Origin of the sequence: Pseudomonas sp. SWRI154 (genome assembly GCF_014268645.1) — a bacterium.
GTDB classification, from domain to species: Bacteria; Pseudomonadota; Gammaproteobacteria; order Pseudomonadales; family Pseudomonadaceae; genus Aquipseudomonas; species Aquipseudomonas marvdashtae.
In genome coordinates, this window is the sequence record NZ_JABWQW010000004.1 from 170991 (window position 1) to 259930 (window position 88940).

Consider the following 88940-nt stretch of genomic DNA (forward strand, 5'->3'; position numbering starts at 1 on the left):
CATGGTTCTCGGTAGTTAATACAGGTCCCCGCTAGCGCGATCATTCGCAATGTCAGGGGGAAGTATCAAAGCACTCCGAAAAAGAGGGTTGTGGTACATATGTATATCGCGGCAAAACTATCGGGGCGCGAGTGTCCGAAGGCGCTGCTCACCCTTCTCTTGCGCCAGGTCCGTGGGGTTGCAGGGGATCAAATAAATGTACCGCCTCTTGCGGGGAACCGCTGCGCCTCCTAGTCTTGCGGGGATGACCGGCGTCAACGCCGATCGCTGCTACTTGTGCAAGGGACCTCATGAAGCAAAAGCGGACTCTCGGAACGCCACGGTTGTTGGGCATCGTCTGGCCTTTTATTGCTGTTGTGCTATTTCAAGCATTGCTTGGGGGGGGCAGCCTTTACGTATTGTCTGCAGTTCGCGGTTACGTGGCGGGGGAGAGCCTTTGGTCCAAGGGCCAGAAAGACGCCATCTATTATCTTAATCTCTACGCCGACAGCCGTGACGAGGCGATTTTTCGCAAGTATCAACAAGCCATCGCCGTACCTGAGGGCGGGCATGATTTACGCGTTGCCCTGGACCGCGATCCGCCGGATCTCGAAGCGGCCCGGACCGGGATTCTTCAAGGTGGCAACCATCCGGACGACGTGTCCAGCGTGATCTGGCTGTACCTCAATTTTCGCCATTTCAGTTATCTGGAAGAGGCCATCGATTTATGGACGGTTGGCGATGGCTACCTGATCGAACTGGATAATGTCGCCCAGCAGATGCATCGCAGCATCACGGCGCAAGATGTCTCGGACGCCGATGTCCGCGGCTGGAAAGCGCGGATTTTCGCGATCAACGATTCCGTCACCCCGGCTGCCAAGGCGTTCAGCGATGCGTTGGGGGAAGGGTCGCGTTTCATCCTGCGCCTGTTGCTGGTGACCAATTTCGCCACGGCTTTGGGGCTGATCGTCCTGGCACTGCTGCGTACGCATAAGTTGTTGGCCCAGCGACAGGTCTTCGCCAATGCGCTGCAATTGGAGAAGGAGCGGGCGCAAATCACCCTGCAATCGATCGGCGACGGCGTGATCACCACGGACGTCGACGGCGCCATCGCCTACATGAACCCCGCCGCCGAAGCCATGACCCATTGGAAAGCCGAGCATGCGGCGGGGCTGCCCCTGGCGGCGCTGTTCAATTTGCTCGACGACAACGCCCAGACCGAGGGGCTGACGCTGATCGAACACATCCTCAGCGGGCGACTTGGCGGCGGTAGCGAACATTCCAAGCTGATCCAGAGGCTCGACGGCAGCACCGTCTCGGTCACGCTGGTGGGGGCGCCGATCCGCCATGCCGGAAAGGTCAGCGGCGCGGTGCTAGTGCTGCACGACATGACCCAGGAGCGCCAGTACATCGCCAACCTGTCGTGGCAGGCCACTCACGATGCCCTGACCGGCCTGGCAAACCGCCGCGAATTCGAATACCGCCTCGAACAGGCCCTGCATAACCTGACGCGCCAAGTCGGACGCCACGCCTTGATGTTCCTCGACCTGGACCAGTTCAAGTTGGTCAACGACACCTGTGGGCACGCGGCGGGCGATGAACTGTTGCGGCATATTTGTGCCTTGCTGCAATCGGGCCTGAGGGAAAACGACACGTTGGCCCGATTGGGTGGCGATGAGTTCGGCATTTTGTTGGAAAACTGCGCGCCGGAGGCTGCGGAAAAAATCGCCGAAGGCCTGCGCCAGACCGTGCAAAACCTGCATTTTGTCTGGAAAGGCCGGCCATTTGTAACCACCGTCAGCATCGGCCTGGTGCACATATCCCAGAGCCCGACGACGCTGGAGGCATCCCTGCGCGCTGCGGACATGGCGTGCTACATGGCCAAGGAGAAGGGCCGGAACCGGGTCCAGGTCTACCATGCCGACGATTCGGAACTGTCCCTGCGGTTCGGCGAAATGGCTTGGGTCCAACGCCTGCACATGGCGTTGGAGGAAAATCGTTTCTGTCTCTACGCCCAGGAAATTGCCGCGTTGGGCCCGGGTGACCATGGCGGCGGTCACATCGAGATCCTGCTGCGCCTGCATGACGAGGCAGGCAGGATGATCCTGCCGGACAGTTTCATTCCAGCCGCGGAGCGGTATGGCCTGATGACTTCGCTTGACCGCTGGGTGGTGGAGAATGTCTTCAAGATCATTCGCCAATGCCTGAATGAATCGCGACAGGGGCCGTTGGCCATGTGTGCGATTAATCTGTCAGGCACAACTATAGGAGATCAGGCGTTCCTGGACTTCCTGCGTAAACAGTTTGCGGCATACTCGATCCCACCAGAAATGATTTGTTTTGAAATTACCGAGACCAGCGCAATTTCAAATCTGGGCAGCGCAATTCGATTTATCAATGAACTCAAAGGTTTGGGTTGTTATTTTTCGCTGGATGACTTTTGCGCCGGAATGTCTTCGTTCGCTTACTTGAAACATTTACCTGTAGACTTCTTGAAGATCGATGGGAGTTTCGTAAAGGATATGCTGGACGACCCGATTAACCGGGCAATGGTCGAAGTGATCAATCACATCGGCCATGTCATGGGTAAGCGTACGATTGCCGAGTTTGTAGAAACGGCACAGATCGAACAGGCGCTGTTGGAGATCGGGGTGGATTTCGCTCAGGGGTATGTCATCGAGCGGCCACAGATGTTTACCTGTGACACCTTGCAATGCCGGCCGGCCAGGCCTCAACCGTTGTTATTCAAGGCCCCCGGCACGTTCCGCTGAAACTCTCGTTGGTCCGCAGAAAATCACAATCAAAAGGAGCCCGACAGTGATCGAGACATTCAACCGAACAGGCCCGCTCATGGACGCTGAAAGCTATCCAAAATGGGCACAACAGCTCATTGCCGATTGCAGCGAGAGCAAGCGCCGGGTTGTCGAACACGAGCTGTATCAACGCATGCGCGATAACAAGCTCAGCGCCAAGACCATGCGCCACTACCTTATCGGTGGTTGGCCGGTCGTTGAACAGTTCGCCTTATACATGGCACAGAATCTCACCAAGACACGCTTCGCCCGCCATCCCGGCGAGGACATGGCGCGTCGCTGGCTGATGCGCAACATTCGTGTCGAACTCAATCACGCCGACTACTGGGTGAACTGGAGCGCCGCCCATGGCGTGACGCTCGAGGACCTGCAAGCACAGCAGGTGCCGCCCGAACTGCACGCACTGAGTCATTGGTGCTGGCACACCAGCTCGGCGGACTCGCTGATCGTGGCCATTGCCGCGACCAACTATGCCATCGAGGGCGCGACCGGGGAGTGGTCGGCGCTGGTGTGTTCCAACGGAGTCTATGCGTCGGCATTCGCCGAGGAAGACCGCAAGCGAGCCATGAAGTGGCTGAAGATGCACGCCCAATATGACGATGCTCATCCGTGGGAAGCGCTGGAAATCATCTGCACGCTGGCGGGCATGAACCCGAGCAAGGCGCTGCAAATGGAACTGCGCCAGGCCGTGTGCAAAAGCTACGACTACATGTATCTGTTCCTGGAGCGATGCATGCAGCTGGAGCAATCGGTCGCCACCGGGAAAGCCTCGCCAAGCCGCGAACGCCTGGCGCTGGCCGGAAGCTGATCCCCCAATAGCGTCACCCCTGTGGAAGCGGGCAACCGCTTGCGCAGGGGAAACGCGCTCCCATCGAACCAGGTCGGCTGTCAGCCCGCCATCGCCAGCCGATTTCGTCCCTCGCGCTTTGCCACATACAACGCACTGTCAGCCCGACGCAACAGGCTTTCGGCTGACTCGGCCGGCAGCAACGTCGCGCATCCCAGGCTGACCGTCAATTCGATCCTTGTGCCAGCAGCAAAGTAATCCTGCGCCTGAGCCGCGTAACGCAGCCGTTCACCGACCAAGGCCGCGGCATCCCGACTGGTGTTTGCCAGCAGGATCAAGAACTCTTCGCCACCAAACCTGAACACCATGTCCACGTTGCGCAACTGATGCTTGATCGAGTCGGCAACGGCCTTGAGCACTTCGTCGCCGACGCCATGCCCATGGCTGTCATTGATGCGCTTGAAGTGGTCGATGTCCAGCATCAACAGCGACAGCGGTTGCATGTGACGCCTGGCCATGTCGATTTCGCGTTCCAGCGTCTGGTCCATGGCGATGCGGTTGCCGGTGCCGGTCAGCGGATCACGCAGGGCACTTTGCGTGGCGGCACGGTAAAGCAGGGCGTTGCGCAGCGGAAAGAACAGCGAGGACAGTATCGACTCCAGCTCGGTCTGTTCCGAGTCGGCGAAGCGTTGATTACGGCGGAACACCAGCTCACCCAGGTGCTCACCTTCGTGGCTGAGGTTGTAAGTGAGCTGGTGATGGCCGCGCTGGCCAAACTCCAGGCGCAGGTCACTGGGCTTATGCTGATAGGTCAACGCATCCAGAGGGACCAGTCGTTGAACTTCGCGAAAGAACAGGCCGAGGATTCTTTGCGGCTCCAGGCTGGTCTGCAACTGCTGGCTCAATTGTTGGCGCAATTGGGCAAGGCTGACGGGCCGCGCCACGAGCGGCGACGGCAGGGCCAAACCCAGGCGTTGCAACTTGGCGCTGTCGAAGTCGATCGCGTTGGTCTGTGTGGGCGTTTTCATATTGGCGTGAGCCCCTGAACTGAATCGATCCTGGCCGGCGGGGTGAAGCGGCTCTAGGCTGCGCGTCGTACTGATCCATCAGTCCCGTTGGACATCACTCTGAGTTTAGTCCGCTTACTCGGCGGGCGTTTCCCATAGATGTCCACAACTCGCCGGACATGGCGTGTATGGAAGAGTTAGAGCGAAAGTCGTGCCATTCGGTTCATATTGAAAAAATCGACCAAAAAATCAATAAGTTACGAGTCGGAAGGCGGGTTCAGGCGGGCGGCGGGCGGCGGGGGCTTGGCGTTTCGCCTGGGTGCCGTAGCGGAGAAGGGCGCGTCGCGACGGTAAATCGCCGCGACGCGGGGCAGGCGGTTATTGCGCGTTGAAAGCCTGGCCGTTGACGCCGAGGCTGTCCGGGCCCATCAGGTACAAGTACACCGGCATGATGTCTTCGGGCGTCGGGTTGTTGAGTGGGTTCTCCCCCGGATAGGCCTGGGCGCGCATGCTGGTGCGGGTGGCGCCGGGGTTGATGCTGTTGGAGCGCACCGGCGCGACCGTGTCGACTTCGTCGGCCAGCGTCTGCATCAGCCCCTCGGTGGCAAATTTGGACACGCCATAGGCGCCCCAATAGGCCCGGCCCTTGCGCCCGACGCTGCTGGAGGTGAACACTACGGATGCATCCTTGGACAGCTTGAGCAATGGCAGCAAGGTGCTGGTGAGCATGAACATAGCGTTCACGTTGACTTGCATCACCCGCATGAAATTCTCACCGGACAACTGCTCCAGCGGCGTGCGTGGGCCAATGATCGAGGCGTTGTGCAGCAGGCCGTCCAGATGGCCGAATTCGGTCTCGATCATCGCGGCCAGTTCATCGTACTGATGGGGCAGGGCAGTTTCGAGATTGAATGGGATCACCGCCGGCTGCGGATGACCGGTCGCCTCGATTTCATCGTAGACCTGGGTCAGGTTGGCCTCGGTCTTGCCCAGCAACAGCACGGTAGCGCCGTGGGCTGCGTAAGCCTTGGCGGCAGCTGCCCCGATACCGCGACCGGCACCGGTGACCAGGATAATCCGGCCTTCGAGCAGGTCGGGACGGGCGGAGTAATCAAACATAAAGAACCTCAAGAGATGGCAGCACGTACTTGTCACTCAGAGTAGTCATGGCAGGTGAGCTTTCGTGGCGAGGGAGCTTGCTCCCGCTCGACGACGAAGTCGTCGCCAGATTCGGGACCGCTGCGCGCTCCAGCGGGAGCAAGCTCCCTCGCCACAAGAGCAAGCTTGCCGAATCCATTCAACAACTGCACAACGCGTTATCCAGCACTTCGCGCAGCGCCAAAGGATGGTCGATCACTACATCCGCGCCCCAGTGCTTGGGGTTGTCGTCCGGGTGGATGTAACCGTAGGTCACCGCACAGGTCTTGGTGCCGGCGCTGCGACCGGACTCGATGTCGCGCAGGTCGTCACCGACGAACAGCACGCTTGCCGGGTCCAGGTCGAGCAGTTTGCACGCCAGGATCAGCGGCTCGGGATCTGGCTTGCTGTTTTTCACATGGTCGGGACAGACCAGCACCTTCGAACGCTCGGCCAAGCCCAGTTGCTGCATGATCGGTTCAGCGAAACGCACCGGCTTGTTGGTGACCACGCCCCAGATCAGGTTGGCCGCTTCGATGTCGGCGAGCACATCGGCCATGCCATCGAACAGATGGCTATGGACCGCGCATCCCTTGAGGTAGCGGTCGAGGAATTCCTGGCGCAGCTCCTCGAAGCCCGGCGACTCCGGGTCCATGGAGAACGTCACCGCGACCATCGCCCGGGCGCCGCCGGAAATCTCGTCGCGGATGTGCTGCGTGTTCATGGGGGGAAGGCCACGGTCGGCGCGCATGGCCTGGCAGATGGCGATGAAGTCTGGCGCGGTGTCGAGCAGCGTGCCGTCCATGTCGAAGAGAACCGCTTTGAGACGCATCGAGTTATTCCTCGCGCAGGGTCTGGATCATGTAGTTGACATCAACGTCGGCGGCCAGCTTGTAGTGCTTGGTCAGCGGGTTGTAAGTCAGGCCGATGATGTCCTTGACGGTCAGCCCGGCCATGCGGCTCCAGGCGCCCAGTTCGGAAGGACGGATGAATTTCTTGAAGTCATGGGTGCCGCGTGGCAACAGCTTCATGATGTATTCGGCGCCGATGATGGCGAACAGATACGCCTTCGGGTTGCGGTTGATGGTGGAGAAAAATACCTGGCCGCCGGGCTTGACCATCTGGAAGCAGGCACGGATCACCGAGGAGGGGTCCGGCACGTGTTCGAGCATCTCCAGGCACGTGACCACGTCGAATTGCCCGGGCATTTCTTCGGCGAGCGCTTCGGCGGTGGTCTGCCGGTATTCCACGCTGACGCCGGATTCCAGTTGATGCAGTTGCGCCACCGCCAGCGGCGCCTCGCCCATGTCGATGCCCATCACGGTAGCGCCGCGCAAGGCCATCGCTTCGCTGAGGATGCCGCCACCACAGCCGACGTCGAGGACTTTCTTGCCGGCCAGGCTGACCCGTTCGTCAATCCAGTTGACCCGCAGCGGGTTGATGTCGTGCAGCGGTTTGAATTCGCTCTCGCGGTCCCACCAGCGATGGGCCAGGGCTTCGAATTTGGCAATTTCAGCGTGGTCGACGTTGCTCATGTGCAGATCCTCGAAAAACTTGAAAAATCGGGTACCCGAGCCTTGGCTCAAGGGTGTGTCATTCGTTCTGGCCGCTGACGCGGCGTCCCCAGGCCTGGGCCGTGGCGATCAGTTGCGATTCGTCCATGCGCGTCAGGCGGCCATCCTCCAGCAGTTGCCTGCCGGCCACCCACAGGTGTTTTACGCAATGGCGGCCCGTGGCATAGATCAACTGCGAAACCGGGTCATAGATCGGTTGCTGGGCCAGGCCGGACAGGTCGAAGGCCACCAGGTCGGCGGCCTTGCCGACTTCCAGCGAACCTACCGTCGCTTCGATGCCCAGCGCCCGGGCGCCGTTGAGCGTGGCCATGCGCAGCGCCCGGTGGGCGTCCAGGGCCGTGGCCGAACCGGCAACTGCTTTCGCCAACAGCGCGGCGGTGCGGGTTTCACCGAGCAGGTCCAGGTCATTGTTGCTCGCCGCGCCGTCGGTGCCGACCGCCACGTTGACGCCAGCCTGCCACAGGCGTTCCACCGGGCAGAAACCGCTGGCCAGCTTCAGATTCGATTCCGGACAATGGATCACGCTGCAGTTGTTTTCTACCAGCAGCGCCTGGTCCTCGTCGCTGACCTGGGTCATGTGCACCGCCTGGAAGCGCGGTCCCAGCAGGCCCAGTCGCGCCAACCGGGCCATCGGCCGCTCGCCGGTGTTATCCACAGCCTGCTGCACTTCGAAGGCGGTTTCGTGAACGTGCATGTGAATGGCCGCGTCCAGTTCCTCGGCGATCACGCGGATTTTCTCCAGGTTCTCGTCGCCCACGGTATAAGGGGCGTGAGGGCCGAATGCGACTTTGATCCGCGGATGATGCTTGAGGTCGCCAAACAACTCGATGCCCTGACGAATGGCTTCGTCGGCGCTGGCGGCGCCGGGGATCGGGAAGTCGAGGATCGGGATGGCGATCTGCGCGCGGATGCCACTGTTATGGACGCGTTCGCTGGCAACCTTGGGGTAGAAGTACATATCAGAGAAACAGGTGATGCCGCCCTGGATCTGCTCGGCGATCGCCAGGTCGGTGCCGTCGCGGACGAAGTCTTCGTCGACCCATTTGCCTTCGGCGGGCCAGATGTGTTTTTCGAGCCAGGTCATCAGCGGCAGGTCGTCGGCCAGGCCGCGGAACAGCGTCATCGCCGCATGGCCATGGGCGTTGACCAGGCCGGGGCTGAGCAGCATGCCCGGCAGCTCGCGGACCTCGGCGGCGGCGCACTCCAGGGCTTCGGCCCGTGGACCGATGAACACGATGCAACCGTCGCGAATGCCCAAGCCGTGATCCTTGAGCACGATACCGGCGGGTTCGACAGGCACCAACCAGGTCGGCAGCAATAATAAGTCGAGCGCAACGGCAGGCTTGGGCATCGTGGAACGGTTCCATGGGTTATAAAGGATGGCGAAGTATACCCGAGCGTCTTCGCGGAGGGATCGCTATAATCGGCGGCTTTTGTTCATGAGTGCGGGGTGAAGGATGCGCGATCGACTGTTGGCTGTGGAGAAGGTGAAGGCCATCGATTGGCGTGATGGCGCTCTTTATCTGCTGGATCAGCGTGTTTTGCCATTCGAGGAAAACTGGATCGCCTACACCAGTGCGGCCGGCGTGGCCGAGGCCATTCGTTCGATGGTGGTGCGCGGCGCGCCGGCCATCGGCATCAGCGCTGCCTATGGCGTAGTGCTGGCAGCACGGGCGCGAGTGGCCGAGGGTGGCGACTGGCAAGCGGCGCTGGAGATCGACTTTGCCTTGCTGGCCGACTCGCGGCCGACGGCGGTGAACCTGTTCTGGGCGCTGGACCGGATGCGCGATCGCCTGGCGCGTTTGAAAGAACACGCCGAACCGCTGGCCGCCCTTGAAGCCGAAGCCATCGCGATCCACGAAAGCGACCGCGAGGCCAATCTGACGATGGCGCAGTTGGGGGTCGACCTGATCCGCAAGCATCAGGGCAACGCCCAGGCCATCCTGACCCATTGCAATACCGGCGCCCTGGCGACCGGCGGCTTTGGTACCGCTCTCGGGGTGATTCGCGGTGCGTTCCTCGAAGGCATGGTCGAGCGTGTCTACGCCGACGAAACCCGCCCGTGGCTGCAAGGCTCGCGCCTCACGGCGTGGGAACTGGCCAACGAAGGCATTCCGGTGACGCTCAATGCCGACTCCGCCGCCGCCCACATCATGAAAACCAAGGGCGTGACCTGGGTCATCGTCGGTGCCGACCGCATCACCGCCAATGGCGACGTGGCAAACAAGATCGGCACTTACCAGCTGGCGGTCTGCGCCATGCACCACGGCGTGCGCTTCATGGTGGTGGCGCCGAGCTCGACCATCGATATGAACCTCGCCAGCGGTGACGATATCCCGATCGAAGAGCGTGACGGCCGCGAGCTGCTGGAAGTCGGCGGCAAGCGGGTCGGGGCGGATGCCGACGCGTTCAATCCGGTGTTTGACGTGACCCCGGCGGACTTGATCGATGCGATCGTGACGGAGAAGGGCATCGTCGAGCGGCCAGACGCCGCGAAAATGGCACAACTCATGTGTCGCAAGCGCTTGCATTGAGGCATTTGCGCTGCCCGTCGGAGCATCGTCGCGAGCTGGCTCGCGAGGGTGCTCGCAAAGGCAGCAAATGAGCTGCAATCTCGCCACGAAACTGCATTCGCAGCGCTTCTAAGCCTCTCTCGTCCAATATCAGCCTGTCATCGGTCAACTAACTACGCACCATGCGCATCTGGGGGATAGGTGCGTGGCGGCTCTTGTGATAACATCCGGCGGTTTCCAAGGCTGCCTCGCGAGGTAGCCTTTACTGCGCAGATCCATGGCATAACTCGTTGATTTGTCGTAAGTCGCTGCACGGCACTTGTCCTGCAGCGGCGAGCTTCGTTCGTCCCATCTGGACGTGACGAGGTTTCACCAGAAAAAGGAATCAGGCTTCTCATGGGCGAACTGGCCAAAGAAATCCTCCCGGTCAATATCGAAGACGAGCTGAAACAGTCCTACCTCGACTACGCAATGAGCGTAATCGTCGGGCGGGCGCTGCCGGATGCGCGCGATGGCTTGAAGCCCGTGCACCGGCGCGTGCTGTTCGCGATGAGCGAGCTGGGCAACGACTTCAACAAGCCGTACAAGAAATCCGCCCGTGTCGTCGGCGACGTGATCGGTAAGTATCACCCCCACGGCGACACTGCCGTGTACGACACCATCGTCCGGATGGCGCAGCCGTTCTCCCTGCGCTACCTGCTGGTCGACGGCCAGGGCAACTTCGGTTCGGTGGACGGCGACAACGCCGCGGCCATGCGATACACCGAAGTGCGCATGACCAAGCTGGCCCACGAGCTGCTGGCCGACCTGCACAAGGAAACCGTGGACTGGGTGCCGAACTACGACGGCACCGAGATGATCCCGGCGGTCATGCCGACGCGTATCCCGAACCTGCTCGTCAACGGCTCCAGCGGTATCGCCGTGGGCATGGCGACCAACATCCCGCCGCACAACCTCGGTGAAGTCATCGACGGTTGCCTGGCCCTCATCGACAATCCCGAGCTGTCCGTCGATGAGCTGATGCAATACATTCCCGGCCCCGATTTCCCGACTGCCGCGATCATCAACGGTCGCGCCGGCATCATCGAGGCTTATCGCACCGGCCGCGGTCGCATCTACATGCGCGCCCGTTCGACCATCGAGGACATCGACAAGGTCGGTGGCCGCCAGCAGATCGTCATCACCGAACTGCCGTACCAGCTGAACAAGGCCCGCCTGATCGAGAAGATCGCCGAGCTGGTTAAAGAGAAAAAGCTCGAAGGCATCACCGAGCTGCGTGACGAGTCCGACAAGGACGGCATGCGCGTCGTGATCGAGCTGCGTCGTGGCGAAGTGCCGGAGGTGATCCTCAACAACCTCTACGCCCAGACCCAGCTGCAAAGCGTGTTTGGCATCAACATCGTTGCGTTGATCGACGGGCGTCCGCGGATCCTGAACCTCAAGGATCTGCTGGAAGCCTTCGTGCGTCACCGTCGCGAAGTGGTGACCCGTCGTACCGTATTCGAGCTGCGCAAGGCCCGCGAGCGAGGCCACATTCTCGAAGGCCAGGCCGTTGCCCTGTCGAACATTGACCCGGTGATCGCGCTGATCAAGGCCTCGCCAACGCCGTCGGAAGCCAAGGAAGCGCTGATCAGCACGCCTTGGGAATCCTCGGCAGTGGTGGCGATGGTCGAACGTGCCGGTGCCGATTCGTGCCGTCCGGAAAACCTCGATCCGCAATACGGTCTGCGTGAAGGCAAGTACTTCCTGTCGCCGGAACAGGCGCAAGCCATTCTCGAACTGCGCCTGCACCGTTTGACCGGCCTGGAGCACGAGAAGCTGTTGGCTGAGTACCAGGAGATCCTCAACCAGATCGGCGAGCTGATCCGCATCCTCAACAGCGCCACGCGCCTGATGGAAGTGATCCGCGAAGAACTGGAGGTGATCCGCGCCGAATACGGCGACGTGCGCCGCACCGAAATCCTCGATGCGCGCCTGGACCTGACCCTGGGTGACATGATCCCGGAAGAAGAGCGCGTGGTGACCATTTCCCACGGCGGCTACGCCAAGACCCAACCGCTGGCGGCCTACCAGGCCCAGCGTCGCGGCGGCAAAGGCAAGTCGGCCACCGGCGTCAAGGACGAGGACTACATCGCTCACCTGCTGGTCGCCAACAGCCACACCACGCTGCTGCTGTTCTCCAGCAAGGGCAAGGTGTACTGGCTCAAGACCTACGAAATCCCCGAGGCGTCCCGTGCGGCTCGCGGTCGTCCGTTGGTCAACCTGTTGCCGCTGGACAGTGACGAATACATCACCACCATGCTGCCGGTGGAGGAATACACCGAAGGTCACTTCATCTTCATGGCTACCGCCAAGGGCACCGTGAAGAAGACCCCGCTGGAATCCTTCAGCCGCCAGCGCAGTGTCGGCCTGATCGCCCTGGAACTGGACGAAGGCGACGTGCTGATTTCCGCTGCCATCACCGATGGCGAACGCGAAGTCATGCTGTTCTCCGACGGCGGCAAGGTCACGCGCTTCAAGGAATCCGATGTCCGCGCCATGGGCCGTACCGCCCGTGGTGTGCGTGGCATGCGCCTGCCGGAAGGGCAGAAGCTGATTTCCATGCTGATCCCGGAAGAAGGCAGCCAGATCCTCACCGCTTCGGCCCGTGGTTATGGCAAACGCACGGCCATCAGCGAGTTCCCCGAGTACAAGCGTGGCGGCCAAGGCGTGATTGCAATGGTCAGCAACGACCGTAACGGCCGATTGGTCGGCGCGGTCCAGGTGCTCGATGGCGAGGAGATCATGTTGATTTCCGACCAGGGCACCCTGGTGCGTACGCGTGTGGCTGAAGTGTCGAGCCTGGGGCGTAACACCCAGGGCGTGACGCTGATCAAACTCGCCAGCGACGAAACGCTGGTCGGGCTCGAGCGGGTCCAGGAGCCGTCGGAAGTCGAAGGCGAAGCGCTTGAAGGCGAGGAAGGCGAGGAAGGCGTGGCGTTCGACGGCACCCTTGCTGCCGATGTCGACGACACGGTCGGCGACCAGCCGCTCGATGCCGCCGCAGACGAAGAAGAACCGCAGGACTAAGCGGACACACAGGGGGCGGATGAAGATTCGCCCCCTTGTTGTTTGTTCCGTTTGAAAATTTGCGACACTGCACAGTCCCAAGGATGCTGCCCCTCTCTTGAGGCTTGTTTGATTCATTGTGGCGAGGGAGCTTGCTCCCGCTTGAGTGCGAAGCGCTCACAAAAAAAGAGGGGCCGCTGCGCAGCCCAGCGGGAGCAAGCTCCCTCGCCACGGATTCATCCATGCCTTGAATGAGCGGTAACCCCTGTGGGGGCGGTGCGGATCAAAAGATTTAAGTGACCACCAGATCAGAGCGAGATTGGATGTGAGCAAGAGAGCCTATAACTTCTGTGCCGGCCCGGCGGCGCTTCCTGAAGCGGTCCTGAAGCGTGCCCAGGGTGAACTTCTCGACTGGCATGGCAAGGGCCTGTCCGTCATGGAGATGAGCCATCGCAGCGATGAGTTCGTGTCCATCGCCACCAAGGCCGAGCAGGACCTGCGTGATCTGCTGAACATCCCGTCCAACTACAAAGTGCTGTTCCTGCAAGGCGGCGCCAGCCAGCAGTTCGCCCAGATCCCGTTGAACCTTCTGCCGGAAAACGGCAAGGCCGACTACATCGACACCGGCATCTGGTCGCAGAAAGCCATCGAGGAAGCGTCGCGCTACGGTCACGTCAACGTCGCGGCTACCGCCAAGCCCTACGATTATTTCGCCATCCCCGGCCAGAATGAGTGGAGCCTGTCCAAGGACGCGGCCTACGTGCACTACGCACCGAACGAAACCATCGGTGGCCTGGAATTCAACTGGATCCCGGAAACCGGTGACGTGCCGCTGGTGGCTGACATGTCCTCGGACATCCTCTCGCGTCCTGTGGATATCTCCCGTTTCGGCATGATCTACGCCGGCGCCCAGAAAAACATCGGCCCGAGCGGCATCCTGGTCGCGATCATCCGCGAAGACTTGCTCGGTCGCGCCCGTTCCCTGTGCCCGACCATGCTCAACTACAAGGTCGCGGCCGACAACGGCTCGATGTACAACACCCCGCCGACCCTGGCCTGGTACCTCTCGGGCCTGGTGTTCGAGTGGCTGAAAGAGCAGGGCGGTGTCGAAGCCATCGGCAAGCTCAACGAAGTGAAGCAGCGCACGCTGTATGACTTCATCGACGCCAGTGGCCTCTACAGCAATCCGATCAACAAATCCGACCGTTCGTGGATGAACGTGCCGTTCCGCCTGGCCGACGATCGTCTCGACAAGCCGTTCCTGGCGGGCGCCGACGAGCGCGGCCTGCTGAATCTCAAGGGGCACCGCTCCGTCGGCGGCATGCGCGCCTCCATCTATAACGCCGTCGACATCAACGCCGTCAATGCGTTGATCGCCTACATGGCAGAGTTCGAGAAGGAACATGGCTGATGTCTGAGCAAGAACTCAAGGCGCTACGCCTGCGCATCGACGCCCTGGACGAGAAAGTCCTGGAGCTGATCAGCGAGCGCGCACGCTGCGCCCAGGAAGTCGCCCGGGTGAAAATGGCTTCGTTGGCTGAAGGCGAAGTGCCGGTGTTCTATCGCCCCGAGCGCGAGGCCCAGGTGCTCAAGCGCGTCATGGAACGCAACAAGGGACCGCTGGGCAACGAAGAGATGGCGCGGCTGTTCCGCGAAATCATGTCCTCGTGCCTGGCCCTTGAGCAGCCGCTGAAAGTCGCCTACCTGGGCCCGGAAGGCACCTTCACCCAGGCCGCCGCCATGAAGCACTTTGGCCACGCGGTGATCAGCAAGCCGATGGCGGCCATCGACGAAGTCTTCCGTGAAGTCGCCGCCGGCGCGGTGAATTTTGGCGTGGTGCCGGTGGAAAACTCCACCGAAGGCGCGGTCAACCACACGCTGGACAGCTTCCTCGAGCACGACATGGTGATCTGTGGCGAAGTCGAGCTGCGCATCCACCATCACCTGCTGGTGGGCGAGAACACCAAGACCGACAGCATCAGCCGTATTTATTCCCACGCCCAGTCCCTGGCCCAGTGCCGCAAGTGGCTGGACGCCCATTACCCGAACGTCGAGCGCGTGGCGGTTTCGAGCAACGCCGAAGCGGCCAAGCGGGTCAAGGGCGAGTGGAACTCAGCGGCGATTGCCGGCGACATGGCGGCCGGCCTCTACGGGCTGACGCGCCTGGCCGAGAAAATCGAGGACCGTCCGGACAACTCCACGCGGTTCCTGATGATCGGCAGCCAGGAAGTCCCGCCGACCGGCGACGACAAGACTTCGATCATCGTCTCCATGAGCAACAAGCCTGGCGCGCTTCATGAGCTGCTGGTGCCGTTCCACGACAATGGCATCGACCTGACGCGGATCGAGACCCGTCCGTCGCGCAGCGGTAAATGGACCTACGTGTTCTTCATCGATTTCGTCGGCCACCACCGCGATCCGCTGGTAAAAGGTGTGCTGGAGAAAATCAGTCAGGAAGCAGTGGCACTCAAGGTGCTGGGTTCCTACCCCAAGGCAGTTCTTTAAGGGCGGATAGCTAATGAGTGGCAACTTCCTCGCACTGGCTCAGCCAGGCGTGCAACAACTCTCGCCTTACGTTCCAGGCAAGCCTGTGGACGAACTGGCCCGCGAGCTGGACCTCGACCCGGCCAGCATCGTCAAGTTGGCGAGCAACGAAAACCCGCTGGGCGCGAGCCCCAAGGCGCTCGCGGCGATCCGCGACGAACTGGCCGAGCTGACTCGCTACCCCGATGGCAATGGCTTTGCGTTGAAAAGCCTGCTGGCCGAGCGTTGCGGTGTCGAGCTGAACCAGGTGACCCTGGGCAACGGTTCCAACGATATTCTTGAGTTGGTGGCGCGGGCGTACCTGGCGCCGGGCCTCAACGCCGTGTTCAGTGAACACGCATTTGCCGTCTATCCGATCGCCACCCAGGCTGTCGGTGCCGACGCCCATGTGGTTCCGGCCAAGGATTGGGGGCACGATCTGCCTGCCATGTTGGCGGCCATCGACGCCAACACCCGCGTGGTCTTCATCGCCAACCCGAACAACCCGACCGGCACCTGGTTCGACGCCCAGGCCCTGGACGATTTCCTGCAAGACGTGCCCGAGCACGTGCTGGTGGTGCTGGACGAAGCCTACATCGAATACGCCGAAGGCAGCGACTTGCCCGATGGTCTGGATTTCCTCGCGGCCTACCCGAACCTGCTGGTCTCGCGCACCTTTTCCAAGGCTTACGGCCTGGCCTCGCTGCGGGTCGGCTACGGCTTGTCCACGGCGGTGGTGGCCGACGTGCTGAACCGCGTGCGCCAACCGTTCAATGTCAACAGCTTCGCCCTGGTCGCCGCTTGTGCGGCAATGCAGGACGAGGCCTACCTGGCTGAAAGTCGCCGCTTGAACGAGGCCGGCATGCAACAACTGGAAGCCGGTTTTCGCGAATTGGGCCTGAGCTGGATCCCCTCCAAGGGCAACTTCATCTGCGTTGATCTGGGCTGTGTCGCGGCGCCGATCTTCCAGGGCTTGCTGCGCGAGGGCGTGATTGTGCGTCCGGTGGCCAATTACGGCATGCCGAACCACCTGCGTATCACCGTTGGCCTGCCAGCGGAAAACAGCCGTTTCCTCGAGGCGCTGAGCAAGGTCCTGGCTCGTGGTTGATGTCACCTCGCTGCAACCTGCGGGACCTATGATCGGTCGCCTGGTGGTGGTCGGCCTGGGATTGATCGGTGGTTCGTTCGCCAAGGGCCTGCGTGAAAGCGGGCTGTGCCGTGAAGTTGTCGGCGTCGACCTTGATCCTCACTCGCGCAAGCTGGCGGTAGAGTTGGGCGTGGTCGACCGTTGTGAAGACGATTTGCTGAGTGCGTGCCAAGGGGCGGACGTGATCCAGCTGGCGGTGCCGATCCTCGCCATGGAGAAATTGCTCGCCCGCTTGGCCGGCATGGACCTGGGGCAGGCGATTCTCACTGATGTCGGCAGCGCCAAGGGCAATGTCGTGCGCGCGGCCACCGAGGCATTTGGCGGCATGCCGGGGCGCTTCGTGCCCGGTCATCCGATTGCCGGTTCCGAGCAGAGCGGGGTGGAAGCGTCCAATGCCGAGCTGTTTCGTCGTCACAAAGTCATACTGACGCCGCTGGAACAGACCGATCCGGCGGCGCTGGCGGTGGTGGATCGCCTGTGGCGCGAATTGGGTGCCGATGTCGAGCACATGCAGGTCGAGCGACACGACGAAGTCTTGGCCGCCACCAGCCATTTGCCGCACCTGTTGGCGTTCGGCCTGGTGGATTCATTGGCCAAACGCAATGAAAATCTTGAGATCTTCCGTTACGCTGCCGGCGGTTTCCGCGATTTCACGAGAATCGCGGGGAGTGACCCGGTCATGTGGCACGACATCTTCCTCGCCAACCGCGAAGCTGTCCTGCGCACACTCGATACATTTCGCAGCGATCTCGACGCCTTGCGCGACGCGGTCGATGCAGGGGACGGGCACCAATTGCTGGGCGTTTTCACACGCGCCAGGGTGGCCCGCGAGCATTTCAGTAAAATCCTGGCCCGTCGGGCCTATGTGGACGCTATGAACTCCAACGATCTGATTTTCCTGGCACAACCTGGTGGCTCCTTGAGTGGGCGGATTCGTGTACCGGGCGATAAATCGATTTCCCACCGCTCGATCATGCTCGGCTCCCTGGCTGAAGGCGTGACCGAGGTGGAAGGTTTCCTCGAGGGCGAAGATGCCCTGGCGACGCTGCAAGCGTTCCGCGACATGGGCGTGGTCATCGAAGGCCCGCACCACGGTCGCGTCACCATCCATGGTGTCGGCCTGCACGGCCTCAAGCCCGCGCCGGGCCCGATCTACCTGGGCAACTCCGGCACCTCGATGCGCCTGTTGTCCGGCCTGCTGGCCGCCCAGGATTTCGACAGCACCCTGACTGGTGATGCCTCGCTGTCCAAGCGTCCGATGAACCGCGTTGCCAACCCGTTGCGGGAAATGGGCGCGGTGATCGAGACGGCCGCCGAAGGTCGCCCACCAATGACCATTCGCGGTGGCAACAAGCTCAAGGGCTTGACCTACACCATGCCGATGGCCAGCGCCCAGGTTAAATCCTGCCTGCTGCTGGCAGGTCTCTATGCCGAAGGCAAGACCACCGTCACCGAGCCGGCCCCGACGCGCGACCACACCGAGCGCATGCTGCGTGGCTTCGGCTACCCGGTCACGGTCGAAGGCGCCACGGCGTCCGTCGAGTCAGGTAATAAGCTGACCGCGACCCACATCGAAGTGCCGGGCGATATCTCATCCTCGGCGTTCTTCCTAGTGGCGGCGTCGATTGCCGAAGGCTCCGACCTGGTGCTTGAACACGTTGGCATCAACCCGACCCGTACCGGCGTGATCGACATCCTGCGCCTGATGGGCGCCGACATCACCCTGGAAAACCAGCGGGAAGTCGGCGGTGAGCCGGTGGCTGACTTGCGCGTAAGAGCGGCTAAACTCAAGGGTATCGAGATTCCCGAGGCGCTGGTTCCGCTGGCAATCGACGAATTCCCGGTGCTGTTCGTGGCGGCTGCGTGCGCGCAAGGCCGCACCGTACTGACTGGCGCCGAAGAGCTGCGGGTCAAGGAATCGGATCGCATCCAGGTGATGGCGGACGGCCTGCTGGCGCTTGGGGTCAAATGTGAACCGACGCCGGACGGCATCATCATCGACGGCGGCCAGATTGGCGGCGGCGAAGTGCATGGGCACGGCGACCATCGCATCGCCATGGCATTCAGTGTTGCGTCCCTGCGCGCCACCGCGCCGATCCGCATCCATGATTGCGCCAACGTCGCCACGTCGTTCCCGAACTTCCTGGCGCTTTGCGCGCAGGTTGGTATTCGAGTAGCACAAGAGGCACAGTCGTGAACATCAAGGCACCGGTCATCACCATCGATGGCCCAAGCGGCTCGGGCAAAGGCACCATCGCCGGCATGCTGGCCAAGCAATTGGGCTGGAATCTGCTCGATTCCGGTGCCCTGTACCGTTTGCTGGCCTTCGCCGCCGCCAACCATGGCGTCGATCTGACCAACGAGGAATTGCTCAAGGCACTGGCCGCGCACTTGGACGTCCAGTTCATTGCGGCCACTGATGGCCAGCTGCAGCGGATCATCCTGGAGGGTGACGAAGTCAGCGACGTCATCCGCACCGAAAGCGTCGGCGCCGGGGCTTCCCAGGTTGCCGCGCTGCCGGCGGTACGCGAAGCGTTGCTGCAGCGCCAGCGGGCATTCCAGGAGCCGCCGGGGCTGGTGGCTGACGGCCGGGACATGGGCACGGTGGTGTTCACCGATGCGCCGCTGAAGATTTTCCTCACGGCCAGTGCCGAGGAGCGGGCTCGCCGCCGTTATTTGCAGTTGAAGGGCAAAGGCGAGGATGTTAGTCTGTCGAGTCTGCTAGATGAGATCCGTGCACGCGACGAGCGTGATACCCAGCGCGCAGTAGCCCCGCTAAAGCCGGCGGCCGATGCGATACAGCTGGATTCCACGGAGTTGTCCATCGATCAGGTGCTGCAACGCATCATGAGCGAGATCGCACTTCGCGATATCGCCGGGTGACAGGAAGCTCCGCAGGGGACCAGTCATAGTCCTGCGGCGCTTCTTTTATATGAAACTAACCCACATCGTCTGGGGTGTGGAGATGGGCGTTTACTTCGCCCTAATCAACAGGAATTAAAATGAGCGAAAGCTTTGCGGAACTCTTTGAAGAAAGCTTGAAAACCCTGAACCTTCAGGCAGGCTCCATCATCACCGGCGTCATCGTTGATATCGATTACCAAGCTCGCTGGGTAACCGTCCACGCTGGTCTGAAGTCTGAAGCGCTGATCCCGCTTGAGCAGTTCTACAACGACGCTGGCGAACTGAACATCAACGTCGGTGACGAAGTTCACGTGGCGCTGGACTCGGTTGAAGACGGCTTTGGTGAAACCAAGCTGTCCCGTGAAAAAGCCAAGCGTGCTGAGTGCTGGATCGTTCTGGAAGCGGCCTTCGCAGCTGAGGAAGTGGTCAAGGGCGTTATCAACGGTAAGGTTAAAGGCGGCTTCACTGTCGACGTTAACGGCATCCGTGCGTTCCTGCCAGGTTCCCTGGTTGACGTCCGTCCAGTGCGCGACACCACGCACCTGGAAGGCAAAGAGCTGGAATTCAAGGTCATCAAGCTGGACCAGAAGCGCAACAACGTTGTCGTTTCCCGTCGCAGTGTCCTGGAAGCCGAGAACTCCGCCGAGCGTGAAGCTCTGCTGGAATCGCTGCAGGAAGGCCAGCAGGTCAAGGGTATCGTCAAGAACCTCACCGATTACGGCGCATTCGTCGATCTGGGTGGCGTCGATGGCCTGCTGCACATCACCGACATGGCCTGGAAGCGCATCAAGCATCCTTCGGAAATCGTCAACGTTGGCGACGAGATCGATGTCAAGGTTCTGAAGTACGATCGCGAACGCAATCGTGTTTCCCTGGGCCTCAAGCAACTGGGTGAAGATCCATGGGTCGCTATCAAAGCCCGTTACCCAGAAGGCACTCGCGTCACCGCTCGTGTTACCAACCTGACCGACTACGGCTGCTTCGCTGAGCTGGAAGAAGGCGTTGAAGGCCTGGTACACGTTTCCGAAATGGACTGGACCAACAAGAACATCCACCCTTCGAAAGTCGTACAAGTCGGCGACGAAGTGGAAGTCATGGTTCTGGACATCGACGAAGAGCGTCGTCGTATCTCCCTCGGCATCAAGCAGTGCAAGTCCAACCCATGGGAAGACTTCTCTGGCCAGTTCAACAAGGGCGATAAAATCTCCGGCACCATCAAGTCGATCACCGATTTCGGTATCTTCATTGGTCTGGACGGCGGCATCGACGGCCTGGTTCACCTGTCCGACATCTCCTGGAACGAAGTGGGCGAAGAAGCCGTACGCCGTTTCAAGAAGGGCGACGAACTGGACACCGTTATCCTGTCGGTTGACCCAGAGCGCGAGCGCATCTCCCTGGGCATCAAGCAACTGGAAAGCGATCCGTTCTCCGAGTACGTCTCGGTTAACGACAAGGGCGCTATCGTGACCGGTACCGTGAAAGAAGTTGACGCCAAAGGCGCCATCATCGTTCTGGCCGACGACATCGAAGCTACCCTGAAAGCCTCCGAAATCAGCCGTGACCGTGTTGAAGACGCGCGCAACGTTCTGAAAGAAGGCCAGGAAGTTGAAGCCAAGATCATCAGCGTTGATCGCAAGAGCCGCGTAATCCAGCTCTCGATCAAGTCGAAAGACGATGCTGAAGAGAAAGAAGCCATCCAGAGCCTGAAAGCAGCTCCGGAAGGCGAAGCAGCTGACACCACTATGGCGGCACTGCTGCGTCAAGCAATGGCCAAACAGAACTGAGTTCTGCTTGATCATTAAAAAGGGCGACTTCGGTCGCCCTTTTTTGTGGCTGTGATTTCTCAAGCCTTATGAGGTGAGTTACTGGCGCTGAGCTTTCCAGGCGATGCGAAACCAACCGATCAGCCGGGTTGTCTCTTTTATGAAGCAGATCAAAAACATTCGAGGCAGCGTCTGTCTCTCATTAACAGGATCTGAATGAACAAGCTCTTACTAGCAGCGATTGTCCTGATGCTGGCAGGCTGTGCAACCAGCGCCAAGACCCACGCGGTGCGTGGCGTCAGCGGCATCGAGACCGATTGCTCAGGGTTGGGCTCCGGTTGGGAGAAGTGCCACAAGCGTGCGGCTAAGGAGTGCAAGGGCGCAGGCTACAGGGTGATAACCCGATCCGATGACGCAAAGGACGAGGACCAATATCCCTTCGGCTTCAATCCGGCGGGTTATCTGACTCGCACGATGCTGGTCATGTGCCGCTAGTCGACTGAATCTCTGCTGCCTGCACAGAAAAGGGGCATCAGGGCGCGCGGTAGATATGTCAATAGTTGGGCTGTTCAAATTCCTCCGGGCATGCTAAAACCTTTGAAGCGATTTTCCTAGCTGCTTGAAAAAGAAGGGAAAAACATGACGAAGTCGGAGTTGATCGAACGAATTGTCACCCATCAAGGACTGCTCTCGTCCAAGGATGTGGAGCTGGCCATCAAGACCATGCTTGAACAAATGTCCCAATGCCTGGCAACCGGAGATCGTATCGAAATCCGTGGGTTCGGCAGCTTCTCCCTGCATTACCGCGCCCCGCGCGTTGGCCGAAACCCAAAAACCGGCCAATCCGTCAGCCTCGATGGCAAATTTGTTCCGCATTTCAAACCGGGCAAAGAGCTTCGCGATCGCGTGAATGAGGAGGAGGGCGATGAGTTCTGACGCAATCCCCAGGAAAGAGGTGTCCATGCGGAACTTTAGGCGCGTTGCGCTTGTCGTACTTGCGGTGCTCGTGGCTTCAGCTATCGTACTGTTCGTACTTGAAAACAATCAGCCGGTCGCGCTGTTGTTCCTGGGATGGTCGGCACCGCAACTTCCTGTTTCGGTTTTTCTGTTGCTGGCGCTCCTCTCTGGAATGATCATTGGCCCCCTGTTGGCGTGGTTCGCCGGGAGAGGTCGGCGACTGAAGTAAAGGACGTGTGAGCCCAGTAGTCTCGGAGTAAGGATCACTGCCGCAATTTTTTGACTATGGGTGTGTGTTTTTGTATCTAATAAATCCTATACAAACGACCGTCGTGTCCGCCGGGGACTTGCCCGTCTTACCTTTTAATGCTTCCAGCCTGTCTGCAAGCGCAAAGTTAAAAAAAGGAAGCGAGGCTATCCATGCAAGATAATCGTACTGCAGTGCGCGACGACGATGAAGTCGACCTCATTGCCCTTGCGCGCGGTCTTTGGGCGCAAAAGTGGTTGATCATCGCCATTACCCTTTTGGTCACTGCTGGCGCTGCCGCCTACGCGTTCCTCAGCAAACCTGTCTATGAAGCAAAGCTTTTTATCATGCCCCCTACTCAGAACGGTATCGCTGAGTTGAACTACGGCCGTGGCAAAAGCACCGAACTCGAAACTTATTCCATCAAACATGTTTACGAAGTGTTTGCTCGTAACCTACAAGGCGAATCCCTTCGCCAAACCTTCTTCAATGAAATCTACCTCCCCTCGCTCGATGAGTCCCAGCGAAAGGGCGCTCTCGATCGTCTGTACGACCGGTTCTCTCGACAACTTGTAATCAAGGGGCCCGGCAAGGATACCCCTGATCGTTTCTCGGTCACGGTTCAAAGCGGCGACCCGGTAAAAGCTACCGAATGGGCCAAGGCCTACGTAGCGCGGGCTAGTCAGGCGGCCGAGTCGGAGCTGATCAAGAACGTCACGACCGAGGCTTCCGTGAGAGCTCGTAATCTGGAGCAGCGTATCGTCAGCTTGCGTGAGACTGCGCAGCGAATACGCGAGGACCGGATTCAACAGCTGCGTGAAGCACTGAAAATCGCTGAGGCGATTGGTTTGACTACGCCAACTATCAACTCTTCCGCTGCGGTGGATATTACGGTTGATACCGGCAGCAAGATGGATTACCAGCGCGGCAGTAAGGCATTGGCTGCTGAAATTCAGACGTTGGAATCCAGGTCTTCGGATGATGCGTTTATATCTGATTTGCGGACGTTGCAAATGCGGTATAACTTTTATCGTAAGTTGAATATTGATGCTGATTTGATATCGGTTTATCGGCAGGATGGTAGTGTTGAGGTTCCGGAGAGTCCGATTAAGCCGAGGAAGGGTTTGATTTTGGTGTTGGGGTTCGTTGCGGGCTTGATAATAGGCGGTTTTTTTGCTCTGGTCAGATACGTTGTAATTCGTGATAAAGCTATACAGCGTTAATGCCGCTGCGATGTGTTTTATTTCTGGCTCTCAGTTTTATTCATATTATTAACCTGTCTGGTTATCTACCTCGACAGGTTTTTTAATGCTTGGAATTTGATTTTAGTTTCACTGACCGCAGCATATCGATATCGAAGGGGGGAGGGCATGAGAAGCCCTCGTAACTGAATGCATAGCGTGTTTGGTGCGTGTAGTGTCGCGATAGTGGCATTGTTGGGCTAAAATTGCGTTGTGATGCTGGTTTGTTTCAAAAGATGTGTAAGTATCGATGTTGCGCTTCAAGCTGCCATGGCCGACAATTATGCGCTGACCGTGAATAGTCTGATGAGCGTATGGGTTTTGACCGTGGCAGTCCAAGCAGCTCGCGTTCTGAAAGTCAAGCTGGGCCAGGTTTGCGGCGATTGTCGCGTATATTAACTGATAGAAACTAATGCCCAATAACCACTTCTTACAACTGTCCAACGTAGCAATTCGCGGCTTGACGTTAGCCAGCAAATTTTTACTTATTTTTTTTCTCGCCCGATTTCTTGAGCCGGCTGAGCTGGGTATCTATGGCTTGCTGGCAGCAACGGTGGGGTATTCCCTCTATCTGTTGGGTTTCGATTTTTACACCTACAGCACCCGTGAGCTGCTCAAGCGAGATCGCGAGGAATGGGGTGGGGTGCTCAAGGCCCAAGCCGCATTGACCGTGGTCCTCTATGCCATTTTTTTGCCGCTGTTGAGTTTGATTTTTGTTAAAGACCTTTTGCCGATGAGCGTTATCGGTTGGTTTTTTGCGCTGTTGGTACTCGAGCATCTTACTCAGGAGCTAGGTCGTTTATTGGTTGCGGTGTCGGACCAGCTCTATGCCAGTCTCATGCTGTTCTTTCGTTCCGGGATCTGGGCAGTCCTCGTTACTGGATTGATGTTTGTCATGCCTGATGCCCGAGACCTAGACGTCGTATTTGGGGCTTGGACAGCGGGAGGGGTCGTCGCACTGTTTTTAGGCGTCTTCAGGATCAAGCGTATGGGGCTCTCCGGGTGGCGACAGGAGGTAGATTGGGCTTGGATCGTCAGAGGGCTGAAGATCGCCTTTGCGCTCTTGGTTGCGACGCTAGCGATTCGGGGACTCTTCACGCTGGATCGATACTGGTTTCAGGAGCTAGCAGGTGTTGAGGTGTTGGGCGCTTATGTCCTGTTTACGGGCATCAGCATGGCGCTGGTTTCATTTCTTGATGCCGGCGTATTTGCATTTATTTATCCTGGCTTGATCAGGGCTTATCAACAGACTGATGGCGACGCGTTTCGCCGGGGCTTTCGCAAGCTACTCTTTCAGACTGCGGCTCTTTCAGGGGTTTTTGCGGTGGTCGGATTGCTAGCGATCAGTCACTTGTTGGACTGGCTTGGGAAGCCCCTCTACACCGAACAGCAAGGCTTATTCGTCTGGATCCTGCTGGCTACGGTATTATACGCGCTAGGCATGGTCCCGCATTACGGCCTGTATGCCCAAGGGCGTGACAGGCCCATCATCCATAGCCACATTGCCAGTTTGCTAATATTCGTTTTGGCTACCTGGATTTTCGCGCAATATCGGCCTCAACTGGCTGTGCCGCTGGGATTGTGCACCAGTTTCTTTTTCATCCTGTGTTGGAAGGCTTGGAGTTTCCATCGCCTGACTCCGGCGCCTTATCGTTTATTTCAATCCTGACCTCGGGCAGGAAGCAACCAAGGGACGCGTCAATGTTCACCAATAAAACCATTCTCATCACCGGTGGTACCGGCTCGTTTGGCAACACATTCGTGCCGATGACCTTGGCCAAGTACAACCCGAAGAAGATCATCATCTTCTCCCGGGATGAAATGAAGCAATGGGACATGGCGAAGAAGTTCGAAGGCGATTCACGCGTTCGCTTCTTCATCGGCGACGTTCGCGACAAAGAGCGCCTCTATCGCGCCCTGGATGGCGTTGACTACGTGGTCCATGCGGCCGCTACCAAGATCGTACCGACCGCGGAATACAACCCTTTCGAGTGCATCAAAACCAACATCAACGGGGCGATGAACCTGATCGATGCCTGTATCGATAAGGGCATCAAGCGCGTTGTAGCGTTGTCCACCGACAAGGCCAGCAGCCCGATCAACCTGTACGGTGCCACCAAATTGGCATCCGACAAATTATTCGTTGCCGGTAACTCCTACGCAGGCGGCCACGAAACTCGCATGGCCGTCGTGCGCTATGGCAACGTCATGGGTTCGCGCGGCTCGGTCATCCCGTTCTTCATGTCCATTAAGGACAAGGGCGAGCTACCGATCACCGATGAGCGCATGACCCGCTTCATGATTTCGTTGGAAGAAGGCGTCGAGTTGGTTTGGCACGCTTTCGAAGACATGGAAGGCGGCGAAATCTACGTGAAAAAAATCCCTTCGATGAAGGTAACTGATCTTGCCCGCGTGGTTGCGCCAGACGCCAAGCAAAAGATCGTCGGTATCCGTCCAGGCGAAAAGCTGCACGAACAGATGATCAGCGCTGAGGATTCCTATTACACCTACGAATACCCCGAGCATTTCAAGATCTTGCCGGTTATCAACGAATGGGCGACCTGTCCAAAGCGCATCAAGGACGGCAAGAAAGTTGCGGAAGGTTTCGTATACGCCAGCGATAACAACACCGAATGGATGAGCGACGAGGATCTGCGTAACTGGATCACTGTCAACGAAGCGAAGATCGGGAGTATCTGATTCATGATTCCATACGGTCGCCAGGATATAACCCAAGCTGACATCGACGCGGTAATCGGTGTGCTGCAATCTGACTTTCTCACCCAGGGCCCTATGGTGCCTCGATTTGAGCAGCAGGTTGCTGCCCATGTGGGAGCCAGCCACGCGCTTGCAGTGAATAGCGCTACGTCGGCGTTGCATATCGCATGTCTTGCCTTGGGTCTGGGTCCTGGTGATCGTTTATGGACGACTCCCGTTACGTTTGTCGCTTCCGCAAACTGTGGTTTGTATTGTGGTGCTCAAGTTGATTTCGTTGACATCGACCCTCGTACCTACAATCTTTGCCCCCAAGCGCTGGAGCGCAAGCTGATAAAGGCTGAGCGAGAGGGTACGCTGCCCAAGGTGGTCGTCCCGGTGCACCTCTGTGGCCAGCCCTGCGATATGCAGGCGATCCAAAAACTCGCCAAGCGTTATGGCTTCAAAGTGATTGAAGACGCTTCTCATGCCATTGGTGGTAAGTACCAAGGCGAGTTCATCGGGAACGGCAAATATAGCGACATTACCGTATTCAGCTTCCACCCGGTAAAGATCATCACTACCGCGGAAGGCGGGATGGCCTTGACCAATAATGCCGAACTCGCGAACAAAATGGCGCTCCTGCGCAGCCATGGCATTACTCGCGACCCGCAGCAAATGACCCACGAGTCAGACGGTCCTTGGTACTACCAGCAGATAGACTTAGGTTTCAATTATCGAATGACTGAACTGCAGGCGGCTCTGGGCATTAGCCAGATGGAGCGCCTGGATGAGTACATAGCTCGACGTCATCAGTTGGCGGCGCGATATAACGATCTGCTCGAAGCGTTACCCGTAACGATCCCATGGCAGCATCCTGACAGTTATTCAGGCTTGCACCTTTATGTGATTCGTCTGCAGCTGGATAAAACCAGCAAGAGCCACCGTCAGGTATTCGAATCCCTTAGGGAGCAAGGGGTTGGGGTGAATCTGCATTACATTCCTGTCCACACCCAGCCGTACTACGCCCAAATGGGTTTCAAGCCGGAAGATTTCCCGGTAGCCCAGGATTACTACCGCGAAGCTATCAGCATTCCGATGTTCCAGACCATGAGCGATGAGCAGCAGGATCAAGTCGTGGCTGCCATTAACCGGGCAGTGAAGGCATGAAACTAGCCGTCATTCCTGCCCGGGGTGGCAGCAAGCGAATTCCGCGTAAAAACATCAAGATGTTTTGCGGTAAGCCTATGATCGCATGGTCAATCGAGGCAGCACTCGAAAGTGGCTGTTTTGATAAGGTCATTGTGTCTACGGATGATGAAGAGATTGCCGATGTCGCGCGTAGATACGGCGCAAGCGTGCCCTTTATGCGTCCCTCTGAGCTGGCGGATGATTACACCGGTACGATACCGGTCATTCAACAAGCGATTGAACGACTCAAGACCGATGGGTTTGAGGCCCGGCAGGTGTGCTGTCTGTATGCCACAGCTCCTTTCGTCAGGCCTGAAGACCTTCGGCGCGGCCTAGCAACCCTTGAAAAGGCGGGCAGCCAATATGCGTTCTCGGTCACCAGTTATGCATTCCCAATTCAGCGAGCGATTCGCCTGACTGAAAACGGAGGCGTGGAGATGTTCCATGCCGAGCACTTCAACACTCGTTCCCAGGATCTGGAGGAGAGCTACCACGACGCCGGGCAATTCTACTGGGGGCTGGCAAGTGCTTGGCTGGCTGGGCATATGATCTTCAGCCCAGAGTCCAGCGCCGTGGTACTGCCGCGCCACCGTGTGCAAGACATCGATACCCCAGAAGACTGGGTTCGAGCTGAATGGATGTATAAAGCCTTTCAAGCGGAAAGCGCCCAAGCATGAAAGGCATGAAGGTCGTATTCAGAGCCGATGCCTCGCTGCAGATTGGCAGCGGGCATGTAATGCGTTGCTTGACCCTGGCTGATGCCCTACGCGCAGAAGGCGCTACATGCTATTTCATTTGTAGGGAGCACCCAGGAAACCTGCTTGATTTCATCCGGAGTAAGCATTTCGAAGCGTTTGGTCTGGACGCGACGGAGGCCGCTGACCCTGCTGTCTCCCTAGCTTCGCAGGAAAGCCAGTTGGCTCACTCCGCTTGGCTCGGGGCGCCCCAATCGCAAGATGCTGGCGAATGTGCCGCCTTGTTAGGCGACTTAATGCCCGACTGGCTGGTGGTGGATCACTACGCTTTGGATGCCCGGTGGGAAACCTCTCTGAAAAAGTACTACAACGATCTTTTGGTAATAGACGACCTTGCGGATCGTCCGCATGTTTGCAAAATACTCCTCGATCAAAACCACGGGCGTACGGAACGAGACTACGTAGGGCTGGTGCCCGATAGCTGCCAGATGCTGGTTGGAGCACGGTTCGCGCTGTTACGCCCGGAGTTTGCCCAGCTGCGTAAGCGAAGTCTTGAAAGACGAAGCTCCCCAGTGCTCCAGCATCTGCTGGTTACGATGGGAGGCGTTGACCAAGCAAATGCCACGGGACTTGTATTGCAAACCCTGCGAGTCTGCCCTCTGCCTGACGATTGCCAGATAAGCGTAGTCATGGGACTTAAGGCTCCTTGCCTGGCATCGGTAAACGAAATCGCGGCGACCATGCCTTGGCCTACCGAAGTGTTGGTTAACGTGACTGATATGGCCGAACGCATGACGTCGGCAGACCTAATCATCGGTGCCGCCGGCAGTACTTCTTGGGAGCGCTGTTGTTTGGGTGTACCGACAATCATGGTGGTGTTGGCGGATAATCAAAAGCCTGGGGCAGAGGCGCTTTTGCGTTCCGGCTGCGTCGTGCTCGTTGGGCAATCACACGACGTTCCCACACGCTTACCGGATGCCATATTCGATTTAACACAAGGCAGATCCTTGTCGGAGCTAAGCCGACATGCAAAAAACGTCTGCGACGGTTTAGGTGTCGAGCGGTTGCTCGGGAGCATGAGTAATGGATAACGTGCAGCGGGTCTCATCTCTCCGGGAGATGACGGCGGACGATTTGGACGTTGTACTTGCCTGGAGGAATCATCCGGATATACGTCGTTTCATGTATACCCAGCATGAAATCAAGCTTGAAGAGCATCAAGCCTGGTTCATGCGTGCTTCCGTTGATACAAGCAAGCATTTACTGATTTTCCAAGTAGACGGCGCACCCCAAGGCTTTGTGAACATAACCGAGCTCGGCGTACCTGGAGTCGCTGACTGGGGATTCTACATGGCGCCTGAAGCAGGGAAAGGGACAGGCCGAGAATTAGGAAAAGCAGCGCTGGACTACGCGTTTAAAATTCTCGACCTCCATAAGATCTGCGGACAAGCCCTTGCCTATAATGAACGATCAATCAAGTTTCATCTTGGTATGGGATTTCAGCAAGAAGGAGTTCTGCGCGATCAACATTACGACGGCGAAAACTATCATTCAGTTATTTGCTTTGGATTATTGAGCGCCGAATGGCAGCCAAAGGAGAGTCAATCGTATGCGAAATCCTAGTATCAATATCGCCGGCAGAAAAATTGGTGCAGACGAGCCCCCGTATATTATTGCAGAGCTGTCCGCCAATCATAATGGCAATTTCGAGACTGCAAAGCGGATTATGGAAGAGGCCAAGAAGGCGGGTGCCGACGCGATCAAGCTGCAGACATATACCGCCGACACTATTACATTAGATTGCGATTCGGCCGATTTCCAGATCCGCGGCGGGTTGTGGGACGGGCGGACGTTGTATGAGCTTTATCAAGAGGCTCACATGCCTTGGGAATGGCACGCTCCGCTTTTTGATTACGCCAAAAAACTCGGCATCACTATTTTCAGTTCGCCTTTCGACTCTACGGCAGTTGATCTCCTTGAGAGTCTTAACGCGCCCGCTTATAAAATTGCTTCGTTCGAAGCGATTGACTTACCGCTGATAAAATATGTCGCCAGTACCGGCAAACCGATGATCATCTCTACTGGGATGGCGGACGCAGACGAGATAGCTGAGGCTATTGAGGCTGCGCGAGAGGGCGGTTGCAAGGAGCTGGCTATCCTTCATTGCGTGAGTGGTTACCCGGCTCCTGCAGAAGATTATAATCTGCGGACGATACCGGACATGATGCAGCGCCATGGATTGGTGACCGGGTTATCTGACCATACTTTAGACAACACAACGGCGATCACTAGCGTTGCGCTGGGAGCGTCGATTATTGAGAAACACTTTACCCTTGATCGCAGCGGTGGCGGTCCTGATGATAGTTTTTCATTGGAGCCTGTAGAGCTTTTAGCCTTGTGTCGTGATAGTAAAACGGCATGGGCGGCGTTGGGGGCCGTCGATTACGGCAGGAAATCTAGTGAACAAGGTAACGTGCAGTTTCGACGCTCACTATATTTCGTGAAGCAAATGAGGGCTGGGGAGATTATTACGATGGATTCGGTTAGGAGCGTGAGGCCGGGATTTGGTTTGCCTCCCAAGCGGCTAGATAGTGTCATCGGTAGTATCTTGGCTCGCGATGTTGAAAAAAATTCCCCCGTCAAGGTGGATGATTACTATGTTCAGTAAAAAAAACATAAGGGCTGTTATAGGTTCTTTACCGCTTTCGCTTCAGTTTTGTGCCATGCGCCTAATGCTTTGTTTTGAGTCGATTCTCCAACGGCTTCGGATATCTCAACTGAAACGTATGGGAATGCGAGAGTTCTCGATTCCGGTTAGTGCGTATAATGAAACACTTGAATGCCATATCCTTGGCTCTGGTTGGAGCTTGAATCATTCATACGAGTCTATTGATCGAAAAAAATCCTTTGTTATTGGGTTTAATTTTTCTTTTTTGAAGTGTAGTAATCCGGATCTTCATTTTATTGAAAACGCTTCTGCAAAAAATATGATATTTTTTATGAATACATTCCAGGTGTTTTTCGGAATGAAGAAATTTAGAGTTCTAGAGGAATCGAAGGTTGTCTTTAAAAATGTCTCTGAGCTTAAAAACTCAGTAAAACTTATTGGTATGCTGTACTCAGAAAAGGCTTATTTCATCAGAGATAAGCATTATAGGATATTTGGTAAAAGGGCCGTAAAATCTATTGTTCAGCAGATGTGCGGAGAAACAAAAGTACTGCCCCAGGCGATTTCCAGCATCATCGGTTTGGCTGTTCTGGCCAAGACGATGGGTTTTAAAAAAATCGTCATACACGGTCTGGATTTTAAGGGGCCGCATTTTTATGGGGCTGATGCTTCAGATATGATTTTTAACGAAGCGCTCCTCCCACATGTTTCTGTGGATGCTGAAGGTTTCGAGCCGCATAAAACAGCGGTAGGCGAAAATGGGGTAGGTGTAGTGTCGGTAATGCAAGAATTAAAGAGTGAGTTTGAAAAGTGCGGTGTCAATATTCTAGCGGCCAGTAAACTATCTCCCTCCGCCGAAATTTTAGGCTGGAATGAGCCGAAATGATGGTGCTTCCTGTGAGAGCAGCTTAAATGTACGCTATCTTACGAACTGGTGCGTTTTTTTGCGCATGTTTGTACCTGTTATTTTCTGCGCTTGCTTTTTGTTACGGCTCAATTGACTACCGTACAGCTGCGGTGGCTGTTGGGGGGATGGTTTTTTTGGCAATGCTTTTTATATCTATTGCTAAGCGCGGACTATCTTTTTGTGCACTAATGTTTTTGCCTTTTTGCTTTTTTATTGTCTCGCTGTTTAATTATGAATGGTCGGGGTATAGAAGTGTTTTTACGGTTTTTGTTTTTATTTCAGCGCTGGGTGTTTCTTGGTTTGCGGTAGAGTTTAAGAAGACGGTGATTTTATTTGAGCTTCCCTTTATCATTTTTTTAATTGTCACGCTTTGGCTTGTTCTGGCTGAGAACTATGGGGCAGCCGAATTTAATACGATTCTTGTGGGGTCAAGTCGCAACGTTTATTCTGGGATATTACTGGCGCTCGCGAGTGGCTATATTTTTTCTAGAGAATACACCGGAAAAACAATATCCGTCACGTTGCTTTTTTTAGTGTTTTTGGTAAGCTTTCCTTTGTATAGTCGAAACGGGATGTTTGTTTCGTTCTTATTGTTTTTTTGCGTTTTATATCGAAGGAGTCCGCTAACCGCTGGAGGAGGGGCTTTAGCGGCTTTTGCGGCCCTTATTTTTGGTTGGGACTTTTTTTATGAATTTATTCAGGCAAGGACCAACTTGTCAGCAGGGATTGAAAGTGACAGATATTATATTGCTCAGGATTACTTTGCACATCTAGATTTGGTAAGTTTTTTTTCCGGCATAGACCTTACGACTGTGCCGATGGTTGAGAGCTTCGGCGGGAACCCTCACAGCGCTTTTCTAAGGCTACATTCTTTTTTTGGATTCTCAGTTTTTTTGCTTTTAGTCGTTGCGAGCCTTTCTTTTTGTGCGTTGGTGCTTGAGCGAAAATTTTTGTTAGTTGTCGTGTTTTTGTTGTACGTGTTTCGAGCGGCTTTTGATATATTTTATTTGTTTAATTTGATGGATTATCTTTTGTTTCCTTTGTTTTTTTATTGGTTTTTTAGGAGATTTTTTCCCGATTTAAGACGTGTTAAAGTATATCGTTTTTCTCGAGCTCAGGCGGATCCGCCCATAGAAGCTAAAGTTTAGAAACTGATAGGAGAGTTGATTGATGAAAAGGGCTTTAATTACAGGGATTACGGGTCAAGATGGTTCCTATTTAGCTGAATTGTTGCTTGAGAAGGGCTATGAGGTCCATGGCATTAAACGGCGTGCCTCATCGTTCAATACTCAGCGTGTAGATCATATCTACCAAGATCCTCACGTTAATAACCGAAATTTTGTTCTCCATTACGGCGATCTGAGTGATTCATCGAACCTTACAAGAATCATACAAGAAGTACAGCCGGATGAGGTTTATAACCTAGGGGCCCAGTCCCATGTAGCCGTTAGTTTCGAGTCCCCTGAATACACAGCTGATGTTGATGCCATGGGTACTCTCCGGATATTAGAGGCCATCCGCCTGTTAGGGTTGGAGAAGAAGACCCGCTTCTATCAAGCATCTACTTCTGAATTATATGGTTTGGTGCAGGAAACCCCACAAAAAGAGACGACGCCTTTCTATCCCCGTTCTCCATATGCTGTGGCGAAGCTTTATGCTTATTGGATCACTGTTAACTATCGCGAGGCCTACGGGATGTATGCCTGCAACGGGATCCTGTTCAATCATGAATCTCCACGCCGTGGCGAAACCTTTGTCACGCGTAAGATTACTCGCGCGCTGGCGAATATTTCACAAGGGTTAGAGCAGTGTTTATTTCTTGGCAACATGGATGCGCTACGGGATTGGGGGCACGCCAAGGACTACGTCCGTATGCAATGGATGATGCTCCAACAAGAGCATCCTGAAGATTACGTAATTGCCACAGGTGTTCAATATTCAGTACGGGATTTTGTGCGCTGGTCCGCTGCTGAGCTTGGGGTTACGTTGCGTTTCGAAGGCGAAGGCGTAGAAGAGCGTGCGATGGTTGAACGCATCGACGGAAATCTAGCGCCGGCCCTGAAGATTGGGGATGTGATCGTCCGTGTAGACCCGCGCTATTTCCGACCTACCGAGGTTGAAACTTTGTTGGGTGATCCTAGTAAAGCTAAAAAAGACCTTGGCTGGGTACCTGAAATCACAGTGCAGGAAATGTGTGCGGAGATGGTGCGTGAAGACCTTAAGGCTGCTCAGCGTCACGCCTTGCTCAAGCAACACGGCCATGATGTTCCGGTCGCTTTGGAGAATTAATAATGTCCCGCGAATTGAACCAGACCGTTTTCGTCGCAGGCCATCGAGGCATGGTGGGTTCCGCTATCGTGCGTCGGCTCCAGGCTCTTGGCTATCGCTCTGTTCTCTGCGCTGGTCGGGAAGAGCTGGATTTACTCGATCAGCAAGCGGTTCATGCATATTTTTCAAAAAATCGGATTGACCAAGTCTATCTTGCGGCAGCAAAGGTAGGGGGAATCCAGGCCAACAATACCTTTCCTGCGGATTTTATTTATGAAAATCTGACGATCCAAGCGAATGTGATTCAGGCTGCGCATCTAACTAATGTTCAGAAATTATTGTTTCTTGGATCGTCCTGCATTTATCCAAAACAGGCTGAGCAGCCGATGCAGGAAAGTGCTTTGCTCACTGGTTTATTAGAGCCGACCAACGAGCCGTATGCGGTCGCTAAAATTGCTGGGATCAAGCTGTGTGAGAGCTACAATCGTCAGCATGGTCGCGACTATCGCAGCGTCATGCCAACCAATCTCTACGGGCCGCATGATAATTACCACCCTGAAAATAGCCATGTGATTCCGGCCTTGCTCCGTCGTTTTCACGAGGCGGTGCAAACCAATCAAGCAGAAGTCGTAATCTGGGGAAGCGGTAGCCCGATGCGGGAGTTTTTACACGTCGATGACATGGCAGCGGCAAGCATCCATGTGATGGAGCTTGATCAAGCCACGTATCAGGCCAACACTCAACCCATGTTGTCGCATATTAATGTCGGGACGGGAAAGGACTGCACTATACGCGAACTCGCACAAACGATTGCCAAGGTCACTGGTTTTAAGGGGCAATTGTCTTTTGATGCAAGCAAACCTGACGGTGCGCCGCGAAAATTAGTGGATGTCTCTCGTCTTCGTGCGTTGGGTTGGCAAGCAACGATCGGACTCGAGGAAGGGCTGAGCGATGCGTATCAGTGGTTCGTAGAGCATCGGCTGGAGGCGAGGAAGTGATGGCCGTCAGGCTGGTTTTTAGCGATCATTAGCCTTCAAATACAGAAACATCAGCATCTTGATAGCGTCAGTAAGGACAACCTTGAATGTTTCTTCCGGTAATCATGGCAGGCGGCACGGGGTCCCGCCTCTGGCCGCTTTCTCGCCAGCTTAATCCCAAGCAGTTCCTGCCTTTGGTTGATGCCGAGCAGTCGTTGCTGCAGTCCACAATTCAGCGGTTGGAGGGGCTGGATCACGAGCTCCCCATGCTGATTTGCAACGAACAACACCGATTCCTTGCGGCGGAACAACTCCGGCAGATGGAGATGGACCAAGCCAAGATTTTGCTTGAACCGGTGGGGCGCAATACTGCTCCGGCTATCGCGCTGGCGGCACTGCAGGCTACTGCTTCCGGAGTTGATCCGGTTCTGCTGGTTCTTCCCGCCGATCATCTTATTCGTAACGTTGAGGCATTTCATGCCAGCATCGCCTGTGCTTTGATTTTGGCTGAGACGGGGAAATTAGTCACGTTTGGAATAGTGCCTACTCATGCTGAAACGGGTTTCGGTTATTTGGCGAAGGGCAAGGGGATAGCCAAAGGCGGCTATGTTGTTAGCCGGTTTGTAGAAAAGCCTGACTCAATTACGGCTCAGAAATATCTGGACAGCGGAGAGTATTTTTGGAATAGCGGCATGTTCATGTTTCGAGCTAGCCGTTATCTTCAGGAATTAGAGCGCTTCGCACCGGATCTCCTCCGCTCCTGCCAGGCTTCGTTTGCAGGCGCGCAGCAGGATATGCATTTCACACGCGTCAACGCTCAAGCGTTCAACGAATGTCCGGATATATCGATTGATTACGCTGTCATGGAACGCACTTCTGACGCGGTCATGGTGCCTCTTGATGCGGGATGGAGCGACGTCGGGTCTTGGTCGGCTCTCTGGGATACAGGAGATAAAGATTCTAACGGAAACGTATCTAAAGGAGACGTGCTCACCGAGCGTACAACTAGCAGCTATCTGCACGCTACTCATCGACTAGTCGCTGCTATCGGCGTTGATGACCTTGTTATCGTAGAAACCAAAGATGCTGTACTCGTGGCTCATAAAAACGATGTCCAAGACGTAAAGAAAATCGTTGATCAACTTAAAAATTGCAAGAGACCAGAGTACTCTAATCATCGTGAGGTTTATCGTCCTTGGGGTGTTTACGATTCCATTGATAACGGACCGCGTTACCAGGTAAAACGTATCACGGTGAATCCGGGCGCAAAATTATCGGTGCAAATGCATCATCATCGTGCTGAACATTGGATAGTCGTAAGCGGAACTGCGCGCGTAACCAACGGTGAGAAAAATTATCTCGTAACAGAAAATCAGTCCACCTATATTCCGGTGGGTCAGGTACATTCCTTGGAAAATCCGGGCGTCATTCCTCTGGAGCTTATTGAAGTCCAATCAGGCACCTACTTGGGTGAAGATGATATTGTTCGTTTTGAAGATATATACGGCCGGAGCTGATTGTATTGAAAATCTCAATAATTACCGTCTGCTATAATAGCGTCGAGACCATCAGGGATACTATTGAATCGGTTCTATCACAGCAATACTCTGATATTGAATATATAATTGTGGATGGTGCCTCGAAGGATGGCACGTTGGATCTGATTGCTGAATACGAGGGGCGTATTTCTAAAGTAATAAGCGAGCCCGATAAAGGTATATATGATGCGATGAACAAGGGCGTTCAAGCCGCCACTGGGGACTTTGTCGGTATACTGAATTCTGATGATGTATTTGCTGATAGTAATGTCATTCAAGGTATGGTTGCTCATCTGCAGAAAAACCCTAGCGCGGGCGCTGTATATGCAGATCTGGTGTTTGTGCAGCGCAAAGAGATGGATGTTGTGACTCGCAGGTATTCTTCTTCAGGTTTTTCGCCTTGGAAGGTCCGTTTTGGATTTATGATCCCCCATCCCACTTTTTACGCTAGGCGTGAGCTTTTTGATAAATACGGAAGCTATAAATTGGGATATCGAGTCTCCGCAGATTTCGAATTAATGGCCCGGTTTATGTCTAAAGGCGTAAAAATGGTAAGGCATTCCGCCGTCATGGTTAAAATGCGAGAGGGCGGTATAAGCACAACTGGTTTCTGGTGGCGGATTCATCAGAATTTGGAGATTGTAAGAGCTTGCAAGGAAAATGGTATCCACACGAATATTCTTTTGGTGGCGATGAAGGTTCCATTCAAGTTGGCAAGTTACTTTAAGTAATGAAATTTATGAAAAAAGTTCTCCTGACGGGTAGCACTGGTTTTGTTGGAAGCAGGCTACAAACAGCGCTTAGACTTAACTATTCTGTTCTGGCGACATCTCGCCTATCGCAGATGATGTCGGATGGCTGCCAAACGCTAGGCGTCGGTGATCTTTCGGCCGGGACCAGATGGAGTACACTACTGCAAGACGTGGATATTGTTGTGCATGTCGCAGGAAGAGCCCATAAATTAAATGACAGGCACGAGGATCCTTTAGCAGCATTTAGGAGAGTAAATGTTGAGGCGACGCTCAATTTGGCGCGCCAAGCCGCTGATCAAGGAGTAAAGCGGTTTATTTTTATTAGTTCAATAGGTGTACATGGCTCTAATACAAATGGAAGTCGCTTTGACGAGCTTTCTCCACTAAACCCCCATGCCGATTATGCGATATCCAAGCTTGAAGCGGAGAAGGGGCTTCGGGACATTTCTTCCGAAAGCGGGATGGAGCTGGTTGTACTTCGCCCGCCATTAATTTATGCCGGACATGCGCCTGGTAACTTTGGGTTGTTGTTGAGATTAATCGCAAGTGGTGTGCCGCTCCCTTTTCTTAGGGTTGAGAATAAGCGCAGTATCATCTCGCTCGAGAATTTTATCGATCTAGTGCAGCTTTGTCTTGAGCATGACGCTGCAGCTAACCGCACGTTTCTGGTTAGCGACGGGGAGGACGTATCGACACCTCAAATCATTCAATATGTCGCCAGAGGGATGGGGCGTAGCGCGCGACTGTTTTACTTGCCTGACACGTTTGTGAGAATGGTGGCAGAGTTATCGGGACGTAAGACCACGTACGACCAGCTCTACGGATCTCTCGCTATTGATTCTCGCAAGGTTCGAGATATCTTATCTTGGTGTCCTCCGATGAGTCCGGAAGAGGCTTTGTTCAAAGCTGGGAAGGATTACGTCTCCCGTGGTCGTTGAATATCATATTTATGAGCTGGTTACCCTATGCCTTTTTGGTTGATATTTTCTTTAATCGCAATATTGTCGCTCTCATTAACCGGGGCGCTGCGTAAGTATGCCCTTGCCCGGAATCTGATCGACGTTCCCAATTCCCGCAGCTCACATTCCGCCCCGACCCCACGTGGCGGTGGCGTGGCCATTGTATTAAGTTTCCTGGCGGCTCTACCAATATTAGCGACTAACAATTTGCTGCCTTGGCACGCAATGTGGTCGATGCTAGGAGCGGGAGCTGGAATCGCTGTGCTCGGTTTCCTCGATGACCACGGCCACATTGCTGCCCGTTGGCGCTTGTTGGGGCATTTTACTGCATCGGTATGGGCACTGTATTGGCTAGGCGGGATGCCGGCGATCACGATGTTTAGCGTAGAAGTAAACCTGGCTTGGTTTGGTCACGTCCTGGCAGTTCTTTACTTGGTGTGGATGTTGAATCTCTACAACTTCATGGATGGCATCGATGGTATTGCCAGCGTGGAAGCCATCTGCGCCTGCTTTGGGGCGTGTCTGCTTTACTGGCTGGGCGGCTTTGGATCCTTGATGGTGGCTCCGCTAGTGCTCGCTATGGCGGTGGCAGGCTTTTTGTACTGGAATTTTCCTCCTGCTCGCATTTTCATGGGAGACGCGGGCAGTGGATTCCTCGGTATGGTCTTGGGGCTCCTGTCACTGCAGGCAGCTTGGACTTCGTCCAAGTTACTTTGGGTTTGGTTGATTTTGCTCGGTGTGTTTATTGTCGATGCAACGGTTACTTTGATACGACGTCTTCTTCGCGGTGACAAGGTGTACGAGGCTCACCGCAGCCATGCTTATCAGTTCGCTTCGCGTCAGTTCGGTCGGCATCTTCCTGTAACGCTGGCGGTGTCGGCGATCAATTTGTTATGGCTGCTGCCGTTGGCCGCATGCGTCGTATTGTGGGACATTGATGGTGCCTTGGCTTTAATAGTGGCCTATGTGCCATTGGTGCTACTCGCTGTCAGGTTTCATGCGGGCGAGCTTGAAAAAGCATGATTTCAAGCTAAGTTCGCTTTTTTCGGTTATTGATTGTCCAACCGACGGTGGTGTGCCACCTGTGTAAGGGATGGATTTGGCTTTAGGAGCTGGTCAGGGTGCAGGAAGGATTCATGGATAAATTAAGAACAGTCTTGTTGGGATTGCCGAGGCGTCATAAGCGAGCCATTCAGGTAGCCATGGATATGGTGCTGGTCTGGATCGCCCTGTGGCTAGCATTTGTCGTTCGACTTGGTGTCGATGCGTTGGTTGCACCAGTCGAAACGCATCTGTGGCTGTTCGCGTCCGCTCCGCTGGTCGCCATTCCAATTTTCATTCGCTTCGGCATGTACCGTGCTGTCATGCGTTATTTTGGTAATGATGCGTTGATCACTATCTGTAAAGCCGTGAGCCTGTCGGCGCTGCTATTGGCTTTGGTGGTGTATTGGTATAGCAACCACAGAACTGTCGTTCCGCGTTCCATTATCTTCAATTATTGGTGGTTGAGCCTGATCATGATCGGCGGGCTTCGTCTCGTGATGCGCCAATACTTTCTGGGCGACTGGTTCACCGCAGCCCAACATGTACCCTTTACCAATCGTGACGACGGCCTGCCCAAGGTTGCTATCTATGGTGCCGGCGCTGCTGGCAACCAACTTGTCGCCGCGCTGCGCATGGGAAGGGTGATGCGGCCCGTTGCGTTCATAGACGATGACGCCAGCATCGCTGATCGCGTGATTGCCGGACTTCAGGTCTATCAACCCAAACACATACAAAAAATGATCGATGCGACTGGCGCCCAGGAAATACTCCTCGCCATTCCTTCTTCGTCGCGCGGTCGCCGTCGAGAAATCCTGACCCTGCTCGAAGGTTTCCCGCTGCACGTACGTAGCGTCCCAGGCTTCATGGATTTGGCCAGTGGCCGAGTCAAAGTGGATGACATCCAGGAAGTGGATATCGCGGACCTTCTAGGACGTGATGCGGTGCCGGCGCAACCTGATCTGCTTGAGCATTGCATCACGGGCCAGTCGGTTCTGGTCACCGGCGCTGGCGGTTCGATCGGTTCAGAGCTTTGTCGGCAAATCATCGCACTGAAGCCCACTACGCTGCTGCTGTTTGAGCATAGCGAATTCAATCTCTATAGTATTTTGTCCGAACTTGAGCCGCGAATTATCCGGGAGTCTCTCTCAGTTCGGTTGTTGCCTATTTTGGGATCGGTACGCAATCAGGATAAGTTGCTTGATGTGATGAAGACCTGGAACGTCGATACGGTCTATCACGCTGCGGCCTATAAGCATGTGCCGATGGTTGAGCACAACATTGCGGAAGGCGTCTTGAATAATGTAATAGGAACGTTGAATACCGCGCAGGCTGCATTGCAGGCGGGTGTATCGAACTTCGTCCTGATCTCTACGGACAAGGCCGTGCGTCCAACAAATGTCATGGGTAGCACAAAGCGGCTTGCTGAGCTGACATTGCAGGCCTTAAGTCGAGAGTTGGCGCCTGTGTTGTTCGGTGATCAGGCCAATGTCTCACGGGTCAATAAGACCCGCTTCACCATGGTCCGTTTCGGTAACGTGCTGGGTTCCTCCGGGTCGGTTATTCCGCTGTTCCATAAGCAGATCAAATCTGGCGGGCCGCTGACCGTTACCCATCCCAAGATCACGCGATACTTCATGACCATCCCCGAAGCCGCTCAGTTGGTAATCCAGGCCGGTTCCATGGGCTTGGGTGGGGATGTGTTCGTGTTGGACATGGGCGAGCCGGTAAAAATAGTCGAGCTGGCGGAGAAGATGATTCACTTGTCTGGCTTAAGCATTCGCTCTGAAAAGAATCCTCAGGGTGACATCTCGATCAAGTTCACAGGCCTTCGCCCAGGCGAAAAGCTTTACGAGGAGTTGCTGATCGGTGACAACGTCGTCGCAACCCAGCACCCGATGATCATGAGCGCCAATGAAGACTTCCTACCTTGGGATGTCCTCAAGGCCAGGCTGGCGGATCTGCTGCTTGCCATCGAGGAAGACGATTACGCCCGCGTCCGCCAGTTGCTTCGCGATACTGTCAGCGGTTATGCCCCGGACGGTGAAATCGTCGATTGGATCTATCAGCAGCGCCACCTCGAGCCTTGATTATTACACACCCCGTAACGTACACGTTTTTGACAGCTCCCCATCATCACCTAGATTTGAGAAGCAGCTTCGGAAAAGCTGCTTCTCTCTTACCGATGTCATGGAGCGTCACTTTATGCGTACAGGCTATTTCTATTCGCTGATTTTTGCGTTTCTCACCAGCGCCTCGATCGCTGCTTTCGCCGCCCCAGCGGTGAAGTCTGACTCGGTCGCTGCGCCACAGGTAGTGGAGCAACCGGCCAAAACGCAAGGCGCCAAAGTGGATTTGAACGGAGCGGATGCCGCGACGCTGCAGCGCGAGCTAACTGGAATAGGCAAGGGCAAGGCCGATGCGATTGTTGCGTATCGTGACAGTAATGGACCGTTCTCTTCGGTGGACGAATTGCTGGAGGTCAAGGGAATCGGCAAGGCGATTCTCGATAGGAACCGTGACAAGCTGGAAGTAAACTGAGGTTGTAATTGAAGGAGGCCGGTCGAATAGACTGGCCTTTTTGGGTTTGGTGGATGCGATTTTGTTCGGATTACCAAGGAACGCTGGCGTTGGCATAAAAACTGATTACCTAATGCCAACCGATTGTTCAACAATCCAAGGCCCCCACCCCATGACCAACGCCCTTTCCCTAGCCGACCAAATCACCCTCGAGCTCCGCGCCGACATCATCGGCGGTCGCCTCATTCCAGGCATGGCGCTGATCGAAAACAACCTGGTCTGCGCCTACAACGCATCCCGCAACACCATCCGCGAGGCGCTGCACCGTCTGGGTCAGGAAGGACTCACCCGTTACGTTCGAAACAAAGGAGTCATGGTCCGCAGGCTGGACGTCGCTGACGTCCGGGATTTGTTCAGGGTCCGTCGCACGTTGGAGCTACAGGCCATTCTTACCAGCAAGCCGCTGAGCGAGTACCAGTCCGACCGAATGCTCGAAGCCTTGGAGGCTGCGGATCTGGCTCGGGAGCGTGAGGACTGGCGTGCTGTCGGTACCCATGGCTTGGCGTTTCATCAGCATGTCGTTGGCTTGATGCGCAGTCCTTTGCTCGATGAGTTTTTCACCAACGTGGTCGCGCAGCTACGCTTGGTGTTTTGTTCCGCTCCCGATGAGGCGCGTTTCCAGGCGCCGTGGCTGGCCCGTGATCGGCAGATCCACGAATGGCTGGCCGAAGGCGACAAGCTTGCGGCCCATGAGGGCATGAGCCTTTATCTCGACGATTCCGAGCAGTTGCTTTTGCACTTGCTGACTTCCGATAACGCCCACTGATCAAAGGACCCGCGCCATGTACAAAGACTACCCAGCCGCTTACCAGGTCAGCAAAGGTTCCGCCCTCCAAGTGGACAAACCCTTCTACGACCGCATCCGCTCCGCTCAAGACAAGCGCACGCTGATCGAGCAGTTCGAGGTCCCCATCCGCACCGGCCGCGCCTGGCATGTACCGGCTGGGCATGTCTTCCGCGTGACCACGCCGGTGGGGCCGCAAGTGGGGGACTTCAACGTCTGGAATGCCCACGATCCGCGGGAGCGGTTGTGGGCGGCGCGCACGCGGCAGCTTCAGGGCGCGCATGTCAGCACTTACGATCGGTTGTGGTCGAACCTGCCATTCCTGCGGCCGTTGGTGACGATCACCGATGACAGTTTGGCCGGTTATGGGATCGACGAGCATGGCGGGCGTTTGCATGATTTGTTGGGGACGCGGTGTGATCCGTATGTGAACAAGATGCTGACCGGCGAGGATTTTCATCATCACTGCCACTCGAACCTGACCCGTGCGGTGTTGCCTCATGGTTTGACTGAGTTTGATGTGCACGATGTGCTGAATATCTTCCAGTGCACTGGGTTGAATCATGACGACATGTATTTCATGAAGGCATGTCCGGCGCAGAAGGGCGATTACCTGGAGTTTTTTGCCGAGATTGATTTGCTCTGCGCGTTATCGACTTGCCCTGGCGGGGATTTGTCGTTGGCGATGTGGGGGCCGGATGCGCAGGATCCGCTTAGCGTTTGCCGTCCGCTGGGGGTGGAGATTTATCGGTTGGAGGATTCATTGCTGCAGGGCTGGAGTCAGCCGGAGCGGGCGGCGTACAAGGGACAGCATGGGTTGCACATTGCCAAGGCGGATTGGGAGAAGTGATGCTGCAGGCGCTGGCTTTTTGTGGCGAGGGAGCTTGCTCCCGCTGGCTGCGCAGCAGCCCCAACGGCCAGAACACGATTAGCCTGACACACCGCGTCAGCAGTTTTGGGGGGCTGCTGCGCAGCCCAGCGGGAGCAAGCTCCCTCGCCACGGAAGCGGTGTGATAACTGAGGATTAGCGGTCCTTAGCCTCTTTCGCATCCATTTCCGCGTTACGTTCGGCTACGCGTTTGCGCTGTTCGTCTGTCAGTTCTACCTTGTGGGCGGTGTCGCGCAGCATCATCAAGCCACCCACCATCGAGCCGATGGCGACGATCAGGATTAACCAGGCATACCAGGGCATAGGGCTCTCCTTGAGAGTGCAACGGTCAGTCGAACATTCGCTAACCGTTGCACTTACCACTTATGAGCGAAGGCTGTTCGCAGTGGTTCCATACTACGCCCGTTATGCCGATTTCACCTTATAGCCCGGTCAACATCGCATCGGCCGGAGCGTCTGCGCGCAGCTGGGCGGTCAGGACGAAGTAGACGAAACCGACTGCCATGAAGCCGAGGAAAATCAGGCCGATCAGGGCGTTGAACCAGGCCATCGCTATCAGGCAGACCACGGCGAGGACCAGGGCGATGCCCGGCACGATGGGGTAGCCTGGGGCGCGGAAGGTGCGCTCGAGGTTGGGTTCGGTTTTGCGCAGTTTGAACAGGCTGAGCATGCTCATGATGTACATGACGATGGCGCCGAATACCGCCATGGTGATCATCGCCGCGGTCAGGGTCATGCCGCCGAGGTTGATCAGGCCGTCGCTGTAGATGGCGGCGATGCCGATCAGGCCGCCGGCGATGATCGCGCGGTGCGGGGTCTGGAAGCGTGACAGTTTGGCGAGGGAGGCGGGCAGGTAGCCGGCGCGGGCCAGGGCGAAGAACTGGCGCGAGTAGCCGAGGATGATGCCGTGGAAGCTCGCCACCAGGCCGAACAGGCCAATCCACACCAGCATGTGCAACCAGCCGGAGCTTTCGCCGACCACGGTTTTCATGGCTTGCGGCAGCGGGTCGTTGATGTTGGACAAGGTGCGCCAATCACCGACGCCGCCGGCAAAGAACATTACGCCCATGGCCAGGAATACCAGGGTCAGGATGCCGCTGATGTAGGCCTTGGGGATCGTGCGTTTCGGGTCCTTGGCTTCTTCGGCGGCCATGGCCGCGCCTTCGATGGCGAGGAAGAACCAGATCGCGAAGGGGATCGCCGCGAACATCCCGGCGATGGCCGGCGCGCCGAACACATCGGAACCGGCCCAGCCGTTCAGGGCGAAGCTGCTGAAACTGAACGCCGGCGCGACGACGCCCATGAACACCAGCAGTTCGGCCACCGCAAGCACGCAGACGACCAGCTCGAAGGTCGCCGCCAGTTTCACCCCGAGGATGTTCAGGCCCATGAACACGATATAGGCACCGACGGCGGCGTGTTTCGGGTCGAGCGCCGGGAATTGCACGTTCAGGTAGGCGCCGATCGCCAGTGCGATCGCTGGTGGGGCGAAGACAAATTCGATCAAGGTTGCCAGCCCGGCGATCAAGCCACCTTTCTCGCCAAAGGCCCGACGGCTGTAGGCGAACGGCCCGCCGGCATGGGGAATCGCGGTGGTCAGCTCGGTGAAGCTGAAGATGAAACAGGTGTACATGGCCGCGACCATGAACGACGTCACCAGGAAGCCCAGCGTCCCGGCGACACCCCAGCCGTAGCTCCAGCCGAAGTATTCCCCGGAAATCACCAGCCCGACGGCGATGCCCCATAAGTGCAGGGTGCCCAGGGTGGGTTTGAGTTGTGTGTTCATCGGTGGCTCCCCTCGATAAGTAGCAAAAGCGCTGGGCAGGGCCCGTGCAGTGGGCGTGCCAGTGTGGTTCGGGCGGTCGTAATGGGCGAAATCGTGTCGTATCGGGGATGTTGGCTACCGGATGGCGTGGTTTTTTGCTCCAGTTCGGAGCGTGGTTGTCGAAACTGGCCTCATCGCGAGCAGGCCTGCCCAGCCAATCGGGAGTGATTTTTTACAGTTTCTTTATCCCCCAACCCCTTCCTCGATCTCGTCCCTTTACGCCCTTCCTGCCGACAATCACCACACGCGGCAAGACGCCGTACCACGGAGAAATCCCATGAGTGTTCTGGACGGGGTGTCGCTGCTGCTGGCAGTGGCGCTGTTCATTTATCTACTGGTTGCGCTGTTGCGCGCGGACCGGAGTTAGGAGCGGCTATGCACGGTTATGACTTCGGCCTGATCCTTGGCTTTTTCGCGCTGGTGCTGATTCCGGCACCGTTCCTGGGGCGCTTTTATTATCGGGTGATGGAAGGCCAGCGCACGTGGCTTTCTCCGATCCTTGGCCCGCTGGAACGCGGTTGTTATCGCGTGTCCGGCGTCGATGCCAGCGCAGAGCAGAGTTGGCAGAAATACACCTTGGCCTTGCTCGCCTTCAACTTGGCGGGGTTCGTATTGTTGTTCGCGATCCTCTTGCTGCAAGGCCATTTGCCCCTCAATACCGAGCACCTGCCCGGCATGGAGTGGACCCAGGCCTTTAACACCGCCGTCAGTTTCATGACCAACACCAATTGGCAGTCTTACAGCGGCGAAGCGTCGCTCAGTTACTTGAGCCAGATGGTCGGCCTGACGGTGCAGAATTTCGTCAGCGCCGCCACCGGGCTGGCCGTGCTGGTGGCGCTGTGTCGCGGAATCGGGCGTAAGTCCGCCACGACTCTCGGCAACTTCTGGGTCGACATGACCCGCGCGACGCTCTACGGATTGCTGCCGTTGTGCCTGTTGCTGGCGCTGTTTTTGGTCTGGCAGGGCGTGCCGCAAACCTTCGCGCATTACGTGCACGGGGTGACGGTGCAGGGCGTGGACCAGGTGATTCCCCTCGGCCCGGCAGCCAGTCAGATCGCGATCAAGCAATTGGGCACCAATGGCGGCGGTTTCTTCGGCGTCAACTCGGCGCATCCGTTCGAGAACCCGACGGCCTGGAGCAATCTGTTCGAAGTGGCTTCGATCATCCTGATCCCGGCAGCGTTGGTGTTCACCTTCGGGCATTACGTCAAGGACCTGCGCCAGAGCCGGGCGATCATCGCCTGCATGCTCGCGTTGTTCCTTATCGGCGGTGCGACTTCGCTATGGGCCGAGTTGCAGCCTAATCCGACCCTCGACATCGCGGCCGTTGAACAAGCCGCACCGCTGGAAGGTAAGGAAGCGCGTTTCGGCACCACCGCCACGGTGCTCTGGTCGGTGACGACCACGGCGGCGTCCAACGGCTCGGTCAACGCCATGCACGACAGCCTCAACCCGTTGAGCGGCATGGTGGCGTTGATGAACATGATGGTCGGCGAAGTGATCTTCGGCGGCGTCGGCGCCGGGCTCTACGGGATGCTGCTGAACGTGCTGATCGCGGTGTTCCTCGCTGGATTGATGATCGGCCGCACACCGGAATACCTGGGCAAGAAGCTCGGTGCCCGGGAAGTGCAGTTGCTGGTGGTGACGCTGCTGGTGATGCCGGTGAGCGTGCTGGTGTTGGGTGCCATCGCTGCGAGCCTGCCGGGGCCGGCTGCCGCGGTGAGCAATCCCGGTGCCCACGGTTTCAGCCAGTTGCTCTACGCCTACACCTCGGCGGGGGCGAACAACGGTTCGGCATTCGCCGGTTTCGGCGCCAACACGCCGTTTCATAACTTGATGCTGGGCCTGGGCATGCTGATCGGCCGGTTCGGCTACATCCTGCCGGTGCTGGCGTTGGCCGGCAGCCTGGCGCTGAAGAAAACCGCACCCATCGGCCAGAACAGCTTTCCCACCCACGGCCCGCTGTTCGTGACCTTGTTGACCGTGACCATCCTGTTGGTAGGCGGCCTGACCTTTCTGCCGACCCTGGCCCTGGGCCCGATTGCCGAACACCTGAGCTTGGGTTTCTGAGGAATTGATGATGAACATGCCAATGAGCAAGACCGTCGTCGCCAAGGCGCCGGAGCAACCGAAAACCAATATGTCGGCGCTGTGGCGTCCGGCGTTGGTGCAAGCCTTCGTCAAGCTCGACCCGCGCCAATTGCACCGTGCGCCGGTGATGCTGGTGGTGGAACTGACCGCGATCCTCACCACCGTGCTCTGCTTTATTCCCGACAACGCCGTGCCGACCTTCGTCGCCGCGCAAATCGCGCTGTGGCTGTGGTTCACCGTGCTGTTTGCGAACTTCGCCGAAGCCTTGGCCGAAGGGCGCGGCAAGGCCCGTGCCGACAGCCTCAAGGCCGGCAGCGAAGGCTTGAGCGCCCGCCGTCAGGTTGCGCAGGGCTTCGAAGTGATACCCGCCACCCGCCTGCGCAAAGGTGATGTGGTGCGCGTCGCGGCAGGGGAGATGATTCCCGGCGACGGTGAAGTGATCGAAGGCATCGCGGCGGTCAATGAGGCAGCGATTACCGGGGAGTCGGCGCCGGTCATCCGCGAATCCGGCGGTGATCGCTCGGCCGTCACCGGCAATACGCGGCTGGTGTCGGACTGGCTCCTGGTGCGCATCACCAGTAACCCCGGCGAGTCCACCCTGGATCGCATGATCGCCCTGGTCGAAGGCGCCAAGCGCCAGAAAACACCCAACGAAGTGGCGCTGGATATCTTGCTGATCGGCTTGACGCTGATCTTCCTGCTGGTGGTGGTGACGCTGCAACCGTTCGCGCATTTCGCCAACGGCAGCCTGCCGCTGGTGTTTCTCGTGGCGCTGTTGGTGACGTTGATTCCGACCACCATTGGCGGCCTGCTCTCGGCCATCGGTATCGCCGGGATGGATCGGCTGGTACGCCTGAACGTCATCGCCAAGTCCGGCCGCGCGGTCGAGGCGGCGGGGGATGTACACGTGCTGATGCTGGACAAGACCGGCACCATTACGTTCGGCAACCGTCGGTGCTCGGCAGTTTATGCAGCGCCAGGGGTGAGCGCGAAGGAGTTGGCCGAAGGCGCGCTGTTCGCCTCGCTGGCCGATGACACGGCGGAGGGCAAATCCATCGTCGAGTTCTTGCGCGGCTTGCATCCGCAGCCCGAGCCTGCCGCCCAGATGCTCACCGCCGTGCCGTTCAGCGCCGAGACTCGGTTGTCCGGTGTCGATTACCAGGGCCGTGTCTATCGCAAGGGCGCGGTGGATTCACTGTTGAGTTTCATCGGTCTGCCTCGCGCTGAATTGCCGGCGGCGCTGGCGCGGGAAATCGACAAGATCGCCCAGAGCGGCGGGACTCCCTTGCTGGTTTGCGTGGACGGCAAACTGCTCGGTGCCGTCCATCTCAAGGACGTGGTCAAGCCCGGCATCCGCGAACGCTTTGCCGAGCTGCGCAAGTTGGGGATCCGCACCGTCATGGTCACCGGCGACAACCCGCTGACCGCCGCCGCCATCGCCGCCGAGGCGGGTGTCGACGACGTGCTGGCCGAGGCCACGCCGGAGAAAAAACTGGCGCGCATTCGCCATGAGCAGAACGATGGCCGGCTGGTCGCCATGTGCGGCGACGGCGCCAACGACGCCCCGGCCCTGGCCCAGGCCGATGTCGGCATGGCAATGAACGACGGCACCCAGGCGGCGCGCGAAGCGGCCAACATGGTCGACCTCGACAGCGACCCGACCAAACTGCTGGACGTGGTGCAGATCGGCAAGGAATTGCTGGTGACACGCGGGGCGCTGACGACGTTTTCGATTGCCAACGACATCGCCAAGTATTTCGCGATCCTGCCGGCGCTGTTTGCCTCGATTTATCCACAGCTCGGCGTGCTCAACGTCATGCACCTGGCCAGCCCGCAGAGCGCAATCCTCTCGGCCATCGTTTTCAACGCCTTGATCATCGTTGTGCTGATCCCCCTGGCCCTGCGCGGCGTGCGCGTGCAGGCGGCAAGCGCGGCGGCGTTGCTGCGACGCAATCTGTTGATCTATGGCCTGGGCGGCATCGCCGTGCCGTTCGTGGGGATCAAGGCAATTGACCTGCTGCTGACGGGATTGGGGTTGGTTTGAGCGAAGGATCGCTGGCCCTTGTGGCGAGGGAGCTTGCTCCCGCTGGGCTGCAAAGCAGCCCCAAAAGAAGCTGAATGCAATGCACCTGACACACCGCGGCCGCAAGTTTGGGTCTGCTACGCAGCCCAGCGGGAGCAAGCTCCCCCGCCACGGTGTGTACACCCTGAGGATCTGGAAATATGTACATTTTCGTTCGCCCGGCCTTGAGCCTGTTACTGCTGATGACCCTTATCACCGGCGTCGCCTACCCCTTGCTGGTCACCGGCGTGGCGCAACTCGCCTTCCCGGACCAAGCCAACGGCAGCCTGGTCCATGACGCTGACGGCAAGGTTCGCGGCTCTCGGTTGATCGCCCAGGATTTTGCCGGCGATGGCTGGTTTCATCCGCGTCCCTCGGCGGGCGCCTTCGCCACGGTGGCCAGCGGCGCGAGCAACTTTTCGCCGAGCAATCCGGCGTTGGCCGCGCGGGTGAGCGCTGACGCCCAAGCGCTGCAAGTGCCCGGCCAGGGACCGGTGCCGCTGGCGCTGCTCACCACCTCCGGCAGCGGGCTGGATCCGCACTTGCCTCCGGCCGCGATTGCCTATCAACTGGCGCGTGTCGCGGCGGCCAGGAACCTGCCGGTTTCGACGTTGCAGCAGTTGCTCGATAGCCACATCGAGCGGCCACTGGTCGGGCCGCCCGTGGTGAATGTGCTGGCGCTGAACCTGGCGTTGGAAAAACGCTGACCCGATATCAGGGTGTTTTGATCAAATCTGGAAGAGACCCGCAGCATGAGCGACTCCGGCCGTGCCGATGCACTGTTAGCCAACCTGCCGCGCCACGACCGTGGTCGCCTCAAGGTTTTCCTCGGCGCCGCCCCGGGCGTCGGCAAGACCTACGCCATGCTGCAAGCGGCCCACGCCCGGTTGCGTCAGGGCACGGAAGTGGTTGCCGGCGTCGTCGAGACCCACGGGCGCGCCGAGACTGAAGCCCTGTTGAATGGCCTGGCACAGCAGCCGCTGGTGCGTTCGGAATATCGCGGGGTGATGCTCGAGGAAATGGACCTCGACGGTCTGCTCGCGGCCCACCCGAGCCTGGTCCTGGTGGATGAACTGGCCCACAGCAACGCACCGGGCAGCCGCCATGCCAAGCGTTGGCAGGACATCCAGGAGCTGCTCGCCGCCGGCATCGATGTCTACACCACAGTCAACGTCCAGCACTTGGAAAGCCTCAACGATCAGGTGCGCGGCATCACCGGCGTGCAGGTGCGCGAAACGCTGCCGGACTGGGTCTTGCAGGAGGCCGATGAGTTGTTGCTGATCGACCTGCCGCCGCGCGAGCTGCTCGAGCGTCTGCGCGAGGGCAAGGTCTACGTGCCGGAGCAGGCCCGCGCCGCGATCGATGCGTTTTTCACCCAGACCAACCTCACCGCGTTGCGCGAACTGGCCATGCAGACCGCCGCCGCGCAAGTGGACAACGACCTGGCCCAGGGCTATCGGCAATTGGGCCAGTCGGCCCCGGCGGTGCGGGGCCGATTGTTGGTGGGCGTGGACGGCGACCTTCAGGCCGAACGGCTGGTGCGCCACGCCAGCCGCGTCGCCCAGCGTCGGCATTTGCCCTGGAGCGTGGTGCACGTGGACAACGGCGATGCCCAAGACGAATCATCCCGCCAGCGTCTGCAAAGCGCCCAGCAACTGGCCGAACGCCTCGGCGGCGAGGTGGTGTCGCTGCGTGCCGGGGAGGTCGCCAAGACCCTGATCCAACACGCTGCACAACGTCGTGCGACGTTGGTGTTGGTCGGTCAGTCCCGGCGGCGTTTGCGCAGGCGACTGTTTGGCGGCGGCCTGGCCTCGCGATTGTTGCGCGATGCCCGTGGCTTGGAAATCAACGTGCTGGACAGCGAAGAAACGCCGGAGCCCGCTCGCCTGCGCCCGAGCACCGCCCAGCGTCGATTCGACTACGCGCTGGCGCTGGTGGCAACGGCGACTGCCAGCGCGCTGGCCTGGGGAATCTCCGGGTTGCTGGCGCTGCCCAACATCTCCCTGGTGTTTCTGATGGCGGTGTTGCTGGTGGCGGTACGCAGCAGCCTCGGCCCGGCGTTGGCCTGTGCGGCGCTGTCGTTCCTGGCCTATGACTTCCTGTTCATCCCGCCGAATTTTTCCCTGACGATCCAACGCGAAGAAGACGTGCTGACGCTGGTGTTCTTCCTCCTGATGGCCGCCCTGACCGGTAACCTCGCGGCTCGTCAGCGTCGTCAATTGCAGGCCCTGCGCGACACCCAGCAGGAAACCGGCGAGTTGCTCGACCTGTCGCGCAAACTGACCGCCGCCACTGATCGCCAAGCCGTGATCAGCGCCGCCGTGTTGCACCTCAACAGCGATGACGATTTGCAACTGTGCCTGCTCAACCGCGACGGCCAGCACGGATGGAACGTCGAGACCGCCGAACCGTTGACGTTCACCGAGGCCGAGCGCGCCGCCGCCGACTGGTCCTGGCAGCACGATCAACCGGCCGGCGCCGGCACCGCCACGTTGCCGTCCGGACGTTGGTGGTGGTGGCCGTTGTCGACCGAGGGCGGCCCGCTGGGCCTGTTGGGTATTTGCCCCAAGGACGGCAAGCCGTTGAGTGGTCAACGTCGACGTTTGCTGGCGGCCCTCAGCCAGCCGCTCGCCCAGGCCCTGGCGCGGGCGCAATTGGCGCAAGACCTGGAAGCGGCGCGCCTGCATGGCGAAACCGAACAGCTGCGCAGCGCCTTGCTGGCCTCCGTCTCCCATGACCTGCGCACTCCGCTGACGTCCATGCGTGGCAGCATCGACAGCCTGTTGGCGCTGGGCGAAGCGATTCCGCTGGAGGATCGTCGCGAGCTGCTCGAAGGCACCCGCGACGAGGCCGAGCGCCTGGATCGTTATATCCAGAACCTGCTCGACATGACCCGCCTCGGCCATGGCGCACTGAAACTTGCCCGCGATTGGGTTTCACCGGCCGACATCGTCGCCAGTGCCTTGCACCGGCTTCGGGCGGTGTTGGCGCCGCTGGCGGTCGGCATCGAAGTGCCGTCCGATTTGCCGTTGCTGCATGTCCACGCAGCGCTGATCGAACAGGCCCTGGTCAATGTGCTGGAAAATGCCGCGCGGTTTTCCCCCGCTCACGGACGGCTGTTGCTCACCGCTGGGGCGAAGGAGGATGAGGTTTTTTTTGCCGTGGCCGATGAAGGTCCAGGAATTCCCGAGCCAGAGCGCGAGAAAATCTTCGACATGTTCTACACCGCTGCACGCGGTGATCGAGGCGGGCAGGGCACGGGGCTGGGCTTGGCGATTTGCCAGGGCATGGTCGGTGCCCATGGCGGGCGGATCAGCGTGGCTGACGGCCTCGACGGTCGCGGCACCTGCATCAATTTGCACCTGCCCTTGCAGGCACAACCGGGCATGGACGATGAAGCCTGAACGGCGCTGCGTTATGCTCTCGCCACTTGACTGTGATGAACGGACCCCATGAGCCAGAGCGCGACCCTTTTGGTCATCGATGACGAACCGCAGATCCGCAAATTCCTGCGCATCAGCCTGGCCTCACAAGGCTACAAGGTGCTCGAAGCCGACACCGGCGCCGCGGGCCTGGCCCAGGCGGCGCTGAACAAGCCCGACCTGTTGGTGCTCGATCTGGGCCTGCCGGACATGGACGGCCAGCAAGTGCTGCGCGAGTTTCGTCAATGGTCGACGGCGCCCGTCCTGGTGCTCTCGGTGCGCGCCAGCGAGGCGCAGAAAGTCGAGGCGCTGGACAACGGCGCGAATGACTACGTGACCAAGCCGTTCGGCATCCAGGAATTTCTGGCCCGCGTGCGTGCGCTGCTGCGCCAGGCACCGGCAGGCGAGGCCCAGGAAGCGGTGCTGACGTTCGGCGCGCTGACCGTTGACCTAGCCTATCGCCGGGTGTTGCTGGACGGCACCGAAGTGGCCCTGACCCGCAAGGAATACGCGGTGCTGGCGCAACTGGCCCGGCATCCGGGACGGGTCATTACCCAGCAGCAACTGCTCAAGGATATCTGGGGACCGACCCACGTCGAAGACAGCCATTACCTGCGCATCGTTGTCGGTCACCTGCGCCAGAAACTGGCCGATGATCCGACTCGACCACGGTTCATCGTGACCGAGCCGGGGGTGGGGTATCGGTTGTTGGAAGAGGCGGGTGTTTAACCCAAGCGCTCAAGTCAGCCACGGGAAGTCTGCTCAATTCTAATTCTGCTCGCGCTCATACCGATCCAAGGTATCGCTGGCAATCTCCCGCCCCAACGCGATCAGCTCCGGCGCCTTGTAGAACTCGAAGAACCGACACACCCGTTTTGGCACGTTGATCAACACATCCGGCGGGTAACCGGCAATCTTGTATTGCGCCAGCGAAGTCTGCATCACCTCGAAGCTCTGGTTGATCAAGTCCAGCAACGAGGCCGGCCCGACGTTATCGATGATGAACGAGCCGGTGGCGGATCTTGGCGCACCTTCGGTTTGCGGCGCGGCGGCCGGTTGCTGGCCCTCGGGCTCGGCGGATTCGATCCACGGGTTGATGTCGGCGGCCTCGGCCTTGAGCGCTTCCTGCTCCAACAGCAACAATTGCTCGGCTTGTTTGCGGCGAAACGGCAGCCGCGAACCCAGGGAATTGACCAGGGTGTCGAAGCGCCGCCGGAACGCTGCGGGGCGCTGGATCACCGGCAGTTTGTATTGGTTCTGGTTGGTGGCATTGAGGTTGACCGCAATGATCAGGTCGCAATGGCTCGACACCACCGGCACGATCGGCAGCGGATTGAGCAGGCCGCCATCCACCAGCATGCGATTGCCTTGCATGACGGGGGTAAACAGGCTGGGAATCGCCGCCGAGGCACGCATCGCCTGGTGCAGGCAGCCTTCCTGGAACCAGATCTCCTGCTGGTTGGTGAGGTCGGTGGCGACCGCCGTGTAGGGAATGCGCAGGTCTTCGATATTGAGCTCGCCGACAATCTTGCGGATCTGCCCGAAGACTTTTTCACCGCGAATTGCCCCAAGGCGGAAACTGACGTCCACCAGCCGGAGCACGTCCAGGTAATCGAGGCTCTCGATCCAGTCGCGGTAATCCTTGAGCTTGCCCGCGGCATAGATCCCGCCCACGACGGCGCCCATGGAGCAACCGGCGATGCAGGCAATGTCGTAGCCGCGTCGCTCGATTTCCTCGATCACTCCGATATGGGCATAGCCCCGGGCGCCGCCCGAGCCCAATACCAATGCGACACGTTTTGTCATGAGCTGGCCTCTTGTCGAACAGAGACCAACAATGCACGCATCGAGGGCAAGGCTCAATCGTTGTGGCGTAGACGTCGTTTTTTGACACGCCGCGACGGCATATGCGTATGCTCCGTCCACACTTGAATATAGCGGTCGAACCGAGGCACTTTTTGCCGGCGAAACCGTCTTACCTGCACGACTGTTTGACCTGACTTGAGGTGTTATCGATGAAAGCCCGGATCTGCCTGCCCTTGGTGGCATCCCTGATGGTTCTGGCCTTGGCCGGTTGTGCCGGCAAGACCGCTTACCGCGACAGTTGCGGCAGCCAGCTCGACAGCGCCTGGCGGGAATTGGACCTGGCCAAGGCCGAAGGTTTTGCCGGTACCGTCAGCTATTCCAAGGCCCTGTCGTTGCTGACCGGCGCCAAGACCCAGCAGCAATTCGAAGCATTCGAAGGCTGCAGCAAGAAAGCCGAGAAGGCGCGCTTCTACATCCGCGAATCCCGTGCGGGAAGGTGATAAAGGCAGCTGCAAGCTTTAAGCTTCAAGCTGCAAGAGGACGACCCAGGCCACTTCTCACTTGCAGCTTGAAGCTTGCAACTCGAAGCTGCGCACGGAGTAAGCATCCATGATTGATCGGCTGGTGGCCCGGATAGTGGGCCTGGAAGTTCGCTTGTTGGTCTGTCAGGCCCGCTTGAATGCCCAAACCGACAGCGAAGCATTGCACGACCTGCGGACCACGGTCCGTCGTTTGCGCAGCCTGCTTCGCCCGTTGCGCGGTTTGCCCGGTGTTGAACAGCTGGAAACAGCCGCGTCGGCGGTCGGCACCTTGACCACGCCGTTGCGCGATCGCGAAGTACTGGCGGCCTACCTTGAGCAGCACGGCAAGGTCGAGGCCGCGCAGCGGCGCCAGGTGCAGATGGCCGAAGCCTATCCCGCCGTAGCCAGCAGCCAGGAATTGGCGCACCTGTTGATGATCCTCGACGCGTTCCCGCGCTTCATCCGCGCCGCCCAGCGCCAGGGCTTGCTCGCGGGCTTGCGCAAACGCATCGAGAAACGCCTCGACAAGCAGTGGAAGAAACTCGGCGAGGCCTTGCGCGACCCCGCCCATGACCGCCACCGACTGCGCTTGCTGATCAAGCGCGTGCGCTACGCCATCGAAGCCTATCCCGAACTCGATCGTTTGCCGAAAGCGGCCATGCCCCGACTCAAATCCGCCCAAGGCGCGCTGGGCGACTGGCACGATTGCTGGCAATGGTTGGCGCGGGCCGAGCAGGAACACGACCTGCAATCCTGCGTGCCAGTCTGGCGGATCACCATGGAAAAGGCCGAGGCCAAGTCTGATCGGGTGCTCGACAAACTCATCGCCAGTTGCTTCGATAAATCCTGAACCCTGGAAAAAACAGCCCTGCGCGAGCTCGTTCGCGCAAGGACTGATGGTGGGATTCGGGGTTTACGGCTTTTCTGTCAGTCTCTTTGGCCGGAATGATCGCTGTACTGCCCGCTCGGGATAGTTAAGATCCTTCATCGTTTTCCCTGTCTGCGAGGTTGCCATGCGCTTTTCCGATTTGATCGACACCGTGCGCCATCAGCCAGATGCCGTGACGATCCCGCCTGAATGGGGCCAGGGACGTGCCAGTTTTGGCGGCCTGGTGGCGGCGCTGCAATACGAGGCGATGCGTGCGCGCGTTCCGGCGGATCGCCCGGTTCGTTCGCTGGCGATTACCTTTGTCGGCCCGGTCGCGCCCGACGTGCCGGTGAGTTTCCAGGTCGACGTATTGCGTGAAGGCAAGGCCGTCAGCCAGGTGTTGGGGCGCGCTGTGCAGGACGGGCAGGTGGTGACAATCATCCAGGGCAGTTTTGGCGCGTCGCGATCCTCGGTCGTGGCGGTGCAGGCTGATCCCGCGCCGCAATTCAAGGCTGTCGAACAGTGCCAGGAGCTGCCCTATATCAAAGGCGCCACGCCGGAGTTCATGCGGCACCTGGCGATGCGCTGGAGTGTCGGCGGATTACCCTTCACCGGCAATAAATCCCGCAGCATGGGCGGCTGGGTGCGTTTGCGCGGTGATGTGAAAGAAGAGCCGCTGGACGAGGGCCACATCCTGGCACTGGTGGACGCCTGGCCGCCGGCCTTGTTGCCGCACCTCACGCAAATGGCACCCGGTAGCACGCTCACCTGGACCATCGAGTTCGTCCAGCCGCTGCTGGAGCTGACTACGCTGGATTGGTGCCAGTACCTGGCCGAGATCGAACACGCCCAGGACGGCTATGGCCATGTCGCGGCGAAATTCTGGAGTGCCGACGGTCGGCTGATTGCCATGAGCCGGCAGACAGTAACGATTTTCGGCTGAGGCGTTCCGGCGATTCAGTGACGGTGGCGTTCCCGCCAGGCGCGCCACCAGCCACCGCTGAGGAAAAATCGAGGAAAGGTCAGGAATTGTTCCACCAACAGGCGCGACATTGCGTCCTTGCGGTCGCTGAACGGCTCGGATGCTTGTTTTTCCAGGCTATGACCGTGGCGCTGCAACCCCAGTGCGGCGAGCAGCCCGATCACGCCGATGGCCACATCGCCCAGGCTCAGGCTGAAGACGCCCGATACGATCAGTAGAAAAGCGATGATGAACAGCGGCACTGCTATCAGGTGCAGGACCAGGTTGGTCGGGTGGCGATGATTGTCGGGGTAGGCGCGCCATTGCCAGGCCGGAAGGTTGGGGTGACGTTTGCCCATGATGCTGTTCCTTGAGTCTGTGGAGTCCGAATAACCCAAGAATAGGCCGGGCCGGGCAGGGCGGCGAATCGCGGTTGACTATCGCAATGATAGGCGGCTATAGCGTATTTATGTCGACAACTGCCTTTGTGGCTGTGTCGACTGCTTTTGTGGCGAGGGAGCTTGCTCCCGCTGGGCCGCGAAGCGGCCCCAAACGGCTAGCGCGGTGTATCAGGCGGATGAGGAGGGCTTCAGAGGGGCTGCTGCGCAGCCCAGCGGGAGCAAGCTCCCTCGCCACAAAGGCAGAATGTCTAAAGCTTCAACTGCCCGATCGCCCTGTTCAACGCCCCCGCCAGCGTCGCCAGTTCATGGCTGGTGGTGGCTGAGTCCACGGTCTGGCGCACGGTGTTTTCGGTCACGTCGCGAATACTCACCACCACTCGGTTCATTTCTTCGGCGACATGGCTTTGCTGCTCGGCTGCGACGGCAATCTGAGTGTTGCTCTCGCGCATCTGCGCCACTGCTTCAGTTATCTGCGCCAACGCGTCGCCAGCCTCGCACGCCTGTTGCACGCAATCGTCGGCCTTGAGCGAACTCTCCTGCATGAAATCCACCGCGTCGCGGGTACCTGCCTGCAACGCCGACACCATCGTGGTGATTTCATCGGTCGAGGCTTGGACCCGCTTGGCCAGGTTGCGGACCTCATCGGCCACCACGGCAAAACCCCGGCCCATCTCCCCGGCCCGCGCCGCTTCGATGGCGGCATTGAGGGCCAGCAGGTTGGTTTGCTCGGCGATGCTGTGGATCACGCTGACCACACTGTTGATCTTCTGGCTGTCTTCGGCCAGCCGTTGGATCATCTCGGCGGTCTGCTGCACGCCGGTGGACAATCCGGTAATCGACTGCTGTACGCGGCTGACGACTTCGCGACCATTGCCGGCCAGCTTGTCGGTGGTTTTCGACAGGTCGCGGGTGGCGCCGGCGTGCTGGGCGATGTGATAAACCGTGGCGGACATCTCGTTGATCGCGGTGGCGGCCTGGTCGGTCTCGCTCTGCTGGCCGAGCATGCCCTGGCGCACTTCGTTCATGCTCGACGCCAGGCGCCCCGCGCCGCTGTCCAGTTGCCGAGCGCTGCTGGCAACGGTGTCGACCACGCGCTGATAACCTGCCTGCATGGCGTTGAACGCGGCGGCCATCTGGCCCACTTCGTCCCGGCCGACCAAAGGCACGCGGGCGGCCAGGTCGCCGCTCTTTTCCACATGCAGCATCACGTCTTTCAAGGTGTTGAGCTGACTGAGCAGAAAGCGGATGAGTAATTGCGACGCACCGAGCATCGCCAGCATCAGCACAAACACCGCCACTGCATATTGACTGAAGCGTTCGCCGAACACCTGGCCCAGGCTCACGCCTCGGACCTGCTGTTCAAGGTGCATGGCATAGAGCACTAACAGCAACGTTGTGACAAAGGCGACCGCATTGACCGCCCAGAATTTATACTTCAGCGAGATATTGCTAAGCCAGGCACCCATGGAAGGTCTTCTCTGATAGCGGAAACAGCATTGGCAAGGTGCCAGTATTGTGCAGCTATCCAGGTGCCGAGGTTTTGATGTGGGTCAACGGACAAGGGATTCGGTTTATTCGCTAAGGGCTGGCAAGCGGAAAAACGCCCGGGCGCATGCTGTGCTGTGGGCCGCCAGGTCTTCCTGGGTTTCTCCCCGGTGCAGGGCCACTTCACGCAGGACTTCCGTCAGGTAGGCTGGCTCATTGCGACCGTTCTTGGGTTTGGGCCGCAGCGTGCGCGGCAGCAGGTAGGGGGCGTCGCTTTCGAGCATGAGCCGGCCTCGGCGGATTTCTCGCACCAATGGGTGCAGGTGCGTGCCTCGGCGTTCGTCACAGATCCAGCCGGTGATACCGATATGCAAGTCCAGATCGAGATAGCTGAACAGCGCTTTCTTCTCACCGGTAAAGCAATGCACCACGGCGGCAGGCAACTGGTCGCGAAAGTCCCGGAGTATCTCCAGCAAGCGTTGGTCGGCGTCGCGCTCGTGGAGAAAGACCGGCAATTGCAACTCCACCGCGAGGGCGAGGTGTTCTTCCAGGACTTTTTCCTGCTGCGGACGCGGGGAGAAATCGCGATTGAAATCCAACCCGCATTCACCCACTGCGCGGACACGATTTTGCTTGAGCAGATCTTTCAAATGCCTGGCACTGTCAGCCGTCCAATCGCTTGCGCTGTGGGGATGAATGCCGGCCGTGGAAAATAGCCGATCGCCTTCCGCGTCAAACTGCTGGCAGAGTTCAAGGGCCTGTTCGCTGCCCTCGATGCTGGTGCCGGTCAATACCAGTTGGCAGACCCCGGCTTCATAGGCGCGCTCGAGCACCGCCTGGTGTTTGTCGGCGAAACTGGGGTTGGTCAGGTTGACGCCGATATCGATGAGTTGCATGGTGCTACCTCGGCCCAAAGGCCGCCCAGCATATCAGAGCTGTAGATTTATAAGAAAAGCCAAGAACTACAAGGAGTTGCGGCTGTCTGTTGAGGCCACGAGACAGGTCGGGGTGGTGTCGCTGCCATCGTTGTGCCAGTCTTTCGCACTTTTCAGCGCCCCAGGTGCTCTGTTTTGTCCGGTCCAGCCTCGGTTTTCCACAGGGTGGCTCGGCAATACCCATTCGGAGAGTGGATGACACGTCCCCAGGTGTTGCTTTTGCTGTGTGGTTCGTTGCTGTTGCCGATGCCGGCCGAGGCGCGGCTGCCCGGTCCGGTGCAGGTAGTGGCGCCGGGCGCGGTGCGCGACCTGGCGCAAATCCGCAGCAGCCGGGTCTTGAAAGTATTGGTCAACCAGAGCCGCAACAGTTCCGGTGAAGTCCAGGGCCAACCCATCGGCGTCGAATATCATCGGTTGCGGGCTTTCGAACAATACCTCAACGGGCACGCCCGGGATGGCCAGGAAATCACCCTCAAGATCATTCCCAAGGCCAAGGATCAACTGCTTGGCGCCTTACAGCGTGGGGAAGGGGACCTGGTGGCGCCAGGCGAGTTGCTTGAGCCGCAACCTGGCCATGCGGTGAGCGCCAGTGATCCGATCCGCACCGATGTGCCCTTGCTGTTGGTGGGCATCAAGGGCGAGAAGCGCTACACGCGCGTGGAACAACTGTCCGGCAAGACATTGGCCTTGCCCAACGGCAGCGCGGCGGGCGACGCCGTCAGCCAGATCAACCAGAAGCTGGCGCTGCTCAAGCTGCAGCCCGTCAGGATCGAATGGGTCGATCCGACCCTGGCGGTCGAGGATGTGTTGGAGATGGTCCAGGGCGGGATTTTCCACCTGACCATCGTCGAGCAGCCCATCGCCGAACGCTGGGGCAAGATTCTTCCCAAGCTGCGTTTCGATCGGCAATTGCTGATTGGCGAGCCAAGCGACGAGTATTGGTTCGTACACCGCGACGCCGCGATGCTGCGGGCGAGTATCGATCGATTTCTCGCCGGCTATAAGGCCCCGTCCAACCCGGATGCCGCGTTCCTGCGTATATACCGCCGCTTGTATCAAGTTCACTATCCTTTGGCCCGGGCCAATCGCCAGCGCCTGGAGAAACTCCGCCCGGTGCTGCAAAAGCATGCCCAGGCCCAAGGCATGGACTGGCTCAACCTGGCGGCGCTGGCGTTCAAGGAGTCGGCCCTGCAACCCAACGCGCGCAGTGGCAGTGGCCCGACGGGCCTGATGCAGATCACGCCGTCCGCGGCCCAGCGGGTCGGGGTCAACGACATCCAGAACCTCGACGCCAATGTGCAGGCCGGCGCCAAGTACCTGGCGATGATCCGCCGCAAGTTTTTCGCCAGCCCCAAGCTCAACGAGCGCGAACGCATGGCGTTTGTCCTGGCTGCCTACAACATGGGGCCCGAGCGGGTCCAGGGTATGCGCGCCGAGGCCCGGCGGCGGGGCTTGAACCCCAACCAGTGGTTTTTCCAGGTCGAGCGCATCGCCATGGAGCAGGTGGGAATGGGCGCGGTCAGCTACGTTAATAGCGTGAACAAGTACTATCTGGCCTTTGACCGCGAGCGGGAATCGCTGGAGCCCCAGGGCCAAGCGGTGGTCGTGCGGAAGTAATCAAATAAATCGATTGTTATGGCGGAATATTTGCGCTTTTTGCATTGGATTATTTGATTAATATGGCGTCCAACCAAACCTTACCAAGGAATGCACCATGAGCACGTTCGTCAACAAAGTTCTCTTCTCCCGCGCTGGCTACGGCCTGACGGTCCTGCGCATCGTTGTCGGAATCATTTTTGCCGCCCACGGCTCGCAGAAACTGTTCGGCCTGTTTGGTGGTTATGGCTTGGCGGGTACGGCACAGTGGATGGAAAGCATCGGCCTGACGCCGGGATATCTGATGGCGACACTGGCCGGCGGCACCGAATTCTTTGCCGGACTTGCACTGATCATCGGCCTGCTGACGCGTCCAGCGGCGCTGGGGCTGGCGATTCTGTCGCTGGTGGCGATTTTCTCCGTGCACATCGGCAATGGTTTGTTCATGGCCAACAACGGTTATGAGTTTGCCTTGGCTTTGCTGGCCGGCAGCATCGCGGTGTTGATCGAGGGGGCGGGCAAGCTGTCCGTGGATAACGCCATCGCCCACTGATTACCTGCTTGAACCATCGAAGGCCCGTCTTGTACGGCAATGCTGTTCACTTAAGGCAATCGACAAACCCGTGGCGAGGGAGCTTGCTCCCGCCGGGCCGCGAAGCGGCCCTAAAACCTGCCAAATGCGGAACATCAGACACACCGCATCCGCCGGTTTACGACTGCTTCGCAGCCGAGCGGGAGCAAGCTCCCTCGCCACGGGTCGTCATTTTTCTTAAATGAACCGCATTGCGTCTTGTACGGGCCTTTTTTATGGAGGCCGATTCTTGACACTGGCCAGTCAGCTTCTCTAGGATGCCGCTCATGCGCCGATTTAAACAGCTACTTGCGGGGCGCCAGGTGACTCATTCCAGTTGCCGTCAGAAGCCGGTAATCCAGGCTTCGAAATACCGCTAAAGCGCTGGTTCGGTGTTGCCTCTCACCTGCCATGCAGACTTTTGAGGCAGAGACACGACACAATGAACGCACCCAGCCCCCTCGTACGTCTTGCGCCAATCACGGCGAACCTTGTCCAACGCAATCCGAAAATTCTCCTGGGCGGTAGCCATCAGCCGACGCTGTTGCGGTATCTGGACGGCTGGCCACGACGCAGCCATGGGCCTGCAGCCTTCCTGATCCAGTTCGTCGAAGACGGTGAGTCGCTGGCACGTTTTGCCAATGACAGCTTCGACCTGGCCGTCATCCAGTCGCCGAAAAAGGCGGATGCTCCCGAAATGATCCGGCAACTGACTCGTGTGGCTCGGCAGGGGTTGATAACTCGCCGTTAATGCGTGTCAGCCTTTCATCAAGGCTCGAAACTGGTTGGCGAGCATGCAATTCAATACGATATTGCTTCGCGTCGACCAGTCGGTATTGATGATATGGAAGCGCTGGATGTAGCTGTTGCTATCTTCAGATCTGAACCAGAGGTCCACTTTGTCACTGAAATCGTCGGGGACGTAAAACCCGGTGTATTTGGCGCATTGGATGGAGCGAAGAGCGTAAGGTCTTTTGGGGCGGGAACTGGCTTCGTCCATGAAGGCTTTCAATGCCGAAGTACTTACATAGTTTTCGCCGATCCATTGCTGTTCGACGCCGGGCCAGTAACCATCCCCGGATTGTCTGTTATATGAAATGACCACGTTTTTTCCTGGCAGATGCTGCCTCAGCTCGGCGAGTGTCAGATGCCTTTGGGAATAGGGGATCAAGCGGTGCCCGATCATTTGATTGATTAACGTGTGGAGTTCTTCATGTGATGCATCGGTAAAGTTCTTGAATTGATGGAAGTTTAAAATTATTACTTCATTCTCTCGTTCGGGGAGCGTGTAAAACTCATTGAGCACGGCAAGGACATCGCCGGCCACGGTACGCCCCGAAGAGGTGAAGTGGTATAGCTGAAAACGACGTGGATGACGGCTGGGTTGATCTGGGAATAGCTCTACACGCAAATCGAGAACCCGGAACCCCCGATGGATTTGGTCGCGAATGGGAACGTCCTGGGTGATTTCATTGGGCAACATCATTTTCGGTGCTTCTTTGTCAGAACCTGAGTCATGCGTGCCGGGTAATATCAATTCATCGATGCGAAGTTTATAGATGCCTGGAGTGTTATTCATCCAGCGGTCGCTGAAGTTTGCGTTCATATTGTTATTCGTCCTTGAATAGATGTGGCTAATAAGAAAGTGCGTTTTTGGCGCGCTTCTAATTTCCAATATGAATGGCTTGATGTCAACGTTGCAAAGTTGCTTTCCTGTGTTGCAATATTTCGATGTTGCGGTGGCTTATCTATATTCGATTTGAGTTATATATAAAAACTGTTCGCCGACGGGAGTTTGGACTTTGACTTCTGCATCCAGTGCCTTGCCGATCAACGCTCGTGCCAACGGTGAGTCGATACTGATCAAGTGCAGCTTCAAGTCCAGCTCGTCAGGCCCGACGATGCGATAGCGCGATTGTTTGCCTTCCACATCTTCCACAGTGACCCAGGCGCCGAAGTACACCTTGTTTGGATCGCTGGGCTTTTCACTAACCACCTTGAGCGCTTCGAGGCGCTTGGTGAGGAAGCGCACGCGACTGTCGATTTCCCGAAGCATTTTCTTGCCGTAGGTGTATTCGGCATTTTCCGAACGATCACCTTGGGCCGCCGCTTCACTGACCGACTGGGTCACCTGGGGGCGGCGTACATGCCAAAGCTCATGCAGTTCAGCGCGCATCCGCGCTTCCCCTTCGGGGGTAATCAGCGCGGTGCCGGCGGTGCGGGGAGGACGATAGCGGCTCATGGCAACTTCTTGTCAGGGCAAACCGCCAGTCTATCAACCCTCGCGCAACACTGTCAGGGGGCTGGCGTTGAGCGCTCGGCGGGTCCCGAACACGCCTGCCGCACCAATCAGCAATGCCCCTACCAGTGGCAGTATCAACAGCCACGGATGCGGATGCCAGGGCAGATCGAAGGCATACCGGTAAAGCACGAGGCTCACCAGTTCCGACCCCAATGCCGCGAGCAAACCGCTGACCGCCCCGAGCAGGCCGAATTCGATGCGCCGGGCCTTGATCAGCAACTTCCGCTCGGCACCCAGGGCACGTAGCAGCGCGCCTTGGCGAATCCTCTCGTCGAGAGTGGCCTGCAAGCCCGAAAACAGCACGGCCATTCCCGCCGCCAGTACGAACAGCAATACATATTCCACCGCCAGCGTTACCTGGGCGAGGATGCTGCGCAGTTGTTCGAGCAGGGCTTCGACTTGCAGGATTGTCACGGCCGGGAAGGCCCGGGACAGGTCGACGATCTGCTGGTCGTGGCCGGCTGCCAGATAGAAACTGGTGAGGTAAGTGGCGGGTAGGTCCTTCAACGTTCCGGGCTGGAAAATCATGAAGAAGTTGGGCTGGAAGTTGTCCCAGTTGATCTCCCGCAGGCTGGTGACCTTCGCTTCCCGATTCAGCCCACCGACACTGAACACCAGGCGGTCGCCCAACTTGATCTTGAGATTGTCGGCGACCTTGCCTTCCACCGAGACCCCTGGGATATCGTCCGGCGGTTGCTGCTGCCACCAGCTCCCAGCCGTGACGACATTGCCCGCCGGCAGGTCCGCCGCCCAGGTCAGGCTCAGGTCACGCTGCAATGCGCGGTCGCCGGCCGAGTCCTTGGTGACGAACTCCTTGGCCGGCTCGCCATTGATGCTGATAAGCCGTCCCGGTACCACGGGGTACAGTGGAGCCGACTGCGCCGACAATTCCATCAGCTTGTCGCTGAACGCCTGCTTGTCGTTGGGCAGGATGTTCAAGGCGAAGTAATTCGGGGCGTTTTTTGGCAGTTGGTTCTGCCAGGTATCCAGTAACTCTCCGCGCAGCAGCGCGATCAGTGCCATCGACAACAGGATCAGGCCGAACGCCAGGGCCTGGCCAGCTGCCGCCAAGGGATGACGCAGCAACTGGCCCAATCCCAGCCGCCAGGGCAACGAGGCGCGAGCCAACATCCGACGCAGGCTTTGCAGCAGCAATAGCAGCAGCCCACCAAGCGCCAGCGCCGCAATCACGCCGCCGCCAAGCAGGGCGAACGTCAGCACCAGGTCCAGGCTCAAGCGCCACATGATCAACCCGAGCGCACCCAATGCGGCACCGTAGACGACCCAGGTACTCGAGGGGATCGGCAGCATGTCCCGGCGCAGCACCCGCAGCGGCGGTACCCGACCCAGTGCGGCCAGCGGCGGCAAGGCGAACCCCGCCAATGCCACCAGCCCGGTGCCGATCCCGGCGATTGCCGGCAACAAGCCGCCCGGCGGCACGGTGGTGGGCAACAGGTCATGCAGCAAGGCGAACAGCCCCAGCTGCGCGATCCAGCCGAGCAGCGCGCCGCTGATACTGGCTAGCAGGCCCAGCACGGTCAGTTGCAGGCTGAACAGCACCATGGTTTCGCGGCGGGACAGGCCAAGGCAGCGCAGCAGCGCGCTGGCGTCGAAGCGTCGCGTGGCGAAACGGTTGGCGGAGAGGGCGACGGCCACGCCGGACAGCAACACGGCAACCAGGCTGGCCATGTTCAGGTAGCGCTCGGCCTTGCCCAAGGCGCCGCCGATCTGGCGGTTGCCGTCGCGAGCATCTTGCAGGCGCTGGTTGGGCTCAAGGCCTGGCTTGATCAGGTCGCGATAGGTTTGCAGTGCCGGCGCCGGGCCTCGCCACAGGTCGCGATAGCTGACGCGGCTGCCGGGTTGCACCACGCCCGTGGCATCCAGATCCTTGAGGTTGATCAGCACGCGGGGGGTCAGGCTGTAGAAGTTGCCGGCGCGATCCGGTTCGTAAGTCAGCACCCGGCTCAGGCGAAGCGTCTGGTTGCCGACATCGATGCTGTCACCGATCTTCAGCTCCAACGCCGTCAGCAGGCGAGCTTCGACCCAGGCCTCGCCGGGAGCGGGGCGCCCGCCGATTTCTTCCTGGCCGAAAGGCGCCGGGGCGCTTTTCAGCTCACCACGCAACGGATAGATGTCATCGGCCGCCTTGACGCTGGACAGCTGGATACCGTTGTCGGTGGCGACAACGCTGGAAAACTCCACCACGCGGGCGTGTTCCAGGCCCAGGTCGATGCCGCTGCGGATCTGTTCCGGGCGGGCAGGGGAACTGCCTTCGAGCAGCAGGTCGGCGCCGAGGAATTCAGTGGCGCGCATCATCATCGCGCCGTTTAGACGGGCGCCGAAGTAGCCGATGGCGGTGCTGGCCGCGACCGCCACCAACAGGGCGAAGAACAGCACGCGCAGCTCGCCGGCGCGAGCATCGCGCAGCAACTGGCGGACGGCAAGACTGAACAGGCGCAACAGGGGCAAGCGTGCCATCAAGGCTCCAGGGGCGCGACCATCTGGCCGGCTTCAAGTCGGATCAGGCGCCGGCAGCGATGGGCCAGGCGTTCGTCGTGGGTCACCAGAACCAGCGTCGTGCCGCGTTCCTTGTTCAGCTCGAACAGAAGGTCGCTGATGCGTTCACCGGTGTGGCTGTCGAGGTTGCCGGTCGGCTCGTCGGCAAACAGCACGTCGGGTTCGGCGGCGAAGGCGCGGGCGATCGCGACGCGCTGTTGTTCGCCGCCGGAGAGCTGGCGTGGCGAGTGGGTCAGCCGCTGGCCGAGGCCGACGCGTTGCAACAGTTGCGTGGCGCGTTCCCGGGCGTCCTTGCGGCCGTCCAGCTCCAGCGGGAGCATGACGTTTTCCAGTGCATTGAGACTGTCGAGCAACTGGAACGACTGAAAGACAAACCCGACATGTTCAGCGCGGACCCGGGCTCGCTGGTCCTCGTCCAATGCGCCGAGGGCCTGGCCGGCAAGTATCACTTCACCGCTGCTGGGCAGGTCGAGGCCGGCCAGCAGGCCAAGGAGCGTGGATTTGCCGGAGCCGGACGCGCCGACGATGGCCAGGCTGTCGCCCTGGTTCAGTTCCAGGCTGAGTTCGTGCAGGATGGTCAGTTCACCTTCCGCGCTGGGTACCACTTTGCTAAGGTCCGTCGCGGTGAGAATGCTTGAGCCCATGGAGAATCCGATGCGTGTGTGGTTTTTGAGTGCCGGCCTGGCCTTGATGTGCATGGTCCAGAACGCAGCGGCGGGTACTGTCCTGATCGTTGGCGATAGTATCAGCGCGGCTTTCGGCCTGGATACCCGCCAAGGCTGGGTGTCGTTGCTTGACCAACGGCTCAAGGCCGAGGGTTTCGACGATAAAGTGGTCAATGCGTCGATCAGTGGCGACACCAGCGCAGGAGGCCTCGCGCGCCTGCCGACGCTGCTTGCAGCCCATAAGCCGGATCTGGTGATCCTGGAACTGGGGGGCAACGATGGCCTGCGCGGACAGCCGCCAACACAATTGCAACAAAACCTTGCAGCAATGATCGACAGCTCCCGTGCCAGCGGTGCCAAGGTGCTTTTGCTGGGCATGCAGTTGCCCCCCAATTATGGGCGGCGCTACACCGAAGCCTTCGCCCGGGTCTACAGCACCTTGGCCGAAGAGAAGAACGTGCCGCTGGTGCCGTTTTTTCTCAAGGACGTCGGGGGTATACCCGGGATGATGCAGGGGGACGGATTGCACCCGTCCGTCGCGGCCCAGGGCAAGTTGCTGGAAAATGTCTGGCCGGCGCTGAAACCGCTGCTTTGACGCTTTTCTACAGGCGGTGTTTCGGCTAATGTGGCGCCCCCGATTTGGAGCCCCCGATGCCGCGTCCCGCCTGGTCCCTGTTTGCCTACCAACTGATCGAGCCTGACGAGCAGTTGGACCTGTTCGCCTGCCAGGAAGTGCGGGTTCATCTGGTGACCCGGCAGTTGGAACTCGGCGGCTCGGCCGACCGGACCCTTTGCGGCAGCCTTTTGCCGGCCCAGCCACGCTGGTCGGCGGTCGATCGCAAGATATTCCAGGACCATCGCCTGTGTTCGTTGTGCCGGGCGATCCTCGAATCACAGAAGCGTGGCACTTCGCCGATCTGGCCGGAGCTGCGGTTCGAGTTGTAAGCCCCCTCGCTTCCCCAGGATCTGATTTCACTTCCCGGACCTGCTGCGCATCGGACGCCTAAGCGCCGCTCTCCCCGAAATAACGGGCGGCAGTGTACAATCGCCGCTTCACACCCTCTGTTCGATCTGCGAAGGATTTCCCGGATGTTGCCGCGCTTGCCTGCCGTCGCCCGCTGCCTGTCTCTTGCCGCCCTGTGTATGGCTGGGCCCGTTGCCGCATTGGAGTTGCCCCTGCCACCGCCGGGTGAAGACATTGTCGGCCAGGTGCAAGTCATCAAGGCCAAGTACGAAGACACCTTCGCGGACCTGGGCACCACCTACGACCTGGGCTACACCGAGATGGTCGCCGCCAACCCTGGGGTCGATCCGTGGTTGCCGGGCGCTGGCACTGAAATTGTCTTGCCGACCCGTTTCATCCTGCCGCCGGGCCCGCGTGAAGGTATCGTGATCAACCTCGCCGAATACCGCCTCTACTATTTCCCCAAGGGGCGGAACGTCGTTTACACCTTCCCGTTGGGGATCGGTCGTGAAGGTTGGGGCTCGCCTATTGCCCACACCAGCATCATCGCCAAGACGCCGAACCCGACCTGGACTCCTCCAGCGTCGATCAAGGCCGAGCATGCCGCCGATGGCGACCCGTTGCCCAATGTCGTGCCGGCCGGTCCCGATAATCCACTGGGCCCGTTCAAGTTCACCCTGGGGACGCCGGGCTACCTGATCCACGGTTCAAACAAGAAGTTCGGCATTGGCATGCGCACCAGCCACGGCTGCTTCCGGATGTTCAATAACAACGTGCTGGAAATGGCCGGCATGGTGCCGGTGGGTACGTCGGTGCGAATCATCAACGACCCGTACAAGTTGGGCATGAGCGGCGGCAAGGTGTATCTGGAAGCGCATACCCCGCTGGACGACAAGGGCAATCCGTCCGTGGTGGACAAGCACACGGCGGTCATCAATGCGATGCTCAAGCGTGAAGACATTACCAGCAACCAGCGCATGAACTGGGACGTGGTGCGTGACGTAGTGGCTGCCGAAGACGGCTTGCCGGTGGAGGTCGCTGTTCCGAACACTTCGGCCCCGATGGTCTCCAGCGCGCCGATCGACCTCACGCAATAGCCTGTGCGAAAGCAACCCGCCGACGCCTCGCGAGGTCGGCGGGTTTGTTATCGCCTGTAAAACGCCCGGCAATAAAAAAGCCGACCCAGTGATGGGTCGGCTCGATAACAATCCCGAAGGACTATTACTTGCGGCTAGCTTTTTCCAGCATGCGCAGAGCACGCTCGTTAGCTTCGTCAGCAGTCTGTTGTGCTTTTTGAGCAGCAGCCAGAGCTTCATCAGCTTTACGGTACGCTTCGTCTGCACGAGCTTGGGAGCGAGCTGCTGCGTCTTCGGTAGCAGTCAGACGTGCTTCGGTTTCTTTCGATGCGCTGCTGCAACCGGTAGCCAGAACTGCGGCCAGGGCCAGAGCAGAGAATTTCAGAACGTTGTTCATCGTGTTCCCCTTCAAGGACTTTCTATTTAGTGACTGTCTCCCCAGAGTGAGGAGTTAGCCGGCGTACATACTACTCATTACTTGTAGTAAGTAAACTGACGTAGCGCAAGAAGCAAAAAAATTGTAGGCGGTGATTCTTTTTCAGGCAACTTTTCTGAGTGCTGTTTAAAAAACACACAGCCGCAACCGCCAGAATGGAGCGTGTGGTTGAAGAAAAGTTCCGTTGACGCGCTAACTCACCCGAGCACACTAAAGTCGCTGCTTATTGATTCTCCTCGACTTTTGCTCATTTTTTGTGCAGCCCTCCCGGTATCTTTTATTGCTGCAGACGGTGACTTTAACAACCGGCGCTCGTCTCAAGACTCAACAACTGGCGATGTTCAGCTATTGCGCCTTGACCGACTACCGCGTGAAAGTGACGCTCAATCGATAAACCCGTCGGGGGTTTATCCCTTCAGTGACAGGCGTGCCTTGAGCATTTGCGTCATTGGTGCCTACTATTCACGACGTGCTCGGGTTTGAGCGATTGGTTTTTTTGCGCTCGGTGACCAGACAGGCACGGGGTGGCGTAGATGTTCCTTCGCCGGAAAAACATCGGTAAGGTAGGGGTCAGCATTCAGACCCGCGAGGAGTAGTGATGAGCGAGGCGGTTTCCATCCACCATGACCAGGCTGGTCATCAGTTCGAGACCATTGTGGACGGTCATCGTGCCTATCTGACCTACATGGACCTGGGCAAGCAGACCCTGGACATCTATCGCACGTTCGTGCCCAACGCCCTGCGTGGCAGGGGGATTGCTGCGAAGTTGACCGAAGAGGCGCTGAAGTACGCCGAGGAAATGGGCTACACGGTGATTCCGTCCTGCTCCTATGTGGAGCGTTACATGGAGCGTCACCAGCGGCACGCGGCGAAGCTCTGAAACTTATGGATCGCCCAAAAAAAACGCCGGACTGAAAAGCCCGGCGTTTTTTTATGCGTGCAATTCGCCGATCAGTTGCGCTGACGCTTTGGGAGCACGTCCTTGAGCTTGGCGTGCATGCCGCGCAAGGTCTTCTCGGTGGCGCTCCAGTCGATGCAGGCATCGGTGATGGAGACGCCGTACTGCAAATCGGCGAGGTCTTTCGGGATTGCCTGGCAGCCCCAGTTCAGATGACTTTCGACCATCAGGCCGATGATCGACTGGTTGCCCTCCAGGATCTGGTTGGCGACGTTCTCCATCACCAGCGGTTGCAGCGCCGGATCCTTGTTGGAGTTGGCGTGGCTGCAATCGACCATGATGTTCGGCTTGATCTTCGCCTTGTTCAGGGCCTGTTCGCACAACGCGACGCTGACCGAATCATAGTTCGGCTTGCCGTTGCCGCCGCGCAGCACCACGTGGCCGTAGGCGTTGCCCTTGGTCGTCACGATCGACACGCCGCCTTCCTGGTTGATACCCAGGAAGCGATGCGGGCTGGAAACCGACTGCAAGGCGTTGATCGCCACGGTGAGGCCGCCGTCGGTGCCGTTCTTGAAGCCCACGGCCGACGACAGGCCAGAGGCCATTTCGCGGTGGGTCTGGGATTCGGTGGTGCGCGCGCCAATGGCGGACCAACTGATCAGGTCCTGCAAATATTGCGGCGAGATCGGGTCGAGGGCCTCGGTCGCGGTGGGCAGGCCCATTTCCGCCAGGTCCAGCAGCAACTGGCGACCAATGTGCAGGCCGTCCTGGATCTTGAAGGAGTCGTCCAGGTACGGGTCGTTGATCAGGCCTTTCCAGCCGACGGTAGTCCGAGGCTTCTCGAAATACACGCGCATCACCAGGTACAGGGTGTCGGAAACTTCCGCCGCGAGCACTTTCAGGCGCTTGGCGTATTCGTGGGCAGCCTTGATGTCATGGATCGAGCAGGGCCCGATGACGACGAACAGGCGGTGGTCGGTGCCGTCGAGAATGTTGCGGATGACTTCCCGGCCCTTGGTCACGGTGCGCAGGGCAGCGTCGCTCAGGGGGATATCGCGCTTGAGCTGGTCAGGCGTGATGAGGGTCTCGTTGGAGGCGACGTTAAGGTCATTGATCGGTAAATCAGCCATCGTGTTACTCGTCAGGTCACGGGTGCCGGCCGCCAGCGATTCCCCGCGCGGCGGTGCACAGCGGATTTAAGCGCGTCGGGGAGCCGAACCTTAGCGCGTTAGGAGGGGGCTCGACAATGGGCAGGGGCCGGTTTAATTGCGGCAAGCAAGCTCCCTGGCCACGGGCGGCAGGTCTTGTGTAATGATGCGCAAGGATTGTTCAACGGGGGAGTTGCATGATGCAGGCAGGCGCTACAACCAGGATCGGCATGATCGGCACCGGGGCGATCGGCGGGTTCTATGGCGTCATGCTGGCGCGGGCCGGCTACGACGTGCACTTTCTATTGCGCAGCGAATTTGCCGCCGTGGCCGAACGCGGCTTGCGGGTCGCCAGTGACGTCCATGGTGCGCTGACCCTCGATCCTGTCCAAGCGTATCGCTCGGCAGCCGATATGCCGCCTTGCGACTGGTTGCTGGTCGGTGCCAAGACCACCAGCAATGCCGACCTGGCCCCGGCCATCATCCAGGCTGCCGCTGCTGGCGCAAAAGTCCTGTTGTTGCAGAACGGCCTCGATGTCGAGGACGAACTGCGACCGCTATTGCCCGATTCGCTGCATTTGTTGGGCGGCCTGTGCCTGGTCTGCGTGCATCGCGTCGGCCCCGGTGTCGTCGCCCATCAGGCCCTCGGCGCGGTCAACATCGGTTACCACAGCGGTCCCGGCCGGGATCAGGCCGAACGCATGGCGATTGTCGAAGAGGGCGCTGGGCTGTTCCGTACCGCCGGTATCGACTCCCAGGCCATGCCTGACCTGCAACAGGCCCGTTGGCAGAAGTTGGTGTGGAACGTACCGTACAACGGTCTTTCGGTGCTGCTGGGTGCCAGCACCACGCCGTTGATGGCCGACGACCACAGCCGCGGGCTGATCCAGGCGCTGATGGACGAGGTGGTACGCGGTGCGCGGGCCTGTGGTCATCAAATTGCGCCGGGTTACGCCGAATACCTGTTCACCATGACCGAGAAGATGCCCGACTATTGGCCGAGCATGTACCACGATTATTCCCACAAGCGACCGCTGGAGTTGGATGCGATCTATGGCCGGCCGTTGGCTTCGGCCAAGGCGGCAGGATGCGAACTGCCGAAAATCGAAGCCTTGTGTCAGGCGCTGGCGTTTTTGGATCGCCACAACCGCTGATGGCGAAAGAGGGAAACATGGCCAATAACATTGATGACAAGCTGGTGCTGGCAATTTCATCGCGGGCCTTGTTCGACCTGAGCGAAAGCCACAAGGTCTACCTGGCGAGTGGCGTCGAGGCCTATCGGCAATACCAGATCGAGCATGAAGACGAAGTCCTGGCACCTGGCGACGCTTTCGCCCTGGTGCAGAAATTGTTGAACCTCAACCAGCACCTCGGGCGTGCCCGGGTCGAAGTCATCCTGGTTTCGCGCAACAGCGCCGACACTGGCCTGCGTGTGTTCAATTCGATTCATCACTATGGCCTGGCGATTTCCCGCGCAGCATTCGTCGGCGGTCGCAGCCCTTACCCTTATCTGAAGGCGTTCGGCTGCGACCTGTTCCTGTCCACTCACGCCGAAGACGTGCGCAGCGCCCTCGAGGCCGGATTCGCGGCGGCGACCATCCTGTCGGGCGGTGCCAGCCGTGCCGCCAGCGAGGAACTGCGCATCGCCTTCGACGGCGATGCGGTGCTGTTCTCCGATGAGTCGGAACGCGTCTATCAGGCTGGCGGCCTGGAGGCATTCCAGGCCAATGAGCGGCAGGCTGCGCGCGAGCCGCTGCGAGGTGGACCGTTCAAGGGGTTCCTGGCGGCGCTCAATGCGTTGCAGCGCGAATTTCCCGAAGACGCCTGCCCGATTCGCACGGCGCTGGTTACCGCCCGTTCGGCACCGGCCCACGAACGGGTGATCCGCACCTTGCGTGAATGGGATATTCGTCTGGATGAGTCGCTGTTCCTCGGGGGGCTGACCAAATCCGCGTTCCTCGAAGCCTTTGCCGCCGACGTATTTTTCGACGACCAGACCGGTCACTGCGAACTGGCCCGGGAAGTGGTCGCCACTGGGCACGTGCCCCATGGCATCAGTAACGAAGTGAAGCTCTGAATGCCCGCTGTTCGGGCGTTACGTCGCACGTCGAACTCCTCGGGGCGCTGCTAAGCTGAATCAATCTCCGCCATCCTGGCATCCGAGGAGGTCACATGATTCGTTCGATGCTGTACGCCACAGACCTGGGCCTTTATGCCCCTTATGTGATGCAGCATGCCTTGGCGTTGGCACGGACGTTCGCAGCCGAGTTGTATGTGGTGCATGCAGTGGAACCGATGGGGCTGTTCGCCGAATCGGTGTTGCAGAGCTATCTGGACGAGCAGGCGTTGAACGAATTCCATCGTCAGGGTCTGAGTACGGTGATGGCCAATATCGAGCAGCAGGTGCTCGACAGTTTTCGTGAAGAACTGGGGGAGGGCCAGCAAGACTTGAAGCTGATCAAATCGGTCAGGGTGTTTCAGGGTGATCCTTCCCAGGTCATTCTCGAACAGGCGGCAAAACTCTCCGTCGATTTGCTCATCGTCGGCAGCCACTGTCAGGGGGCAAGCGGCGAAACCCCTTTGGGCAGGACCGCCGCACGGGTTTTGCAGTTATCCCGTGTGCCGGTGTACCTGGTGCCGCTGGTGCAGCGCCGGCGTCAGGGAGAAGCTTGAGGCTAAATGATGGCTTTTTATAAAAAGTTCTAGATTTCTTAATGCAACCATTCATATAGTTATATGCCGTCGCTGATGCCCGTCGCATCCAACTGCTTTGAGGGATACATATGAAGCTTCAACAATTGCGCTACATCTGGGAAGTGGCGCACCACGACCTCAACGTTTCCGCTACCGCCCAAAGCCTCTACACGTCGCAACCTGGCATCAGCAAACAGATCCGCCTGTTGGAAGACGAACTGGGCGTCGAAGTATTCGCTCGCAGCGGCAAACACCTGACTCGCGTGACCCCGGCCGGTGAGCGCATCATCACCACGGCTGGCGAGATCCTGCGCAAGGTCGAAAGCATCAAGCAGATCGCCCAGGAATTCTCCAACGAGAAAAAAGGCACCCTGTCGATCGCTACCACCCATACCCAGGCCCGTTATGCCCTGCCCCCGGTAATCAGCAATTTCATCAAGCAATACCCGGACGTGGCGCTGCACATGCACCAGGGTTCGCCGATGCAGATTGCCGAAATGGCCGCCGACGGCACCGTGGATTTCGCCATCGCGACCGAGGCCCTGGAGTTGTTCGGCGATCTGGTGATGATGCCGTGCTATCGCTGGAACCGTTGCGTGGTCGTGCCCCACGGCCATCCGTTGACCAAGCTGCCGAAGTTGACCCTCGAGGCCTTGGCCGAATACCCGATCGTGACGTATGTATTCGGCTTCACCGGTCGTTCCAAGCTCGACGAGGCCTTCAGCCATCGTGGCCTGACGCCAAAAGTGGTGTTCACCGCCGCCGACGCCGACGTGATCAAGACCTATGTGCGCCTCGGCCTGGGCGTCGGCATCGTGGCGAAAATGGCCGTCGACACCAAGCTCGATAGTGACCTGGTGGTATTGGATGCCAGCGAGTTGTTCGAATCCAGCGTGACCAAGATCGGTTTCCGCCGTGGCACGTTCCTGCGGGGGTTCATGTGCGACTTCATCGAGAAGTTCGCCCCGCACCTGACCCGTGAAGTCATGGCCAAGGCCATCCAGTGCCACAACAAGCAGGAACTTGAAGAGCTGTTCGACGGCGTCGAGCTGCCGGTGCATTGAGCAACGTCTAAATAGCCTCGGTGACAGCGAACTGTTGCCGGGCGCCCGCCACGACGATCTCCACTTCATCCCCTTCGAATTTGCCCAGCAGGCTGCGCCCCAGCGGCGAGCGAGGGGTGATGACGGTGATCGGTTGCCCCACCAGCGAGACCTTCAGTCCCGCCGCATCAGGTCCCAGGAACAGCCATTGCTGGCGACCCTCGTCATCCTCCAACCCGATCAATGTGCCGACCTCTATTCCGCGTTGTTCGTCGTACGGCCTTAGCGTCAGGTTCTGGCAGAGGCTGAGCGACTGGCGGATCTCCTCGACGCGCCTGGCTTGGCCGGCGGCAAGATAAGACGCTTCGAGGCCCAGGGTGTCATATTTGTTTTCGGCGATGTTCTCTTCGTGTGTCGCGGTTTCGTAGGCGGTTTGCGCGGCGCGCTCGGCAATGTCGAGGTCAATCTTTAGCTTGTCGAGAATCAGTTGGTGGACGGTTTTTTTGTTCATGATCATTCGCAAAATTGCAGGACATTGGTGCGGCTTTTTTCGCTCGGCGCGTTCTGGTCCTGTTGCAGCCAGAACTGGCATTTGGGATTGGACAGGTTGCGAGGGTTGCTTCGAACCTGGTCAAGCGCCTGGCGTTGCTCGTTCCTTTGCAGGTTCTGCTGGTACTGCTCGAACATCGGCGTAGGCGGCTCGGGTGCCGGCTGAACTGCCGGCGGTTGCGCCAGTTGCTGCACAGCGGCCGTCACCGGGGCGAGTTGCTCATCGAACAGAAACTTCGACAACAGCCATCCCGTCAACACGATGGCAAGGAAGCCCAGCCACAGGCCCAACGCGATACTGACGGTCAATTGCAAGGCGGTAAGGGGCGACGAGGAATGGTCGGGCATGTCTGCTTCCTGGCTGAACACGGGATAGGTGGCAATTGTCGCATGAAGATTAATCGCCGTCGGCTCTTCTGCATCGACGTTGCAATGCGGGACAATCGGGTTTTGCCACAGGGAGTCGGGAATGACCGTGCGTTGGGATATTTTTTGCACCGTCGTCGATAACTTTGGCGACATCGGCGTCACCTGGCGCCTGGCGCGGCAATTGGTGGCTGAGCACCATTGCGCGGTGCGCCTATGGGTCGATGACTTACGGGCCTTCGAGCGGCTGTGCCCGGCCATTGACACCACGCTTTGCGAGCAATGGCAGGAGGGCGTGCAAGTGCGCCATTGGCCCAAGGACTGGCTCGATACCGAGGCCGCCGAGGTGGTGATCGCCGCGTTCGCCTGCCAATTGCCCAGCGCCTATATGGATGCGATGGCCGAGCGCGAGGTAACGCCGCTGTGGATGAATCTCGATTATCTGAGCGCCGAGGACTGGGTCATCGGTTGTCATGGCCTGCCGTCGGTCAAGTACAAGCACGTGCAGAAATATTTCTTTTTTCCCGGCTTCCAGGCGGGCACCGGTGGCCTGCTGCGGGAGGAGGGCTTGCTGGGGCGTCGCCGACAATTTCAGCAGGACGACGTGGCACAGCGAATCTTCCTGCAAGGGTTGGGCGTTGACCGGGCTCCGGATACGCGCCTGATCTCGTTGTTTGCCTATGAAAATACGGGCCTGGCGAGTTGGTTCGACACGATGGCGGCCGGGCCCGAGGCGTTTCACGTGCTGGTCCCGGAAGGGCGGGTGCTGGCGGATGTCCGGCACTGGCTGGGTGACGAGGGCGTTGAGGTTGGTGCGGTGCATCGGCGCGGAGCCCTGACGATACAGGTTCTGCCGTTCATCCGGCAGGATCAGTACGATCAGTTGTTATGGTGTTGCGACTTCAACGCTGTGCGCGGCGAAGACTCTTTCGTGCGCGCCCAATGGGCCGCCCGGCCAATGCTCTGGCACATCTATCAGCAGGAAGAAGACGTCCATCTGGAAAAGCTCGAAGCGTTCCTGCGGTTATATACCGAGGGACTCTCCGGGCCTGCGGAAAAAGCGATCAGCGGTCTCTGGCGGGCATGGAATGCCGGCCAGGATATGACTGGACATTGGAAATCGGCGTGTGAACAACGCCAGGAACTGGCCGAACACGCCGAGGCGTGGTGTCTGGAACAGGCCTCGCGACCCGATCTTGCCACGGCGCTGGTGAAGTTTTACCGAAATTGGATATGATACGCGGCCTAGATTTTTGTAAATCCCATCCAAATTCGGATATTCGCAATGAAAACTGGTAAAGAACTGAAACCCGGGACCGTGATCCGTCTCGAAAACGATCCTTGGCTGGTTCAGAAAGCTGAGTTCACCAAGTCGGGTCGTAACAGCGCGATCATGAAGACCAAGCTGAAGAACCTGCTGACCGGTTACAAGACCGAGATCGTCTACAGCGCCGACGACAAACTGGACGATGTGATCCTCGACCGTAAAGAAGCGACCCTGTCCTTCATCAGCGGCGACACCTACACGTTCATGGACACCACTGACTACACCATGTACGAGCTGAACGCCGAAGACATCGAAAGCGTTCTGCCGTTCATCGAAGAAGGCATGACTGACGTCTGCGAAGCCGTGTTCTTCGAAGAGCGCCTGGTTTCCGTAGAACTGCCGACCACCATCGTGCGTCAGGTTGATTACACCGAAGGCTCCGCTCGCGGTGACACTTCCGGCAAGGTCATGAAGCCTGCCAAACTGAAGAACGGTACCGAGCTGTCGGTTGCTGACTTCATCGAAATCGGCGACATGATCGAGATCGATACCCGCGAAGGCGGTTCCTACAAAGGCCGCGCTAAGTAAGCGCAGCCTTTTGTACGAAAAAGCCCGACCAATTGAGTCGGGCTTTTTTATTTCTGCTTTCTTCCTGATGCTTGTTACTTCAAGTGCTGCTTGAGCTCCTGGGATGCCTGCAACATCGCCGAACGCACCGCTGGCACCTGGCTCACCACGTTGAGCAAGCCATAGTCGTGAATCATGCCGTTGTAGCGCACGGCTGTGACCGGCACGCCGGCCGCGTCCAGTTTGCGGGCGTAGGCCTCACCTTCGTCGCGCAGCACGTCAGCTTCTGCGGTCTGCACCAGCGCGGGCGGCAGGCCCTTGAGTTGCGCGGTGGTGGCTCGCAGCGGTGAGGCATAGATCTCGTTACGCTGCCCGGCGTCGGTGGTGTAGTTATCCCAGAACCACTTCATCATGTTCTTGCTGAGGAAGTGCCCTTCGGCGAACTCGTTGTAGGACGCCGTCTCGAAGCTCGCGTCGGTCACCGGCCACAGCAGGGCCTGGAAGCGAATCGCTGGCGTGCCCTTGTCCTTGGCCATCAGCGCCACGACCGCTGCCATATTGCCGCCGACGCTATTACCCGCTACAGCCAGGCGCTTGCCATCGACATTGATTTCCTTGCCGTGCTCAGCCACCCATTTGGTCGCGGCGTAGGCTTGGTTGATCGCCACCGGATAATGCGCCTCGGGCGACGGCGTGTAGTTGACGAATACCGCGACGGCACCCGAACCCGCCACCAGATCCCGAACCAGCCGTTCGTGGGTCGGAAAATCCCCCAAAACCCAGCCACCGCCGTGGAAAAACATGAACACCGGCAGCTCCCCCTTGACCCCGGCCGGACGAACAATCGTCAGGCTGATCGGCTGGCCATCGACCTGGATGGTTTTCTCGCTGACGTCGGCCTTGGGCAGGGTCAGTTTGACCCCGGCCTGGGCGCCGACCAGTACGGCGCGGGCGTCCTTGGGCGACAGTTGTTCCAGCGGCTTGCCAGTCCCGGCATTCAGCGCATCGAGAAACGCCTGGGTGTTATGTTCGACGATGCCGCCAGCGAAGGCGCTGCTGACGCTCAGGGCGAGAAGGGTGCCGGTCAATGCTTTGCTGATCGTGTTCATGGGTATCTCCTTAAGTTCTGAAAAGTAAAAGTCAGGGCGAAGATCAGACGGTGACGTGCAGGCGCACATCAACGTTTCCGCGAGTGGCGTTGGAGTAAGGGCAAACCTGGTGAGCCGCATCCACCAGGCTTTGCGCATCGGCCTGGTCAAGGCCTGGCAGGCTGATGTTCAGGTCAATGTCGAGGCCGAACCCACCGGGGATCTGGCCGATGCCGACATGGGCGGTGATCGAGGCGTCGTCCGGGATTTTACGTTTGCTCTGGCTGGCGACGAATTTCAGCGCGCCGATGAAGCAGGCCGAGTAGCCAGCGGCGAACAGTTGCTCCGGGTTGGTCGCTGCACCGCCTGCACCACCGAGTTCCTTGGGCGTGGCAAGTTTGACGTCGAGGATGTTGTCGCTGGAGATGGCACGACCGTCACGGCCGCCGGTGGAGGTTGCGATTGCGGTGTAGAGAGTTTTCATGGTGGACGCCTCGTTTTTGGTTAGATATTTGCGCTAAATGTTTGCGCGCTAAGTAGGTGTGAAGGGAATGTACTGCGCAAATAATTAGTGCGCAATATAAATTTTCAAGACGAGGCGAGACCTGGCGATTGAAAATCGCTTAACTCATTGAGCTACAAGTAATTTTTCTTCAGGATTTTTTGATGTGCGCTGGAGGATTCGGGCGGGGAGTGGCCGCTCTCACGAGCAAGGCCACATCCACAAGGCGCAAGAGGAGGGGCGGATCAGAGGCTGTCCTGCAAATGCCCGCGCAGCGCCTGCAGGTCGAGCTGTAGTTTCTTCAACTGTTCAAGCGTCTGGCCACTGGCGGCGAGGATACATTGCGGAATATCCAGAGCCTTCTTCTGCAGGGCGCGACCTTGTTCGGTCAGCTCGACGATGACCACGCGCTCATCCTCGCGGCTACGGGTGCGGCTCAACAGGCCTTCGGCCTCCAGGCGCTTGAGCAGCGGCGTCAGCGAGCCCGGGTCGGTGAGCAGGCGGTTGCTGATTTCGCCGACAGTCAGGCCATCTTTTTCCCACAACACCATCATGGCCAGATATTGCGGGTAGGTCAGGCCCAGTGACTGGAGCAGCGGCTTATAGACCTTGGTCATCAACAGTGAGGTTGAATGCAAGGCGAAACAAACCTGGTTATCCAATAACAGGGCTTCGCAAGGGTCGGGGGTGTCGCGTTGGGTGTTCATGGCGGAAACCTTTCATCAATGATGCTATGAATCTAGCGGACGAACCTTTAATGCACCAGATAATTCTGATGGCCTGCTCAGACGTTTCATTTCCTCGTTAACGCCAACTGCGTAGGATAGGCGCCCTGATAAACGGGGGAGTCGTCTGTGATTGAGGTCGTGCAATATTTGCTGTTGGGCGCCGCGCTGGGCACGTTGGGGGGATTGTTCGGAATTGGCGGTGGACTGATCGCCATTCCGGTGCTGGGCGTATGGTTTGGCCTGGACCAGCAGATTGCCCAAGGCACGGCATTGGTGATGGTGGTCCCGAACGTGATGCTGGCGCTGTGGCGTTACCACCAACGCAATCGCATTGAGTTGCGCCATGTGTTGCCGTTGGCGTCCATGGGGTTCTGTTTCGCGTGGCTCGGCTCTATCTGGGCTGTAGGCATTGACGCCGAAAGCATGCGGATTGGCTTCGTGGTGTTCCTGATTGTTCTGGCGACCTACAACCTTATTCGAATGTTCGTCGCGACGGCGCCGGCTTCGGCACGGATGCGTCATGGCTGGCCATGGCTCGGTGTGCTAGGAGCAGCGTCGGGGACAATGGGCGGGCTGTTCGGCGTTGGCGGGGCCGTTGTCGCCACGCCGATTCTTACCAGCGTATTCGGTACAAGCCAAGTGGTCGCCCAAGGCTTGTCCCTGTCTCTGGCGCTGCCGAGCACGGGCGTGACGCTCGCCACCTATGCGTTTCACCATGAGGTGGACTGGTGGATCGGGCTGCCGCTGGCGGTCGGCGGGTTGATGAGCATCAGTTGGGGCGTCAAGGTCGCCCACGCCCTGCCAGAGCGATTGCTGCGTGGGTTGTTCTGCGGCTTTTTGGTGCTGTGTGCGGTGTTGCTCGTCTTTAAAGTTTGAAACCTTCGACGATGTGCTCGGCCAGGCATTCAGTGATTGGCGACGGGTTGTGCAGGTTGCGGATCAGCATGATGCTGGCTTCGGGCAGCTCCGGCAGGTTCTCGGCCTCGCCGAGCACGCGCATGTCAGGTGTCAGCAGGCTTTCCAATTGCGCGGTGATCGCCAGGCCCGCGCCGACCACCGCCATGAGCGCTGAAAGACTCGAGCTGTTGTACGCCACGCGATAATCGCGGCCCATGGCATCCAGCGCATTGCAGGCCCATTGTCGACAGAAACAATCACTATTGAACATCGCCAGCGGCAGCGGTGTTTGTTCATGGACGTTGAAACAGGCGGCTTCGGCCCAGACAAAACGCTCCTTGCGCAGCAACTGGCCAATTTCATCGCCTGGCTTGCGGGTGACGATGGATAAGTCCAGGTCCTGGCGCAGCAACAACTGCTTGGACGACTCGCAGTGCACCTCGATTTCGATCAGCGGATAAAACTGGGCGAAGCGCTGCAGGATTCCCGGCAGGAAGCGCATCACATAATCGTCCGGCGTGCCGATGCGCACGGTGCCGACCATGTGCGGTTCGCGCAGGGTATTGAACACTTCGCTGTGCAGCTTGAGGATCCGCCGGGCATAACCCAACAAGACCTGGCCTTCAGCGGTGAGCTTGACTTGTCGCCCGTCGCGCTCGAACAGGCGGCGCTGCAACACGTCTTCCTCCAGGCGCTTCATCTGCATGCTGACGGCGGACTGTGTGCGGTTGACCAACTCACCGGCGCGGGTAAAACCACCCTGGTCGGCGATGGCGACGAAGGTACGCAGCACTTCCGTATCGATGCTCGGGTAACTCGACAATTGATCAATCTCCGAGATGTATTGCATAAGAAACATTCGTTGGATTGATCTTAGCGTTAGCGCGAGACTTGAGCCATCCCCAACGGAGGACATCACGATGAAAGGTCAAAAAGGTTATCTACTGATCGATAAATTCTCATCCCACGGTTTTTCGCTCGGCGCGCTGTTGCACAAGTTTAGCCGCTGGTACGAATTGCACCACGAGCGCGAATTGCTGGCTTCGATGAGCGACGAGGCGCTCAAGGACATCGGCATCAGCCGTGCAGATGTAGAAAAGGAAGTGGTTCGGCCATTCTGGGATGACCCGATGCACAAATGAGCCATCCTTCCCTACACAAACCGCTTAATGGTGAGGTAGGTTGCGAGCAGAGAAGGAGATCTCCATGCCCGCGACTCTGTCCTTTACCCTCAAACAGGCCCGGCGCCTGGCGTTGGCCGCCCAAGGATTCAATGGGCGGTTACCGCCAGCTTCGGTGCAAGCTTCGCACGTCAACCGCTTGATCGAACGCCTCGGCGTGCTGCAAATCGATTCAGTCAATGCACTGGTGCGCTCGCACTACCTCCCGCTGTTCTCACGCCTCGGTCCCTACCAACGCGATTTGCTCGACCAGGCCGCCTGGAGCCAGGGACGCCGCCGCACGCTATTCGAATACTGGGGCCACGAAGCTTCGCTGCTGCCGATGTCGATGTACCCGCTGATGCGCTGGCGCATGGAGCGGGCGGCCCGTGGCGAAGGTGTCTATCAGCAGCTGGCGCGTTTCGGCCAGGAGCGCCAGGACGTGATTCGCCGAGTGCTGCAGTCGGTTCGTGAGCAAGGTGCGATTGGCGCGGGCAGCTTGTCCACGCGCGAGGAAAAGGCCGGTCCCTGGTGGGATTGGAGCGCTGAGAAACACGCATTGGAGTGGCTGTTTGCGGCAGGCGAAGTGACGGTGGCGGGGCGGCGTGGCTTCGAGCGGCTGTATGACTTGCCGGAGCGGGTGCTGCCGGATTCGATTTTGCAGTTGCCGCAGCCGGACGAAGCCCAGGCCCAACGCGCTTTGCTGCTGCACGCGGTGGATGCCCTGGGCATCGGCACCGAAAAAGATCTGCGCGACTACTTCCGCCTCGGTCCGGCCGAGAGCCGTGCGCGGCTGGCCGAATTGGAAGAGAACGGTGAGCTGGTGCGTTGCCAGGTCCAGGACTGGAAGCAGCCGGCCTGGTGTCGAGCGACTGCGACAGTTCCTCGCAAAGTGGCTGCCAGTGCGCTGCTCTCGCCGTTCGATTCGCTGGTCTGGGAGCGCAGTCGCACCGAGCGCTTGTTCGACTTCCGTTATCGCCTGGAAATCTACACGCCGCAGCACAAGCGAGTGTATGGCTATTACGTACTGCCGTTCTTGTACAACGAGCGGATCGCGGCTCGGCTGGACCTGCGGGCGGAGCGGGCCCTGAGTTGCCTGGCGGTGCATGCCGTGCACGAGCAAGAGCCTGGGTTGGACGAAGAGGGCATGCTGGCGCTAGCGCTGAATTTGCGGCGCATGGCCGATTGGTTGGGGTTGGAGCGGGTTCAGCTCAATTGCCGGCGGGACGGGGGCGTTCGATTGGCCAGCGCCTTGACGCAGGTCGGCAGCGCTTGAGCGGGCGCTATCGCGAACGTGCTCGCGATAGCGGTTTGACTGGCAATGAAGCGCCTAGCGCTTGACCTGCTTCAAAGTCTCGGCGATCAAGAAGGCCAACTCCAGCGATTGGTCGGCGTTCATCCGTGGATCGCAGTGGGTGTGGTAGCGGTCCGACAGGCCGTCCTCGGTGATCGGTCGCGCGCCGCCGATGCATTCGGTGACATTCTGCCCGGTCATCTCGATATGAATGCCGCCGGCATAGGTGCCTTCGGCTTCATGGACCTGGAAGAACTGCTTCACTTCGCCAAGAATCTGCGCGAAATCCCGGGTCTTGTAGCCGCTGCTGGCCTTGATGGTGTTGCCATGCATCGGGTCGGAGCTCCACAGCACTTGCTTGCCCTCACGCTGCACGGCGCGCAACAGCGGTGGCAGGTGCTCACCCACCTTGTTGGCGCCCATCCGCGCGATGAGGTTCAACCGACCGGGGTCATTGTCCGGGTTGAGCACATCGATCAGGCGGATCAGGTCGTCAGGGTTCATGCTTGGGCCGACCTTGACGCCGATCGGGTTGTTCACCCCACGCAGGAATTCGACGTGGGCACCGTCCAATTGACGGGTTCGGTCGCCGATCCACAACATGTGGGCCGAGCAGTCGTAATAGTCATTGGTCAGGCTGTCACGGCGCACGAAGGCTTCTTCGTAGTTGAGCAACAGCGCCTCGTGGGCAGTGAAGAAACTGGTTTCACGCAGTTGCGGCGAGCTGTCCATGCCGCAGGCGCGCATGAACGCCAGAGTTTCATCGATGCGGTCGGCCAGGTGGCTGTATTTTTCCGCCAGGGCCGAGTTGGCGATGAAATCCAGGTTCCACTTGTGCACTTGGTGCAGATCGGCGAACCCGCCCTGGGCAAAGGCCCGCAGCAGGTTCAAGGTGGCGGTGGACTGGTGGTAGGACTGCAGCAACCGCTCCGGATCTGGAACCCGACTTTTTTCATCGAAGCCGATGCCGTTGACGATGTCGCCCCGGTAGGCAGGAAGTGTCACGCCGTCGATGGTTTCATCGTTGGCCGAGCGCGGCTTGGCGAACTGCCCGGCCATGCGTCCGACCTTGACCACCGGGCAACCGGCGGCAAACGTCATGACGATCGCCATCTGCAAGAGCACCTTGAAGGTGTCGCGGATCTTCGCCGCCGAGAACTCGGCAAAGCTTTCGGCGCAGTCGCCGCCTTGCAGCAGGAATGCCCGGCCCTGGGTCACCTCGGCGAACTGACGGCGCAACTCCCGGGCTTCACCGGCAAACACCAGTGGCGGATAACTGGCCAGGGTCTGCTCCACCTGCAACAGGTGCGCGGCGTCGGGGTAGCGGGGTTGTTGCTGGATCGGCAGGGCGCGCCAGCTGTCAGGGCTCCAGGGTTGGCTCATCATGATCTCTAGGTGATTTACGCTCGGACGGCCATGTTATCAGCAAATTAGTACGTGACCTGTTCCGGTTGCTTCGCCGACAATCGCGCCTTTGCCCCGTATGCGTGGGCTCAAGCCGGCCCGGCAACCACAGGAGATGAAATGACAGAGGAGCGCGTCGAGCATTTGCTCGCCGAGGTGCATGACCAGTTCGGCATGATTCGCGTGTTCGAGGTGGCCGACTACCGGTTTCTCGAATTCGGCGACGCCATCGAGCAGAGCTGCGTGTTCACGGCCGATCCGAGCTGGCTCGAATACGACTACACCCGCGCCATGCTCATCGGTGCGTTGTGTCACGAGCAGCCGGAAAGCGCGCTGTTCCTGGGCTTGGGCGCCGGTACGCTGACCCAGGCGTGTCTCAAGTTCCTGCCATTGGAAGACGTCGAGGCCATCGAGCTGCGGCCCGATGTGCCGCGCCTGGCTATCGAATACCTGGGGCTGGACGATGATCCGCGATTGTACATCCGCGTCGGCGATGCCTTGGAGCTGCTCGAAACGGCGGAGCCGGCGGACTTGATCTTCGTCGACCTCTATACCGATGTCGGTCCCGGTGTCGGGCACCTGGCGTGGGGTTTCCTGGAAAACTGTCAAAAACGCCTCAATCCGGGCGGCTGGCTGGTGATCAACCAATGGGCCACCGACGATGGCAAGCCTCTGGGCGCGGCGCTGTTGCGCGGCCTGTACCACCGGCACTATTGGGAATTGCCGGTGAAGGAGGGCAACGTGATCCTGATCGTGCCGGCGGACCTGGACCAGGAGCTGGATATGGACGCACTGATATCCCGAGCCGAAGGGCTGGCGCCGCGATTGGGCTATTCGTTGCAATCGCTGATCAAGGCCATTCGCCCGGCGACTTGATCAGGCAAAGCAGTTCCCCTATGGCGAGGGAGCTTGCTCCCGCTGGGTCGCGAAGCGGCCCCTTCGATTTCAGATATCAACCCAGGCGTCTGCTTCGCAGCCGAGCGGGAGCAAGCTCCCTCGTCACAAGGGCGAAGGCGTCTGGAGATGAACCGTTTTAGCTGGCTGCTCCAAGGCCTTGCGACAGCGATCCCCATAACGGGGTTTGCCAATAAAAAAAGCTCCCTTTTTGGGCAAATTCCGGTATAGTGCGCGCCGGCCTTTAGCCGGGCCGCGTCAAGGTAGCGCAATTTTTCGAAGTCAGCTTCGGTTGCATGTCCGCACAACGGATGCTTCCACGACGTTCTTTTTCCATTCATTCGTTTTCGCAAATCCCCGCCGACAAAGCAGCCAGGGCGACTCTTGAGTCTCAACACGGCACGCGCAGCTTTGGAGCATGGGTCTTTGCGGATGCACTTAGAGGCAGACCCATGACCCAGGAAACCGGCGGCTTCGCCGCTTTTAATCTCAACCCGAACATTCTTGCTGCCGTCACTGCGACCGGCTACGAAGAACCTTCGGCGATTCAGCAGCAATCGATCCCGATCATCATGGCCGGCCACGACATGATTGGCCAGGCGCAAACCGGTACGGGTAAAACCGCTGCGTTCGCCCTGCCGATCCTGCATCGCATCGATCCTGCCAAGCGCGAGCCGCAAGCCCTGATCCTGGCGCCAACCCGTGAGTTGGCGCTGCAAGTAGCAACCGCTTTCGAAACCTACTCCAAGCAAATGCCTGGCGTTACCGTTGTGGCCGTTTACGGCGGCGCCCCGATGGGCCCACAACTGAAAGCCATCCGTAATGGCGCGCAGATCGTTGTCGCCACCCCGGGTCGCCTGTGCGACCACCTGCGTCGTGACGAGAAAGTCCTGGCTACCGTGAACCACCTGGTTCTCGACGAAGCCGACGAAATGCTCAAGCTGGGCTTCATGGATGACCTGGAAGTCATCTTCAAGGCCCTGCCGGCAACTCGCCAGACCGTATTGTTCTCGGCCACCTTGCCGCAATCGATCCGTGCCATCGCCGAACGCCACCTGCGCGACCCGCAGCACGTGAAGATCCAGACCAAGACCCAGACCGTCACCGCGATCGAGCAGGCTCACCTGCTGGTTCACGCTGACCAGAAGACTTCCGCCGTCCTCAGCTTGCTGGAAGTGGAAGACTTCGACGCCCTGATCATGTTCGTGCGCACCAAGCAAGCGACCCTGGACCTGGCCAGCGCCCTGGAAGCCAAAGGCTACAAAGCTGCTGCGCTGAACGGCGACATTGCCCAGAACCAGCGTGAGCGCGTGATCGACTCCCTCAAGGATGGCCGTCTGGACATCGTTGTGGCGACCGACGTAGCTGCCCGTGGCCTGGACGTTCCGCGCATCACCCATGTATTCAACGTTGACATGCCGTACGATCCGGAATCCTACGTGCACCGTATCGGCCGTACCGGTCGTGCTGGTCGCGAAGGCCGTGCGCTGCTGCTGGTCACCCCGCGTGAGCGCCGCATGCTGCAAGTGATCGAGCGTGTCACCGGGCAGAAAGTGGCTGAAGTTCGCCTGCCGGACGCACAAGCCGTTCTCGATGCGCGCATCAAGAAACTGACCAACAGCCTGTCGCCGCTGGTGGCTGACGCCGAATCGACCCACGGTGATCTGCTCGATCGCCTGACCGCCGACATCGGTTGCACCCCGCGTGCCCTGGCCGCGGCCCTGCTGCGCAAGGCTACCAATGGTCAGGCGTTGACCCTGGCTGCGATCGAGAAGGAGCGTCCGCTGGTGCCGAACAGCGCACCGCGTGGCGATCGTCCAGAGCGTACCGGTGATCGTCCGGACCGTGGTGATCGCGAGCGTCGCGCGCCGATCCCGCTGGCCGAAGGTCGCGCTCGCTGCCGTACCGCGCTGGGTGCTCGTGACGGCATTGCCGCCAAGAACCTGCTGGGCGCCATTCTCAACGAAGGCGGCCTGGCCCGCGAAGCCATCGGGCGCATCCAGGTGCGTGACAGCTTCAGCCTGGTGGAATTGCCGGAAGATGGCCTGGAGAAGTTGCTGACCAAGCTCAAGGACACTCGTGTCGCCGGCAAGCAGCTTAAACTGCGCCGTTACCGCGAGGATTGATCAGCCTGCGGGTTGATTGATCGAGCATAAAAATCCCCGACTGGTTCGGGGATTTTTTTGCGTGCGCCAGGCATGGCGCGTTGCGCGTAAGCGCAACCAGCTTGGCTGTGGTGGCCACGCTGGTGACTTGGAGGTGAAAGTCCTCTACACACCCGGCAAGGGGAAGTGTTAGCCAGAGGCAAGGGTGTCGCGGGTGACTGCGAATCTGAAGGAAGCCCGAGGCAAAAT

85 protein-coding genes (1 of these 85 only partly in view) are annotated in these 88940 nt (G+C 58.7%); 60 read left to right on the plus strand and 25 right to left on the minus strand.

The window, feature by feature from the left end:
- Positions 1–3 carry the 5' end (the start) of a hypothetical protein gene (locus HU806_RS05855; RefSeq protein WP_238350123.1) on the minus strand. It extends 3153 nt beyond the left edge of the window, so only the first 3 of its 3156 coding nucleotides appear in the window; it begins with the start codon at positions 1–3; the stop codon falls past the left edge of the window.
- 287 nt (positions 4–290) lie between these two features.
- Between HU806_RS05855 and HU806_RS05860 the strand changes: the two genes are divergently transcribed.
- Both HU806_RS05860 and HU806_RS05865 read left to right on the plus strand, forming a co-directional pair.
- Positions 291–2750 carry an EAL domain-containing protein gene (locus tag HU806_RS05860; protein ID WP_186610482.1) on the plus strand — a complete coding sequence of 820 codons (2460 nt, stop codon included), beginning with the start codon at positions 291–293 and terminating at the stop codon, positions 2748–2750.
- A 46-nt stretch (positions 2751–2796) separates the two neighbouring features.
- The gene (locus HU806_RS05865) at positions 2797–3600 is read left to right on the plus strand and encodes an iron-containing redox enzyme family protein (protein ID WP_186610483.1); all 804 of its coding nucleotides are present in this window, start codon (positions 2797–2799) and stop codon (positions 3598–3600) included.
- 80 nt (positions 3601–3680) lie between these two features.
- On the opposite strand, the gene HU806_RS05870 is transcribed toward HU806_RS05865, so the two are convergent.
- The 5 genes from HU806_RS05870 to HU806_RS05890 all read right to left on the minus strand — a co-directional run bounded on the left by HU806_RS05870 (position 3681) and on the right by HU806_RS05890 (position 8648).
- Positions 3681–4607 carry a GGDEF domain-containing protein gene (locus HU806_RS05870; protein WP_186610484.1) on the minus strand — a complete coding sequence of 309 codons (927 nt, stop codon included), beginning with the start codon at positions 4605–4607 and terminating at the stop codon, positions 3681–3683.
- Positions 4608–4964: 357 nt separating this feature from the next.
- Positions 4965–5705: a YciK family oxidoreductase gene (locus HU806_RS05875; protein ID WP_186610485.1), complete on the minus strand. Its 741-nt coding sequence runs from the start codon at positions 5703–5705 to the stop codon at positions 4965–4967.
- 178 nt (positions 5706–5883) lie between these two features.
- Positions 5884–6555, minus strand: coding sequence for an N-acetylmuramic acid 6-phosphate phosphatase MupP (gene mupP, locus HU806_RS05880; protein ID WP_186610486.1), 672 nt, complete (start codon positions 6553–6555; stop codon positions 5884–5886).
- Positions 6556–6559: 4 nt separating this feature from the next.
- Positions 6560–7258, minus strand: a complete 699-nt coding sequence (gene ubiG / locus HU806_RS05885) for a bifunctional 2-polyprenyl-6-hydroxyphenol methylase/3-demethylubiquinol 3-O-methyltransferase UbiG (protein ID WP_186610487.1) — start codon at positions 7256–7258, stop codon at positions 6560–6562.
- Positions 7259–7316: 58 nt separating this feature from the next.
- Entirely contained in the window at positions 7317–8648 is a 1332-nt protein-coding gene (locus tag HU806_RS05890) for a TRZ/ATZ family hydrolase (RefSeq protein ID WP_186610488.1), read from the minus strand.
- Positions 8649–8754: 106 nt separating this feature from the next.
- Here HU806_RS05890 and mtnA point away from each other — a divergent pair, with 106 nt between their 5' ends.
- The 31 genes from mtnA (at position 8755) to HU806_RS06045 (ending at position 43544) form a co-directional block, all read left to right on the plus strand.
- Complete coding sequence (mtnA, locus tag HU806_RS05895; protein WP_186610489.1) at positions 8755–9831, plus strand: S-methyl-5-thioribose-1-phosphate isomerase; 1077 nt, start codon at positions 8755–8757, stop codon at positions 9829–9831.
- A 375-nt stretch (positions 9832–10206) separates the two neighbouring features.
- Positions 10207–12879 (plus strand): DNA gyrase subunit A, encoded by a 2673-nt coding sequence (gyrA, locus tag HU806_RS05900; protein WP_186610490.1) that lies wholly within the window; start codon positions 10207–10209, stop codon positions 12877–12879.
- Positions 12880–13183: 304 nt separating this feature from the next.
- Positions 13184–14269, plus strand: a complete 1086-nt coding sequence (gene serC / locus HU806_RS05905; protein ID WP_186610491.1) for a 3-phosphoserine/phosphohydroxythreonine transaminase — start codon at positions 13184–13186, stop codon at positions 14267–14269.
- Positions 14269–15363 (plus strand): prephenate dehydratase, encoded by a 1095-nt coding sequence (gene pheA / locus HU806_RS05910; protein ID WP_003199233.1) that lies wholly within the window; start codon positions 14269–14271, stop codon positions 15361–15363. Before serC ends, pheA begins: the two co-directional genes overlap by 1 nt.
- A 13-nt stretch (positions 15364–15376) precedes the next feature.
- Positions 15377–16489, plus strand: a complete 1113-nt coding sequence (hisC, locus tag HU806_RS05915; RefSeq protein WP_186610492.1) for a histidinol-phosphate transaminase — start codon at positions 15377–15379, stop codon at positions 16487–16489.
- Positions 16490–16517: 28 nt separating this feature from the next.
- A complete protein-coding gene (locus HU806_RS05920) occupies positions 16518–18725 on the plus strand; it encodes a bifunctional prephenate dehydrogenase/3-phosphoshikimate 1-carboxyvinyltransferase (protein ID WP_186610556.1) in 2208 nt (735 codons plus the stop codon).
- Complete coding sequence (gene cmk / locus HU806_RS05925) at positions 18722–19411, plus strand: (d)CMP kinase (RefSeq protein ID WP_030141014.1); 690 nt, start codon at positions 18722–18724, stop codon at positions 19409–19411. Before HU806_RS05920 ends, cmk begins: the two co-directional genes overlap by 4 nt.
- A gap of 119 nt (positions 19412–19530) precedes the next feature.
- Entirely contained in the window at positions 19531–21216 is a 1686-nt protein-coding gene (gene rpsA, locus HU806_RS05930; RefSeq protein ID WP_016770920.1) for a 30S ribosomal protein S1, read from the plus strand.
- Between the two features lie 195 nt (positions 21217–21411).
- Complete coding sequence (locus HU806_RS05935) at positions 21412–21690, plus strand: hypothetical protein (RefSeq protein ID WP_186610493.1); 279 nt, start codon at positions 21412–21414, stop codon at positions 21688–21690.
- A gap of 144 nt (positions 21691–21834) precedes the next feature.
- Positions 21835–22131 (plus strand): integration host factor subunit beta, encoded by a 297-nt coding sequence (gene ihfB, locus HU806_RS05940; RefSeq protein ID WP_003183877.1) that lies wholly within the window; start codon positions 21835–21837, stop codon positions 22129–22131.
- Between the two features lie 25 nt (positions 22132–22156).
- Positions 22157–22381, plus strand: coding sequence for a LapA family protein (locus HU806_RS05945; RefSeq protein ID WP_186610557.1), 225 nt, complete (start codon positions 22157–22159; stop codon positions 22379–22381).
- A 191-nt stretch (positions 22382–22572) separates the two neighbouring features.
- Positions 22573–23622 (plus strand): LPS O-antigen chain length determinant protein WzzB, encoded by a 1050-nt coding sequence (locus HU806_RS05950; protein WP_186610494.1) that lies wholly within the window; start codon positions 22573–22575, stop codon positions 23620–23622.
- 430 nt (positions 23623–24052) lie between these two features.
- The gene (locus tag HU806_RS05955) at positions 24053–25309 is read left to right on the plus strand and encodes a lipopolysaccharide biosynthesis protein (RefSeq protein WP_186610495.1); all 1257 of its coding nucleotides are present in this window, start codon (positions 24053–24055) and stop codon (positions 25307–25309) included.
- 32 nt (positions 25310–25341) lie between these two features.
- Positions 25342–26340, plus strand: coding sequence for a UDP-N-acetylglucosamine 4,6-dehydratase (inverting) (pseB, locus tag HU806_RS05960; protein ID WP_186610496.1), 999 nt, complete (start codon positions 25342–25344; stop codon positions 26338–26340).
- 3 nt (positions 26341–26343) lie between these two features.
- Positions 26344–27504, plus strand: a complete 1161-nt coding sequence (gene pseC, locus HU806_RS05965) for a UDP-4-amino-4,6-dideoxy-N-acetyl-beta-L-altrosamine transaminase (protein WP_186610497.1) — start codon at positions 26344–26346, stop codon at positions 27502–27504.
- Positions 27501–28202: a pseudaminic acid cytidylyltransferase gene (pseF, locus tag HU806_RS05970; protein ID WP_186610498.1), complete on the plus strand. Its 702-nt coding sequence runs from the start codon at positions 27501–27503 to the stop codon at positions 28200–28202. Before pseC ends, pseF begins: the two co-directional genes overlap by 4 nt.
- Positions 28199–29311, plus strand: coding sequence for a UDP-2,4-diacetamido-2,4,6-trideoxy-beta-L-altropyranose hydrolase (pseG, locus tag HU806_RS05975; protein WP_346657153.1), 1113 nt, complete (start codon positions 28199–28201; stop codon positions 29309–29311). Before pseF ends, pseG begins: the two co-directional genes overlap by 4 nt.
- Positions 29304–29843: a UDP-4-amino-4,6-dideoxy-N-acetyl-beta-L-altrosamine N-acetyltransferase gene (gene pseH / locus HU806_RS05980; protein WP_238350124.1), complete on the plus strand. Its 540-nt coding sequence runs from the start codon at positions 29304–29306 to the stop codon at positions 29841–29843. Before pseG ends, pseH begins: the two co-directional genes overlap by 8 nt.
- Positions 29830–30888 carry a pseudaminic acid synthase gene (pseI, locus tag HU806_RS05985; protein WP_186610499.1) on the plus strand — a complete coding sequence of 353 codons (1059 nt, stop codon included), beginning with the start codon at positions 29830–29832 and terminating at the stop codon, positions 30886–30888. Before pseH ends, pseI begins: the two co-directional genes overlap by 14 nt.
- Positions 30878–31774, plus strand: a complete 897-nt coding sequence (locus tag HU806_RS05990; RefSeq protein WP_186610500.1) for a hypothetical protein — start codon at positions 30878–30880, stop codon at positions 31772–31774. Before pseI ends, HU806_RS05990 begins: the two co-directional genes overlap by 11 nt.
- A gap of 26 nt (positions 31775–31800) precedes the next feature.
- The gene (locus HU806_RS05995; protein ID WP_186610501.1) at positions 31801–32943 is read left to right on the plus strand and encodes a hypothetical protein; all 1143 of its coding nucleotides are present in this window, start codon (positions 31801–31803) and stop codon (positions 32941–32943) included.
- A 22-nt stretch (positions 32944–32965) separates the two neighbouring features.
- Positions 32966–34084, plus strand: a complete 1119-nt coding sequence (gmd, locus tag HU806_RS06000) for a GDP-mannose 4,6-dehydratase (RefSeq protein ID WP_186610502.1) — start codon at positions 32966–32968, stop codon at positions 34082–34084.
- A gap of 2 nt (positions 34085–34086) precedes the next feature.
- A complete protein-coding gene (gene fcl, locus HU806_RS06005; protein WP_186610503.1) occupies positions 34087–35061 on the plus strand; it encodes a GDP-L-fucose synthase in 975 nt (324 codons plus the stop codon).
- Between the two features lie 86 nt (positions 35062–35147).
- Positions 35148–36557, plus strand: coding sequence for a mannose-1-phosphate guanylyltransferase/mannose-6-phosphate isomerase (locus HU806_RS06010; protein ID WP_186610504.1), 1410 nt, complete (start codon positions 35148–35150; stop codon positions 36555–36557).
- Between the two features lie 5 nt (positions 36558–36562).
- Complete coding sequence (locus HU806_RS06015; protein WP_186610505.1) at positions 36563–37309, plus strand: glycosyltransferase family 2 protein; 747 nt, start codon at positions 36563–36565, stop codon at positions 37307–37309.
- Between the two features lie 8 nt (positions 37310–37317).
- Complete coding sequence (locus HU806_RS06020; protein ID WP_186610506.1) at positions 37318–38268, plus strand: NAD-dependent epimerase/dehydratase family protein; 951 nt, start codon at positions 37318–37320, stop codon at positions 38266–38268.
- Positions 38269–38295: 27 nt separating this feature from the next.
- The gene (locus HU806_RS06025) at positions 38296–39312 is read left to right on the plus strand and encodes an MraY family glycosyltransferase (RefSeq protein ID WP_186610507.1); all 1017 of its coding nucleotides are present in this window, start codon (positions 38296–38298) and stop codon (positions 39310–39312) included.
- A gap of 113 nt (positions 39313–39425) precedes the next feature.
- Positions 39426–41420, plus strand: coding sequence for a polysaccharide biosynthesis protein (locus HU806_RS06030; protein ID WP_186610508.1), 1995 nt, complete (start codon positions 39426–39428; stop codon positions 41418–41420).
- A gap of 115 nt (positions 41421–41535) precedes the next feature.
- Positions 41536–41871, plus strand: coding sequence for a ComEA family DNA-binding protein (locus HU806_RS06035; protein WP_186610509.1), 336 nt, complete (start codon positions 41536–41538; stop codon positions 41869–41871).
- Positions 41872–42022: 151 nt separating this feature from the next.
- Complete coding sequence (locus tag HU806_RS06040; protein ID WP_186610510.1) at positions 42023–42676, plus strand: GntR family transcriptional regulator; 654 nt, start codon at positions 42023–42025, stop codon at positions 42674–42676.
- 16 nt (positions 42677–42692) lie between these two features.
- Positions 42693–43544, plus strand: coding sequence for an urea carboxylase-associated family protein (locus tag HU806_RS06045; protein ID WP_186610511.1), 852 nt, complete (start codon positions 42693–42695; stop codon positions 43542–43544).
- A gap of 174 nt (positions 43545–43718) precedes the next feature.
- Here the strand turns inward: HU806_RS06045 and HU806_RS06050 are convergent, their stop codons facing one another.
- Together HU806_RS06050 and eat are read right to left on the minus strand one after the other, a co-directional pair.
- A complete protein-coding gene (locus tag HU806_RS06050; protein ID WP_186610512.1) occupies positions 43719–43886 on the minus strand; it encodes a DUF2897 family protein in 168 nt (55 codons plus the stop codon).
- 118 nt (positions 43887–44004) lie between these two features.
- A complete protein-coding gene (gene eat, locus HU806_RS06055) occupies positions 44005–45369 on the minus strand; it encodes an ethanolamine permease (RefSeq protein WP_186610513.1) in 1365 nt (454 codons plus the stop codon).
- Between the two features lie 316 nt (positions 45370–45685).
- Here eat and kdpF point away from each other — a divergent pair, with 316 nt between their 5' ends.
- From kdpF to HU806_RS06085, 6 genes are all read left to right on the plus strand, one after another.
- Positions 45686–45775, plus strand: coding sequence for a K(+)-transporting ATPase subunit F (gene kdpF, locus HU806_RS06060; protein WP_053155116.1), 90 nt, complete (start codon positions 45686–45688; stop codon positions 45773–45775).
- Positions 45776–45783: 8 nt separating this feature from the next.
- Positions 45784–47478, plus strand: coding sequence for a potassium-transporting ATPase subunit KdpA (gene kdpA / locus HU806_RS06065; RefSeq protein WP_186610514.1), 1695 nt, complete (start codon positions 45784–45786; stop codon positions 47476–47478).
- A gap of 10 nt (positions 47479–47488) precedes the next feature.
- Entirely contained in the window at positions 47489–49543 is a 2055-nt protein-coding gene (kdpB, locus tag HU806_RS06070; protein ID WP_186610515.1) for a potassium-transporting ATPase subunit KdpB, read from the plus strand.
- Between the two features lie 179 nt (positions 49544–49722).
- Positions 49723–50268 carry a potassium-transporting ATPase subunit KdpC gene (gene kdpC, locus HU806_RS06075; protein WP_186610516.1) on the plus strand — a complete coding sequence of 182 codons (546 nt, stop codon included), beginning with the start codon at positions 49723–49725 and terminating at the stop codon, positions 50266–50268.
- A 45-nt stretch (positions 50269–50313) separates the two neighbouring features.
- Positions 50314–52965 (plus strand): DUF4118 domain-containing protein, encoded by a 2652-nt coding sequence (locus tag HU806_RS06080; protein ID WP_186610517.1) that lies wholly within the window; start codon positions 50314–50316, stop codon positions 52963–52965.
- A gap of 48 nt (positions 52966–53013) precedes the next feature.
- Entirely contained in the window at positions 53014–53712 is a 699-nt protein-coding gene (locus HU806_RS06085; protein WP_186610518.1) for a response regulator, read from the plus strand.
- A 39-nt stretch (positions 53713–53751) separates the two neighbouring features.
- Here HU806_RS06085 and HU806_RS06090 read toward each other — a convergent pair whose 3' ends face one another.
- A complete protein-coding gene (locus HU806_RS06090; protein ID WP_186610519.1) occupies positions 53752–54789 on the minus strand; it encodes a patatin-like phospholipase family protein in 1038 nt (345 codons plus the stop codon).
- 209 nt (positions 54790–54998) lie between these two features.
- Between HU806_RS06090 and HU806_RS06095 the strand changes: the two genes are divergently transcribed.
- The 3 genes from HU806_RS06095 to HU806_RS06105 all read left to right on the plus strand — a co-directional run bounded on the left by HU806_RS06095 (position 54999) and on the right by HU806_RS06105 (position 57121).
- The gene (locus tag HU806_RS06095; RefSeq protein ID WP_135844396.1) at positions 54999–55289 is read left to right on the plus strand and encodes a hypothetical protein; all 291 of its coding nucleotides are present in this window, start codon (positions 54999–55001) and stop codon (positions 55287–55289) included.
- A 109-nt stretch (positions 55290–55398) separates the two neighbouring features.
- A complete protein-coding gene (locus HU806_RS06100) occupies positions 55399–56160 on the plus strand; it encodes a CHAD domain-containing protein (RefSeq protein ID WP_186610520.1) in 762 nt (253 codons plus the stop codon).
- Between the two features lie 163 nt (positions 56161–56323).
- Positions 56324–57121, plus strand: coding sequence for an acyl-CoA thioesterase (locus HU806_RS06105; RefSeq protein WP_186610521.1), 798 nt, complete (start codon positions 56324–56326; stop codon positions 57119–57121).
- A gap of 14 nt (positions 57122–57135) precedes the next feature.
- Here the strand turns inward: HU806_RS06105 and HU806_RS06110 are convergent, their stop codons facing one another.
- The 3 genes from HU806_RS06110 to HU806_RS06120 all read right to left on the minus strand — a co-directional run bounded on the left by HU806_RS06110 (position 57136) and on the right by HU806_RS06120 (position 59921).
- Positions 57136–57498 carry an Mpo1-like protein gene (locus tag HU806_RS06110; protein WP_186610522.1) on the minus strand — a complete coding sequence of 121 codons (363 nt, stop codon included), beginning with the start codon at positions 57496–57498 and terminating at the stop codon, positions 57136–57138.
- A 290-nt stretch (positions 57499–57788) separates the two neighbouring features.
- Positions 57789–59006, minus strand: a complete 1218-nt coding sequence (locus tag HU806_RS06115) for a methyl-accepting chemotaxis protein (RefSeq protein WP_186610523.1) — start codon at positions 59004–59006, stop codon at positions 57789–57791.
- 105 nt (positions 59007–59111) lie between these two features.
- On the minus strand, positions 59112–59921 hold the full coding sequence (locus HU806_RS06120) for a TatD family hydrolase (protein ID WP_186610524.1): 810 nt from the start codon (positions 59919–59921) through the stop codon (positions 59112–59114).
- 234 nt (positions 59922–60155) lie between these two features.
- Here HU806_RS06120 and HU806_RS06125 point away from each other — a divergent pair, with 234 nt between their 5' ends.
- From HU806_RS06125 to HU806_RS06135, 3 genes are all read left to right on the plus strand, one after another.
- Entirely contained in the window at positions 60156–61577 is a 1422-nt protein-coding gene (locus tag HU806_RS06125; protein WP_186610525.1) for an MltF family protein, read from the plus strand.
- Between the two features lie 97 nt (positions 61578–61674).
- Positions 61675–62109 (plus strand): DoxX family protein, encoded by a 435-nt coding sequence (locus HU806_RS06130; protein WP_186610526.1) that lies wholly within the window; start codon positions 61675–61677, stop codon positions 62107–62109.
- A 460-nt stretch (positions 62110–62569) separates the two neighbouring features.
- Positions 62570–62878 (plus strand): class I SAM-dependent methyltransferase, encoded by a 309-nt coding sequence (locus HU806_RS06135; protein WP_186610527.1) that lies wholly within the window; start codon positions 62570–62572, stop codon positions 62876–62878.
- Positions 62879–62884: 6 nt separating this feature from the next.
- Here the strand turns inward: HU806_RS06135 and HU806_RS06140 are convergent, their stop codons facing one another.
- The 4 genes from HU806_RS06140 to HU806_RS06155 all read right to left on the minus strand — a co-directional run bounded on the left by HU806_RS06140 (position 62885) and on the right by HU806_RS06155 (position 67590).
- The gene (locus HU806_RS06140) at positions 62885–63733 is read right to left on the minus strand and encodes a PI-PLC domain-containing protein (protein ID WP_186610528.1); all 849 of its coding nucleotides are present in this window, start codon (positions 63731–63733) and stop codon (positions 62885–62887) included.
- Positions 63734–63871: 138 nt separating this feature from the next.
- Entirely contained in the window at positions 63872–64369 is a 498-nt protein-coding gene (gene greB, locus HU806_RS06145) for a transcription elongation factor GreB (protein ID WP_186610529.1), read from the minus strand.
- 33 nt (positions 64370–64402) lie between these two features.
- Positions 64403–66907, minus strand: coding sequence for an ABC transporter permease (locus HU806_RS06150; protein ID WP_186610530.1), 2505 nt, complete (start codon positions 66905–66907; stop codon positions 64403–64405).
- Positions 66907–67590 (minus strand): ABC transporter ATP-binding protein, encoded by a 684-nt coding sequence (locus tag HU806_RS06155; RefSeq protein WP_186610531.1) that lies wholly within the window; start codon positions 67588–67590, stop codon positions 66907–66909. Before HU806_RS06155 ends, HU806_RS06150 begins: the two co-directional genes overlap by 1 nt.
- 10 nt (positions 67591–67600) lie before the next feature.
- Here HU806_RS06155 and HU806_RS06160 point away from each other — a divergent pair, with 10 nt between their 5' ends.
- From HU806_RS06160 to HU806_RS06170, 3 genes are all read left to right on the plus strand, one after another.
- A complete protein-coding gene (locus tag HU806_RS06160) occupies positions 67601–68206 on the plus strand; it encodes an arylesterase (protein ID WP_186610532.1) in 606 nt (201 codons plus the stop codon).
- Between the two features lie 56 nt (positions 68207–68262).
- Positions 68263–68556: a hypothetical protein gene (locus tag HU806_RS06165; RefSeq protein WP_047226351.1), complete on the plus strand. Its 294-nt coding sequence runs from the start codon at positions 68263–68265 to the stop codon at positions 68554–68556.
- A 144-nt stretch (positions 68557–68700) separates the two neighbouring features.
- Entirely contained in the window at positions 68701–69672 is a 972-nt protein-coding gene (locus tag HU806_RS06170) for a L,D-transpeptidase family protein (protein WP_186610533.1), read from the plus strand.
- Between the two features lie 124 nt (positions 69673–69796).
- On the opposite strand, the gene oprI is transcribed toward HU806_RS06170, so the two are convergent.
- A complete protein-coding gene (gene oprI / locus HU806_RS06175; RefSeq protein WP_003183784.1) occupies positions 69797–70048 on the minus strand; it encodes an outer membrane lipoprotein OprI in 252 nt (83 codons plus the stop codon).
- Positions 70049–70685: 637 nt separating this feature from the next.
- On the opposite strand from oprI, the gene HU806_RS06180 reads away from it, so the two are divergent.
- Positions 70686–70967: a GNAT family N-acetyltransferase gene (locus HU806_RS06180; RefSeq protein ID WP_186610534.1), complete on the plus strand. Its 282-nt coding sequence runs from the start codon at positions 70686–70688 to the stop codon at positions 70965–70967.
- A 71-nt stretch (positions 70968–71038) separates the two neighbouring features.
- On the opposite strand, the gene HU806_RS06185 is transcribed toward HU806_RS06180, so the two are convergent.
- Complete coding sequence (locus tag HU806_RS06185; RefSeq protein WP_186610535.1) at positions 71039–72115, minus strand: 3-deoxy-7-phosphoheptulonate synthase; 1077 nt, start codon at positions 72113–72115, stop codon at positions 71039–71041.
- A gap of 218 nt (positions 72116–72333) precedes the next feature.
- Between HU806_RS06185 and HU806_RS06190 the strand changes: the two genes are divergently transcribed.
- From HU806_RS06190 to cysB, 4 genes are all read left to right on the plus strand, one after another.
- Positions 72334–73287: a putative 2-dehydropantoate 2-reductase gene (locus HU806_RS06190; RefSeq protein ID WP_186610560.1), complete on the plus strand. Its 954-nt coding sequence runs from the start codon at positions 72334–72336 to the stop codon at positions 73285–73287.
- A gap of 17 nt (positions 73288–73304) precedes the next feature.
- Positions 73305–74210, plus strand: coding sequence for a 5'-nucleotidase (locus HU806_RS06195; protein WP_186610536.1), 906 nt, complete (start codon positions 73305–73307; stop codon positions 74208–74210).
- 95 nt (positions 74211–74305) lie between these two features.
- Positions 74306–74806, plus strand: coding sequence for a universal stress protein (locus HU806_RS06200; RefSeq protein ID WP_186610537.1), 501 nt, complete (start codon positions 74306–74308; stop codon positions 74804–74806).
- A gap of 110 nt (positions 74807–74916) precedes the next feature.
- Positions 74917–75891, plus strand: coding sequence for an HTH-type transcriptional regulator CysB (gene cysB, locus HU806_RS06205; protein ID WP_092176949.1), 975 nt, complete (start codon positions 74917–74919; stop codon positions 75889–75891).
- A gap of 7 nt (positions 75892–75898) precedes the next feature.
- Here the strand turns inward: cysB and HU806_RS06210 are convergent, their stop codons facing one another.
- Together HU806_RS06210 and HU806_RS06215 are read right to left on the minus strand one after the other, a co-directional pair.
- On the minus strand, positions 75899–76381 hold the full coding sequence (locus HU806_RS06210; protein WP_186610538.1) for a GreA/GreB family elongation factor: 483 nt from the start codon (positions 76379–76381) through the stop codon (positions 75899–75901).
- Positions 76382–76383: 2 nt separating this feature from the next.
- Positions 76384–76767, minus strand: a complete 384-nt coding sequence (locus HU806_RS06215) for a hypothetical protein (RefSeq protein WP_186610539.1) — start codon at positions 76765–76767, stop codon at positions 76384–76386.
- Positions 76768–76888: 121 nt separating this feature from the next.
- Between HU806_RS06215 and earP the strand changes: the two genes are divergently transcribed.
- Positions 76889–78022: an elongation factor P maturation arginine rhamnosyltransferase EarP gene (gene earP, locus HU806_RS06220; protein WP_186610540.1), complete on the plus strand. Its 1134-nt coding sequence runs from the start codon at positions 76889–76891 to the stop codon at positions 78020–78022.
- Positions 78023–78070: 48 nt separating this feature from the next.
- Entirely contained in the window at positions 78071–78640 is a 570-nt protein-coding gene (locus tag HU806_RS06225; protein WP_003199385.1) for an elongation factor P, read from the plus strand.
- 74 nt (positions 78641–78714) lie between these two features.
- Here the strand turns inward: HU806_RS06225 and HU806_RS06230 are convergent, their stop codons facing one another.
- The 3 genes from HU806_RS06230 to HU806_RS06240 form a co-directional block, all read right to left on the minus strand.
- Positions 78715–79728 carry an alpha/beta hydrolase gene (locus HU806_RS06230; RefSeq protein ID WP_186610541.1) on the minus strand — a complete coding sequence of 338 codons (1014 nt, stop codon included), beginning with the start codon at positions 79726–79728 and terminating at the stop codon, positions 78715–78717.
- Between the two features lie 43 nt (positions 79729–79771).
- Positions 79772–80191: an organic hydroperoxide resistance protein gene (locus tag HU806_RS06235; protein WP_186610542.1), complete on the minus strand. Its 420-nt coding sequence runs from the start codon at positions 80189–80191 to the stop codon at positions 79772–79774.
- A gap of 263 nt (positions 80192–80454) precedes the next feature.
- On the minus strand, positions 80455–80916 hold the full coding sequence (locus HU806_RS06240; RefSeq protein ID WP_186610543.1) for a MarR family winged helix-turn-helix transcriptional regulator: 462 nt from the start codon (positions 80914–80916) through the stop codon (positions 80455–80457).
- Positions 80917–81063: 147 nt separating this feature from the next.
- On the opposite strand from HU806_RS06240, the gene HU806_RS06245 reads away from it, so the two are divergent.
- A complete protein-coding gene (locus tag HU806_RS06245; RefSeq protein ID WP_186610544.1) occupies positions 81064–81813 on the plus strand; it encodes a TSUP family transporter in 750 nt (249 codons plus the stop codon).
- On the opposite strand, the gene HU806_RS06250 is transcribed toward HU806_RS06245, so the two are convergent.
- Positions 81803–82657 (minus strand): LysR substrate-binding domain-containing protein, encoded by an 855-nt coding sequence (locus HU806_RS06250; RefSeq protein ID WP_030141879.1) that lies wholly within the window; start codon positions 82655–82657, stop codon positions 81803–81805. The genes HU806_RS06245 and HU806_RS06250 overlap by 11 nt on opposite strands.
- Positions 82658–82754: 97 nt before the next feature.
- On the opposite strand from HU806_RS06250, the gene HU806_RS06255 reads away from it, so the two are divergent.
- Positions 82755–82976 carry a DUF1127 domain-containing protein gene (locus tag HU806_RS06255; protein WP_186610545.1) on the plus strand — a complete coding sequence of 74 codons (222 nt, stop codon included), beginning with the start codon at positions 82755–82757 and terminating at the stop codon, positions 82974–82976.
- A 64-nt stretch (positions 82977–83040) separates the two neighbouring features.
- Positions 83041–84270, plus strand: a complete 1230-nt coding sequence (locus HU806_RS06260; RefSeq protein ID WP_186610546.1) for a winged helix-turn-helix domain-containing protein — start codon at positions 83041–83043, stop codon at positions 84268–84270.
- A gap of 54 nt (positions 84271–84324) precedes the next feature.
- On the opposite strand, the gene HU806_RS06265 is transcribed toward HU806_RS06260, so the two are convergent.
- Positions 84325–85671, minus strand: a complete 1347-nt coding sequence (locus HU806_RS06265) for a class II 3-deoxy-7-phosphoheptulonate synthase (RefSeq protein ID WP_186610547.1) — start codon at positions 85669–85671, stop codon at positions 84325–84327.
- 141 nt (positions 85672–85812) lie between these two features.
- On the opposite strand from HU806_RS06265, the gene HU806_RS06270 reads away from it, so the two are divergent.
- Together HU806_RS06270 and HU806_RS06275 are read left to right on the plus strand one after the other, a co-directional pair.
- The gene (locus HU806_RS06270; protein ID WP_186610548.1) at positions 85813–86568 is read left to right on the plus strand and encodes a spermidine synthase; all 756 of its coding nucleotides are present in this window, start codon (positions 85813–85815) and stop codon (positions 86566–86568) included.
- Between the two features lie 470 nt (positions 86569–87038).
- Entirely contained in the window at positions 87039–88712 is a 1674-nt protein-coding gene (locus tag HU806_RS06275; RefSeq protein WP_072408331.1) for a DEAD/DEAH box helicase, read from the plus strand.
- The last annotated feature ends 228 nt before the right edge of the window (positions 88713–88940 follow it).

Coding starts and splice junctions, on each gene's coding strand:
- HU806_RS05935 (WP_186610493.1), top strand. CDS start 21,412: ATGAACAAGCTCTTACTAGCAGCGATTGTCCTGATGCTGGCAGGCTGT.
- HU806_RS06105 (WP_186610521.1), top strand. CDS start 56,324: ATGCGCTTTTCCGATTTGATCGACACCGTGCGCCATCAGCCAGATGCC.
- HU806_RS06035 (WP_186610509.1), top strand. CDS start 41,536: ATGCGTACAGGCTATTTCTATTCGCTGATTTTTGCGTTTCTCACCAGC.
- HU806_RS06150 (WP_186610530.1), bottom strand. CDS start 66,907: ATGGCACGCTTGCCCCTGTTGCGCCTGTTCAGTCTTGCCGTCCGCCAG.
- oprI (WP_003183784.1), bottom strand. CDS start 70,048: ATGAACAACGTTCTGAAATTCTCTGCTCTGGCCCTGGCCGCAGTTCTG.
- pseC (WP_186610497.1), top strand. CDS start 26,344: ATGATTCCATACGGTCGCCAGGATATAACCCAAGCTGACATCGACGCG.
- HU806_RS06185 (WP_186610535.1), bottom strand. CDS start 72,115: ATGGCTGATTTACCGATCAATGACCTTAACGTCGCCTCCAACGAGACC.
- HU806_RS06110 (WP_186610522.1), bottom strand. CDS start 57,498: ATGGGCAAACGTCACCCCAACCTTCCGGCCTGGCAATGGCGCGCCTAC.
- pseI (WP_186610499.1), top strand. CDS start 29,830: ATGCGAAATCCTAGTATCAATATCGCCGGCAGAAAAATTGGTGCAGAC.
- HU806_RS05990 (WP_186610500.1), top strand. CDS start 30,878: ATGTTCAGTAAAAAAAACATAAGGGCTGTTATAGGTTCTTTACCGCTT.
- HU806_RS06275 (WP_072408331.1), top strand. CDS start 87,039: ATGACCCAGGAAACCGGCGGCTTCGCCGCTTTTAATCTCAACCCGAAC.
- rpsA (WP_016770920.1), top strand. CDS start 19,531: ATGAGCGAAAGCTTTGCGGAACTCTTTGAAGAAAGCTTGAAAACCCTG.
- HU806_RS06270 (WP_186610548.1), top strand. CDS start 85,813: ATGACAGAGGAGCGCGTCGAGCATTTGCTCGCCGAGGTGCATGACCAG.
- HU806_RS06260 (WP_186610546.1), top strand. CDS start 83,041: ATGCCCGCGACTCTGTCCTTTACCCTCAAACAGGCCCGGCGCCTGGCG.
- HU806_RS06125 (WP_186610525.1), top strand. CDS start 60,156: ATGACACGTCCCCAGGTGTTGCTTTTGCTGTGTGGTTCGTTGCTGTTG.
- kdpC (WP_186610516.1), top strand. CDS start 49,723: ATGTACATTTTCGTTCGCCCGGCCTTGAGCCTGTTACTGCTGATGACC.
- HU806_RS06180 (WP_186610534.1), top strand. CDS start 70,686: ATGAGCGAGGCGGTTTCCATCCACCATGACCAGGCTGGTCATCAGTTC.
- HU806_RS06165 (WP_047226351.1), top strand. CDS start 68,263: ATGCCGCGTCCCGCCTGGTCCCTGTTTGCCTACCAACTGATCGAGCCT.
- HU806_RS05920 (WP_186610556.1), top strand. CDS start 16,518: ATGATCGGTCGCCTGGTGGTGGTCGGCCTGGGATTGATCGGTGGTTCG.
- HU806_RS06130 (WP_186610526.1), top strand. CDS start 61,675: ATGAGCACGTTCGTCAACAAAGTTCTCTTCTCCCGCGCTGGCTACGGC.
- pheA (WP_003199233.1), top strand. CDS start 14,269: ATGTCTGAGCAAGAACTCAAGGCGCTACGCCTGCGCATCGACGCCCTG.
- eat (WP_186610513.1), bottom strand. CDS start 45,369: ATGAACACACAACTCAAACCCACCCTGGGCACCCTGCACTTATGGGGC.
- HU806_RS05870 (WP_186610484.1), bottom strand. CDS start 4,607: ATGAAAACGCCCACACAGACCAACGCGATCGACTTCGACAGCGCCAAG.
- HU806_RS05955 (WP_186610495.1), top strand. CDS start 24,053: ATGCCCAATAACCACTTCTTACAACTGTCCAACGTAGCAATTCGCGGC.
- HU806_RS06020 (WP_186610506.1), top strand. CDS start 37,318: ATGAAAAAAGTTCTCCTGACGGGTAGCACTGGTTTTGTTGGAAGCAGG.
- mtnA (WP_186610489.1), top strand. CDS start 8,755: ATGCGCGATCGACTGTTGGCTGTGGAGAAGGTGAAGGCCATCGATTGG.
- HU806_RS05860 (WP_186610482.1), top strand. CDS start 291: ATGAAGCAAAAGCGGACTCTCGGAACGCCACGGTTGTTGGGCATCGTC.
- HU806_RS06210 (WP_186610538.1), bottom strand. CDS start 76,381: ATGAACAAAAAAACCGTCCACCAACTGATTCTCGACAAGCTAAAGATT.
- kdpF (WP_053155116.1), top strand. CDS start 45,686: ATGAGTGTTCTGGACGGGGTGTCGCTGCTGCTGGCAGTGGCGCTGTTC.
- HU806_RS06085 (WP_186610518.1), top strand. CDS start 53,014: ATGAGCCAGAGCGCGACCCTTTTGGTCATCGATGACGAACCGCAGATC.
- HU806_RS06120 (WP_186610524.1), bottom strand. CDS start 59,921: ATGCAACTCATCGATATCGGCGTCAACCTGACCAACCCCAGTTTCGCC.
- HU806_RS06255 (WP_186610545.1), top strand. CDS start 82,755: ATGAAAGGTCAAAAAGGTTATCTACTGATCGATAAATTCTCATCCCAC.
- HU806_RS05890 (WP_186610488.1), bottom strand. CDS start 8,648: ATGCCCAAGCCTGCCGTTGCGCTCGACTTATTATTGCTGCCGACCTGG.
- HU806_RS06240 (WP_186610543.1), bottom strand. CDS start 80,916: ATGAACACCCAACGCGACACCCCCGACCCTTGCGAAGCCCTGTTATTG.
- ihfB (WP_003183877.1), top strand. CDS start 21,835: ATGACGAAGTCGGAGTTGATCGAACGAATTGTCACCCATCAAGGACTG.
- HU806_RS06115 (WP_186610523.1), bottom strand. CDS start 59,006: ATGGGTGCCTGGCTTAGCAATATCTCGCTGAAGTATAAATTCTGGGCG.
- HU806_RS06215 (WP_186610539.1), bottom strand. CDS start 76,767: ATGCCCGACCATTCCTCGTCGCCCCTTACCGCCTTGCAATTGACCGTC.
- HU806_RS06225 (WP_003199385.1), top strand. CDS start 78,071: ATGAAAACTGGTAAAGAACTGAAACCCGGGACCGTGATCCGTCTCGAA.
- HU806_RS06135 (WP_186610527.1), top strand. CDS start 62,570: ATGAACGCACCCAGCCCCCTCGTACGTCTTGCGCCAATCACGGCGAAC.
- pseB (WP_186610496.1), top strand. CDS start 25,342: ATGTTCACCAATAAAACCATTCTCATCACCGGTGGTACCGGCTCGTTT.
- earP (WP_186610540.1), top strand. CDS start 76,889: ATGACCGTGCGTTGGGATATTTTTTGCACCGTCGTCGATAACTTTGGC.
- mupP (WP_186610486.1), bottom strand. CDS start 6,555: ATGCGTCTCAAAGCGGTTCTCTTCGACATGGACGGCACGCTGCTCGAC.
- kdpA (WP_186610514.1), top strand. CDS start 45,784: ATGCACGGTTATGACTTCGGCCTGATCCTTGGCTTTTTCGCGCTGGTG.
- gmd (WP_186610502.1), top strand. CDS start 32,966: ATGAAAAGGGCTTTAATTACAGGGATTACGGGTCAAGATGGTTCCTAT.
- HU806_RS06080 (WP_186610517.1), top strand. CDS start 50,314: ATGAGCGACTCCGGCCGTGCCGATGCACTGTTAGCCAACCTGCCGCGC.
- HU806_RS06140 (WP_186610528.1), bottom strand. CDS start 63,733: ATGAACGCAAACTTCAGCGACCGCTGGATGAATAACACTCCAGGCATC.
- HU806_RS05945 (WP_186610557.1), top strand. CDS start 22,157: ATGCGGAACTTTAGGCGCGTTGCGCTTGTCGTACTTGCGGTGCTCGTG.
- kdpB (WP_186610515.1), top strand. CDS start 47,489: ATGAACATGCCAATGAGCAAGACCGTCGTCGCCAAGGCGCCGGAGCAA.
- HU806_RS06235 (WP_186610542.1), bottom strand. CDS start 80,191: ATGAAAACTCTCTACACCGCAATCGCAACCTCCACCGGCGGCCGTGAC.
- HU806_RS06195 (WP_186610536.1), top strand. CDS start 73,305: ATGGCCAATAACATTGATGACAAGCTGGTGCTGGCAATTTCATCGCGG.
- HU806_RS06030 (WP_186610508.1), top strand. CDS start 39,426: ATGGATAAATTAAGAACAGTCTTGTTGGGATTGCCGAGGCGTCATAAG.
- HU806_RS06040 (WP_186610510.1), top strand. CDS start 42,023: ATGACCAACGCCCTTTCCCTAGCCGACCAAATCACCCTCGAGCTCCGC.
- cysB (WP_092176949.1), top strand. CDS start 74,917: ATGAAGCTTCAACAATTGCGCTACATCTGGGAAGTGGCGCACCACGAC.
- ubiG (WP_186610487.1), bottom strand. CDS start 7,258: ATGAGCAACGTCGACCACGCTGAAATTGCCAAATTCGAAGCCCTGGCC.
- hisC (WP_186610492.1), top strand. CDS start 15,377: ATGAGTGGCAACTTCCTCGCACTGGCTCAGCCAGGCGTGCAACAACTC.
- pseF (WP_186610498.1), top strand. CDS start 27,501: ATGAAACTAGCCGTCATTCCTGCCCGGGGTGGCAGCAAGCGAATTCCG.
- gyrA (WP_186610490.1), top strand. CDS start 10,207: ATGGGCGAACTGGCCAAAGAAATCCTCCCGGTCAATATCGAAGACGAG.
- HU806_RS06155 (WP_186610531.1), bottom strand. CDS start 67,590: ATGGGCTCAAGCATTCTCACCGCGACGGACCTTAGCAAAGTGGTACCC.
- HU806_RS06170 (WP_186610533.1), top strand. CDS start 68,701: ATGTTGCCGCGCTTGCCTGCCGTCGCCCGCTGCCTGTCTCTTGCCGCC.
- pseG (WP_346657153.1), top strand. CDS start 28,199: ATGAAAGGCATGAAGGTCGTATTCAGAGCCGATGCCTCGCTGCAGATT.
- HU806_RS06265 (WP_186610547.1), bottom strand. CDS start 85,671: ATGAGCCAACCCTGGAGCCCTGACAGCTGGCGCGCCCTGCCGATCCAG.
- pseH (WP_238350124.1), top strand. CDS start 29,304: ATGGATAACGTGCAGCGGGTCTCATCTCTCCGGGAGATGACGGCGGAC.
- HU806_RS06100 (WP_186610520.1), top strand. CDS start 55,399: ATGATTGATCGGCTGGTGGCCCGGATAGTGGGCCTGGAAGTTCGCTTG.
- HU806_RS06200 (WP_186610537.1), top strand. CDS start 74,306: ATGATTCGTTCGATGCTGTACGCCACAGACCTGGGCCTTTATGCCCCT.
- HU806_RS06230 (WP_186610541.1), bottom strand. CDS start 79,728: ATGAACACGATCAGCAAAGCATTGACCGGCACCCTTCTCGCCCTGAGC.
- HU806_RS05995 (WP_186610501.1), top strand. CDS start 31,801: ATGTACGCTATCTTACGAACTGGTGCGTTTTTTTGCGCATGTTTGTAC.
- HU806_RS06190 (WP_186610560.1), top strand. CDS start 72,334: ATGCAGGCAGGCGCTACAACCAGGATCGGCATGATCGGCACCGGGGCG.
- HU806_RS05875 (WP_186610485.1), bottom strand. CDS start 5,705: ATGTTTGATTACTCCGCCCGTCCCGACCTGCTCGAAGGCCGGATTATC.
- HU806_RS06090 (WP_186610519.1), bottom strand. CDS start 54,789: ATGACAAAACGTGTCGCATTGGTATTGGGCTCGGGCGGCGCCCGGGGC.
- HU806_RS06160 (WP_186610532.1), top strand. CDS start 67,601: ATGCGTGTGTGGTTTTTGAGTGCCGGCCTGGCCTTGATGTGCATGGTC.
- greB (WP_186610529.1), bottom strand. CDS start 64,369: ATGAGCCGCTATCGTCCTCCCCGCACCGCCGGCACCGCGCTGATTACC.
- fcl (WP_186610503.1), top strand. CDS start 34,087: ATGTCCCGCGAATTGAACCAGACCGTTTTCGTCGCAGGCCATCGAGGC.
- HU806_RS06050 (WP_186610512.1), bottom strand. CDS start 43,886: ATGCCCTGGTATGCCTGGTTAATCCTGATCGTCGCCATCGGCTCGATG.
- HU806_RS06010 (WP_186610504.1), top strand. CDS start 35,148: ATGTTTCTTCCGGTAATCATGGCAGGCGGCACGGGGTCCCGCCTCTGG.
- HU806_RS06025 (WP_186610507.1), top strand. CDS start 38,296: ATGCCTTTTTGGTTGATATTTTCTTTAATCGCAATATTGTCGCTCTCA.
- HU806_RS06045 (WP_186610511.1), top strand. CDS start 42,693: ATGTACAAAGACTACCCAGCCGCTTACCAGGTCAGCAAAGGTTCCGCC.
- HU806_RS06095 (WP_135844396.1), top strand. CDS start 54,999: ATGAAAGCCCGGATCTGCCTGCCCTTGGTGGCATCCCTGATGGTTCTG.
- HU806_RS05950 (WP_186610494.1), top strand. CDS start 22,573: ATGCAAGATAATCGTACTGCAGTGCGCGACGACGATGAAGTCGACCTC.